This is a genomic window from Glutamicibacter sp., assembly GCF_035257265.1.
Lineage (GTDB): Bacteria > Actinomycetota > Actinomycetes > Actinomycetales > Micrococcaceae > Glutamicibacter.
Genome location: NZ_DATEXC010000016.1, coordinates 57672 through 173014, shown reverse-complemented (window position 1 = coordinate 173014; position 115343 = coordinate 57672). Strand labels below are relative to the sequence as shown.

Here is a 115343-nt window from a genome sequence, read left to right as displayed (position 1 = left end):
TTGAGCCAGTAGACATTTTGGCCAGCTCTAAGGAAGCACATGACAAACACCGCCTCCGACGCCACCAAGACGATAAAATCTCGCTCCCGGTGGCAGCCAACTCCGGGAACCGAACGTACGCTGTGGCGTGGAATGATTCATGCCTGGGTCAGCCCGTTGGTGATTATCCTGGGGCTCCTGATTGTGGTCTTGGCGCAGGGGCAGGCCGCCGAGTGGTCCGCCGCGGTATTCGCATTGACCTCCATTACGCTCTTCGCCACCTCGGCGATGTATCACCGTGGAAACTGGTCACCGCAGACCACCGCGTGGTTCCGCCGTGCTGATCACGCAAATATCTTCTTGCTGATCGCCGGCACCTACACGCCCATTGCGGTGCAAATCCTTGACCGTTCCCAGGCGACCCTAACCTTGTCGATCATCTGGGCCGGAGCAATACTCGGGATCCTCGTCAAAACCTTCTGGCCAGCGGCTCCACGCTGGTTCTCCGTGGTCCTGTACATCCTGCTTGGCTGGGGCGCGGCGATGGACCTCCCCTCCTACTGGGCAGCCAGCCCCGCGGTCCTGCTGCTGGTCTTAGGCGGCGGGCTGTTCTACTCGATCGGCGCGGTGTTCTACGCAGCCAAACGTCCCAATCCGGTCCCGGCGGTTTTCGGATTCCACGAACTTTTCCACGTCTGCACGGTTCTGGCCTTCGGCTGCCACTGGATCGCAGTGTTGCTGGTAGTCCGGTAGACGGTATAAAAGACAGTGGCTTCGATCTCTCGGATCGAAGCCACTGTCGTTGTTGCGGTTTTTAGCGCAGCTTGTAGCGCAGGCGAATAAACGCCAGGCCGACCAAGGAGATGACCGCGATAGCCATGTAGTACAGGCTCGGAGTTTCCAACGAACCGGTAATGCTCAGCAACCAGGTCAATACCAGTGGTGCGATACCGCCAAGCAGCGTCACGCCCACGTTATAAGTGACCGAGATCCCCGACCCACGAATAGCCGCTGGGAAGAGCGCGGAAATCAGTGCCGGCAGTGGTCCGAAGTAGAAGGACATGATCACACCAAGTAATGCGATCACCAATACCATCACCGGGATACTCGGATTGCTGGTCATCAGCTTGAACAGCGGCCACGCCAGGACCAAGGCACCGACCGCCGCCCAGGTCATCACCTTGGCAGGGCCCACCCGGTCCGCCAGATGGCCGATCATCGGGACGGTCACCAACGTGATCACACCGGCTACTACTCCGCCAAGGAAGGCGGCATCGGCCGGAATATCGAGGTTTTTCACCGCAAAGGTCGGCATGTACAAGATCATGTAAACAGAAATTGTTGCCACACCGACGGCCGCGGAACCGGCCAATAGCCGTCCGTAGTGCTGGCTAAACAGTTCACCCAGTGGCGACTTGCTCTTCTTGGTGGTAATGAACTCTTCGGTCTCTTCGAGCCGCGCACGAATGTAGAGTCCCACCGGCCCGATCAGCAGACCGACAAAGAACGGCACACGCCAGCCCCAACTTTCCAACGCTTCTTGGGACAGCTGCGTGGTCAGCACATAACCGAAGCCGGAGGCCAGCAGCATCGACACACCCTGCGCGGCCACCTGCCACGAGGCGTAAAACGCCTTCTTATGCGGGGCGCTTTCGATCAGGAACGCGGTGGCCGTGCCAAACTCGCCGCCGGCGGAGAATCCTTGAATGAGACGCGAGAGCAAGATGATCAGCGCACCCCAGACGCCAACCATCGCGTAGGTTGGCGCGACGGCCATGATGAGCGTGCCGAGCATCATCAGCATCAAAGTCAGAGTCAGCGCCTTCTTGCGTCCCTGACGATCTGCGTAACTGCCCAAGATCATTCCGCCCAGTGGTCGGATCAGGTAGGAAATTGCGAAGGTCGCAAAGGTCAGGATCAGCGCGAAGGATCCATTGGATTCGGGGTAGAACAGTTTTGCGATAGTCGTAGCGAAGGTGGCGTAGACGATGATGTCGAACCATTCCAGGGCAGCGCCGATGGAGGAAGAGATCACCGCCTTGCGGGCAATCGCTAGTTGCTGCGGGGTCGCCTGCGGCGTGGCGGTGCTCATGCCGAGAGCTCCTGCACCAGGCGCAGGATGAAGTTCTCGCAATCAACAATCTGCGATAGTTCGATGAATTCATCCGGTGCGTGCGCCTGAGCAATGTCGCCAGGTCCGCACACTACCGACGGGATTCCGGCGGCGGCGAACAGTCCTGCTTCGGTGCCATAGGTGACCTTTTCATCTGTGGCGATCGCACCGCAGGCGGCGGCCAACGCGACGATTTCTTCTCCGCGGTCGGTGTCCAGCCCCGGGGCGCCTGCAATCTGTTCGAAGTGCACGGAGCCGGCAGAGTTCAGCTGCTTCATTTCTGCGTCAAGCTGCGCGGCATAGTCACGGAACTGCGCAATCAGCGCGGCCCGGTCCACTACTGCCAGCGAACGGAATTCAAAGTGCACCACGGCCTTGGAAGGGATGGTGTTCACCGCGATTCCGCCGTCAAAGCGGTTGACGTTCATGGTGGTGGTTGGCTCGATAAACGCGTCATCGCTCGGTCCGTCGGTGCGCAGCTGGGCCGAAATTTCTTCCACGTAGTTGGCAAAGCGCAGCGCGTAGGAGATCGCATTCAGCCCCTCGCGTGGCAGTGAGGAGTGGGCGGCAACGCCGTTGAAGGTCACCTGGAAAACGTTCATGGACTTGTGCCCGCGAATCGCACGCATACTGCTGGGCTCGCCGATAACCGCGCCGCGTGGAGCCAGCCGCTGGTTGGCGATTTCCTCCACCAGGCTTACCGCTCCCACGCATCCGACTTCTTCGTCATAGGACAGGGCCAGGTGGATTGGTTCGGTGAGTTTCGCTGCGGTGATTTCCGGCAGTTTGGCCAGGATTACCCCGATAAAACCCTTCATATCGCAGCTGCCGCGTCCGTAAAGTTTGCCGTCGCGGATCTGCGTGCTGAATGGCTCGCTGGACCAGTTCTGTCCATCTACCGGGACCACGTCGGTGTGCCCGGAGAGCACGATGCCGCCGGTGCGCGTGCCGTCACTGGCCGGGATGGTGGCCAGCAGGTTCGCCTTGGAGCCGTCATCGTTGTGGATCAGCTTCGAGCTGATTCCCGCTGCATCCAGCTTGGCCACCACCAGCTCAATCAGCGGCAGGTTACTGTCGCGGCTGGTGGTATCGAGGCTGATCAGTTCGTTGATCTCGGCCATCGTCGTTTCGGCTGGTACAGCCATGATGAACTCCCGTATCGTCGGTAAAGCTAGTGTTGGATTCATCGTTTCACACCAAGTCACCACCGTAAAGAAGATTTCTCAGCAAGACAATACAGCGCCAAGATTACGCTTCGAAGACTCCTGCGCCGCGCAGGTAATTCCCGATCAGTGAGCCAAACACTTCGTCTTGATCCAGCGTGGCAGCTCCCTGGAGGAAAGCGGCGGTAAGCAAAGGGTACTGCCCGCTGGCCAGCGCCTGCTGAACTTCGGTGACACCGCGCGGCTGCGCATCTTGCTGGCTCAGTTCGTTGATCACGAAGGCCGAGGTGATCGCGGTGAGCATGGCGATCGTTTGAAGTTTTTGCGTTCCAGATAATGCGGTGCCCGCCAGTGCGTTCAGCGCGGACTCTAAATAGCGCAGAGTATGAGGTCCCGGTACGCGTGCGCTCTGCACCAGCGGCGCCAGCCAGCGGTGGGCGTGCATCATCGCTCGTCCCTGGGCGGCGAGGGTGAGCAGCTGTTCTTCCGGGCTGCCGGTCAACTCGTCGAAGACGTATTCGCCGCTGACCCTATCGACCATCAAATCAAGTAACTGGTCCGAAGAATCAACATATCGGTACAGGGAGGCGGCCCCCGCGCCGATTTGCTGGGCGACGGCTCTGATGGACACCGCGCCCAGACCGCGTTCGTCCGCCAGCTCAACGGCCACCCGGGCAATCTTTTCGCGCGAGTGCGCAGGTTTGGGACCCCTGGCACTGCGGTCTGAATTTGTACCGGCTTCGTGCTTTTGTTGCTTCGGCACCCTAGATTTCTCCTGCCGTCTTCGGTGGTGTTCTACTGCCACCATTAGACTATATACTTAATTGCGAACAGTGATCGCTATTATTAGGCTGGAGAGAAAATGCGTGTACTCATGGTCACCCCTGGAACTCGTGGCGACGTCGCGCCCATGGCGGGACTCGCCGCCAAGCTGGGCACCCAAGGCTTTGAGGTGTCGATCGCGGCCAACGCGGAATACGCGCCACTTGTCACCAGCGCTGGCGCCGACTTCCACGAACTGCCCGGTTCAATGACTGAACTGGTGAACCCCGCAGCACCGGGGCAGAAAGCCGGCGCCAAAGAATTGCGCTGGTATATGCGTCAATTACGGAGCTATTTCCAGTCCGCTGCCACCGGGACGCTGCAAGCCGCCGCGCACGGGGCCGAGGTGATCATGGCCAATTCGGTGGCACCCTTTGCCTACGACATCGCCGAGGCCCTCCAGATTCCAGCCATCGGAGCTCATCTTCAGCCATCCGAACCAAGCAGCGCCTACGCGCCCATGGTTTTAGGCACCACGCGCAATTTTGGAGCAGTGGGCAACAAGCTCCTTGGGTCACTCATTAGTGCCAGCAAAGCCCCTTATGATCCGCCAGTGGCCCGTCTTCGTGCGGAGCTTGGCTTGCCGCCACGAAGCAGGTCCGCCTCGGAACGGCAGCGCAGGCGCAAAGACGCCCCGATCCTGCACGGCTTCAGCCCGTTGATAGTTCCGCGGCCAAAGGACTGGCGCGCGGGCATGAGCACCTGCGGCTACTGGTGGCCGCAGGACAGTAACGATTGGACTGCTCCCACCGAGCTTCTCGACTTTCTCGCCGCTGGTCCGCCACCGGTTTACCTTGGGTTTGGCAGCACCGAGGCGCTGGATGCAGACTTCATGCACGAGGTAGCTGCCCGAAGCGGCCGGCGATTCATCCTCCAAGGCGCCCCCGGAATTAACGAGCCGAATATCCTGGGCATCGGGAACACCGACCACCGGTGGCTATTTCCGCAGATGGCCGCCGTGATTCATCACGCCGGGGCAGGCACCACCGCGGCCGGACTACGCGCCGGAGTACCAACGATTGGCGTGCCGATCTTCACCGATCAACCGTTCTGGGCCGCTCGCGTGCATGCCCTCGGCGCAGGCGTTGAGCCGATCAAATACAAAGAGCTGAGCGTCGAGCGACTGCTCGCCGCCATCGATCAGACGCTGTCCACCGACATATACGCGGTGCGCGCTGCACATCTTGCGAAGCAGCTGGAAGCGGAGGAAGACAGTTCACTGCCGGTGATCCGGGCGTTGCACCACGTGGCTTCGTCCCGCTAAGCACCCACGTCCGCACACACCAAAGGCACCCACCGAATCTGGTAGGTGCCTTTGGATGGAAAACTTTTACTTGTTCAGATCGTCGCGAACGTCTTTAGCTGCGTCCTTGACTGCTTCGCCGGCCTGCTTGGCCTTGGCTGCTGCCTGATCCTTGACGCCTTCGGCCTGCAGGCTCTCATTGTTGGTCGCATCGCCGACGGTCTCCTTGACCTTGCCGCTTGCTTCCTGAGCCTTGTTCTTGAACTTATCGCCCAAACCCATTAGATGATCTCCTGTCGCTTGATCGAACAACTTACCTAACCGACGCTACCTGCCAATTTTTGGAGCTAGCTGGACACCAGCTTACGTTTTCCTGACCTCGTATTCCAGGTCTTGCAATCCTGCTAAGGTGCGCTAAGATTTCGCCTTTGAGCGTGCCGGGTCAAGCAGTTCGCGCAGCGCGGATTTGTAGTTTTCAAACGCCGCCCGCCCCACGGCCGTCAGGCACACATAGGTCACCGGGTTGCGTCCCTCCAAAATTTTCTCCACGGCCACATACTGGCTGTCTTCAAGTTTGCGCAGATGTGTGGCCAGATTTCCCGAGGTCATCGCGAGCAGCCCCTGGAGTTTGGGAAATGAAATTCGGTCGCCAACCCGAAGTGTGTCGAGTACCGTGACGGTGCGCAGGCGAGCCTGTGCATGTATGACCGGATCAAGCTCGCGCATGCCCACGTTCAACCACCTCACCTGCGACCAATGCTGGCTTCAGTCCGTGCAGCAACCCGAGAACTATCAACCCCAGTCCTCCCACCGCACCGGCTAGCAAGTTATAGGGCGCCGGCACCGCCAGTGAAAGCAGTCCAATGGCCATGATCCAGACCCCAAAAATCAGCTGTGTTCGATCATTGAAGATCAGCGACCCGGAGATCACCAGCACGCCCACCACTAAACACAGTGCACCTAGCGCGAAGGTCAGCAGTCCCATGGAATCCAGGCCCGCTGCGTGCAGCCGCCAGCCGAGCAAACCGGCGAAAATGATTCCCAGCGTGAAGGAATTACCGTAGATGGCACCTTCCACCATCGATGGCCCGTTCGTTCCGGAGCCACGTTTGGCCGAGTGCACCGCGGAAATCACGATGGCCAGCACAAAAGCGAGTATCCCGATGCCGACGCCGAGAAATCTTGGCAGCAACGGAGAGGCAAGCGGAGCAAAGGTGAAGAAGACCGCGATGAACGCGATGACCCAGGCGCCGCCCCAGAGCGAAAAGAGCAGCAGCTGGTTCGGACTCATGGCCTGACGTGTTTGACGCGCATCCGCCTCGATGCCATCCAAGATCCGCGCCGGATCTGTTTCTGATGTGTTCTCGTTGCTCATTGCCTGCTCTCTCCTTCATCGGGCGACTCGGTAGAGCCACAAAGTTATTCGTGATGAAAAGTACTTTGCGTTACAAAGTTAAAGATAGCACTCGAAGGTTATACGCGCTAGAGCGCTGGTACTGCACCAGCGCTGGCGGAAAACTCCGTATCATTGTCTTTACCGGACTTCGCAGCACCATCGCTCGCGCGCGGTCAATCATTGGGTGAGCGCCACGACTCAACGAGGTACACCGCCATCGAGCACTCCCCCATCATTGCCGGCCAAACCCTGAGCTGGGAACACCAGGGAACTCGCACTTCCGCGACCTGGTGGTCGGCCAATGCGCGCCGAGCACCTAAAAATGTGGTGGTCGTGGATGACCGGCTCACCGCAGATGCCGCCATGCGCAACGCGGCGCGCGGCACCGCCATGCTCTGGTTGGGCGACTTCCACAATGCCAAGCAGATGCTCTCGGCCATCGATCGCCGGTTATCTAAGGCGGCCAGCGGCAAGTCTTCGCGCAAACCTCAATCCGACGCGGAAAAGTTCTATGCCATCCGCCAGGGGCGAGCTCAACGCTCGCGGATGATGTCGCTGATCTTAGTTCCACTGAATTGTGACACCGCCGACGGCGAGGCCGCGCTGGAACTGCCCCGGGCACCGCGCGTTGGCCCTGCAGTGGCATTTGGTTATCCGCAACAGGTCGCGTCCACTACACCCAGCGCAGTGGTCAGCCTCCAGGAACTCACCGGCGTGCTCAGCGCCTACCAGTGGTACATCAACGGCGTCGACGTGCCGGCACTAGGCCAGAAGATCCACCCCGGCTACGGCACATTCTTGCCCACCCGGCATGAGTATGTTGATCTGGTTGCCAAGGCGCCGCTGAACTGCGCCGAGCTGGCCTTTGACATCGGCACCGGCACCGGAGTCCTCGCGGCGATTTTGGTATCCCGCGGAGTGAAGTCCGTGATCGGCACCGACATCCATCAGCGCGCGGTGGATTGCGCAAACGACAACTTCGCGCGCCTGGCCATCGAGGATTCCGCCCGCGCCGAACTGACCAGCATGTTCCCTGCAGGCCGCGCGCCTCTGGTGATCTGCAATCCGCCCTGGTTGCCCGGAAGCGCGCCGACCACACTCGATGCTGCAGTGTACGATCCGGGAAGCAAGATGCTTTTGCAGTTTCTGCGCGGATTGCCCGAGCATCTGACGCAGGACGGCGAAGGCTGGCTGATCATTTCTGACCTGGCCGAGCTATTGGGCCTGCGCAGCCGCCAACTGCTCCTTGATGCCATCGACGACGCGGGTCTAGAAGTGGTCGACAGGATTGACACCCAGCCAACCCATGGGCGCGCCACCGATGATTCTGACATCCTTCATGCAGCACGCTCGCGGGAAGTCACCTCACTGTGGCGGCTGCGCACCAAGGCGTGAGCCTCGTCCGCGCTTAGCCGGCGCGGCCGAGTACCGCCACCAGGAAGTCATCAGCCGGAAGGTGGAACTGCCAGGTGGAGAAGCGCTGCTGCAGTTCGAGGCCGGCAGCTGCTGCATCGGCTTCAAAGTCTTCGAATTCGTAGTCGCGTCCCGCACCGAAGCCCACCACCAGGCGTCCCTCGGCTGCCAAATGCTCGCGCAGTTTCACTAAGGCAGGCAGCCGCTCGGATTGGGATAAAAAGGTGAGTACATTTCCGGCCGAGACGATCACGTCGAACTCAAGTGCGGCCGAAGAGTCATCGGTGAGCGTGAAGTCAGCTAGATTGCCAACCTCCCAACGCGCCTGCGGGTAATCCTCGCGGGCCACATCGATCAGGTGCTCATCCAGGTCGATGCCTACGACCTGATGCCCGCGCTGCGCCAGCCAGCCGCCGATTCGACCGGTACCGCATCCGGCGTCAAGGATTCGACTGCTGCGCTCTGCCATTGCATCGATGGTTCGCGCCTCGCCAAAAATATCGCGCCCTTCCTGCGCGAAGGTCCTCCAGCGCTGGGCAAAGTTCTGCGAGTGTTCGGGATTCGCTCGAGTGGCGGCGATCCATACGTTTTCTTCGGGAGCAGTCATAACTTCAGTTTCCCATGCAATCGAGGCGAAGCAACTTAGAAGGCATTTAGATCCAGGCGCAGTAAATCTGGAAGTTAGCCTGCGGGGAAGTTAAAGCCTTTAAAAGCCTGTGCCCGCGGTTGTGTGGCCAGAGCCCTAGATAGTGCAGCTGCCCAACGACGATGCCCGCATTCTGCGCAAAAGCTACAACACCGTGGCCATAGCGAAGATCCTTCAAGCGGCCTTGAAAATCGGATGGAATCAGAGTCGGCGCTGCGAATTCGTTCGCGTCAATTTCAGGGGGGACTAAGCACCCCCTCCTCGGCCTGGAGCATCAGACCGTGATTGGGATGCAAGAGCACATGGCCAAGTTCATGGAAGAACGTAAACTATAACTTTCCGTCGTCCTCACCACGCAGGGAGAGCGTGATCACCGGCGCACCGTGATACCACTGAGTGCACCCATGGGCGCGGGTTTCGGGAATTTCTGGGACACACAGCAGGCGGACACCAACCTTTGCCAGCCTCTGAATTAGTGTTTTTTGAAATGATGCGCCAGGAATGCGTGAGAGTTCTCGAAGTTCCGGGATCAGATTTCGCAGTTCCTCCACATAATAGGCCGTCTAGAGCGGATCGCTGGCTCCGATTTCCAGGTCGATCATTCTCAGCCAAGTTCGAATCGCTTCCGGTCGAACCTGATGGGCGGTGTACTCCCGAAAGGTCCGCAGGGGCTATCCTTGACGCTGCAACCCGGCGATGTCGCCGACTCCAAAGAACGCCATCAAGTCCCTGAGTGCAAGACCGGGCCGACACAATAAAGCGGTCACGCTTCCTGCAGCGCGCATATCCTTACTGCGCTCACCCATGCCACAAGTGCGTCGAACGCCCGCGCGGGAGCTTATCGCCAGTACTCGGCCAGTGCATCTTGGACACAACAAAAAACCCGCTTCCCCTCATCAAAAAGATGAGGTGAAGCGGGTTTTGCTTGGTGGGCCCTACCGGGATCGAACCGATGACATTCACGGTGTAAACGTGACGCTCTACCAGCTGAGCTAAAGGCCCTTACCATCGTTAGCCGAAGTAATAACTTCTTGCCAACAGGGAATAACTTTACTGGTGAAAGCGCATCGGCGCAAATCAGAATGCAGTGACGTGCATCTCCCGCGGAGCGATTCGATCTTTGCCCGCGGCGGATGCACTATTGCGTGAAAGTTTTAGAACCAAAGCTGCGCTAAAAGTTTCAGCGAGTGCTCGCGCACGGAGGAATCGAAGGCGTAGGTCGTCGTAATCAGTTCATCCGCACCGGTTCGCTGCACAAATGCATCCAGCTCGGCCTTGACCTTCGACGCACCACCGACGGCCTTGATCTTCAGCATCGGGTTACCCGTGTAGCCCTGGCCGGCCAGCACTTCTGGGTCTACCGGAGGCTGCAGCTTGCGCGATTTTCCGCGCAGCACATCTTGGAACATCTGCTCGATCACCGTGAATTCCCGTGCAGCTTCCTCGTCGCTGTCCGCCACCATCACGTTGATGCCTGCCATCACGTAGGGCTTATCGATCTGCGCCGTCACCGCTTCGGGGTTGAATGCGTCGCGGTAAACCTTCAGCGCGTGATCGATCTGCTCCGGGGCGAAGTGTGAGGCAATCGAAAACGGCAGCCCCAACTGACCGGCAATAGAGGCACCATTAACCGTAGAGCCAAGCACCCAAATCGGCACGTTCATACCTGCTGAGACGGCCGAGACAATCGGCATGCTGTGCGCCGTGCCGCTTTGCCCGAACCAGCCCTGCAAGTCATAAATGCTTCGCGCAAATTCTTGCGGCTCGGCTGATGAACGATTCAGCGCCTGCGCGGTCATACCGTCTGTTCCTGGCGCGCGGCCAAGGCCCAAGTCAATCCGATCACCATGCATGTTAGCTAAGGTGCCGTACTGCTCGGCGACCATCAGCGGAGCGTGGTTCGGCAGCATCACCCCACCTGAACCCACCCGGATCCGCTCGGTGACCGAGGCGGCCTGTGAAATGAGCAACGCCGTGGCGCTGGAGGCTAAGTTTGCCGTGTTGTGGTGTTCGGCAAACCATAGCCGATGGTAGCCGAGCTCATCCGCCAGCTGGGCGGCTTTCATCGACGCGGCAATCCCCTCGCGCGCGGTGGAGCCTTCAGAGATAGAGACAAGATCAAGAATGCTCAACGGGACAGGCAAATCGTTTCCTTAGGTTTGCAGTTTTGCAGAATCTACCCTGCAGAAAAATACTGACGCTCTTTAAGAACAACGAAGCCGAAGGGGAACCTATTCCACTGAACCTTGTGACGCTCCCCCGGTTTTTGGGCGTCTGAGCTAGACCTGCGAGGCGCACCACTGAGAGGGTGAATACCTTTTGGCTTAGCGTCGCTCAGCGCACAACAAAAAACCCGCTTCTCCTCATCGAAAAGATGGGGTGAAGCGGGTTTTGCTTGGTGGGCCCTACCGGGATCGAACCGATGACATTCACGGTGTAAACGTGACGCTCTACCAGCTGAGCTAAAGGCCCAAACCTTTATACTGTCTTGCATTTCTCCAAGCCAACGAGAGATAAATTTACCGGTTATTTCCTCTGCACGCAAATCGAGAACCGAATGCACCAGGAGAGCTGCGTCACTTCAAGCTTGTTATGACCTCTTGGTACGCTCTCAGGCTGCGCGGCTCGGTCATTGGACTACTAAAAATGTGGCGCACCACCCCGTCGATCAGATACAGCGAGTGGCGTGCAGCCACTCCCTTAGCCTCATCAAATGCGCCAGCCGCCCTGGCGACCGCACCATGCGGCCAGAAGTCGGCGAGGAGTTCGAACTCGATGCCAAGCTGCTCGGCGTAGCTGCGCAGCGTGAACTTATGGTCCACGGAGATCGCCACCACCCGGACGGCCGCGTCGAGAAATTCCTGGTGGTGTTCTTGAATTTGCGCCAGTTCAGATCCGCAGACGCGGGAAAATGCCCAGGGGTAAAAAACCACCAGCACCCTGCCCGAAGCGAGCTGGGTGCTGGTGATCGTTTCGCCGTACTGGTTTTCCAGCGAGAAATCGAACAGGCGTGAACCTGTTTCGATCATTAGTTCTTCTTGCGTGGTGCTAGACGGATGGCGGACCAATCCTCTGAGACACCCTCAGTTGTAGTGACATGAAGCCCCGCGGTGGGAGCATCCTGTTGAATCTGGGTTGGGGACACGTGTCCGCTACGACCCTGTTTAGGGGTAAGCAGCCAGACAATGCCACCTTCATCAAGGCATTCCAATGAATCCATCAGAGCGTCGACTAAGTCACCGTCGCCGTCGCGCCACCAGAAAATGACTGCGTCGACTACGTCGTGGTCTTCTTCGGTGAGCAAATCTGAACCGATCAGGTCCTCGATAGCATCACGAAGACCGAAGTCCACGTCTTCGTCATAGCCCAGTTCCTGAATAAGGTCTTCATCTTTGAAACCCAAGTTCTTAGCGGGTTCCAGGTTTGCCGATACGGCGTCGCTCACTTCATTCCTCCTGCTGTTACAAAGCGTTACTAACAACAAAACACTCTTTTGTCTTCCCATTCAAGCGCTAAGGACGTAACACGCCGGTAATTCTATCGCGAGAACACGTGACTCACGTCATCCTTACATGAGCATTATGCACCTAGCTCCTGTACCGAGTTGCATATGTCACTCTATAAGTCAGATTTAAGGGCTTTTTGAGTCTAAAAACTGTACTTTTCACATCTCTATAAGAACTAGAGTATGGGTTGAAACGAGATGCACACGTCACTCAAGCGCACAGCTCTCGTAGTCCCAACCCGTCACACGGTCCGAAACTCAGACCAACGTGCCGGAGCCGCAATTCAATCAAGGAGCTTCCGTGGCTGTAGAGGAACACATCTCCCAGATCCGTAGTGGTTTGACTTACCAGCTTTCAGATCGGGATCCTGAGGAAACTCAGGAATGGCTGGACTCATTCGACTCACTGGTCGAATCCCAGGGCACCGAACGTGCTCAGTTCATCATCCGCTCGCTGCTGCAGCGTGCCGGCGCCAAGTCCGTTGGCGTCCCGATGGTGACCACCACCGACTACGTGAACACGATTCCGGTGGATCAGGAACCAGAATTCCCGGGCGATGAGTCCGTAGAACGCCGTTTCCGCGCGTACATGCGCTGGAACGCAGCCATCATGGTGCACCGCGGCCAGCGCCCAGGCGTCGGCGTCGGCGGACACATCTCCACCTACGCAGGCGCAGCCACCTTGTACGAGGTGGGCTTCAACCACTTCTTCCGCGGCAAGGACCACCCGGGCGGCGGCGATCAGGTCTTCTTCCAGGGCCACGCATCCCCAGGCATGTACGCCCGCGCCTTCCTCGAAGGACGCTTGAGCGAAGAAGATATGGACGGCTTCCGCCAGGAGAAGTCCCAGGAAGGCCACGCACTGCCTTCCTACCCGCACCCACGTTCGATGCCGGACTTCTGGCAGTTCCCGACCGTGTCCATGGGTATCGGCCCGGCAAACGCCATCTACCAGGCACAGCTGAACCGCTACATCCACAACCGCGGCATCAAGGACACCAGTGACCAGCACGTCTGGGCCTACCTGGGCGACGGCGAAATGGACGAGCCAGAGTCGCGCGGCTTCTTGCAGCTTGCTGCCAACGAAAAGCTGGACAACCTGACCTTCGTGATCAACTGCAACCTGCAGCGCCTGGACGGACCGGTGCGCGGTAACGGCAAGATCATGCAGGAACTTGAGGCATTCTTCCGCGGAGCGGGCTGGAACGTCATCAAGGTGGTTTGGGGCCGCGAGTGGGATGCCCTGCTCGAAGAAGATCCAAACGGCGCCCTGGTCGACGTCATGAACCAGACCCCGGATGGCGACTACCAGACCTACAAGGCCGAGTCCGGCGCGTTCGTCCGCGAGCACTTCTTCGGCCAGCGTCCGGAAACCAAGGAACTCGTCGCGGATATGACCGACGACGAAATCTGGAACCTGAAGCGCGGCGGCCACGACTACCACAAGGTCTACGCGGCCTATAAGGCAGCGACCGAGTTCAAGGGCAAGCCGACGGTCATCCTGGCCAAGACGGTCAAGGGCTACGGCCTGGGCACGCACTTTGAGGCGCGTAACGCGACCCACCAGATGAAGAAGCTGACCCTGGAGGACCTCAAGGGCTTCCGCGATCACCTGCGCATCCCGATCAGCGACGAGCAGCTCGAAGCCGATCCATACCTGCCGCCGTACTACCGCCCGGGCAATGACTCGGCGGAGTACAAGTACATGATGGAACGCCGCAGCGAACTGGGCGGAGCGGTGCCAACGCGCCGCAAGGAAACCAGCTCCAAGATCCACCTGCCAGGCGACAAGGCCTACGCCTTCGCCAAGCGCGGTTCGGGCAAGCAGCAGGCAGCGACCACCATGGCCTTTGTGCGTCTGCTCAAGGACCTGATGCGCGACAAGGACTTCGGCCACCGCATCGTGCCGATCGTGCCCGATGAGTCGCGCACCTTCGGTATGGACTCCTTCTTCCCAACCGCCAAGATCTACAACCCTGCCGGACAGAATTACCTGTCGGTAGACCGTGATCTGGTGCTGGCTTACAAGGAGTCCCCTGCCGGCCAGCTGATCCACCCGGGCATCAACGAGGCCGGCGCCGTAGCGGCCTTCACCGCCGCCGGCACCAGCTACTCCACGCACGATGAACCGCTGATCCCGATCTACGTGTTCTACTCGATGTTCGGTTTCCAGCGCACCGGTGACCAGTTCTGGGCCGCCGCGGACCAGATGACCCGTGGCTTCATCATTGGCGCCACCGCAGGACGCACCACGCTGACCGGCGAAGGTCTGCAGCACGCGGACGGCCACTCGCCGTTGCTGGCGGCGACCAACCCGGCAGTGGTCGCCTACGACCCGGCCTACGGTTACGAGATCGGGCACATCATGCGCTCGGGCCTTGACCGCATGTACGGCGGCACGCACCCGGATCCAAACGTGATGTACTACATCACCGTGTACAACGAGCCGATCAGCCAGCCTGCCGAGCCTGAAAACGTTGACGTTGAAGGCATCGTCAAGGGTATCTACCTGCTGAAGGAAGCGACCACCGATGGGCCGCGCGCCCAGCTGCTCGCCTCCGGCGTGGCGCTGGCGTGGGCTATCGAGGCCCAGCAGATCCTGGCCGAGGAGTGGGGTGTGTCCGCCGATGTCTGGTCGGTCACCTCCTGGAACGAATTGGCCCGCGAGGGTCAGCTCGCCGACGACAAGGTGCTCGTTGATCCATCCAAGGACCGCCCGGTTCCGTTTGTGACCTCCAAGCTGCAGTCCACCACCGGTCCGGTCATCGCGACCTCCGACTACATGCGTGCGGTGCCGGAGCAGATCCGCCCTTACGTGCCAGGTGAATTCCACACCTTGGGCGCGGACGGATTCGGCTTCTCGGACACCCGTGCTGCGGCGCGTCGATTCTTCAAGATCGACTCGCACACCCTGGTAGTGAAGACCCTGGCCTCGCTGGCAGAACGCGGCGAGATCCCAGCCGATACCGCGGTGAAGGCTCACGCAAAGTACGACCTGAACAACCCGAATGCCGGAACTTCCGGCAACGCGGGCGGCGACGCGTAAGTGACGCGCAGCTAGTTCTCGTTTGTTTGGCGGGCGCCAAGCCACCTGATCCCAGGTGGTTTGGCGCCCGCCGGCGTTTAACTACCGGCGCGTAGGCACATTTTTTGCGTATGCTTGAAACCATGAGTCCTCAGGTCGAGCCCGCATCGGGTGTGCGCTCGCGCGCTGTGCGAGTGCCCAAGCCCACCGCAGAAACTATTCGCCGGCTCAAAAGCCACCTGGGCGTGCTGTCCACCACGGCGCTGAAATACCTGGACCAGTCCCTGCCCTGGTACCGCTCCTTGGAGCCCGCCGAACGCGCGGCCTTGGGGCTCGTGGCGCAAAAGGGCATCTCCACCTTTGTCACCTGGTACGAGGAACCCGAATCCACTCCGGCCTGGGTGATGAACGACGTCTTCGGCGCCGCCCCGAGCGAGCTGACCCGCTCCATCTCGCTGCAAAAGGCCCTGGCGCTGCTGCGCACCATCGTGGAGGTTGTCGAATCACAGGTGCCGGATATCGCCGCCGAAAACGAACAGGCGCAACTGCGCGAGGCGGTCCTGCGCTACTCCCGCGAGGTGGCCTTCGCCGCCGCCGACGTCTACGCCCGAGCCGCCGAGACCCGGGGCGCCTGGGACTCACGCTTAGAAGCGCACGTGGTGGATGCGGTGCTGCACGGGGAATCCCAGGACTCGCTGTCCTCGCGGATCGCGGCGATCGGCTGGAAGTCGCAGAAGAACATCCGCATTATGGTCGGCGCGACCCCGTCCTCCAGCTCGGTGACCTTCGTCGCGGCGCTGCGCCGGGTGGCGCAACGCTACGCCAGCGACTCGCTGGTGGGGGTGCTTGGAGACCGGGCGATCCTGATGCTTTCGGACACCAAATTTGAGGAAGCGGACCTGACCCGTTTTGCCCGGTTCTTCGGCCCCGGGCCGATCGTCTATTCCCCGCTGGCGGCCACGGTCAGCCAGATGCATACCGCCGCGAGCGCCGCGGTGGCAGGCTACGGCGCGGCGCGCGCCTGGGAGCAGGCGCCGGTGCCGGTCGACGCCGATGACCTGTGGCCCGAGCGGGTCTTTAACGGGGACCCGCTGGCCCGCACCGCGCTGATTGAACGCGTTTACCAGCCGCTGGTGCACGCCGGCAACGGGCTGCTGCAGACGCTGTCCAGTTATCTTGCACTCGGCCATTCGCTGGAAGGCACCGCGCGCGAGCTCTTTGTGCACGCCAATACCGTGCGCTACCGGCTCAAGCGGGTTTCCGAGGTGACCGGCTGGGATCCTTTGGTGGCGCGTGACGCATTTGTGCTGCATAGCGCACTGGTGCTCGGCCGGCTGAACGAAGCGGGCTGAACCAGGTAATTTTATGGGGAACACACAGTCCCCGGAACGCAACACAGGCGCTTTACATGGGTTTTTATCGTGGCCTTACGCTAAGCTTTTGTAGAGTTCCTACAAAGAGCCACCTCGAGCTTGGTACCGAAATACCGCGCGTGAAGCCACAACTATTTGGAAAGCTGTAAGAGTGTTAGCAATCGTTTGCCCCGGACAGGGCTCCCAGACCCCAGGTTTTCTCACCGACTGGCTCGAAGTTGATGGCGTTCGCGACCATTTAACTGCGCTGGGCGACATCACCGGGCGCGATCTTCTCGCCCACGGAACCACCTCCGACGAGGAGACCATCAAGGACACCGCCGTCGCGCAGCCCTTGATCGTCGCCGCCGGACTGGTCACCGCCCGTGCACTCTTCGGCGAATCCTTACCTGCCGGCGCGATCCTTGCCGGACACTCGGTGGGCGAAATTACCGCCTCCGCCTTAGCCGGCGCACTGAGCGAAACCGACGCACTGACTTTTGTGCGCACACGCGCCAACGCCATGGCTCAGGCAGCAGCCACCACCCCCACCGGCATGGCCGCGGTACTTGGTGGAGACCCCGATGAGGTCCTGGCCAAGCTCAGCGAGCTCGGCTTGACCCCAGCCAACGCCAACGGCGGCGGACAGACGGTCGCGGCCGGTACCCTGGAACAGCTTGAAGCTCTGGTGGCCAACCCGCCAGCGAAGGCCCGCGTGATCCCGTTGAAGGTTGCAGGCGCCTTCCACACCAGCCACATGCAGCCGGCCGTAGGCGTTCTTGAAGAGCTTTCCGCCAGCCTGTCCCCGCACAACCCGCAGCTAACCTTGCTCTCCAACTTCGACGGCGCGCCGGTGACCGACGGAGAGGCGAACCTCGCCTCGCTGGTCGCTCAGGTCTCCCGCCCGGTGCGTTGGGACCTGTGCATGGAAACCCTGGGTGCTCAAGGCGTCACCGGAGTGCTCGAACTTGCTCCGGCCGGCACCCTGGTGGGTCTGGCCCGCCGCGGACTGAAGGGCGTCAAAACCCTCGCGCTGAAGAGCCCGGCAGAGTTGGATGCCGCCCGCGAATTCATCGCCGAGCACACCGGGGCCTAGGAACCATCATGACCGCGCAGCTACTTACCCCCACCCCGAACGCGTATAGCGCGATTCTGGGCACCGGGTCCTTCGTCCCCGATGTGGTGGTGACTAATGACGATGTCTGCCAGTGGATCGACTCCTCCGATGAGTGGATCCGCCAGCGCACCGGCATCATCACCCGGCACCGCGCCGATGCGAACACCTCGGTGCTGGATATGGCTCAAAGCGCGGCGCAAGCGGCCCTTGAGGACGCCGGAATCAGCGCCGCGCAGCTCGATACGGTCATCGTGGCCACGGTGACCTTCCCGCATGCCACCCCGTCGGCGGCCGCGGCTCTTGCTGACCGGCTCGGCGCCACTCCGGCTCCGGCCTATGACATTTCCGCGGCGTGCGCCGGGTACTGCTATGCGATCGCCCAGGCGGACGCGTTGGTACGTTCCGGGCTAGCTCAGCACGTGCTGGTGGTGGGCGTGGAGAAACTCTCGGATTACATCGACAATTCCGAGCGCACCATTTCCTTCCTGCTTGGCGATGGCGCCGGGGCGGTCATCGTCGGCGCTTCACCGGTTCCGGGGATTTCCCCGTCGGTGTGGGGTTCCGACGGCTCCAAGTGGAACGCGATCAGCATGACCCACTCACAAGTTGACTTGCGCGATTCGCTGCCCGGCGCCAATGAGCTGCTTGAATCGGCCGTTGACGAACCGCTCGAAGAGCTGGCTAACCCGTGGCCGACGCTGCGCCAGGACGGCCAGACAGTGTTCCGCTGGGCGGTCTGGGAAATGGCGAAGATGGCCCGCCAGGCATTAGCCGAGGCCGGACTGCAGGCTGGCGATTTGGCCGCATTCATCCCGCACCAGGCGAATATGCGCATCATTGATGAGCTCGCCAAGCAGCTGAAACTACCCGAAACGGTGCTCGTCGCCCGGGATATTGCAGAAAACGGGAACACCTCTGCGGCCTCCATTCCGATGGCGATGGACCGCATGCGCCGGGCGCATCCGGAGCTTTCGGGCAAATTTGCCTTGCAGATTGGTTTTGGCGCCGGGCTTGTCTTCGGCGCTCAAATAGTCCTCCTGCCCTAAGCTTTAAACCGAAGGCGAAAGCCTGCGCCCAACAGCGCGTAAAATTTTACTCAGACCGGCACCGCCCGACACCGGGTGCGCGCCACACACAATGGCTGGAATCCTCCGGCACAATCAGAAAAGGAGCCATTCCATGGCTAGCACCGAAGAAATCCTGGCGGGCCTCGCCGAAATCGTTAACGCCGAGACCGGCCTGGACGTTGCAGACGTGCAGATGGACAAGTCCTTCACCGAAGACCTGGACATCGACTCGATCTCGATGATGACCATCGTCGTTGAGGCAGAAGACAAGTTCGAGGTGAAGATCCCGGACGAAGAGGTCAAGAACCTGAAGACCGTGGGCGACGCAGTAAACTTCATCGCCGCAGCACAGGCCTAAGCAGTTTCGCCGCGCCCTTGGTGCGGCACACCGTCGTGTGGGCAAGCCACACGCACGGGCCGGTACGTCAAGCCGGCCCCCCACAATTTTTTTTACCGCCCAGTAGAGAGTTTGATGATGGCGCGCAAAGTAGTGATCACCGGTCTCGGAGCCACAACCCCTATCGGTGGGGACGTCCCCACCCTCTGGGAGAACGCCCTTAAGGGTGTCTCCGGCGCCGCCACCTTGACCGATTCCTGGGTGGAGGAATACCAGCTGCCCGTCACTTTCGCAGCGCGCGCCTCGGTCCCAGCCACCGAGGTGCTCTCCCGTGTGGAAGCCAAGCGGATGGATCCATCCACGCAGTTCGCCGTGGTTGCCGCGCGCGAAGCGTGGAAGGACTCCGGAATCGAAGAGATCGACCGCAATAAGCTTGCAGTCGCCTTCGCCACCGGCATCGGCGGCGTCTGGACTTTGCTCGACGCGTGGGACACCCTGCGTGAAAAAGGTCCACGCCGTGTCTTGCCAATGACCGTTCCGATGCTGATGCCAAACGGCCCAGCCGCCGCGGTCTCCTTGGATCTGGGTGCCGCCGCCGGCGCTCACACCCCGGTTTCTGCCTGTGCCTCGGGCACCGAAGCGATGCATGTAGGTATGGAACTGATCCGTGCCGGCAAGGCAGACGTAGTAGTGGTCGGTGGCGCGGAAGCAGCCATTCACCCGATGCCGATCGCTGCATTCTCCTCGATGCAGGCGCTCTCGCGCAGCAACGACAACCCGCAGGGCGCTTCACGCCCCTATGACATCGACCGTAATGGCTTTGTGATGGGTGAGGGCGCCGGCGCACTGGTGCTGGAAGCCGAAGAGCACGCACTGGCCCGTGGCGCACGGATCTACGCCGAACTTGCAGGCACCTCGGTGACCGCAGACGCGTACCACATCACCGCACCGGACCCACAGGGTTTGGGTGCGACCCGCGCCCTGAAGGCAGCGATGTTTGACGGCCTGATTCAGCCAGAAGACGTGGTCCACGTCAACGCGCACGCAACCTCCACCCCGGTGGGCGACAAGCCTGAATACACCGCGTTGAAGGCAGCCCTGGGCGATCACCTGGATAACGTGTGGGTTTCGGCGACCAAGTCGCAGATGGGTCACTTGCTCGGCGCTTCGGGCGCAGTGGAGTCCGTGCTGACCACCTTGGCGATTTACCACCGCCTGGCTCCGGTAACCATCAACCTGGATAATCAGGATCCGGAGATTCCATTGAAGGTTGTCACCGGCGAGCCTGCGAAGCTTCCTGCTGAGGGAAGCATCGTGGCACTGAACAACTCCTTCGGTTTTGGTGGACACAACGCAGTGGTTGCTATCCGCAGCGTCTAGTTTTTGCTTGAACCGGTGATGACGGGGTGCCTGCTGCAACGCAGCAGGCACCCCGTCATTGCTTTAAGTTCTTAGGCTACGATCACTAGTAGCAAAACCTATGTGCACCGGCTGAAGCCACCGCGGAAGAAGGAAGATACTGCCATGCGCCAACTGATTGTCACCGCGTTCACCTCGCTCGACGGAGTGATGGAGGCCCCGGGAGGTGAACCCGGTTATCACAACGCCGGCTGGACCATGTCCAGTGTGGAATTTGATCCGGCCGCCTACGAGCTCAAGGGCAGCGAACAAGATGAGGCCGAAGCGATGGTGCTGGGCCGAGTCAGCTATCAATCTTTCGGCACGGTGTGGCCATCGATGGATGAGCAGTTCCCGCAATACAATGCCATGCCCAAATATGTGGTGAGCACGTCATTGCATGAGAACCAGCTGGTCGATGGGTGGGGTGAAACCCAGATCCTGCGTTCGGCCGCCGAAGTGGCGAGGCTGCGGGCCGGCGAGGGCGGCCCGTTGATTGTGCACGGCTCGGCAACCCTGGTGCATTCCTTGCAGGAGCATCAGCTCATCGACAGGTATCACCTGCTGGTGTTCCCGGTGCTGCTGGGATCGGGCAAGCGGCTTTTCAGCGAGGCCTCGTTGGCTACGCAGAAGCTGCAACTGGTGGATTCTGCCGTGTACTCCAACGGTATTCAAAAGAACGTCTACGACGTCGTTCGCTAAGAGTCTCAGCGTACACAAACGGGATCCCGAAACTTCTTCGGGATCCCGTTTTTCTGCGGTAACACCCCGCACCACCGGGGATTTACTCGGGAAGACTTATTCGGTCTCCCCAGACTTATGAACCAGTTGTTATACCACCTGGTTGAGCCATCGAACAGGTGCATCGTCACCTGCATGGCGGAATGGTTCAAGTTCTTCATCCCAGGCTTCGCCGAGGGCAATAGACATTTCTTGGAAAAAGACCGAGGCATTGCCGTCGCCCTTTTCATAGGCCCAGCGGATGCGTTCTTCGCTGACCATAATGTTGCCGGCGACATCCATGGTCGCATGGAAAATGCCCAGATCCGGGGTGAACGACCAGCGGCTTCCATCGCAGCCTTGACTTGGGTCTTCGGTGACTTCAAAACGTAGATGCTGCCATCCGCGCATTGCGGTGGCCAGGCTGGCACCGGTACCTTGCACACCAGTCCAGGTAATTTCGGCACGCCGAAGTCCAGGAGCCACGTGCTGGTCACTCCAGTCCATCTTGACTGGTTGGCCGAGCACCTCCTGAATGGCCCACTCCAGATGTGGGCACAACGCGGCAGAGGCCGAGTGAATATAAATCACGCCTCGCGTCATCGATGCAGACATGCCATCCTCCGTTACGGTGTTGATCGTCTTCCCCTACGTCAACCTCGCCGAAGTGCAGTACTTACCGACAAGTACCATTTTGCCCGAAGAACGAGACTTTCGCCAGCCGTCGAGCCAATACCTATAGATTTCAACCAAACGCTCAGGCCCGCGGATGGGCCTGGCGGTAACTTTGACGTAACCTGTCCACCGAGACGTGAGTGTAGAGCTGAGTGGTAGCCAACGAGGAGTGCCCTAAGAACTCTTGTACCGCGCGGAGATCCGCGCCTCCATCGAGCAAATGAGTGGCCACGGTATGGCGTAAAGCATGTGGCCCACTAGCCGAGGTATCCCCCAGCGATTTCAGGGCTTGAGCGATGACTTCACGCGCCTGCCTGACATTCAGCCGCCCGCCACGAGCACCCACCAGCAATGCGCCACCGGTTTCCTCAAGCGCCAGAACTTTGCGGTGATTGCGTAGCCAATGATTGATCACTCGTTCGGCCGGTTTGCCAAATGGGACCACACGTTCCTTGTTTCCCTTACCCACTACGCGCACGGTTCGTCGTTCAAAATCAATGTCAGCAATATCGAGCGAGACAAGCTCGCTGATGCGCAACCCCGATGCGTAAAGCAGTTCCGCAATGACCCGATCCCGGGATGCCAAAGCAATGCGTTTTTGCTCCGCCACAATTTCCGCTTTGCTCAGCGCCGCGGCTGGTTCGCCGCCCGCAGGGTCAGCCTTGTGAGAATCTGATGCCGGTTCGCTGAGCAAACGATCAATCTGGCCGGCCTGCAATACGTGGGGCAACCGCTGTTCTTTTTTCGGTGCCACCAAACGCAACGCAGGATCCTTGGCTACCACCTTGTGTTTGAGCGCCCACGCAAAGAAGTTTTTGACCGAGGAGATCCGGCGGGCGATGGTGGTGCGTGAAATCTGCGCTTCGTGCAGAAGTGCCAACCAGTCACGCAACATCTGGACGGTGACATCCGACAGACGTTGAACGTGCGCTTGTCCCGCCAAAAATTCGGCCATCAGCCGCAGATCCACACCATAGGCACGCAAGGTGTTTTCGCTGCGTGCACGCTCGAGCCGCAGATAGTCCAGGTAGTCGGCGATCGGCTCGCTGATAGCTAACGGGACTTGTGGCACTTCGGTGGCTGGGTCGGGCTTCATCCCTTTCAATTTACCGCGTTTTTCACCGATAAACTTCGACGGCTCACCAGCCTGAACTGTGTCCCGTTGGACTCCGCAACGCCTAAGCGTTGAAGCACGCTCAATGCACGCAGGGTTTCTAAGATCGGGATCCCGCTCAACGCAGAAATTTCATCGGGCACGTGGCCTTGCACAAAATTCATCACGTCATAAATCATTGACTGAGTTTTGGTCACCGAATCCAACGGACGTTCCTGACTATCAACTACTTGAACCTGATCTCCAACTGGTTCGGCCGGCACACCGAGCAGCTCGAGCACGTCGCTGGTACTAGTCACCAGCGCGGCAGTTCCTGCGGCGAGCAGCCTGTGGGTGCCAGCCGAGTTGGGCGAAAAAATGCTGCCGGGCACCGCAGCTACTTCTCGGCCGAGCTCTACGGCATGGTTCGCAGTGTTCAGCGCCCCCGAGCGATGACGGGCTTCGGTGACGACGGTGAGTCTGCTCAAAGCCGCGATGAGCCGGTTGCGGTTCAGGAACCTGAACCTAGTCGGCGCGGTGCCCGGTGGAACTTCGGAGAGCAAAAGCCCCGAGTGGACGATCTGACGTAATAATGACTCGTTGCCGGCCGGATAGGGTTTGTCCGCTCCCCCGGCCAGGATTGTAATTGTTGGGTAACTAGGCAGGTCTGGATCTGCGACGGAGAGGGCTGCACGGTGGGCGCTCGCGTCGATGCCGTATGCACCTCCGGATACTATCGAAAACCCGCGCAGTGTCAGTTTCCGCGCCAATTCGAACGTGACCTGGTGACCGTAGTCGCTGGAGTCGCGTGAACCGACGATGGAGATGCAGCGTGCAAGCTGTAGTTCGCCCAGTAATTCTGGACGCGCTGTGCGCCACCACAGGCACAAGGGTTTGCCCAGCCCCAGATCATCAAGTTGAGAGGGCCACCGTGGATCTTCTGCGGTGAGCAGTCCGCCATCCAGTGCGGCGATGGTGTCTAACGCGAGGTGCGGGTTGCTGAAACCGAGGCGTTTGCGCCAGCGGGTCAGCGCTACCGGCAGGCTCAGCGCTTTATTAGAGCCGGAACTCTCGCCGAGGATCTCGCTCAGTTGGGTGTTCAGTGATCCGGGCACGTGGTCTTGGCGGTGAATGAGAGCTAATAGTTCGCTGGGGCTCATCAGTTGCAGCAGGGCGTTGGCAGCGTAATCGTTGGGTTCAATCAGGGTGTTGAGTTCTGCAAAGCACAATAGCTGTGCGGTGTCTGGGCTAGACATGATCCGCTCCTATCTCGGGTCGAGGTTTTGTCGAAAATGCAGGGCGGCGTCCAGATCATCGACCGTGGGCGCACCATGGTCTTGCTGATCCGCGACGGTCCAGGCCACGCGCAACATACGGTCTAGACCACGGGCCGAGATCTCATGGCTTTCACCGATCAATTCCAAGGCCCGTTGAGTGGCCATGGGGTAGTGCAATTCGTGGCGCAAGATTTTTGCGCTCAGCCGGGCATTGCAGTTCAATCCCCAGGGTTCTAAACGGACAGCCGCCAAATGCCGGGCGGCAAGCACCCGGGTGCGCACGGTGGCGCTGGATTCGGCCGCCTCTCGGCCAAGCAATTGCTGGCCGGTCAGCGCGTTCATCTTCACCTGCAGGTCGATCCGGTCAAGCAGTGGCCCGGAAAGTTTGGAGAAGTAGCGCCGTCTGGCGTTGGGAGTGCAGGTGCACCCGGTCCCGCTGCCAAAATTGCGTCCACAGGGACACGGGTTCGCGGCCAAGATCAGCTGAAACCGTGCCGGAAGCTGCTGATGGCCACTGGCCCGGGCCAAATTGATATGCCCCTCTTCCACCGGTTGGCGCAGTGCGTCGAGCACCCCTGCACGAAATTCGGTCGCCTCATCGAGGAAGAGAATTCCGGCGTGGGCCCGGGTGATGGCGCCAGGTCTGATATTGCGGCTACCACCGCCGAGCAGTGCCGCGCTGGAGGCGGTATGGTGCGGGGCAATAAAGGGGGCGGTGTTTTGCAACTTGGTAATCCCACCCTGTCCACCGCGGGTGATGGAATCGATCGCGGTGGCTTCTAAGGAGTCGGCAACGTCCAGTGGTGGCAGGATGCCGGGCAGGCACCGGGCTAGTAAGGTTTTTCCCGCTCCTGCGGGGCCAACCATAATGAGGTGGTGTCCTCCGGCGGCGGCGATTTCCAACGCGAGTTTCGCTTCATACTGCCCGTTGACCAAGTTCAGATCTTGTGAAATCTCGGATTCCTCGGGTAGCTGCGCTGCTTCCGGACGTTGGTGACGTAGGTAGGTGCGAATACTTTCCGGCGGCGCCCCACACATCACCAGTACCTGACCCAGATGCTGGGCTCCGGTGATGCGCACCCCGGGAACCAGCCTGGCTTCGGCCTCGTTCGCGGCAGCGACAAAGACGTGCCGATAGCCGTTGTGTACGGCGAAGCGCACCGCGGGTAATACTCCTGCCACCGGGCGCAGTGTGCCGTCCAGGGCCAGTTCGGCCAGGAAGATCGTGTCGCTGGGGATGGTCAGCATTCCGTCGGCGGCCAGCGCGGCGATGACGATGGCCAGGTCGAAACCTGAGCCAAATTTCGGCAGCGTCGCCGGGGACAAATTCACCGTGAGTTTCCGGTTCGCCAGGGGCAGACCGGTATTGCGGGCTGCGGCTTTGATGCGTTCGCGGGCTTCGTTCAGCGAGGCGTCGGGCAAGCCGAGGATCAGGAAGCCGGGGATTCCGTTGCCCAGATCCGCTTCCACGTCGATGAGTGCCGGTTGCACCCCGTGCAGCGCCACCGCAGCGGTGCGGGCTACGCTCATGAGGCCACCTGCTCATGATGCTGGCAGTGAAAACCGTCGGACTGCGGGTAAACCTCGATGACGTCGATGCGTAGCTGGCCGACGTAGCGGCCGCGGGCTTTGCCCCACGTCAGGAGCAGGCGTTGCAGGCGGCGGTATTTGGTGGGGGTGATCGCCTCAAAGCCGGTGCCGAAGTTGGTGGTGCTGCGCGTTTTGACCTCAACGGCGAGCACGAAGTCGTTCGCATCGGCGGCGATCAAATCCAGTTCCCCGATTTTGCAGCGCCAGTTGCGTTCTAAGATTCGGTAGCCGTGGGCGCAGAGGTAGTCGGCGGCAGCTTGTTCTCCGCGTGCACCAAGTAATTGCTGTTGATTCATCGTAGGCATCCTTGAAAGTCCGTGTAGACCTTCAGCATCAACGATGTCTGGGCGACGAGGAGTGTCCCCGGTACCAGCTGTGGAAAAGATTAGCCGCCCAGTCCCTCCTTGGGGATCTGCAGCTCGTCGCGGTTCAGCTCTTCGACGTTAACGTCCTTGAAGGTGAGCACCTTGACGGTTTTCACGAAGCGGCCCTGGCGGTAGATGTCCCAGACCCACGCGTCGGTCAGGTTCAGCTCGAAGTACACCTCGCCCGAATCGGTCAACGTTTTCACGTCCACCTGATTGGCTAGGTAAAAGCGGCGTTCGGTTTCCACCACGTAATTAAACAGCCCGACGACCGCCTTGTACTCGCGGTACAACTGCAATTCGAGGTCTGATTCGTAGTTTTCGAGGTCTTCGGCTGCCATGGTACGTCCTTCGTCTCTAGGCTTTACCTTCGGCCTTTTGGGGTTTGGAAGTCAAGTTCCAACTTTTGCGGTGCAGGTCGCAGGGGCCCAGTTGTTCAATGGCCGCCCGGTGAGCTGCGGTGGCGTAGCCCTTGTTGATCTCCCAGCCGAAGGCCGGGTATTCGGTGGCGGCCTGAGCCATCAGCCCGTCACGTTCAACTTTTGCCAGGATCGAGGCGCCGGCGATCGACTGGCAGGTCATGTCGCCTTTGATCAGGGTGCGCACCGGGATGTGCAGTCCGGCCGGTTCGCGGTCATCGGCCAACAGGTCAAAGAGGTCTTGCTCCGGCGCCGATAGCCAGTCGTAGCTGCCATCGAGCAATACAACCTCTGGGGCGATCGTGCACTGGGCGACGGCGCGGGTGCCGGCGAGCCGCAGGGCTGCGGTGACTCCGAGCTGATCGATCTCCGCCGCACTGGCGTGGCCTACCCCGTAGCCGGAGGCCCAGGCACGGACCTGCGGCACCAGCTCTTGGCGGCGTGCCGGGGTGAGCAGTTTTGAATCGCGCAGTTCACCGAATTCGGGAACCGCTGCGATGTCGATGACGGTGATGCCCACGGTAATCGGCCCGGCCAATGCGCCGCGGCCCACCTCGTCCACGCCGCCGATGTAGCGCGCGCCGTGTGCGGCTGCCAAGGCCCGTTCGTGATCGAGGGTGGTCGGCTGTCCTTTGCTGGTGGCCATCGCTTACTGCGCCGCCGGAACGTTGGCGAAAACTTCCTCGTGGGTGTCGACGGTTCCGAAGCGGTCCAGCGGCCAGGAAATCAGCGAGGCGCGGCCCTGCACCGAGTCGAGGTCCACAAATCCGCCTTGCACGTCCACGTGGAAGCGGGAGTCCGCGCTGGCGCCGCGGTGATCGCCCATCACCCAGATTTTGCCTTCGGGTACGGTCACGTCGAACTGGATGTCGCTCGGTGAATCGCCGGCATAAATGTAGGGTTCGGTGATTTCTTCGCCGTTGATGGTCAGTTTTCCATCCGCCGAGCAGCATTCGACCTTGTCCCCCGGCATGCCGATGATGCGCTTAACCAGGTACTGCTCGTCACCCGCGGGCAGGATGCCTACCCAGGACAGCGCGTTTTCCAGTCCCGTGGGGGTGGTTTCCAGCGGCGGCAGCCACTGGTGGTCGTCGCGGAAGACCACCACGTCGCCGCGTTCGAGCTCAAAGGGGCCAGGAGTCATCAGGTTCGCGAAGATGCGGTCGTTGATCTGCAGCGTGTTTTCCATCGACCCGGACGGGATGTAGTAGGCGCGGAAGAAGAAGGTTTTGATCAAGAGCGACAACGCGATAGCGATGACCAGGATGATCAGTATTTCGCGGACAAACCGCCAAAGCCGGTAAATCGGGCCCCGCGCTGGGGGTACTTCTGCGGATTCGGCGCTCACGTTTTCTTTGTTACCTTTCAGTGTCCTGCGTTGCCTCCATCTTACGTGGCCGACGCTGACTTCGGTCTCAGGTGCAAAGGTGTGTGGATGCCGGGTTTGGCGCAGGTGGCGCTAGGCATGCCAAAGCCGGCCACATGATGCTGTGTGGCCGGCTTCGGGTAGTGCGAAATTAGTTGGCGCGGGTGGCGATGCCGCCGCTCTCGGTGAAGTCCACTGGGATCTGCCCCAGTGGCTTGTCCGCATCGAGTTGTTTCTTGATATCATCCATGTGGCTGGTGTCCACCTGCAAGGTCAGCCCGCCATTTTGCGGGTTGAGCGTGTAACCGTGGATTGCGGTGTTCAACGGGGCTTCGAGCCCGGCCTGCCACTTCATGACATCCTGGATGCCTTGACGCAGATCGTCTGTCGAATAGTTGACCAGGTGGGGCTGCGCTCCGGCGTCTTCGATGACCTTCATCTGGCTCTCGTCGGTGGTGGAGACGTTCAACTTGCCGTCTTCGATCCAGCCCTGCACATAGGAGCCGCCCAAGGTGGCCGAGAGTGAGTCATTGGTTTCTAGCAGGGCGTTTTGATCCACAACATTCTCGCTGCTGGTAGGTTCGGCTGATCCTTCGCCGCTGGTGCTTGCCTGGCCGCAGCCGGAGAGCATCAGCCCTGCAACCACAGCGGTGGAAGCCAGCGCGAGTGAGCGTTGAGCCAGTGGGGATTTCTTGATCATTGGGTACTACCGCCTCTTGGTCAGTTCGATCACCTAGGAAGATGATATCTACGGATCTGCAAAGTTTTCGGTGAGGCACATGTGTGCCAAGTGAAAGTGCCCCGCTACCGGGCAGGTAACGGGGCACTTTCGGGTTGCTGCCGAAGCTACAACCGCTTAGGGATTATCCCTTAGCTGTGGCGGCGGTTTCCGCGGCGGAACAGCAGGAACAATGCGCCTACAAGAGCCAGGGCTCCACCAGCGGCGATCAGTGGGACAGTGCTGGCACCGGTATCGGCCAGCGGGTCCTTCTTCTCAGGCGACTTGGATGGAGTCTGGTCATCGTTCTTCGGAGCCTCGGTTGGCTCGTCGGATTCGGTTTCGGTTGGCTTAGCCGACTCGGTTGGAGTTGCAGACTCGGTAGGCTTCACGGTTGGCTTAGCCGACTCGGTAGGCTTCACGGTTGGCTTAGCCGACTCGGTTGGAGTTGCAGACTCGCTTGGCTTCTCCGTTGGAGTTGCAGTCGGGGTAGCTGACTCGGTAGGCGTTGCCGTAGGAGTAGCTGACTCGGTAGGCGTTGCCGTAGGAGTAGCAGTCGGCGTTGGCGTTGGCTCTGGAGCAGCAACGATAACCGAACCGGTACCCTTGGTCGACTTGTTGAATCCGTTGGCAGCGGTCATATCGAAAGTGACCTTGCCTTCGGTGTCAGGCGCTGGGAAGGTAAAGGTGCCGTTAGCCGAGACCTTCACGCTCTTGTACAGCTTGCCATCAACAACGACGCGTACGGTGGTGCCCGCAGAAGCGCCCGCTACCTTACCCGTGATGGTTGCGCCTGGCTTGACCTCAGCGCCAACCTCAGGTGAAGTCTGAGCAGGGGTTTCAACATAGAACTTCACCGTGTAACCCTTGGTGTAGTTCTTGGCCATAACATCAGACAGCGAGGTGTAGAACGCCAAATCATCAGCGTTGTTTTCGACGCCATCTTCGCCACCGGAGTTAGCGGAGTTGATGCCCACAGCCTTGTTTCCCTGAAGCACAGCTCCACCGGAGTCACCCTGATCCAAGATGCTCTGGTTCGGGTTCTTCGCGGTGTAGCCCCAGACGGCGCGAATGTCGTCGTTGTAGCCACCAACGAAGAACATGCCTTCGCCGAGAATTTCTGAACAGCTCCAGCCGGTGGTGCGACCCACCGAGCAGGTATCTGCACCAATAACAGCCTTGGAAACACCCTTAACCTTGATGGTCTTGGAGCGCTCGTCAGCACCCGCCGGCCACTGTGCAACCTCTGGGTGCAGGGTCAGCTTGGTATTGATGTTGTCGATGACGGCGATATCGGTGCCTGGCTCTGCCTTGTCCAGTTCTTCCTGGGTCAGGTCCGGGGTGATAGGCACGCCGTAGTGGTTTGGTCCGCCGAACTGGCTGAAACCGAAGGTACCCAGCTCATTGCTGATCCCCTGGGTCTCGCCTGGAGCACCATGTTCAACGACAAAGGTGTTCTTGAATGCACCATCTTCAGTGCAGTGCCCAGCGGTGAGAACCGCGTCGATACCCTTAGGGTTCCATGCATTAAAGCCAATGGAGCAAAGGCCTTCAACGTTGTCGCCGGTGCGCGCTGCGCCGTAGCCCATGCCACCGTAGATGTCAGTCAGTGCGGCAGTCTTAGCCTTGGCGCCTTCCACGAGCTTGACGTTGCTAGCTTCCTTGGCGAATTCCTCCAAGGTGAGCAGCTCTTCGGCGGCCTTGGTGGAAGTTGCCTTCGGGGTTGCCTTCTTCTCGGTCTTTGCCGGGCCACCAGCAACGATTTCGAATGGCTTACCTGCGCCGGTGTTCATGATCGCGGTCAGGCGAGTCATTTCGACTGGGGCTACATTGTCGCGAAGTTCGTCGTAGACGTCCTTCACATTAGCAATCTTGCCAACTTCAGCATTGATCTTCAGGCTAACTGCCTTTGGAGCGATGCTAGCGGCAACGATCTTCTCGGCCTTCTTGGCATCCTTGGAGCCAACCTCAACTTCGGCCTTGCCGTCCTTGACGCTGGACTTGGTCTTAATGCCCTTGTCCTCAAGTTTCTTGGTGACTTCAGCAACGGTGTCGTTTGCCTTCGAGTCTTCCAAGTACTGCTCAGGCGACTTCTTCAGGTCGCGCTTGATGGCTTCGTCAAGTCCCTTGGTGTCTACAGCGACATCAGTGGCCGACGGCGTAGCGCTCGGGCTCTGCGAAGGTGCTGGAGTGGATTCAGCCTTATCGGCTGCGACTGCGGGAGCAATAAAGCTACCGCCAACCACCAATGCGGTGGCTGCAGCAGCGACAATGCCGCGCTGCGCAGTCTTGTTCTTTGGTTTTGGCATTAAAGCTTCTCCCAGTTATGTGGTGCGATCGTTTGAAGGTCGCATCCGTCTCCGGGCGCACTTCAAAGCAGTGTGTTGTTACCAAATTGAAACAATATCGGCTTTTGATACTCGGATTCAAGGACCCGCGTCCACCAATGGGAGAAATCTAGCCACGGAAACGCCCTTGTCATTCGAGCATCGAGAGGCTTCACGGCGCAGAATGCTTGAATTGACGCTTTAGTTTAAGATTGCAGTTCGGTTACTAATCACTAGTCAGCTTAGTGCGAGCTGAGAATCTTCGATGAATTCAACCAGTGCCGGAATAAGCTTGTATTTTCAACCATCAGATGTTTTAGATAAATCCATGCCGATAGAAAAAATTTAAAAGTTTTTTCCGTCATGGGGATGTTGCCGACTGTTACTCGAGAGTAGAGCGCTGATCGAGTGGCCAGATAATTTGCGTGGCTTTGCCGCCGATTCGGTCAAGATTGATCATTCCACCACCGCTGGCACCGAGTAAGGCGCGCGAATCCTCGGAACGTGCACGATGATCACCCATCACCCAGACGCGGCCTTCGGGAACGACCGCAGAGAACTTCTGCTCGCTGGGTGCATTTCCTTCGTATATATAGGACTCGTCGATGGGCTGGCCGTTAATCAGGATTTTGCCATCGGCACCGCAGCATTCGACGCTGTCGCCACCGATGGCGATCACACGCTTGATATAGGTGTTAGCGGTGCCGCTCAGGTGCAGCGCGCCAAGCAGGTCATCAGCGAAAGAGGCACGCGCGTAGGGCAGGAAGGAGCCGCGTCCGTCGAAGACAATGATGTCTCCGCGCTGCGGGTCGGTGTCCTGATAGGCGCGGCGGTCCACGAGCACACTTTGGCCGGGGCTCAGCGTGTGTTCCATGGAGCCGGATTCAATCCGGTAGACATCCACAGCGAGCGCGCGGATGAATAGGGTGGCGATCAGGCCACAGATAACTGCGAAAACGGCGAAGCGCCAGACCCAAAACCAGGTCCGGCGCTTGCTCGTTGCTCGCTCGGGGCTAGCAACCTCGTTCATGAAAGAACGAAATTACTTCTTGGTACCGAAGTCGCGCTTCTCCTTGATGCGTGCTGCCTTACCGTGGCGATCGCGCATGTAGTACAGCTTGGCACGGCGTACGTCACCCTTGGACACTAGCTCAATCTTCTCGATGATTGGGGAGTGAACTGGGAAGGTACGCTCAACACCGGCACCGAAGGAAACCTTACGCACGGTGAAAGTCTCACCGATGCCAGCACCCTGGCGGCCAAGGACGTAGCCCTGGAAAACCTGGACACGCGAGTTCTTACCTTCGATGATGTTGACGTGCACCTTCAAGGTGTCGCCGGCGCCGAAAGCAGGAATGTCGGAGCGCAGCGATGCTGCGTTTACTGAGTCAAGAATATGCATGGTGCATCCTCTAGGGTCAATGCCACAGGTCACCGTACCCTCGTAGCGAAGCTCATCAACCGCAAGCGGTGATCTCTTCGAAACGTATTTCCACCGGCAGCCTATGTTGCTGCCGATGCGGCGGTTTCCCTAGGCCCGGCTTCCCCCTGTGGCAGGAATCGGACAAAAACACACCAAGAAACAATTTTGCCATATTCGGAGCATCGACGCGAGTAAGCCCGATGGCCGAATGCGTGATCTAGGACTCTTTGGTCCAGTCCAGCTGCGATTTAGCGATAATTTCCCCGTCGACAACGGCAAAGCCCGCATGCCACAGGGCGTCGCGGTCTTTACGGTTCAGCGTGGCTGCGTCGAGCAGTTCAATGAGGTCCGGGCGGCGGGTTGCGGTGCGGCTGAGCTGCTCATCACGGCGGAATCGGGCCACGCGCTGGTGGTTTCCACCGAGCAGGACCTCGGGCACCTCGCGGCCACGCCAGGCGGCAGGCTTGGTGTATACCGGATATTCCAGCAGCACGTCGGAGTGGGATTCTTCGACCAAGGATTCCGGGTTGCCGATCACTCCCGGGATGAGCCGGGCAATGGCCTCAACCATCACCATGACCGCGACTTCTCCCCCGTTCAGTACATAATCTCCGATGGAGACCGGGATGACGGTGAAGTTCTCCCGCGCGTAGTCGATGACCCGCTCGTCGATTCCTTCGTAGCGCCCGCAAGCGAAGACCAGGTGATCTTCTTCGGCGAAGTCATAGGCCATCTGCTGGTCGAAGACTGCTCCGGCAGGAGAAGGCACGATGAGGATCGGCTTGGCGGCTTCCGGGGCGCTGGCGCGCACCGAGTCCAGGGCTTGGCCCCAAGGCTCGGGCATCATCACCATGCCGGCTCCGCCACCATAGGGGGTGTCATCCACCTTGTGGTGGCGGTCCGTGGTGAAGTCACGCAGGTTGGTGACGTTCAGGTTCAGGATGCCTTCTTCACGGGCGCGGCCGATCAGCGACAGGTCAAGTGGTGCTAGGTACTCAGGGAAGATGGAGACGACGTCGATGCGCATGATGCCTACTTTTCTTCCTCGCCCTGGTTCAGTTCAAGCAGGCCGGCCGGAGGGGTGATGGTCACGGTGCCTGCCTCGGGATCAACGTCCGGGACGAATTCGTCGACGAAGGGCAGGTAGACCTCTTCACCGTTCAGATCTTTGAAGACCAGCAGGTCTTGAGCGGGGTTGGTGCGCAGCGCGGTGATCACGCCGACCTGCTTGCCCTCGTGCATGACCTTCAGGTCCAGCAGCTCGTGCTCGTACCACTCGTCCGAGGCGCTTTCTTCCTCGCCGGTGACCTCAATTTCAAGGTGGGCCTGGCGGAAGGTTTCGGCCATATTGCGGTCTGTGATTTCTGCGAAATCGACCAGAAGGATGGTTTTGTTCCAGCGCGATTTGGTGACGGTGAGGGTTTTGACCGGACCGTCGATGACGTGCAGGACCTCTCCGGGGGCAAAACGATCGTCGGGGACGTCGGTGAGGACTTGAACGGTCACTTCGCCACGGATGCCGTGGGGCTTGCCGATACGTGCTACCTGCAATCGCATAATCTGGTGATCATTCTCCTTGAATTCACGGGACGATGCCTCGCGCTGGGGTGCCATAGTTTGGCGGGTTTTGATGATGAAACACGAGAAGGAGTTTCCGCCCTATTGAGCGGAAACTCCTTCCGTGGTGAAGTCAGCTTGCGCCTGACCTCAAAAATGTTTGGCTACCGGCTACGATCAGTGTCGATAACATCAACACGAATCGGCTCCTTGGCCAACGCTGCCATCACGGTACGCAGTGCCCGTGCGGTACGTCCCTGACGCCCGATCACACGACCGAGGTCCTCGGGATGAACACGCACTTCGAGCAGGTCGCCGCGGCGGTTAGCTTTCAGGGAAACCCTGACACCTTCCGGTTCCTCGACTACCCCGCGCACCAAATGGTCAAGCGCATCGGCGAGCATGATTACTCGGCCTCGGTGGCTTCAGCTTCTGCCGATTCCTCAGCAGCTGGCTTCTCAGCCTTCTTGGTGATTGCCTCTGGGAGGATCACCGAACCCTTATCAGGAGCAACGAATGCTGGCTTAGGCTCGGCAACCTTGTAGGTGCCTTCCTGGCCATCGATGCCCTTGAACTTCTGCCAGTCACCGGTGATCTTCAGCAGTGCTGCAACCTGCTCGGTTGGCTGTGCGCCAACGGAGAGCCAGTACTGCGCACGGTCCGAATCGATCTCGATGATCGATGGATCGTTCGTTGGCTGGTACTTGCCGATCTCCTCGATGGCACGGCCATCGCGCTTGGCGCGCGAGTCCATAACAACAACGCGGTAGAAAGGTGCGCGCATCTTACCGAAGCGCTTCAGACGAATCTTTACGGCCACTTTAGTGGTCTCCTGTTTCTCAACATGGGCGAGTCGAACGTTTCGCGCCTGTGGGGCAGGCCGTACTGGTTCAACTCTAAAAAAGGACAGGATTTATCGCGGAGAGAGGGTCCCCAACAAATCGAGTACCTTCCAATCATGCCAGATGCAGTCAACCGATACCAACTCGTTTTTTGTGGGATGCGCTACTAGATAGACGCAACGGCACGCCGAGCCCGCGGCCAAATTCAAGCGGCGATGGAGAAGTAGCTATTACGCCTTGGTATCTGGTCCGGATCGAGGAATTCAGGCAGCACGATGTGCGGGACTGATCCCACCATTTGAATGCGCAATAGCCTGCGGTGAATGAGCGCGTGGTGATGTCGGCAAAGCACCGCACAATTTTCGATGCAGGTTTTTCCGCCGCGTTCCCACCAATTGCAATGGTGATACTCAAGCATTTCATGCGGGGCGTTGCACCCGGGGACGATGCATCCGCGGTCTCTGGCGAAGGCTGCCTTTTTGATTGGTTCCGGGAAGAGTCTTTGGGCCCGGCCGACGTCAAGCACCTGGCCTTTGCCGCCGAAGACGATGGGGATGATTTTTGCTCCGCACAACAGCTGGCGCAGTTCGGCCGGTTCCAGGGGTACTCCGTGAGCGGTCACCGCCGTGGCGGACGCCAAATCACTCAGGTTGCTTGCCTGCATGTGGACCAGGACTTGCGGGGTGACGGTTTTGGCACCTGTGTTGCTGGCCGACAGGGAGGCGAGTAAGGCGTTGAGTCTGCGCTGAGCGACGGAGACTTCCAATTCGCTGGCTTCAGGTGCCGGGTCAGCGGGTGGCTCGGCCGGTGGCGTGCAGGCCGGGGCAGATTCTTGACGGGACTGGTTTGGTTCGGCCTGTTTAGTGGGTTCGGCCTGTTCGGTTGGTTCAGGGGCGGGGTCTTGAGCCCAGTCCGGGACGGGATCGGCGCTGGTGAAAAGGTCTGCGGGGGCCAGTGGTGCTGGTTTGCGGGCGGCCTGCCCGCTTTCGGTGCGCGGATTATCTGACTGGCCGACGAATGAATGCAGCTGCTCCGATTGCAGACCTTGCGAGCGCAGCAGGAAGCTGTCAACGCCGTTGGTATTGCCTTGATAGAAGAGGCCGCATTCGGCCTGCACACATTCCTTGTTCGCCTTGCGGTAATCGCGCAGCAGGTTTTTGAGCTTTTTGGCTCCGGTGGCCCGGTCTGCCTCGCGCAGCAGCGTCACCGCGCGCTCTTGCATGCTTTGGCCCTCATAGCTGGCTGCCGGGTCCAGCGGGGCGCCTTCAAAACTGGTGTCTGGCGGTTCAAATTTGTCCAGACTACGCGCGGCGTGGGCGACCCGGCGTGGATCGAGCTTCTGGTCTTCGGCGTGCAAGGCGGCCAGCTGGGTGAAGCGCGGGGTGATCGCGCTGCCGTCCATGAAGCGCCGGGCAATGAGCAGGTGGGCGTCGCTCAGCCGGCGATCCGCCTCAAAGAAGTCGATGCCCAGCCAGGCCGCGCTGAAGGTGCTGGCGTTGGCATAGGCGGTGCGTCCGGTCTCCTGGACGGCGGGCCGGGAGAAGTCGGTGCGGTGCCTGCGGATTGCGGTCAGTTCCTCGGCGCACAGCAGATGGGCGGCGGTGGCTTCCAGGTGGGTCAGGCTGCGGATTTGTTCCCGCACGGTGTAGCGGAAGATGTTTTCGATCAGCGATGCGTGGGCGGCGGCGGCGCGGGGGTCGGCCGATTCACGCAGACGAAGTGACAGCTTGGTGAGTACCTCCAGGCAGAGCCCCATCACCTCAAGGAGCAGGGCGGTTACTCCGTGCGGGATCGGGCCGGTGGCAAAGTCACGCAGGCTGGCCAGGCCGGTAACGAGCTGTCGAATACTCATGGACCCAGCATGTTGGCAGCCCGGCGCGCGTGGTGCGGGAGCTGCGCAGGCTGTGGATAAGTGCCGAAGTTATTTTCGGCGTTGACAGGCGAGGCTGATCAGTGCGGCCAGCATGGTGATCGATGCGGCGGCGGTGGACAGCGCCACGGTGGTTTCGGTGCCCGGGGTGGTGTCGTGCGAGACGTAGCCGGTGAGCAGCGCGGTGAGCAGGTAGCTGGAGAGGTAATATCCGACCAGGGTGGAGCCGAGCAGAAAGGCTGCGGCCAAACCCAGCAGCGGGATCGAAAAAAAGCACAGGATGCTCAGCGCACACAGGGCGAGAAAACCGATGAGCAGCGCGAGGCTGAAAAGCTGCGAGTCCAGCAGCGCGCTGGGTTGGCGTTCGAGCGCGGAGAGCAATGCGTGAAGGCCCTGCAGGGCGAAGCCGAGCGCGGCGAGCACTCCCAGCAGGAGTGCGGTGAATAAGACCGCGCGCGAGGTGCGTTCGCGCAGTGCACCGAGTGCGGCCAGCAGGCAGAGCAAGGCGAGGGCTTGGAGTATCATCGCGATCCCCAGCGGGAAACCGGTGTTGGCCAGCGGGAAGAATTCTCCGTACGGGAGGTAGTAATCGTACTGGTCGCTTTCCACCGACAGCTCATGCGGGCCAACGGTTGAGCCGAAATCAATCCAGCGGGCGGCGGACGCGCGGAGCTGCAGGGCCGCGGAGGCCAGAAGCAGCACCGCGGTGAGCGCCGCGAAGAGCAGCGCTGCCTTGCGTGGTGGTGCCGGCCGGGCGCTTTCGCCTAGCTTGTCGAAGAGCATCATGGGTGCAGGCTAACAAGCATCCAGGCTGCCAGGCACCGGTAGCCGATACCCGAATGCCTGCGAAAAGCGCTGCGGACTACTCGTACGGGGAAAAACGATCGGCGGTCATTAGGGCACGGGGCGATGCAGTAATGAACCACAAGGCGCGGAAAGTCGCAGAAAACGCAGATTTACTAGGTAGTTTTTTGCCGGTAGCAAGTTTAGGCTAACCTTAGCGAGGTTGTTTGTGTGACCGGACACAGAGTGAGCTCTGAGCCGGCGGCACCGCCGCATGCCTGGCAGCAGCCAGCGCGGAAAACGAACTGCGTGAAAGTGCAAAGTAATGATCGGAAATTACCTGATCGGCCTGCGTGAAGGCCTGGAGGCGGTGCTCATCGTGGTGCTGCTGGTGGCCTACCTGGCCAAGAGCGGGCGCAGCCATCTGCTGGGGCGCATCTGGGCGGGCATCAGCATTGCGGTGCTGATCTCTCTGGGCTTCGGGGCGCTGCTGACCTTCGGACCACGCGGCCTGACCTTCGAAGCGCAGGAGCTGATCGGCGGCAGCCTGTCGATTATCGCGGTGGGCTTGGTCACCTGGATGATCTTCTGGATGGCGAAGGCCTCCAGGACGCTTAATGCCGATCTGAAATCCCAGGTGGATCAGGTCGCCGAGGGCTCGGCGATCGGGCTGGTGCTGGTCGGTGCGTTTGCGGTGGGCCGGGAAGGGCTGGAGACGGCGCTGTTCATCTGGGCCGCGGCGCGGGCCACCGGGGAAACCTGGCAACCGCTGCTCGGCGCATTTCTGGGGATCCTCACCGCGATCGTACTGGGATTTATGCTCCACCGCGGGGTGCTGAAGATCAGCCTGTCCAAATTTTTTGCCTTCACCGGGGCGATCCTGGTGATCGTCGCCGGCGGGGTGCTGGCCTACGGGGTGCACGACCTGCAGGAGGCCGGCCTGCTGCCCGGACTGCACCACCTGGCCTTTGACATCTCCGGTGTGATCGCCCCGGGCGGGGTGCTCGGCACGCTGCTCAAGGGCGTGTTCAACTTCTCCCCCGCCACCACCTGGCTCGAAGCGAGCGTATGGGTGGCCTACGTGGTGCCGGTGATGTTCCTTTACCTGCGCACCGTGTTCGCCCCCAAAACCGCAGTGCGCGGCTAACCCCCACATTTTTTACGACAGCAAAGGCCTCACGATGAATAAATTCCTTGCCCCGGCAGCCCTGATTTCCCTGGCAGCAATGACGCTGACCGGCTGCACCGATAACACCACCAGCGCCGCGTCCGGCGACGGCACCATCAGCGTGGTGTCCACCGCCGACGCCTGCACGGTGTCCGCTAACCAGGTCCCGGGCGGCACACTGAAATTTAATGTCAAAAACGAGGGCAGCGCGGTCACCGAGTTCTACCTGCTCGCACAAGACGGTCTGCGCATCGCCGGCGAGGTGGAAAACATCGGCCCCGGGGTCTCCCGGGACCTGGTAGTGATGGCACCGGCCGGCTCCTACTTCACTTCCTGCAAGCCGGGCATGGTCGGCGACGGGATCCGCGCGCCGTTCACCGTCACCGAATCCGCCGGAGGCCAGAGCGTCTCCGCGGATCGGGCCTCCTTGCAGAAGAACGCGACAGATCTATACAGCGCATATGTCAAGGACCAGTCCGAACAGCTGATGCGCGGCACCCAGGACTTCGCCGACGCCTTTGCCGCCGGAGACGAGCAGCTTGCCAAGAAGCTCTACGCCCCGACCCGGATGCACTGGGAGCGGATCGAACCGGTGGCAGAATCCTTCGGGGACCTGGACCCGATTCTCGACGCCCGCGAAGCCGACCTAGAAAAGGGTGAGGCATTTACCGGCTGGCACCGGGCAGAAAAAGACCTCTGGTCCCCCGCCGGCTACACCAAGCTGACCAAGGACGAGCGCAGCAAGCTGGCGGCGCAGATGGTCAAAGATACCAAGGAACTGCAATCGCGGACCACCAAGCTCACCTTCACCCCCGACAAGCTGTCCAATGGGGCGAAGGAACTGCTCGACGAGGTAGCCACCGGCAAGGTGACCGGCGAAGAAGAACTGTTCTCCCACACCGACCTGTGGGACTTCCAAGCGAACCTGGAAGGCGCGAAGATCGCCTATGAAGATCTGCAGCCATTATTGGCGGGCACCGATGACCAGTTAGATGCACAGCTGAAGAAGAATTTCACCGCGCTGCAGGAACAACTTGATGAGCACCGCGTGGGCGAAGGGTTTAAGTACTACAACCAGCTGACCGCCACGCAGATCAAGGATCTGGCCGCCGGGGTGGATGCGTTGTCCGAACCGCTGTCCCAGTTGACCGCCGCCGTGGTGAAGTAGAAATGCGCCAGGACAAGGAAGAGGGCAGCGTCAACCTCAGCCGGAGGCTGCTGCTCACCGCGGCCGGGGCGGGAGGCGCGGGACTGGCCTTAGGCGCACTGGGCCATGTGGCCTACGCCGGGCAGCTCAGCGAACCGGTGCCCAGTGATCGGATTCCCTTTTATGGGGAGCATCAGGCGGGGATCATCACCGAATCCCAGGACCGCATGCACATCGCCGCCTTTGACGTGCAAACCGAGGACCGCCAAGAGCTGATCGAACTGCTCCAGGAGTGGACCCAGGCAATTTCGGCGATGACCCAAGGACAGGAAATCGGTGAAGGCGGTGCGCTGGCCGGTTCCTATGACGCCCCGCCCACGGACACCGGTGAAGCGCTGGGACTTACCGCCGCCAGACTCACCGTCACCCTGGGATTTGGCCGCTCGCTGTTCCTGGACGGAAAGACACCCCGCTTTGGGCTGGCCGGCAAATTGCCCGAAGCACTGATCGAACTGCCGCATTTTCGCGGGGACATGATCGAGGCGCAGCGCAGTGATGGCGACATTATTGTGCAGGCCTGCGCCGATGACCCGCAGGTGGCGGTGCATGCGATCCGCAATCTGGCCCGCCTGGCCTTTGGCAAGGCGAATGTGCGGTGGTCTCAAATTGGTTTTGGGAGAACCTCGAAGACCACCGCACAGCAGAGCACCCCGCGCAATTTGTTCGGCTTTAAAGACGGCACCGATAATATCGTCGCCGAAGATACCGCAGCGCTTGAACAAAACGTGTGGGCCACCAAGGACAGCACCGACCAGTCGTGGATGGTGGGCGGGAGCTACCTGGTGGCACGGCGCATTCGGATGCACATTGAAACTTGGGACCGCTCCACCTTGGGCGAGCAGGAAAACGTGGTGGGCAGACTGAAGGGCAGCGGCGCTCCGCTTTCCGGCGGAGACGAATTCAGCGCTCCGGACTTCGCCATGCCCGGACGGGGTGGACCGATTATTCCGAAGGATTCGCATGTTGCGGTGGTGCACCCCAGCGCGCACGGCGGGGCGCGGATGCTGCGCCGCGGGTTTAATTACACCGACGGTTCAGATGGTTTGGGCCGGTTGGATGCCGGATTGTTTTTTATCGCGTTTGTGAACGACGCGCGCACGCACTTTGTTCCGATTCAGCGTGCAATGAGCGCCAGCGATGCGATGAATGAATACCTGCGTCACACCAGCTCGGGCCTCTATGCCGTTCCCCCGGGGATTCAAGAGGGCCAATATCTGGGCCAGCAACTTTTTGAATCCGCATAGCGCTTCGTTATCGAGGAAGCAGAACGCATCAGATCTTCTCAAATGCCAAGGAAGCATCCGGTGAGAGTCCAGCTTCGGGGTCTACAGTCGATGCAATGATCGAACTTACCGCGTTACGCGACTTCAAGGACGAGCACGGCAACACTATTAACTCCGCCACCGAATTCACGACAAACATCACGGTCAAATTCCGTGGCCAGAACAACCGGGTGCTCGTGGATCCCGAGGCGAATATCGGCCGGTTGGATCTGGTCTTCGATTGTGACAATGGCACGTTGATTATCGGGCCCAGCAGCAAGAAGGGTTCCAACTTCAACATCCGCGTGGGTGAAGATGCCACGGTTCGCATTGGTAAGGATGTGACCACTACCGGCAGGTGTTTGATCAGTGCGGTGGAGGGCGTGACGGTCAGCCTAGGTGATGATGTGATGATTGCCAGCGGCAACCAGATCCGCGCCGATGACGGACACGCGATCTTCGACGTGAAGTCCGGCAAGCGGGTGAACCCGGCCAAGGATATTACCGTGGGCAACCACGTGTGGATCGGCGCGCAGGCCACCTTGCTGGCCGGCGCGAAGATCGGCGACGGCTCGGTGATCGGTTTTGGCAGCTTGGTCAACCGGAAAATCTCCAACAACGTCATTGCCGTCGGCAGCCCGGCCAAGGTGGTCCGTAAGAATATTGCGTGGGAACGCCCGCATCTGTCTTACCACAAGCCACCGTATAAACCAGATGCCTCGGCGATCACCAAAACCGAGGAGTACTGGAACTACACCGTCAATGAGCATGAGCATGCGGCCACGCAGATGCCTGCGGTGCAGATAGCCGAACCCCAGGGACTGGTGCAGCGCGCGGCGCAGAAACTTGGCAAAATCACCGGAGCATAGCCTTCTGATACTTCGCGTCAAAGTGCCCCCTTGCAATACAAGGGGGCACTTTCGCTTTACTTAGCTGGCTGCGACGCGCAGCTGGTTGTTCCAGGGATCCGTGAAGCGTAGTTCCGCTCCGGTGTGATGGTTTTCCACCTTGGCAAAGTTCAAGCGTTCGGCGAGCTTGCCCACCTCGTCCGGACTCGGAACATTGATCAGCACCTCGCCGAGTCCTAAGGTGTTCTTGCGTGGACCGGCGCCGCGGGAGTTCCACACATTCATCGCCATATGGTGGTGGTAGCCGCCGGCGGAGACGAATAATGCTTGGTCTCCGAGTGCGGTGGTCTCGTCGAAGCCCAGGGTGTTCACGTAGAAGGAACGCGCCGTGTCCACGTCTCCGACCTGCAGGTGGACGTGGCCGATTTCAGCCTCGGCATTGCGCTGTCCGGCAATGGCCTGTTCGTTGAGGTGTTCGTTGAGGAAAGCGTTGGGGTCAAGGTATGTGGTATCCATGGCCACTTCACCATTGGACCAGCTCCAGCTCTCGCGTGGGCGGTCCCAGTACAGCTCGACGCCGTTGCCTTCCGGGTCGGTGAAGTAGAAGGCCTCGGAGACCAGGTGATCCGAGCTGCCAACGAAGCGGCTCTGGTCAAACTGTGCCGCAGATAGCACGGTGGCGGCCAGATCTGCCTTGGTATCAAAGAGCAGTGCGGTGTGGAAGAGTCCAGCCTCGCCGCGAGCTGGCTGCTGCAAACCCGGTGATGGAGTTAAGTTGACCAGCGTTCGAGCTCCGCGGCCTAGGCGGGTTCCGCCTGCATTTTCGTCCTGGAGTTCCAGGCCCAGCGCTTTTTGGTAGTAATCGCTCATGACCTTCATATTGCCAACTTTGAGCTGGACCGCATTCATCTGCAGTTCGGCGGAAAGTTTGTCTTCTTTGATGAGTGCCATGGTGCCTTACCTTTCAACGTGTATCTCTAGCTCTTGAATACCAGCTTACTCGTTTTTAGTTGAAGCTTCAAGCAATGAGGCGAAGAGCACCTCTGGACGCATCGACGTGGACAAATTGACAGTTCAAGCTTTCCTGCTTTCAATTAGCCATAGAGACTCATCACTCCACTCACTCGCACTTATGAAGGAATCAACACCATGAGCACGAAGCAGCTAACCTGGCTCGCCGTGGGTTTAATCGCGGCACTGACATTTGGGGCGACAGACTGTTCCATCCTGCCCGGAAATGACTCCAAGGGAACAGTAGTGAAAGTAGTCGATGGCGATACCGTAGACATCCGCATTGCGGGTGAGGATACGCGCGTACGCCTATTGAACATCGACACCCCGGAAACCGTTGATCCAAATAAGTCAGTAGAGTGCATGGGGCCAGAAGCCTCGGACCATCTCAAATCACTACTCGCACCCGGCGACAAGGTCGATTTGGAATACGACATTGAGCGCACAGATAAATATGGACGCACCCTTGCTGGCGTGTACAAAGACAAGAGCTTAATCAACGCCGATATCGCCGCTGCGGGGCTCGGAATCGCAGTGAAGTACGAACCAAATGTGCGATTCTACGACGAGGTACTTCAGGCACAGAACGAAGCCGCGGCCAAGTCCACCGGATTATTCGACCCCAGTGCTGCGTGCACTATCCCGGCGCAACTCGAAGAAGCTACACGGGCTTTTGAAGAACTTAGCGAAGCGCCGGCAGAATCAGTCAAGGATGCCGAAAGCCTCGCGGGCGAAGCAGCCACGGTAATAGCTCTTGGCCACGGCGTCAAAAGCGCGCTGAACAAAATCACCCCGGACATGCATCCAGTGACATACGCGCTGCTGACAACCCACTATAAAAAGAACTTGAGCGCGCTCGACAGCTCCGTTCTTCGCGCAAACCAGATCGAACAGGATCACCTGGACACCAAAAAAGCGCTCATCAAGGCCGAAGAAAAGCGCAAAGATGAAGAGCGCAAGAAAAAGGAAGCAGCCAGGAAGGAAGCTGCCGAAGCTAAGCGCCAGGCAGAGTTGAAGCAACAGCGCGAGGCCGCAGAGCAAAAGGCTGCGGAGCGCCGCCGCATTGAACAGCATTCCAAGCCACGGCAAAAGGTGCCGACTTATCAGGCGCCAAAGGTGCACAAACCGCGCACGCAGGCACCCAAGCCTCGTACCCAGCCAGTTCCGCGTAATTACACCGGACCACGCTGCTACGCACCGGGCGGAAAGACCTGGAAGCCTTGCCCGTAACCGCCTAAGTTCTTAAAGCCCGTCCCCAAAGATTTCAGCCACCCTCTTGCCAGCTCATTGGCTAAAGAGGGTGGCTTCCGTCTTGCGTGGAACGCAAGCCACTCATGGCACGAATCCAATTCGCGGGTCACGCATCTATTATCGGGAGGACCTTCGCGGCTTGTCTCTTTCCAAAAGGTAGGACATCAAAGTATATTTGCCAGTGATGCAGGCCACTTTAGAATCATCGGTACTGAAAGGTTTTAGATGAACGTCACCGAAGAATTTCGCTCCGTCCGTAATCAGCTATTGGAATTGCGCCAAGACTATTCGAAGGCCCGCGCAGAGTTCTCGTGGCCGCAATTCACCCATTTTAACTTCGGATATGACTGGTTTGATCAGGTCGCCCTTGATCCTCAGCGTGGAGACAGCCCTGCACTAATCATCACCGAACTAGATGGCACCTCCACCCGGCGGACCTGGCTGGAACTTTCACAGCGCTCCACACAACTGGCACGCTGGCTTAGCGACCAAGGCGTCAAACGTTCCGATTCCATCGCAGTCATGCTCGGCAACCAGGTAGAGCTATGGGAAACCATGCTCGCCGGCATCAAACTCGGAGCCATTCTCGTTCCCTGCACCACGCAACTGACCTCAGCAGATCTTGAAGACCGCATTGACCGCGGACACGTTTCGTGGATGATTACCAACGAAGCTGAGATTCCAAAGTTTGAGACCGTGTCTGGGGACTACAAGCTCATTCAAATTGGAGGAACTCCCAGCGGCGAGAATATGAATTATGCGGATTCCTTCACCGCACCCACTGAGTTCACACTCAGCGAACCAACTCGCGCAGATGAAACGCTGCTACGTTACTTCACCTCCGGGACCACCTCTAAGGCGAAGCTCGTAGAACATACGCACACTTCCTACCCGGTAGGTCACCTGAGCACCATGTTCTGGATTGGCTTAGAACCAGGCGATGTTCACCTCAACGTGGCTTCCCCTGGCTGGGCCAAACACGCATGGTCAAATCTCTTTACCCCATGGATTGCCGAAGCCACGGTGTTCATCTACAACTATGAACGCTTTGATGCCGCCGCCCTGATGGGCCAGATGGCCACGGAACATGTCACGAGCTTCTGCGCTCCGCCAACGGTGTGGCGATTACTCATTCAGGCGGATCTCACCCTTCTTGAGTCTCCACCAGCCAAACTTGTATCAGCCGGCGAACCATTAAACGCCGAAGTCATTGACCAGGTCCAGCGAGCGTGGGGTCAAGTCATACGAGACGGATTTGGCCAGACCGAAACCACAGTGCAGATTGCCAATCCTCCGGGCGAACGCATCACCATTGGGGCCATGGGACGCCCTATGCCCGGTTATGACATCATTCTTCGAGACCCGGCTTCCGGCCAGGAGGGTGATCTCGGCGAAATCTGTCTGGTGACCACCCCGCGTCCGTTGGGTTTAATGAAGGGCTATTTCGAAAACGAAGAAAAGACCGCGGAGGTTTTCCGCGACAATGTTTACCACACCGGCGATATCGCCGAACGTGATGAGCACGGAGTTCTGACGTATGTGGGTCGCGCCGATGATGTGTTCAAATCCAGTGACTATAAGCTCAGCCCCTTCGAACTTGAATCAGTGCTCATTGAGCATCCAGGGGTCGGTGAAGCCGCGGTAGTTCCGGCGCCCGATGAATTGCGCCTTAGCGTTCCCAAGGCTTACATCGTTCCAGCCAATGGTTATGAGCCAACCGCTGAGCTAGCCGAGAGTATTCTGACCTATTGTCGAGAGCATCTGGCAGCCTACAAACGCATTCGCCGACTCGAGTTTGCTGATCTGCCTAAGACGATCTCCGGAAAGATCCGCCGCGTAGAACTACGCAAGGCAGAGGAAGAGCTTCACAGCTCAGGGCAAGTCTCAGGTACCGAGTTCAGAGATACAGATTTCCCCTCGTTACGTGCGAAAAAGGGGTAACCCCGTCTCACGCTGCTAAAAATGGTTCTATCAGAGCCGCGCCTATGCGCCGCACCGGTGGAACCATTTCTCTAGATCAGCTCAACGTTTATTCAGCTTCGCTTGAAGTACCTGGCGTACGCCGCGCGCCAGGTAGTAGCCTGCATCTGAATACCAGAAGAACATGATGGTCCGGCGCCATCCGGTACCCGGTGTGCCCGAAGTTTTCATCCAGCGATTCAGCAGGGCTCCCGCCCCGATGATCGCTAGAGATGAGGAAATCAGCGCGGCTGGAGTCCAGCCGGTGCGGTACACCAGCTTCATTACTCCCTTGGCTCGAGCCATTTCTTCTTCCAACGCGAGGTCCAGGCCGGCTGGCAGACTGCGCGGCAACTCGGTGAATCCTTCCGCCAACGGTTCGCCGCACATGTAGTCGACCATTTCTTCTGGCAGCCCCAGCCCCTTCAAGAAGAGTCGCAGTCCGTCCAGGCTGCGTAGCTTGGCTAAGCGCACGATACCCGAGGCAGCCTCGGGCCAGAATTTTTCAAGCTCTAAAAGCTCTTCAGAATCCGCGGCGTACAGTTGCGCGCCGAGTTTGCCTTGGAGCTGGGCAACCTCGCTGCCGGTAGCGGCCATGGGTACGGGACGGTCCTCGGTGGGCATCCAGTATTCAAAGACGTTACTGTCCTGGAATTGGAAAGTTTTTCCGGTGGCATGGATGCTGAGGTGAATGTAGCCTTCGGAGCTCTGCAGCTCGATGGCGCGAAGGAGCTTCTGCCCCAGTCTGATTTCAACTGGCTCTCCTTCGCGGACGGCTAGGATCCTTTCATCCGTTTGCCGCACCTTCCATACTCCGGGCAGCCCCAGCGAGGACATCACCAACTCGCTGGCCATCAGATGGGTCCCGGCCACTACTTGATTGCCCGAGTTTGCCTCCACTGCATCATCGTCACCGGTAACTTCCACCTCGGTACCGGCCACTATGACGCCATCAAGACTCAGCGCCTGAGCACCTGCGGCCTCCAGCAACTCTTCGGCCAGTTCCGCCAGAGACAGCTCGTGCGTGGCTAATTCACCGGCCTCGGTTGCCAAGAGTGCGGATCCTTGCTTGCCGGTGGCAACGTCTACGGGCACATAGGTCAGTTGATCACTTATCTGCGGTGCTCTTAGGTAGCCAATCAGGCCACGGGAATTTAGCGTGTCGAAGACCTTTTGTGCAGCGTCGCTGTCGCGGGAGCGGAACTCAAATCCAAGGGAGACGAGGTCAAACGATTCGGTGCTCATAGTCCACTTTCGCTGGGAATTTATCTGCTGTTCTCATCCTATGATTTTCAGGCGGGTGGGGAATCGCTCTCAGGGCTCACTAACCTGCGGCCATGGCCCGAAATTTATAGACCTAAAGGAGGAGACCGCTTGGTGCAGCACTCAACATTCGTCTCTCAAAACCCGATCGAGCCCCCGTCCGGCGTCTCACGCTACGGACAGGGGCTCGATCGATGCCAACTACCGATGCCGGTGTTGACTAATGTATTTAGTTTTTACTTAGCTGACTTGCGAACCGGATCACTCACGGTCTCTGCATGCTTCAGTTTCTTCTCGGCACGCTTTTCCTTGATGGATTTGCCAGGTTTCTTCGCGTCGCTTTTGCGTGGTGACTTGTTCGACATAATGTGCCGTCCTTGCCGGAAATGCTTTGCACTTCCAAAAGTGGGGAGAGTACCCCTTGAGGTCTACCATAGGCCAGCTCTGGAAAATTCTCCATAGTTCGGCCACTGGCGCAATACAGCAGACCGAACCTTCCAGGCACCAGACACCGCTGCGCTTATCTGCGTACCTAGTTCCCGTTCTAGCTAGAGCTGCACTTCGCCATTAACGCAGCCCATGACGTTCCCGCCAACCCAGATGATTCCGTCCTCACTGTCGATATGCACCCGGCCCTCGTACCCGATAGCAGTGCCTTGCGCGGCGATGTAGTGCTGCCCGGCGATCTGGGAATCGATCATCCAGCGCGCCAGCCCGGCGTTCAGGCTTCCGGTCACCGGATCCTCCCAGACAGGGTCCCCGCCAACAAAGGCACGGACCTCGAAGTCCGCATCATGCCCGGGCCCATGCGGACCGACTACTCCCACCGTGAGCAGTCCCAGATCTGCTGGGTCCGGATTTAATGCAAGTACTTCTTGCGCGCTGGACAATCTGACGCCAATCCATTCCGGGCCGTTGACAAGCCACGAGGTGTCAATGATGTCCTCCCGGGCTACGCCTAGGGCGTGGGCAATTTTCTCCATCAGTGATTCGTCAATGGGTTCGTAGCGGGTCAGTTGCGGTGCCGCAAAAGCAAAGCGTTGCCCTTCGACTCGCACTTCAACGAGCCCAGCACCGCATTCTTGAACAATCTTGCCATCAGTTTTGGGTACGCCTGACGCGTTTAGCCACGCGAAGGCAGTTCCCAGTGTCGGATGTCCTGCGAAAGGCAGCTCATGGGTAGCGGTGAAAATCCGCACCCGATAGTCGGCGTCCGGAGTTGTCGGGTCTAAGAGAAAAGTGGTTTCAGCCAGATTTGTCCACTTTGCGAAGCGCTGCATTTCAGCGTCGCTTAGCCCCTCGGCACCGTGGACAACGGCCAGCGGGTTTCCGCGATACGCAGTGGGTGAAAAGACGTCAACTTCGCTGTATTTGCGCAAGATCATGTATCAACACTAACAGTGCCTTACCATGCAAGACCCGGAAACTACACCGGTGGCGAAGGCATTCAGGCAGGTGCGACGTAGGCGGTACCAGCTTTGGAGGGCCAGGATCTCAAGATTGCTATGCCCAGCGCAAGGATGAGTTAACGCAAAAAGGTCCTTAGGAAATCGCAAATGATTTCCTAAGGACCTTTCGCTAGTGACTACTTACCCAGGTACTTCTCAAAACCTGCTGGCAGGTTCAAGCTCGAAGGATCAAAGTCCTCCTGCGCGCCCTTGCCGAAGGCGGCCCCTGCAGGTGCTGCAGCTTTCTTGTTTTTCGCCTCGAGCTCGGCCTGAGCGGCCTTAGCCGGGTTACCGAACTTCTGCGGCTGCTTCTTGCCTTTGCCCTTGGCTTTCGCCTTACGCGCGGCGCCCTTGCCGGAGCCTGGCATACCTGGCATGCCGCCGCCGGCAGCCATCTTCTTCATCATCTTCTGCGCTTCGGTGAAGCGTTCGAGCATCTGGTTGACCTCGGAGACCGCGACACCGGAACCCTTGGCGATACGCGCACGGCGCGAACCGTTGATGATCTTCGGTGCTACGCGCTCGTGCTGGGTCATCGAGCGGACGATGGCCTCAACGCGGTCAATCTGGCGTTCGTCAAATTGTTCCAGCTGCTGACGGGAGATCTGCGAGCCGGGCATCATGCCCAGCAGCTTCTTCATCGAGCCCATCTTCTTGATCTGGGCCATCTGGGCGAGGAAGTCGTCCAGGGTGAAGTCTTCCTGGTCAGCGAACTTCTTCGCCATCCGCTCGGCTTCGCCCTTGTCCCAGTTCTTCTCGGCCTGTTCGATGAGCGTCATCACGTCGCCCATGTCCAGGATGCGTGAAGCCATACGGTCCGGGTGGAAGATCTCGAAGTCGTCCAAGTTCTCACCGGTGGAGGCGAACATGACCGGCTTGCCGGTAATCGAGGCTACCGACAAAGCGGCGCCACCACGAGCGTCACCATCAAGCTTGGAGAGCACTACACCGGTGAAGTTGACGCCCTCTTGGAAGGCCAGTGCGGTGTTCACCGCGTCCTGACCGATCATTGCATCGATAACGAAGAGGACTTCATCCGGGTTGATTGCGGCGCGGATGTTCGCTGCCTGATTCATCATCTCGGTGTCTACACCGAGTCGGCCGGCGGTATCCACGATGACAATGTCGTGGAGCTTTGCTTTGGCCTCGGCGATACCGTCACGGGCTACGGATACCGGGTCACCGGTAGCGGTATCAAATTCTGAGGAGACGCCCGGATGCGGTGCGTAGACCGGAACGCCAGCGCGCTCACCGTTGATCTGCAGCTGCTTAACCGCGTTAGGGCGCTGCAGGTCACAGGCCACCAGCAAAGGGGTGTGGCCTTCGGCCTTCAGGTGCTTTGCGAGCTTACCGGCAAGAGTGGTTTTACCGGCACCCTGCAGACCTGCGAGCATGATCACCGTGGGAGGGTTCTTAGCCAGGTTCAGCCGGCGGGTTTCCCCGCCGAGGATGCCAACGAGTTCCTCGTTGACGATCTTGACTACCTGTTGTCCCGGGTTCAGCGACTCGGAAACTTCCAGGCCCAGTGCGCGTTCTTTCACCTGGGCTACGAAGGCGCGAACCACCGGTACTGCGACGTCGGCATCCAGCAGGGCGCGGCGAATCTCGCGGGCTGTACCGTCAATGTCTGCCTCGGAGAGGCGACCCTTGCCACGCAGGTTCTTGAAGGTAGCTGTCAGGCGATCGGAAAGTGAATTAAACACGTGCCGGGCACTTCTTTCGATAGGTCGTATGGTGCGTATCAAAAAACCGCACAGGACTCGACTTATAAGAATATCAACAATCGGGCCAGCGACTAACCGCTCCCACACCAACACCTGGATTTTCTTCGAAGATCACTGTGCTTTGGACCTCGATTTCAACGCACACTGGGAATACCGGCATGCCTCTCAGCCCCGGGCGTTGTGCGTGCCACAATAAAAATGCCAGAGGTGCTCATCAGCACTTTGATCTGAGAAAAAGTCCCCTAAACACGGCAGGAGGAGCCAGTGACAAGTATGCTGCAGCGCGGCGAGCAGGCTTTCGCGTGGTTGCTGGATTACCTTTATGCCGGTGCGTGGCAGCTGCGGGCACTACTCCCCGCCAAGTTTGCACAGCAGTCGGCGGCGAATACTGATGCGCACACCGAGCACATTGTTCTGATTCCGGGCATCTGGGAAAGCTGGAAGTTCATGCTTCCACTGGCCCGGTATTTACATCAGGCGGGGCATTCGGTGCATGTGGTTCCAGCCTTGGGTTACAACCGCGGGACTGTACCGCAGATGTCTGTTGCCGTCGCGAAGTTTCTGGCCGAAGCGAACCTGCACGAGGTGGTACTCGTAGCCCACAGCAAAGGCGGGCTCATTGGCAAACATCTCATGGCGGCCTCGACGCAGGGTTATCGAGTGAACCGGATGATCGCCATCAGCACGCCCTTTTCTGGATCAGGTTATGCCCGCTACGCACCGATTCGCAGTTTGCGGGCCTTATCCCCCAATGACACCGGGGTGTTGAAATTGGCCGCAAACCTGAGCGTAAATGCGCGGATCATTTCGATCTTCAGCCGCTTTGATCCGCATATTCCCGGCGGTTGCGAGCTTGCCGGGGCCACCAATATCAAACTCGAAACCATGGGCCACTTCCGTTTGCTCAACGATCAGCGTCTGAAGCAGGCAGTGCGCAAGCATCTTAGTTCGTCCAGCTCCGTGTAGATCTGGCGCAGTCTTCCTTCACTCAGCTCTGGATGCTTAATCGGAATCTGACTCATCAGGAACGTGTGAAAAGATTTCCATCCTGCCAGCCCTAGGGCTGGGAAACTCTTAATCTTTACAACCTCAAGATGAACAGCAAGACCAGTTTTGGCAACTCAGAAGCTGAAGTCCTTCAGGTTGTGCCCTCGTGCCACATTTAACTCCAAATTCAGCAGGGATGCCGAAGAGACAAATAAAGCGCTGAGTCCACAATCAGGGTTCACCCATATCTGTTGCCAATGACCAAAGTATTAAAAGTCTGTGCTTATGCCTCTTTACTCTTTGAAGTGCACCTCATGCAGGCAAGTTACAGGTTTCCCGAACGTTCTCCGTGAGTCTTGCCAAGGCCTTGAGACCTGCTAGCACGTGTCCTAGCGTGAGAGATCCGAGCAGTTCCACGCACCAAGCAGGAGGATCTCTGATGACTACACCCGAATCCGATTCCCAAGGCAACGAGGCGCAGCTTTCACTGGATAATCCGGTAACCCGCCATCCGAAGATTTCACCACCTAAGCAGGACCAGCCTGAACCCGGGCTTGACGCCCAACTAGAACCGACCGCAGACCATGGGGAAACCAGCTACGTCGGGACCGGCCGGCTCAAGGGACGCAAGGCTTTGATCACGGGTGGTGATTCGGGTATCGGCGCCGCGGTGGCCATTGCCTTTGCCCGTGAGGGAGCCGATGTCGCCATCGCCTACCTTCCAGCCGAAGCCGAAGATGCTGCGAAGATCATTTCATTGATTGAAGCCGAAGGCCGGATAGCCGTTGGCTTGCCCGGAGATCTGCTTGAGGTAAATTATCGCCACACACTGGCCGATGAGGCAGCTGAAAAGCTTGGTGGACTGGACATCTTGGTCAATAACGCGGGCAAGCAAATTGCCATTGAGAAGCTGGAAGACCTGAGCGATGAGCAGGTTCTGGAAACCTTTCAGATCAACATTCTGGCAATGTTCACCATCACCCGGGCTGCGCTGAAGCATTTTCCTGACGGCGCGAGCATCATCAACACGACCTCGGTTCAGGCCTATGATCCTTCGCCGACGTTGCTGGACTATGCCTCGACCAAGGCTGCAATTAACGCCTTCACCAAAGGGCTGGCGGTCCAGCTGGCTCCGCGCGGTATCCGCGTCAATGGCGTAGCCCCCGGTCCGATCTGGACTCCCCTGCAAGTATCCGATGGTCAGCCAAAAGATAAGCTGCCTAAGTTCGGTCACGATGTTCCGCTGGGCCGCGCCGGTCAACCGGTAGAGCTAGCGCCTGCCTACGTTTTTCTCGCCTCAGCCGAATCAAGTTATGTGGTGGGCGAAACCCTGAACGTCAACGGCGGCAAATCCACCCCGTAGGGGCTGCCGAAGCTGAAGTACCAGCCAGAATGTCCAGATCAAAAAACTGCAAAGGATGAATCCGATGACAGAGCAAGATCTTCCCAAGTCCCCGAAACCTGAGCCACACACCGAAGACGCCGGTGCGAGCTCCAACCCAGACCCGGTAAACCAAAAAATCACCGGGCTGGAACCCGGTGGCGGTGTTCCACCCGGAGAAACTCCGCCCGGTGAAGGCTCCATGAGCCAAGATCAGGGACATGACGAATAATCAGCCGGTGATCCCGCGCAATGGATAATCCCGGGACCCCCGCGATGTCGAACTCCACCATCACCGGTTGGCTTAATGCGCTGTCGATATCAGACGGGGCTCCGGGTGGAGGGGCCGCCTGCGGGATCATGCTGGCCATAGCGGCCTCGCTGACCTCCATGGTGTGCGGATACACCTCCACCGAAGATCATGAGCAGCAAGTCACGCTGTCATTAATTGATTCCCGGGCTAAGGAACTTAAGGACAAGGCGCTGAAACTCGGTGACCAAGATGCCGCGGTGACTAACGCTTTCGGTGCAGCATTTCGCATGGAGCAGGGACCCGACAGGCAGCAAGCGGTCAAGGATGCCTCAATTCAGGCGGCTAAAGCTTCGGCGGCGCTGGGTGAATTGGCCATCACCGCCATCGCGGATCTGCAATGGCTTGCCGAATATGGCAATCGGGCACTGATCGCCGACGTTGCGGTGGCACTGGGTGCTCTGCGCGCCGCAGTCACAGGAGCCCGCACCAACGTCAGCTTCGACCTATCTAAAGTGGCAACCGATCACACCGACCTCGCAGAGGTACGCGATGCACATCCTCAGCTTTGGCAAATGGTTCAGCAACTCACTGGCGCCCAGGAAGAAATCGATCGAATTGCCGAGGGAATCGATCATCGGGCTGCCCCGACCGATAGCCGGTGAAAGAAGGCGGCGAACGCGGCTGGCGCTGTGCACCTCATCGCATGATCCATCACAGCAATCGTCTATCTAGAATCCACCGACCTTAGGAATTGATTTTCATGTCTTTGGAAAGCTTAAAAGCACTCATCCTTGTCTGCACCTTGTCGCCTTCTCCTAAAAATCCAGCAGTGACTTGCTGGCGCAGCAGGTGGGCGCGAAGTTCTCAGAACACGGCGTCCAACCTGAGATTCTGCGGGTTGTGGATTTTAACGTCATGCCCGGTGTACTCAAAGATATGGGTGAAGGGGATGAATGGCCCGGAATCCGAGAAAAGATCTTAGCGGCGGACATTTTGGTGCTGGCCACCCCGATCTGGGTGGGCCACCCGTCCAGTGTTGCCCAACAAGTGCTGGAACGCCTCGATGCCGAGCTCTCCGAAACAGATAGCCATGGACGCCCGATACTCTTTGACAAAGTCGCGATGGTGGCGGTAGTAGGCAATGAGGATGGTGCGCATCACGTGATCGCTGACTTGTCTCAAGGGCTGAGCGAAGTCGGCTTCAGCATCCCCGCGCAGGGCTCCACCTATTGGGTTGGCGAAGCGATGCACTCCACCGATTTCCAGGATCTGAAGCAGACGCCCGAGGTCACCGCCAACGCTACGGATATTTCGACGCGCAACAGCACGCACTTAGCCGCATTGCTCAAATCTCGGCCGTTCCCGAGTTCGTAGCCACAAGCATGACCGGGCTCTTTGAAAATGGGAATTACCGGGCAATCGAAGCATTTCCTTGGAATATTCCGGCAACCAACATAGCCTACGAATCACCAGCCAGCCGCAAGCTGAAACCACCAAGCGAAGGAACACCGTGATGCCGCACCACACCATCGATCAGGGAAAACTGCACAGGTACCTCAGCCAGCATCTGCTGGGCTCGGAATCCGGCCTCAATCATTTCGAAGCCGCGAAAGACACCTGGGCCGGAACCGCACATGAAGAGCGCTTCAACTCCTTGTGGAAGCAGGTCGAGAAAGATCAGCAGGATCTGGAATCGCTCATGGATCGTCTGGGTTTCAGCCGCGGCCCGCTGGCGCAAGTCGCCGCCCCCGTGGCAAAACTTGCCGGGATGGTCAACCCGTTCAACCCGTTCAGGCAGCGCAAGATCTCCGCAGCACAGGTTCAGCTGGATGTGCTCACCGGGCTGCTCAATGCCAAGTTGCGCATGTGGCAGACGCTGCAACTGATGCTTGATGAAGAACCCCGGCTGGACCGCGGGCTACTAGAAGATTTGGAGCAGCGCGCACTGTCCCAGATTAACCAATTGGTCATGCTCAGCGATGAGACCTGGCAAGACCGCTTCGCGCCAGAGCCGGCGGAGGGCAGTTCCGGAGCCGGCAAATGACGCGCAAGGCCAATATCGTGGGCGCCGGACCCAACGGACTGATCGCCGCAGCGGTACTTGCCGAACAAGGCTTCGAGGTGCAGGTCTTTGAACGCAATGCGAAACCCGGAGGCGCTGCCGTTTCAGGCAGTACTTTGGGTGATGATGTCGTGGTGGATCTGGGCGCCGCGGCCCATCCTTTCGCCTTTGGATCCCCCGCCTTCGCGCACTTCAATCTGACCGGACAGGGGCTGGAATGGAAATTCCACGACTACCCGCTGGCCCACCCATTGGATGGCGCCGATTCGGCGCTTCTGCATCAAGACCTGGACGAAACCGTCAAACAATTCCCCCAGGACTCACGAGCCTGGAAGGCACTTCACGGGCCGTTTATCCGGCGTCCCCACGACACACTGGACAATGTAACCAGTCCACTGCTGGGCATTCCCCCGCACCCGGTACTCATGGCGCGCTTCGGATTGCGCTCGCTGCCGCCAGCGAGGCTGCTTACCGCCACAGCCTTTCGCACACGCGAAGCGAAAGCCTTGTTTGCCGGCTCCAGTGCACACTCCATGCTCCCGCTGGAACATCCCTTTACCTCCGGGTTTGGAGCACTCTTCGGTGCTTTAGGCCAGTCGTGGGGCTGGCCGGTAGCCCGCGGCGGGACCGGCAGCATCATCACTGCCTTGCTCAAGGTCCTCGAGGCGCTGAACGTGCAAATACATACCGGTACTCACATCACGGACTTATCCCAGCTGCCACCGGCAGAACTGACCATCTTAGATGTCACCCCTCGCCAATTACTGGCAATTACCGGATCCAGGCTACCTCCGCGCTACCGAAAGCAACTCGAAGGTTGGCGCTACGGCACCGCAGTGTACAAAGTTGATTACCTGCTCGATGGCCCAGTGCCGTGGAATGACCCGCGCACGGCGAATGCAGGTACGGTTCACGTGATCGGTGAGGCAGCTGAACTAGCCCACGCCGAACGCGAGGTAGCCGCCGGGCGCATGCCGCAACGCCCCTTTGTGATGGTGGTTCAGCCTTCCTCTGCCGATGCTTCTCGGGCTCCCGCTGGGCAGCATGTGATCTGGTCTTATGCGCACGTGCCGCAAGGCTATACCGGCGATGCGGGAGAACTGATCGATGCTCAGATTCAACATTTCGCTCCGGGATTCAAGGACCGGATCTTGCGCCGGGCAAAAACCAGCCCGGCGCAACTTGAGGCGTGGAACCCGAATCTTGTGGGCGGAGATATTGGTGGTGGATCTTTGAGTGGCCTGCAACAGTTCTTGCGTCCCACCGCTTCACTGTCGCCGTACAGTTTGGGCGTGCCGGGGCTGTATATGTGTTCGTCTTCCACCCCGCCCGGCGGCGGTGTGCACGGCATGGCCGGCTGGAATGCTGCGCACCAGGCAATCAAAGACCTGAAGCAAAGCTGAGAGAATTCCGAGAGCCAGCGGGAGTGACACACCTGTGATTGAACATTGTCCTAGGCTGAGTCCCAACAATCCCCTGTAGCAAGTGAGGAACGAACCTATGAAAATTCCCCAGCACCGCGGACCGGCAAGTTCTCTACTGCTTCAAATCCTCGGACAGAACGACCTGTCAGCGGATATGCAAAAGCTCAATGAAGCGGCCACGCAGGCATTGTCAGACTCCGACATCCTCTACGACGAAGATCTGCAGTTATGTCTTTTTGCTCTGTATGAGTTGCACTATGGCGGCTTCGAGCAGGTAAGCGATGAATGGGAATGGCACCCGGGGCTATTGGCCTTCCGCGCGCGGCTGGAAACGGCTTTTGAAGCTCGACTGCGCGATGCGGTCGGAGAGCTCCCAGTCATTGCAGAGACCGCCGACCGCGTTGCGGCTCAGCTCTTTGAGTTGGCGGGCTCCTCCACCGGGCCCTCGGTATCCGAGTTCGTTTTACGCCACGCCTCCGTGGAGCAGGTCAAAGAATTCTTAATCCAGAAATCCATATATCAGCTGAAGGAAGCCGACCCGCATACATGGGCTATTCCGCGGCTCACCGGGCGCGGCAAGTCCGCACTGGTGGAGATCCAATACGACGAGTACGGCAGCGGCAATGCCGGCAAAATGCACAGCGAACTTTTCGCCACCACTATGGAAGGCCTTGATCTGGATTCGCGGTTCGGCGCGTATATCGATGAGATTCCCGCCATTACTCTGGCCTCGGTTAACATGATGTCGCTGTTTGCACTGCACCGTCGTCTGCGCGGAGCCGTCGCCGGGCACCTGGCAATTTACGAAATGACCTCGTCAATTCCCAGCGCCCGTTATGCCCGTGGACTACGCCGCCTGGGATTCCAGAGTCCGGTCACCGACTACTTTGACGAACATGTGGAAGCGGATGCGGTGCATGAGCAGATTGCCGGACGCGATCTGGCGGGCGGCCTCATTGAAGCAGATCCGGAACTTGGCCCGTCCATCTTTTTTGGTGCGCACGCCGTGTGCTTCATCGATGATTTACTGGGCCGATGGCAAATGGACGCGTGGGAACAAGGACGCAGCTCATTGCGCAGCAAGGAACTGATCAAATGAGTGAGACCGACACCAGCATCACCGTCTGCCCGCGCGGACCGCTCCTGGTGCGCGGCGACTTTGAAATCCTTGATGAGAAGGGCCAGCCGGTACCTCGGACGCGCGAGACCGTCGCCTTATGTCGATGCGGGGCATCAGCAATTAAGCCCTACTGCGATGGATCACATAAATTGAATGGCTTCGAAAAGAAACGCTAATTTCTTGATTGCCTGAGCGGCAACCAGCAATTTTACCCTTGAAGGATGTGTGGCTTTTTGCTGAAGAGAACTTTTGGCATCGAAGAAGAGTTCTTCCTTTTTAATGAACATACTTTTCGTTTGGCCCCGCTGGATACAGTTCAGACTTCACATCTGCTCGCATTAAACGCCTTGGCGAAACCGGGAAATGTACAGACCGAGTTCTTAGCGGCGCAAATTGAGATCGCTACCGGCGTGTGTACCGACTCCGGGCAAGCCATGAATGAGTTGCGCGGCATCCGCCAGCTACTGGCCGCGGCCTGCAACGAGCTAGGGATATTTCCGGTGGCCCTGGGGACTCCGGTGCTGCTGCCGAACGAACCGACCCAAATCACTGCCGCCAAAAGGTATCAGACAGTGCAGGAGTTGGTACCCGGTTTGGCCTCCGAGCATTACCTCAGCGGGATGCACATCCATATTGGCATACCGGATCTAGCGTCCGGGATACGGGCGCTCAATGGCCTGCGCCATTGGATTCCAGTATTGGTCGCGCTCAGTAGCAATTCACCGTATTGGCGTGGCCAGGATAGCGGTTTCACTTCGTGGCGAACCATTCAATACCGCCGCTGGTCCATCAATGGCATACCTCCGCACTTCGACAACGTCGAGACCTACCTCAAGCACAGAGAGTTGCTCTTGTCCTCAGAGTCGCTGCCTGATGCTGGGCATATTGGATGGAGCGCTAGGTTATCGGAAAAGTTTCCAACTCTTGAGTTCCGTGCCAGCGATGTTCAACTGACCAGCGCAGAGGCGGTGGCTTTGGCAGCGTTGATGCGCGCGCTGATTGACACCGTGCTGGATACCGCCGCAGAACTGATTGAGCCGGCACCCGAATTGTTGCAGCTAGCCCTGTGGCAAGCGGCCAGAGTGGGCATGCAAGGGAATCTGTTGGATCTAAAGTCCGGATCAAATACGCCCGCATGGGAACACGTTCGCCGGCTCTTAGATTTTGTGCGCAGCGCGTTGGAATCCAACGGCGATGAGTCTTTAGTCTACGAAGCGGTAGAGCGGTGGGCAAAGACCGGAACCGGGGCACAACAGCAGCGCGCTGCCTGGGACCTCGGCGGAGCCCATGCGGTGCTCGACGGCGCGCAGAGCACGTTCATAAAGTGAATAAGCTAGAAATTATCGGACATCATGGGTCGTTAGCCCCGGGCAGTTTCGGGCAAGAACTCTAAAACCTGTGAAATACCTGAGAATTCCTGAATGTACACTTTACCTCCACCTCACAAATGATACTTTCAACCCTGAATCCCGTTGCTTCAATTGTTAGGCCAAGCCCTGCTCAATCGAAGAATGCCAATGCGGAGACAACGGCGGATCACCGCTCAGTTGGAGTTGAGAAGTATCGTCTAGAAGTGGAGGGTAGTTCAAATGCCAGGTCGGCTAGTCAGGTCCCAGACAGCGCAACGTGTCGCAGTACTGCTGGGATCAAGAGAAGGAAGAAAGCACCTCGGAGCGTACGGTTGGAAATCAGGAATGCCCGTAATCATGACCCAGCCGACAGAAAAGCTGGATGACGTGATGGGCCTCGTGTCTGTACATCAAGGACCGGTCTTGGTTGCACTAACCGATCCGAGAACTGATGTGCTCAAATTTCTCCACATCTCCGAGAACTCTCCAGCGCTGGAAGTCGTCAAGGAATCGGATCCGGGCTGCCTCATTGGAGACCTCTTCCACGATGCCGAACACTGCGGAATGAAAACCTTCCGGGTGAAGTACTGGAAACATAGTGCCGTGGCTCATGCAATTCCATTCTTCGCGGACAATGAGCTGGCCAAACCATTTCGCACCCCAGCCAGCTCAGCTATCTAGCCTCGAGTTACAAGCTGATACAAGCTAATCGGCCTTGGACCGCGCGCGGTCTAAGGCCGATTAAGCTGTGCCGACGTGGATACTAGATCAAGCAACCGCTGGACTTCATCTACACGGGAGCGCCAGTAGGCTACATCTAAACTCAACCCACCGGTGGCTTCTTTGGCTTTGGCACGGAAATCATCCCGGTGATCTTCCAAAGCATTCAAAAGGTCAGCAATCTGGTCTTTGGTCAGTGACAGCCTGAGCACTTGCTTAGGCATTTGCGCCACCTCCCTGTTCAACGTTGCGCTCTCATGTATTGTCCAAATTCTTTTCCTTGCCACGACACTACGCGCATGGCCCGGTGACCGTGCGAGCACTAAGGACTTTAACAGGTAACGATTACACCTAGTCCGGTAGCTGCGTTGATGAAACTACACATCTTTTTCACCATCCGCACTGCTGCCAAGCTCAATATTTCTTCGCTCCACCTCGCGCTGGCTAAAGGTTGCACGTTGGACAGACTCCACCTCGTCGAAGCTTGATCCGATAGCGCCGCCCAGCGTTCCCAAAGATGCCGCCAACCACGCAAGGTTCAGGTATTCACTCATAGTTGCTTCATGATCCAGTTCAAAGGACAAGAAAGCCTGGTCGATGACCACCAGCGAGCCCAGGAGCAGCACGATGAATAACAAGACGTACATGGCTGCGGCCGCGATGACTACGGTCAGAACAGTAGCTAGATTGTAAAGAAGCAGCTTTTCTTTCCGTCGAGCGCCCTGGGGCCTCTCCCACAGCCGGTTATGGAATATCAGCCAGGTACTCAGCACCAGGACGCTCACTACGGTGATGAGCACCAGCCGTCCGAAGCTGAGGTAATCGGCCATAGACCAAATGCTGGTGTAGAACACACCAAAGGCGCCGGTGGCCGCCGCGCCAGCCAGCGCGGAGGTAAGCCGCGGCACCAAACGCCACGGCCGGTTGCCTAGGATCATTCCGACTACCAGCATCGTGCGTCCGCGGATCCCCTCGATACTGTCGTATCGCTCCCCCGAATCATTTGCACTATCCAAGCTTCCTTGGACGCTCATGACCCGTCCCAAGGTGGTTGGCTTGGGCATCGGCTTATCCCCCTCGGCCAGCTCATGCAATGCATCTGCCAGACTCTGAGCGACTCGACGTTGGGTCGGTACACCGATACTGGGCAAGACAACGGTGCCGGCTCCATAATCGCAGCTGATCATTGAACGGACCGGTCTACCCTGCTCATATTGCGGGCTATCGGTCAGATAAATGACGAAGTCCCACTCATGCTTTTCACGAAGACGCGAGGCGTGCTTAATCAGAACCACTTGTCCGGATTCATTCATCGGCAGGGACATCGGGTCCACCGTCACCGTCCAGGTGACTTCATCTTGGTACTTGCTATTAAGCACTGATTCCAGCCGGGTGCTGACCTTATTGGCCAAAGACTGAGCAATACCGGGATCTGCGAGTAGACCCACCGTGCGGGTCTTTAAATCTGTCTCTTCCAAAGCTCACCTCCGGTAACTTGCTTGCACTGACGTGACGCTGAGTCCCACCCTACGTAGCACGCTTATATAGACCAACGTTTTCCAGCGAATTCGCAGATTGGGATCACCCTAAACACCGAATTCTCCGCGGATTTCTCATGTTTTTTGATTCACAGGTAATACCCACGCGAACCGTCTTGTGTGCAACGGCCAGCTCTGGAATTGTCGAGTCTATCCAGTACGAATACCCGGTAAACACCAAGGAGCATCATGTCCTTTATTGACAAGGCCAAGGAAAAGTTCGAAGAAATCAAAGATCGTTTTGATGCACCGGACAAGCCGGGCGTCGGCGAGGAGCAACCCTCCGATGCAGGTGAAGCGATCAGTCCACTAGACGATCCCGCCCTGGGCGCCGACCCAGACTTGAATACTTCCAGAGAAGACCGCTACGACTCCGACTAGCAATCTCTATGGTGCATCGTGACTGCCCGGCCCGTTAACGGTGCCCCAGAATTTACATATCCGGGAACACTCACCAAACTCAGTACTCATTACACATTCCTGAGAAAGGATTATCAATGAACATCGTCGCCAAACTTCTTGGAACCCTCGTTTCATTGCTCACCGGCTGGGTAGGCTCAAAAATCATAGGTGCCCTCTGGCAGAAAACCACCGGAGAACACCCTCCATCGGTGACTAACCCCGAAAAACAACAACAGGCAACGCTGGGCAAAATATTGGTATTTGCGGTAATCTCCGGCGCCAGTGCCGCGTGCATTCAGGCTCTCACTAAACGCTGGACACGGGGCCTGGAACGGCGAGTAGCTAAGCACTAGAGGCTCAGGCACCTCTCTTAGCCAGCCTTAACGAGATTGAGGCGGCTTCGGACGCTAGGCACCAGGTGGGATCATTCCCAGCCCACGTCCAGTTTCAAATGATGGATTTGCGAATCGAACTATAGTTCAAAACGTCAGTACCGGAACCACACAGGAGGTAGTAATCATGGGCATTGGAGACAAGATCCAGAACAAAGCTCAGGAAGTTTCTGGAAAAACTAAGGAATCCGTCGGTGATGCCACCGATAACCATAAGTTGCAGGCCGAAGGCGCCAAGGATCAGGCTGAGGCGAAAGCCAAACAGGCTGGCGAACACGTCAAGGATGCAGCTAAGGACGCCAAAGACGGCCTAGCCGGCAAGTAGCGTTTTCCCTGTGCCCCATGAACCTGCTGGTTCGTGGGGCACAGTTCTATGTGCAGTCCTCGAACTTTACAGCTGCCCGGTATCCCGAAGCATCATGAGCGGGCAGGAGCCTTCATTGGGCAGTTTGACCAGCCCTAACCGCTTCTCCCACCGCACCAAGCTCAAGGCTCCCGTTCTGCTTTTGAAGAACGGGAGCCTTCAACTTGTTAATACTTCGGACAACGGTGACTAGAGCTCAACCGTATTTGAGTCCCCAGGTGTAGCTGCACTGCCGGTGATTTTCTGCTTCACCCAACTTGCGATGAGACTTGCGGCTCCGCCGGGATTTTCCCAATACTCGGCCGACTGCGAATCGACGCGGAGCAGTACGGTCTCCGGGGATTGCGGACCAGCTGCCGCAAACGTTTCGACCATAGAATTCCAGAGCTCTTGTTTTTTCGACACGTCCCGAACCACCGAGGCGCGGCCACTGACCGAAACCCACTCTTTACTCCCGGAGAAGGACACATTGACCAGATCCTGCGTCTCAAATTCGCGAACAATGTCGGTGTCCGCAGAGGCAAAGAACCACAGGTCTCCCTCATCGGTGGATTCAACGACGGTCAGTGGACGGCTGACTATTTTCCCCTGGCTCTGGGTAGTCACCATGCCGATCCGGACATTTTTAATAATCTCTAAAACCTTGCGAACCTCTTCGTTGGCCATGATTAGCTCCTTGGTCGGTTGGTTGTTCTCAGCAATTTTCACGTTACAGATTTTCCGCGAACTTTGAAGCCCTCCCCAGCTGACTGCCAGCTAGCATCAACCATTTCCTTGAACGCCAGCCCCCAACATAAAGCACCACGCTCACCGTCCGAGTAACGAGCTATAAATGCGCTGATGGGCCTCCGCCAATGCTTCGCGCTGTTCCTCACGTTCACTGGCATTCATGCCGGGAACATACGTCAACGCTAATTGCTTTCGCACCGCTTGCTTCAAGGAACCTTCATCTACTTGCTCCCCATTCCATCGGTAGCCAGCTACCGAGGGATGCTGACCTACGTACTGGCCGCAGATGGGGGCTACGACGGCTGTTCCAGCATCCAGTGCCGCCTCTAACCAACCCGAATGCGTCCCGAATTTATACGGCAGCACGTTCACATCAAGTGAGCCCAGGTATTCAAAGAGCTCTGCCTCGGTGAAATACTCATGACAAACCAGTTCCCATTTTCCTTGCGCGTCCCCCTCTGCCAAGTTCCGCGCCAGTTCTTCTTGATATTCACTGTGAGCGGGGTCCATGACCTGCTGGTGGATGTTAACTTGAAGCACTGCACCTCCGAGCTCCTGCACTATCTGCGACAGCGGTTCAATAATTGCCGGCGAGATATTTGCCCGCAGTCCTTTCAGGTGGACTCCGACGCGCCGAATTCTGTCCGGTTCGTGCTGGCTGAGTGCCTCCTTGGACCGTCTAATCCGCTTCATGCTGTCAAAGTCCAGCACATGCGGGTGAGGTAGCACGTGGGCAGCGCGGCCCCATTGCGCAGCAATTTCTGCCGCTGCTCCGTCGGTGAGTGTAATCAGTTCGCTGGCGAAGGGAATAAGCACATCTAAGAGGTCTAGATGTGGTCCGCGATTAGCCTGATGCGGATTGGTCAGGTCATGAACCGTGTAAACCAATGGTTTGCCAAGGCGCCGCAGCTCGGCAACAGTTTCGCGCAAGGTCGCTGGGTCCAGGGAATCAAACCCAAAATGGATATGCATGAGGTCAAAGTGCTGGTGGTTTTCCTGCACCCATTTTGGTGTCAGCATCAGCGGTGGCCACCACGCTGATTGTGTCCTGCGCACCTCGGCGTTTGGTATCGGGTCCGCTAAACGCCGAATCTGTGGGTTCAGCTGCCGCTGCCAGGAGTCTAGATGGCGGATGTAGACCTGATCGCTGGGTACGGAGGCGACCCGGATAATCTTGGAAGTAGGCTGAGAAGTCATTGGAAATCCTGATTTACGAGTGGTGTATGGGTAGTGTCGAGCCATCACAGTGTGAGTTATGAAGGAACGGTTGAAGCTCAATGGATTTTTCGGTGTTAGTCATTGCCCATCGACGTGCCGGTCACCTTCAGCGCTTATTAGACGGGGTGCAGGCAAGTTCCTGGCGGCCCCAGGAAGTCGTGGTGGTCTACATGGATGACCCGCAAACGGACCCGGTAAGCTGCCAGGTTCCATTGCAGATCATCCACCTGCAGTCCGCTCCCGAAGACCGTGGCCTGCAGTTGGCGCGCGCACGAAATACCGCCGCACACCATGCACGTTCCGAGCACCTTGTTTTCCTGGACGTGGACTGCATCCCGTCGAATCCTGCGTTTTCCTTGTTGCTGCGTGGCTTGAAAGACCATGCAGGATTGGTGATGGCCAGCCCCCGGTACTTGCGCGCTGCGTTGGAAGAAGGGCCTACGCCCGGAGACCAGGCACTTCTTGAACTGTCGGTAGCCCATCATTTGCGCCAAACACTCGCGCAAAACGAGCCCAGCGGCAGATACGAGATGTTCTGGTCCTTGGGATTCGCCATCCGTGCCGCTGACTTCCAACGTATCGGTGGATTTTCTACCGCGTACACCGGGTACGGAGCCGAAGACACAGATTTTGCTTTCACCGCACGCGAGCATGGCTTGCCAATGGTTTTTAGCGATGCGACGGTGTTTCACCAGCATCATGGGGTGTGCAAGCCTCCGCTGAACCACTTTGCGGCCATTGTGGAAAATGCCAGAATCTTCCGTGCACGGTGGGGTGTATGGCCGATGGAAGGCTGGCTTAATGCCTTTACACAACGCGGCCTGATTGATTTTGATCCTGGTTTTCCCACCCTGCAGGTCATCCGCGAACCCACCGCGAGCGAAGTGCGCGAAGCCTATAGCGCGGGCGCTTACTAGCATCGCTGCTCACTGCCCATCAGCTGAGCGGTAAGCCGCTCCAAACGCGACGCGAATTCAGCTTGAGTGATGAACAATGCTGTGGACAGCAATGAGCCGTCGCTGACTGCGGTGCGCTCCAAGGTGGCATTCCAGTCCACGGGACTATCCCAAGAATCCTCCACCATGCACCCGGTGGCTTGATGGAGCATCTGAGCGAAACAATGTTGTTCGTTAAAGGGACGTTGCTCGGCAATGATCAGCGCTGGCCGACCTGACGCGGCGGCGGCCACTACCGCGTTATGTCCTGCCGACGTGATCACCACGGTGGCCTTTGCCATCCACGCTTCGGGGTCCGGAACCACCGCGTGTAGTTGTAGATTTTCCGGGAGTTGACCGCCATCGTCATGGACACTGCCCAACACGTGCCAGGTCCACTGCGGGGTCGCCCGGGCGGCACGGATGATTGCTGCCTGACCAATAGAAGCCCCCAGTGATGTCTGCACAACCACTGTGGGCCGCTGAGAGAAACCAGAGGTCAACAGCGTGCTCGTGGTCTCTTGTGCGGCCGCCTTCAGCTGTGGCTCGGGAACCGCCAGATAGTGGCTCTTGTGGCCATACTTCTGCAGATGCAAGGGGTCCTCAAGCTGTTCGGGATAATAGGCGAACAGCGCATCAGCAATATCATAAGCCAGTGCATGTGCCGGATCGGTGCGTGTGCCGGGCATACGCCGCAGCGCAACGCGGTACCCGCTGAGCTTGGCAAACAGCGCCACCTCTACAGAGACATCTACCATCACGACATCCGGACCAAACCATTGCCAGGCTTGGTTCAGCGTCGCAAATCTTTCGACAATGTGTGTTCCGGCCGGCGCATAGTGCAGGTATCCACCGGTAACCGGTTGCGCCATGGAGCTCGCACTGACATCCGGTGGCAGCGAAACATAGTTTGCCCGAGCAGGGAGTAGATTTTCATTTCTTTCCCCGGTACTGGCCACCTGCAACTCGAAGAGGCCTGAGTCCAGAATTCTGCGCGCGTGGCGAAGATGACCGGAACCCATATGGTGTGCGTAATAGGAAATCCGTGGAGCACTCATCGTTGCGCCCGCGTGGAAAATGCTTCGTCTGAAATTTCGTTCATCATGGATTCATAGGACTGAATCATTACTTCATGCGTAAATTTGCCAGCACGCGCCAGCACGACTGCCCGTGGCATACCGCGCGCCTGTTCTACAGCGACACCCAGGGCTACGGCGCTGCGTTCAGCGGCGATTGCGCCACCGGTAGTCCCTAGCAGTTCGGCCATTGCTCCTGCTGGGGTCGCCGCTACCGGGGTGCCACAAGCCATGGCTTCCAGCGTTGTCAGCCCAAAAGGTTCCTCCCAGAGCGGTGAGGAAATGAAAACCTCACTGGCACCGATCAGGCCCCTTAGTCCGCCTTGATCTAGGTGGCCGGCATATACGGTACGTTCTCCAAGCTTTGGGGCAATGAGGTTGTCAAAATACTCTTGATCTTGAATGGGACCGGCAATGACCAGACGCAGCCCGTTGGCCTGTGCAGCCTCAATGGCCAGATGGGTGCCTTTCTCCGGGGTGATTCTTCCGGACCACGCAGCGGTTCCCAATTCAACCTTGGTGGTATTCAGAGTCGACCACAATTCAAGATTGATTCCGTTGGACACCACCTGCAGTTGCGGCAGCCACGGACGCCACGCTAAAGCATTGGACTCGGAGACTGTGGCGTAGCGGTGGAGGCTATCCGGACTCTGCGTTTTGAGCTGGGCGATGATCCGCGGAAGCGGCGGGGTATGCAAAATATGCAGGACCGGGATTCCGCGAAGTTGAGCATGCGGAATTGGGCTCAACGAATTATTAATCACCACGTCAAAATCGCCGGCACGAATGGTTTGCACTGCCCTATCCATCGCCGCATCCAGCAGTTGATGCTGGTCGTTGCGCTGGTCTTCATCTGGATATCCGTTCACCACGAAGGATTGAGCCAAGACCGGGTGAATTTGTACCCTGGTTCGCGCAGACTGTTGTTCGGAACCTTCCTTAGCGAAAAGGGTAACCTCATGACCCCGTGAGCCAAGCAGTGAGACTAGGTGTGCAGTATGCGCTTCCATCCCGCCTGCATAGGGCGAACGGATCGGGTGGTGAAGGTGCGCGAGAACCGCGATGCGCAGTGGATTAGGCGAATCCATCAACTGAGATGCCACGTGCTTGTCCGCCTTTCTAGGATCTTTTCACCGTCAAGATCGATGATCTCTGGGCAGAGTATCCCTCTGCTCTGCGACGGCGTTTAAGAATCGTAGATTTCCCAGCATTCTTCCGGGATCCACCCTCTGATGCGTTATAAACCTGTCACCATAGAGCGGTAAAACAAGCAGAAAGGTAATTTTCAACAATTTTTATCAATTAATAAAAAGAGTATTCTGCTTGCTGACTAGGCTCCTGTGTGTCAGCAGGGAATAATCAGCTATCTATTGGAATGGAATACCCGTACAGTGCAAAGTAAGCCGAGTTTGCTTGCATCGGAATGTCTTGTACACCTAAGTGCACGCCAATTCGTTAGGGACATGCCTGTTCTCCGTTCTCCGTGCGACGAAAGGGATCAAACGATTCCCTCTCTCAACACTTCAAAGGATTGACAATGCCCGGGAAATATATTCAGCCGTCGCTGATCGAACAAATCAGAGCATTATTGGCCTCCCGCGAGGGACGCAGCTTCCTGACTTCCAACTCGTGGGTCGAAGGAATGCCGATTATCACCGGCAAAGCCCACGAACCACTTGAAACAACCATGGGATTACTTTCGTTGCATCAGCGCCCCGCGCTGATCGCAATGGCAGAACCAGAAAGTGACGATCTGCGCCTGCTCTACGTTTCAGATCTAAGCCGAGCGCTACAGATTGTGCCTTGTCTCCCCAAGCACTTCAGTCTCTGGGACTTGTTCAAAACCGCCGACCTCTCGGGCCTGCTGACGTTCCGAGTCAAACAATGGAAGTTCAGCCGCATGGCACATGCTCTGCCCTTCTTCAATCCTTATCAGACCTCTGCGGTGGGCGCGTACCGCCCGGAATTGGCTCGCTAGTTGTAGCCGCTATCTCTCGAACAGAAGATGAGCGCTGTTGGTACAGCAGTATTCGCTGACCCACCCCTTTTTCAGCACATGATGCCACCTTCAATAACCGGTTCAGTTTTCAGACCGTTTGAATTTGAAGGTGGCTCACTTATGTCTGCTCCTCTATTTGGAGCCCGGAGACTCTAATTTCCTGCCACTGCAGTTATTGATCCAGCTCTCCCGCACACGGGTTAGCACTAAGTTCTGCGGCCAGGGAATGTAAGGCTATTCCCACTTTTCACAGTCTGCACCAAGCTTGCTTTCACCTAGAAACAAGTCTCGCATCGCCTGCTTGAAATTTATGCCATCCTCGATTCTGTACGGGGACACGATGACCGTGCGAACAAAAGTTATCTCAATGTCACGCCCCACTGAGGCGCAGCTTCAGCCGCCCGGGTAAAGTACCGGGCGACCTGTTTGGATTTGATGATTCATTGACGAACGCAGCAGAAGGAGAAACTCATGATCAGCACACAGCAGATTCACGAATTGAGCCAGATCGGCGGAACCGTCGTTGGGACGGACGGCGAAAAGATTGGGAAAGTCGGTCAGGTATTTCTCGATGACCACACCGGCGAACCCGAATGGGTCACGGTGCACACCGGACTTTTCGGGTTGTCTGAAAGCTTTGTCCCCCTGACCGACGCTTCTGTGGTCGGCGATACGCTCAGCGTTCCCTACGACAAGCAGATGGTCAAAGACGCCCCGCGCATTGACGCTGCTGGCGAACTGAGCCAGTCCGACGAACAAGAGCTCTACGGCTACTACGGACGTTCCTACGACACCGCAGACCAGAGCACCTTCGGCACCGAGCAGGGCCTCGACGCTCACTCAGCCGCACCCACTCAGTCGGCTGGCTTTGATGCCGCGAACGATGATTCGATGACGCGTTCCGAGGAACAGCTACGGGTGGGAACCGAAGAAGTTCAGACCGGCAAGGTCAAGTTACGCAAGCATGTGGTGACGGAGGACGTGACCACGACCGTGCCGGTGAGCCATGAGGAGGTCCGCCTCGAACGTGTTCCGGTGACGGATGCGCAGGCTTCGGGCATAAATGAAACAGGCGAACTCGGCTCTGAAGAACAAGAGGTCACGCTTCATGCCGAACGCCCGGTAGTCGACAAGGAAACCGTTCCGGTAGAACGGGTCCGGTTGGATACTGAAACCGTTGTCGAAGATGAACGCGTCGACGCCCAGTTGCGCAAGGAACAAATCGAAACCGAAGGTTTGGATGACGGGACGAACCGCCAGGTTTAATCGCCGTGTTATCCGCTAAGCGCGGCTGAAGAAACGACAGGTCCGGTACGTGCTCAGTGCACGTACCGGACCTTTGCCGTACTGCCCTGCCACTGGATGAAGAGTCAGTTGCAGTTCGTTCTGTTATGGATAAGTTTCCTCGTAGTCCAATTCGCCGTCCTCATCATGGACGATGATTTTTGCGTTTCCGAGTTCTTCGGCTTTCTTCAAAGCCTGCTGATAGGCGCTGGTCCGGGAGCTACACGTGGCCACGTGTTCGCCGTTCAGAGACGCCGTCCAACGTCCCGGATCCTTCGCCAGCACCTGTAGATGATTTTTGCTCATTTTCACACCTCAATTTTGTTGTGTTCCTGCCGCACAGTGCAGCGAATTTTAAGCGAGAAGAAATGTGTAAGACTCACTACCCGGCTCTAGGCCCCTGAGGAATTTGCATAGGAACATGCTGGTTCGTTTGTCTGGGGTACAAAGGGTGGGATGCCTTGAGCTACCGCACTGTGCGCCCAATATTTCACTCGGAACTCGGTCAGCTCCTGGCGCGCCACCAGATCAAAGAGCGATTCAATCGTTGCTTCTTCGGACGCGGCCTCGACCACCCGGAGTACAGCATTTGGCATCGAGACATGCATCAACTGCACTTGGTGATTCTCCGCGCTAGCCAAGGCAATGATTACCGCACGCTCGTGAATTGAAACCAAACCCATCACGTCGATAAGTTTCTCCGCCGTGGTTGCCATGACGATGGGCATTCCCTGTACCCATCCATACTGATTCAAGTGTTGCCGGCCTTCTCGCGCGCCGAGCAATTCGGCGACTCGCTGAGCAGTTCTTGATTTGACGATGCTTCCAGGCATTTTCTGCAACCTCCACTGTGTCCGTAACTTTCCGAGTACTCCCCATGAGTCACGCTGCACTGCCTTTCAGATCTGCTTCTGCGGATGAATCCACGGAACGATATCCAGAACTGGCAACAGAGTGTGTTTTCAACCTATCCCGGATGCCGGAGTAAAGAAATGTTCAAGTCAACTAAATACCTCAAAGAACATGTCAGAGATCAATTATTCAAAGTACACAAAACGTTATATCCGGCAGCGCCGGGAGCTGATGCTCGGTCCCGGTATCTGTTGGATATGGCTGGTTCCGGGGCTGGACTCATTGCATACCGGCATATTGCGGATCCTAAAAGTTTCCTGTGTACTCCAGACTCGGCTTCCACGGCGCCTTCCTTGTCTCTAACGTATCTTTCACGCGGTCTACGTCAACAACTGACCTATGAACGTGGCCCACCCTGTCTTTGAATAAGAACAAAGGAATGACCTCATGAATGTCAGACGAACACCTTCGGATATCCGGTCTGCCGTGGAGAAAGCCTCCTTGCTGATTGGTGTTGTTTTCCTCATCGTCGGAATTCTCGGGTTCATCCCGGGCGTTACTACGAACTATGATTCCTTGTCGGGCGCCGGACACCATTCCGAAGCAAAACTGCTGGGAATTTTCCAGGTTTCCTATCTGCACAACGCGGTGCATCTGCTGTTCGGTATCGCGGGATTGGTCATGGCACGGAGCATCCCGGCAGCCAAGAGCTACCTCGCTGGTGGCGGATTCATTTATCTATTGCTCTGGATCTACGGGCTAATCATTGACTTTGACGGTGCCGCCAATTTCATCCCGCTCAACGATGCGGATAATTGGCTTCATCTATTTCTTGGCGCAGGCATGATGGCATTTGGCTTGTTTCTGACTCGAGATGGCACTGCGCCGGAGCAGCGAGATTCCAGACCGATTTCTGGCTGATTCATACCCCTTACTTTTCCTGGGATGAACACTCTTCATTTAGCAACGCACGGTCCGAAGAGCATGCAAGCTCCCCTTGCAAATAAATAGTCAGAGTTATCAGGAATCTTCTGTAGAACCTTGGAGCGACGTGAGAATCCTTTGATCCATTTCCCCTCGGCAGCCAAAAATAGTAGCGTCGATATTAGTCGGTGAGCCCGCAAGCTCACCACTGTACGGCTCAACTTCACCGCAAAGGAGAATAATATGTCGAACACAAAAAAGACTCCAGCAGGCAAGACCCGCAAAGAGCACGTAGAGGGTGGATTTATCGCCCCTGAAGTTTTGCGAGACTCACTGCAAACGGTGCTCATCCAGCTACTGGATTTGCAGCTAGTCGGCAAACAGATCCACTGGAACGTCGTTGGCCCTAACTTCCGCGACCTGCATCAGAATCTCGATGAGATTGTGGACATTGCTCGCCGGGGTTCGGATGAAATCGCCGAGCGCATGCGTGCCTTGCACGCGACTCCTGACGGCATGGCTGCCACCATCACCAAGTACACCACACTTGAGCAGCCCACCAACGGCGAAATCTTGACCACCAACGCCGTGGATATGGTGGTCAAAGCCTTGGAAGCTACCGTTGGCGTGATGCGTGAAGTTCATGACCCGGTTGACGAGGCAGACCCAACCACTGCGGACATTCTGCATGGCTACATTGCGGCTCTTGAACAGCAAGCCTGGTTCATCAGTGCCGAGACACGCAAACCCTAATCGCTAACCCGAGAACAGTACGTGGGACCAGTTCACAATGAACTGGTCCCACGTACTTTATGTTGCTCGGTTCGCCTGACCTGCTACGCACTACATACGCATTTCGCTATGTGCATTGGCTAATACATGGCTGATTGATCCGCGTTCAAACGCCGCTCTTTGACGTACCGCACCATTTCCCATTTCTAAAATGTTGCGCAAGGAATGCACGGCGAAATCATAATCCCCGCTGGCCCGCAGTGCTGGTTCGATCAGACGCAGCAAGCGGCCCATTAAATCCTTACTAGTGATAGTGCTTCCATCACCGGGGTTGATCTGGTTTCCGGTGAGTCCATGCTTGGCAGCCTGCCAGAATGCGATGTCCAGTCGTTCAGGGAGATATTCATAGGATGTTGCCCCGGAGCTCAGTGCCGTATCCACCACGGCTCTAGCGAGCACCGCAAGCAGGACTGAGTCTTGGGCTCGCAACTGCGAGTCGGCGACGCGCAGTTCAATGGTTGGATGGGTTTCCGAAAGCCGCACGGCCCATCCGATATGTCCTTGGTCCGGGACTGCGTCCGTATCGATCAGCACCCTTAATCGGCTCTCATAGTCCGAAGCGTCACTGAAATGTGGAGGGATCCCCTGAACAGACCATTTGCGGTAGTGGATGGTGCGCCATGAAGAGAATCCGCTGTCCGCTCCATGCCACAAGGGTGAGTTGGCTCCGAGCGCACAGAATAACGGCAACCACGGCCGCAGGAAGTTTAAAGCCCTGACCCCGGCGTCACGGTCAGGAATTGACACATGAATATGCAGACCGCACATGTAGTGCTCAGAGGTGATTCCCGGAAGCCACGCATGGATACCGCGGTATCGCGCGTTGTCTGTCACCGTCGGGGTTTTCTGCGCAATCATTGGTGCTGCACCGAGTCCGGCGACAATCATTGAGGATGCTTCGGCTTGGTGCGCCAACGCGGTACGGAAACCTCGCAATTCCGTCAACGCCTGATTCCTGTCGTCACAAATGGCGCTAGCGTACTCCAGCTGGCAAGCGAGCAACTCGTGTTGTACCTGTCCACGTCGCTGGGCATCGAGCAGTTCTTTGAACGGGTTAGGATCCGGTTCAGCCGGAAGCCCGGTTTCCGCATCGATCATGAAGAATTCTTCTTCGATACCGAAGGTACTCATGCCCTTCCCCCTTCAGTTGGCCCGCAGCCAAGGCGTTTGGCGAGTGATAAAGGCAAGGCTGCTCTTTATCCATAGGCTCAGAATGTCAGTTACCCGGGCATCACTCAAGATCCAGCAGCCCGGAAATCTCCCGTAATTAGCTGGAATTTTCGACTATTCCCCTCCTGCAGCGAGGATCTGTGCTAGACACATGGCCCAAGGCGGCCAAGTTTCTGAGATTTACCATAAAGAAAAGCACCGGCACTAGCTAAGGCTGTGACTGGAGCCTAACGTGTGCGGTACCTGGTAGGTTCTTCCAGTCGATCACCGCCAGGCGAGAGGTGAGAAGAAATGGCAGAGAAAAAAGGCTCAAGCCGAATCAAGGATGAAGAACTCTATGACGAGCTCCGCGAGGAGGGAAATTCCAAACAGAAGTCCGCTCGGATAGCTAATGCGGCGGCGCGCGACGGCCGCGACAAAGTTGGCGAACGCGGAGGTGAGTCCGGGAGTTACGAGGACTGGACCGTGGCGGAACTCAAGAAGCGTGCCAAGGAATTTGGAGTGGAAAACTACTCGGACAAGCGCAAGAGCGCCCTGATAGACATGCTCCGAAACAGTTGATCGCCTGAAATGAGGTATTTACGATGACCGGACACGAGAATTCTGAGAAAACTGACCCGCTGACCGAGGAACCGGACGAACACGATGTGGTGCGCCGGGGACCGATTTCCGACCCGGAGCAAGACGAGAACAAAGCTACGGAAGAATCCGATGATCCGAATCGATTTGATGCCGGCTAGCCGGCGCGAAGGAGTAAAAAATGATGTCGCAACAACCTGACAAGGCTGCACGCAAAAAGCACTTGGGATTGGGACTGCTCATTGGCGGCTTGATCATTCTTGCATTCTTCTTAGCTTTCCTGCTGATTCCGCAGAATGCCGACAAATCGATTTCTCCCATGTGGATTGGGGTGGCATGGGGCGCGCTCATGGCCATCTGGGGTCTGTTCAGAATGATCAAGGGCCCTAGCAAGCTGGACCACCCACGCGGTGGCAGCGATGCTGGTGTCTAGTGAATACGACCAGCGCACATTCACCGAGGGCCGGGACAGGTAGTTCCCTGTCCCCCGCCGTACTTGCACCTGAGAATCGGCACTGCTGATGCGCAGCTGGAAGCCCGAATTATTCTCACGCCCTGCGCTGGTCATAATTGACATGCAAAATGCTTTTTTCGAAACCCCCGCGCTGGCACAGCAGCGCGGGGCGGTGACCGAGCAATGCAGCATGCTTCTGAATGAAGCCCGGAAACATGATCTGCTGATAGTAAATGTCTGCACCATTCACCAGCGCGATAAATCAACGTGGACACTGAGCATGCTGGAAGATGACCAAGGATTCCTCTTCGAGGGAACCGAGCAAGCGCGGAACCTCAACGAATTGGATCTGTCCCGATCCGTACAAGTCATCAAGCATCGCGATAGTGCTTTTTGGCAAACAGGCCTGGACGGGCTGCTGCACTTCCACAGGATCCGCGCACTGATTCTGGCAGGGGTGGCCTCAGATTCCTGTGTGGCGGCCACCGCGGCGGATGCTTTTGCCGCAAACTACCGGGTAGCGGTGGCCAAGGCGGCGGTCGCTTCTGGAGATCCGGACTTTGAAAAGACCACGTTGCAGCAAATGGAGACGCTGCATCGCCAGCCTGCGGTTGATACTGAAAGTTTGATCAAGGCTATGTCGCAGGGCAACCGTACCTAGTACATTGGCCAGCAACCCGGGTTATCTCCGGTCACCACGAACTTTGTAAGGAGTAGACATGTCGTTCAACGAAGCAGAATTCCAAGCAGTGAACCAAGAAGGTCTAGAAGATGAACCTCTGGACGGGCGTGATGGACAACCTGTCAGCGAAGGTTCATCCGATGATCCCCAAACCTTAGACACGTCGGATCCGTTGCGCAGTGACGAGGCAATGGCCGAAGATCAAAACGCCACTGATCCGCTGGCTGTAGCCACCGAGTCCCCCGCCGACATTGACCAGGCGCTACGCGAGAGCTTCCCGCAGACCCCTGCCCAGGAACCGCAGGACGAGCACCCCGGACACTAAGCCAAGAGTGACCCATGAACAACGAGGCAATTATCAGGAGTACCGATCCATGAGCACTCAGTCAGTGGCAGATGAACTCATTGCACGCTTGCATACCTGGGGCATCACCCGGCTCTTCGGCTACAGCGGCGATGGGATCAATCCGATACTCGGCGCCCTGCGGCGCAGCGATTCGGGTCTGCGTTTTGTTCAAGCCAGACACGAGGAAAATGCCGCGTTCATGGCCGTAGCCCATTCTAAATTTGGGCTCGGCCAGTACGCCATCAAGGGACCCGAGGAGCATCACGCGGGCGTGGATTTGGGCGTGATGCTTGCGACTCAAGGTCCGGGTGCCGTACACCTGCTCAACGGACTCTATGATGCCAAATTTGACTCCATGCCGGTGCTGGCAATTGTGGGGCAGCAGAACACCACCGCCTTGGGCAGTGGGTATCAGCAGGAATTAAACTTGGAGGCGTTGTTCAAGGACGTCGCCGTATATTGCGAGGAAGTGATTGCACCTGAACAGCTGCGCCACGTGGTCGACCAGGCGATCCGCAGCGCCTTGGCCTCCTCGGGCCCTGCGGTGGTAATAGTCCCTCACGATATCCAGCAAGCCGACGCAGTGCAGCCAAGCACCACGCATGGCCAAATCCCTTCCTCGGCAGTGTGGCAAGCACCCTTGGTAGTTCCGCGCACGCCAGAACTGCACCAGGCGGTGAAGCTGATCGAGGAAGCCGAAAAAATTGTGCTGCTCGTAGGCCAGGGGGCACGCACTGCGGCCGATGAGGTGCACGCCGTCGCGCAGCTGCTAGACGCGGGCATCGTGACCAGCTTGCTGGGTAAGCCCTACATTGATCAGTCGTGGCCGCAGGCAGCCGGGGTCATGGGTCATCTGGGCAGTACGGCGAGCGCCAAGCTGCTGAACTCGTGCGACTTATTGTTGATCGTGGGATCCAACGATCCGTGGACCGAGTTTTATCCGCCTCAGGGACGGGCGAAAGCTATACAGGTTGACGTGAATGCGCAACGGCCAGGCAACCGCTACCCGGTGGATGTGGCCCTGCTCGGAGATGCCGCCCATACCCTGCGTGCTTTGGAGGAGCTCTTGCCCCCAGCCTCAGAGCGGCGCAAACCCTGGAGGGATTTTGTGCGCAGTGCGGTGGCTGAATGGCGTTCCGTAATGGTGCGGCGAGCGATGACACCGGCGCGGCCTATGAACCCGGAGCGGGTGGTGCATGAGCTATCTGCGCTGATCCCAGCTAACGCCCAAGTGGCGGTGGATGTTGGAAGCTGCGTGTACTGGTATGCCCGGCAGTTGCGGCTGCCAGCAGGAGTGCCCGCTCACTTATGCAGCACCCTGGCAAGTATGGGCGCCTCGGTCCCCTATGGGCTGGCAGCTAAGCTGCGCGATCCGAAACGTCCGACGATTGTGCTCTCCGGGGATGGGGCCATGCAGATGAGTGGCAATGCCGAGCTGGTGACGCTTTCCGAGCTGTGGAAAGAGTGGGAAGACCCGCGATTTATTATCTGCGTGTTTAATAACCGCGACTTGGCCGAAGTCTCCTGGGAACAACGTGAGACCGAAGGTGAACCACGTTTCTCGCCGAGCCAAGACCTGCCGTGCTTTCCTTTCGCCGAATACGCGCAGATGCTCGGTCTTGCGGCACGCAGCATTTCTCACCCCGACGAGATTGCCGATGCGTGGGAGCAGGCGCTGAACGCGGACCGGCCGATGCTGCTGGAGATGCATACCGACCCGGATATTCCATTGCTTCCGCCGTTCCCGCAGGGAGAAAGCGTGGTGGAAAATATGCGCAGCGCCCTGACGCAGGAAGGGAAGGCCGGCGAGCGTGCCTTACAGCTATTGGAGGACTACGCGGAGATGGAACGCAGCAATAAGAACTCAGGCTAGGGGCGAGCTCTTCGATCTGCTGATCTGCTATTGCGCAAATGTTATGGGACCCCTCGGAGACCAGTTCATTACGGCTCCGGGAGGTCCCATTGTTGGTGGTGGTTACATCACAGGTTTTACTTCACTACTTCTCGCGGCTGGGAGAAAAAGTCAGGCAATTCAAGTACCGGCGTCACCACCACGTCATAGGCCTTCCAGTCAGTGTCTTCCAAGGCGGCTTTCACTTCGTGGATTTGGGCCATGGACAAGTCCACGGAAATTGGAACTATAAACGCTTCGAGGTGCATCACCTGACCCAGTTCCCTAGCTCGTATACCGCAGTCCTTGATCCAGCCAAAGGACTTCAGTTGTCCCTCTAATCTCGGGATCAGCGGGTGCGGATCTTTTCCGTCATAGGAGGTGGCCCGCCGGTCCAGCAGATCTACGGTGGCCGAACGCGTGTTCTTCCACCCATCCTGGATAATTCCCGCGGAAATCACCAGCGCGGCCACCGAGTCCAGCCACCAGAGTCCGAAGCCAATACCGCCCACACCAACAATGGATGCCACATTCGTTTGCCAATCCGCTTTGGCCATCGAGGCATCTGCATAGAGCAGCTTGTTATGCAGCGGTTTAGCTGCCTTGATCTTCAGTCTGCCCAGGATCACCGCGGGTACGGCAAAGACTGCCATCACTGCAATCATGAGCCAGCCTTGCCAGATTGTGTGCCCGGCAATGTTCATGGTGCCGATAGTCGGATGCTCCGCCTTGATCAACGCGGAGACGGATTCGTAAACGAGTACTGCGCCGACGGAAAGCAAAGCCACTCCGGCGACTAAGTGCCCGGCACTCATGGTCCGGTGGTAGCCGTAGGGATGAGTGGGGCGCCGTGAGCGGCGCACATATATCCCGGAAAGCAGGAAGGCCACCTGCGGAAGCACGGAGAGCATGTCATCAATCCACGCGGTGCGCATTGCCTGGGAGTTTCCCACGACCAGTGCTACGGCGGTAATGGTGCACGCGGCGTAGCCGATGCTGATCCACTCCAGCCTGGTCGCTCGTCGCATCATTTGCTGTTGCTCTTCGGGTAAGTGAGTTCCGGCTTCCGGGATCATGGCATCTCCTGAGTCTGATCCAGGAAGTACTCAAGTTCGCCGAGAAAGGCGTTCTCCCCCGGAGGAACCAGCAGCACCAGCTTTTCCTTTTTGCCCTTCTCGTCAATGGCCTGTGTGTAAGGGCGGGTCCTACCGACCTTCTTTGACCAGGGAGTTTTACTGCTGATCCCGCCAACCACTAAATCGATCTGATCCTCTTCAAGCTTTTTGACCAGGCTCTCTTCTCCCCCGACAATGAACTCGGGTGTGGCACCTAAGCTCTGTGCGAAGTCTTTGGCCAGTTCCACTTCGCTGCCTTGGTAGGAGGATCCTTTGATCTCAACAAAAGAATCATGGGGAGAAAGCCCAATGCGCAAGGTGCCATTGCGCACCGTATTCAGCGTTCCTTCCGGATCCACGGGAATGGCTTGCGAGCACCCGGCAAGGACAACTATCAGGCTCAGACTTATCAACGCAGTGCCACCACGGCTGTTCGAAGGGCTCATTGCTAACACCGTCCTTTCGTATCTTAAAGACATGTCCTCCAAGTTACTGATGCCTCGAACGTACTGCACCCCGAAGGGGTGAACCTACCTATCCCCGGGAACTGTCAGGAACACCGAAGAGGACGGGTAAACCCACTCAAGGATTTACCCGCCCTCAGTTATTGAGCATTATTCGGCGACAGGGAACCTTTCCCACGCACGATGTGTCGCCAGCAAGTCCTGCGCCGCCTGGGCCACGCCAGCCACTTTTACGCTATTGATCCCTGGAGCGTTATCGGCAATACCGAGCGCATCCAGCAAACCAGCGTCGTGGCCAGCAATGCAGATAATTGCTTTGCTGTGCCGGTAGGCCTCATTGACCAGCAACGACACCCTCGGATCTATCGGAACGGCTCCCGCGGTCGGCGCTCCGGCTTTGGCATCAATTGGAACCGAAGAGTCTGCGGCTGGCGGGAGCGGTCCAATGAGTACCAGCGCATCAAATTCTATGGAACGCGCTGTGAGATAGGTCCGGTCAATCGGCAGCCCGCCTGCGGCCTGTCCACCCTGGGCTGAGACCAGCAACGGGTTCATACCCGACCTGGTCAGATCCTTGACGATCTGCGCGAGGTGCTCTTCATTGCCGCGGTTGAAGATCACCGCAACATTGCGCCCGTCAACCGGCCAACGGGATCCAATTTGTGTCAGGACGGCACTTGGCTGCACCTGTGGCAGGTCTTTCACAGCTGACTGAGCTTCCAGCCCCAATGCCTCGGCCACGGCGGAGGCCAGCTGGGCATCAATCTGCGTCAGGCAGTCCACTTGCCGTTGGCGAACCGCGACATCCGTACATTTACCCAGCTCAAAGGCGTATGCCTGCTGGACGTGGGCGCGCTCCTGCGCGGTGAGGCTCAGATAGAACAATCGTGCCTGGCTGTAATGATCGGAGAAACTCGCGGGCTCGGCACGCACCTTCTCACTGGCCCCAAGTGCCTGCGGAAAATCCAACGGCGGATATTCCCCCGAGGCCACCTGCGACATATATGGGCAACCTCCATCTAAGGAATTTGGCTGGTACGGAGCAATACCCTGTGGCACGCGATGTTCGTGGAAACCATCACGGAACATGTCATTGACTTGCGATTGCGGCCGGTTGATGGGGATCTGCGCAAAGTTCGGTCCGCCAAGACGAGTTAGCTGGGTATCAAGATAAGAGAATAAACGAGCCTGCAGCAACGGGTCATCGGTGACATCAATTCCCGGCACCAGATGTCCTGGATGGAAGGCAACTTGCTCCGTCTGGGCAAAATAGTTCTCCGGGTTCCGGTCAAGCACCATCTTTCCCAGGGCTTGCACCGGAGCCAACTCCTCCGGGATGAACTTTGTCGGGTCAAGCAGGTCGATCCCTTCGAATGTGTAGCTGCCATCATCCGGAAGAATCTGCACCCCCAATTCCCACTCAGGATAATGACCAGCAGTGATAGCCTCGGCCAAATCACGGCGGTGGAAATCCGGATCGGCGCCGGCCGCGAGCTGGGATTCTTCCCACACCAGCGAATGCACCCCGAGTCTGGGCTTCCAATGAAACTTCACCAGGGAAGACTGACCGCTGGCGCTGAGCATCCTGAAGGTGTGGACGCCGAATCCTTCCATCATCCGGTAGGAGCGTGGAATCCCCCGGTCACTCATCTGCCACATCGCATGTGCTTGAGCCGGAGTATGCAATGAAACAAAATCCCAGAACGTATCGTGAGCGGATTGAGCCTGCGGAATCTCCACGTCGGGATGCGGCTTGGCCGCATGAACCAGATCCGGGAATTTCACGCCGTCTTGGATAAAGAACACCGGGATATTGTTCCCCACCAAATCGAAGATTCCCTCTTCGGTGTAGAACTTAGTCGCGAAGCCACGGGTGTCGCGTGCGGTGTCCATAGAACCCCGGGACCCGACAACGTTAGAGAAACGGACAAAAACGCGGGTTTCCTTTCCCGGCTGCAGAAAGTCGGCCCGGCACAGCTGCGCGGCATTGCCATAGCTGACAAATGTTCCATGAGCTGCTGCCCCGCGGGCATGGACCACCCGCTCAGGGATTCGCTCATGATCAAAGTGCATGATCTTTTCGCGCAGGTGGTGATCTTGCAAAAGGGTGGGGCCGCGCTCGCCGGCCTTCAACGAGTGGTCAGTGTCGATCACCGGAGCACCTTGGGTGGTGGTCAGGGTTTCGCTGTCTTGTCCGGGACCCGAAAGTACTGGCGGATGTTCCGGGTTCGATGGCTGTTCTGGTTTGTTTGTCATGACATGTTCCCAGCTTCGAATAGATTGCCTGCGGATGCCAGCCACGCTAGGGAACCTTCATACCGCTTGCCAGCAAAAGATCTAATTCCCATGCTTTTCACATCTTCGAGCAAACATGCAGAAGCTCGCCGGTGGATGATCCAGCCGGCGAGCTTCATTTCATTTGGAGCTTACTTAGACCTTGTTCTCAGCCCAGAGGTAGCCGCTTTCATTATGCTCTGCTGCGTCGATACCTTCAATTTCGGTCTGCGCCGAGACACGCCATGGCGTGATTTTCTCAATTGCCGTAGCGATGATCCACGTCATGCCCGCCGAGAAGACAAGCACCACGAGCAGCGTCATGAACTGGGCGACGAGCTGTCCCATTCCTCCGCCGTAGAACAGGCCGCCAGCGTTCGACTCGGTCGGCAGGGCAAGGAAGCCCAGGAACAAGGTACCGATGACTCCGGAGACCAGGTGCACGCCGACCACATCAAGTGAGTCGTCGTAGCCGAGCTTCCATTTCAGGTTGACTGCCCAGGCAGAACCGGCGCCGGCAATCAGTCCGAGCAGCAGGGCGGCCCACGGTGCCAGGTCTGCACACGCTGGGGTAATGGCTACGAGTCCCGAGACAAGGCCGGAGGCTACACCCACCGAGCTCGGACGCTGGCCACGGAGTTTCTCCACGAAGATCCAGCCTAGGATTGCGGCTGCTGGGGCTCCCATGGTGTTAATCCAGATCAGTCCGGCCTGTTCAACGGTGGTCGCTGCCCCGGCATTAAACCCGAACCAACCGAACCAGAGCAGTGCAGCACCAAGCATCACCAGTGGGGTGTTGTGCGGCTGCGGACGGTCATGGAAATTGTGACGCTGACCAAGCTTGAGTGCAAGCACCAGGGCCGCAACACCGGCGTTGGTGTGTACCACCGCGCCGCCGGCAAAGTCGATGGCTTCACCGAAGATACGTCCGAGGAATCCGTCTTCCGACAGCATTCCGCCACCCCAAATCCAGAAGGCTACCGGTGCGTAGACCAGCGAAACCCACAGTGGCACGAAGAGCAGCCATGGGGCGAAGCGACTGCGGTCTGCAATGGCTCCGGAGATGATAGCTACCGAAATCAGCGCGAAGGTCCCGGAGAACCCGGCACTGAGCAGTCCGGCTGGCTCGGTATTGTGCATGGCAATGTCGCTGAACGGATTGCCGATAATTCCGGCAATAGCGGGCTGACCCGCTGAGAGCGAGTAGCCCCACAGGATCCAGACGATAGCGCTCAGTGCGGCGGCGGAGAAGCTCATCAACATCATATTGACCACGCCGGTGGAACGAGTCATTCCGCCGTAGAACAGGCCCAGTGCCGGTGTCATTAAGAGAACTAGCGCTGCGGCGATCATGATCCATAAGCTGGCTGTATCCAACTGCATCAGGGACCCATCTCCTCAAAAGTGTTTGGTGTATCGGTGAGTGAATCAGGTCTTTCAAGTACTAATTCTTAGTCACCGATATTTCCGCAGGAGGCACTTTTGATTTCGGGGATGTGACGATCAACGCTTTGGTGTAACGATCTGCTCTCACAAATGTTTCCGGCTGGTTTCCGCCCATTCACTAAACGGCAATCGGCTCGGTCTCTGCGCAGAGCAGGAACCGAGCCGAATTGCCAGTAATGAAAATATGATCAGAGTTGTTTGATCTTGATGACCTCGAACTTGGGAACGGTAGTAGATCCACCAATCTGGGTGTCGTAGCTCAGGGATCCGATGACCGTTGCGGTGACCTGGATGATGTCACCTGCCAGAACGTTATCCAAGATGTCGCAGTTGGACACACCATCACCGGCGGTGAACATTGAGTTGTGCTCATAGTCGTACTTTCCCACATGCGCGTGAGCGACGTCAGCACGGAAGATACAAGGGCCAGTCGCCGAATCAAACTGGGTGACTTTGGCATAGATAATGACGTTCTTATCTATGTTCGAGTCTGGCTTCTTCACAATCTGGGCCAGTGCACGCTTGGAGATCTTCTTTGCCTTGTTGGCCCTGGCTTCCTCGGCTTTCTTGGCGGCGTCCTTCGCCGCTTTTTCCTTATCCTTCTTGGCTTTCTCTTCCGCCTGACGCTCTGCTTCAGCCTTCGATTCTGCTTCGCATTGTTCCTCGGCTTCACGCAGCTCGGTCGCCTCCGCCTCAACGGTTTCAAGCTTGGCGTTCACAGTGTCTAGTTCTATCTGCAACGCCTGCTTCTCGCTGTCCAGTGCGGCGGTAGATGCTTGAGCCGCTTCATATTCTTGCGTGGAAACGCCGCAAGCAGTGAGGGTGAAGAGCAAGGCCAAGAAGCTGGCCAAAGTTACCATGCGCTTTTTCATTGATATTCCTTGATGGGTGCGAGTTATCCGATGCCCCATGCATCCGATAGCAGTATCTTCACAGCCCCAACCGACACTTTGACCAGATCTGGTAATACTTGAGAGATGAACCGCGAATTTTTCAGCCAGGACGCGCTGTATGTTGCGCCGAAATTACTGGGTGCCAGGTTTTCTGTGGACTCTGTTGTTGGGCTGGTGACGCTGCGCATCACCGAGGTGGAAGCCTATATGGGTGTGGGTACCACTGGACCGTATGATCCTGGAAGTCATTCAAAAGACCGCCGCACCGAACGCAATGCGTCGATGTTCGCGGACCCGGGCCACGCTTACGTGTACTTCAGCTACGGAATGCACTACGCAATAAATTTTGTCTGTTCACCGTCAGGTTCCGCCTCGGGGGTGCTCATCCGCGCAGGCGAGATTATCGAAGGCAACGAGCTTGCCCAGCAGCGTAGGCTCACAAAACGCAAAGATAGCGGCAGCAAAATTCCAGGCCATCAGCTGGCCCGCGGACCCGGCAACGTTGCTCAGGCGCTGGGCATCACACGCGCAGCCCATGATGGACTGGACTTGTTCTCCTCCCCATTCTCGCTGCAAGCGCCGCCCGAGAGCCCGGCACAGATTGTCAGTGGCCCACGGGTGGGAGTCGCTGGAATTGCCGGAGGACCGCAGTTTCCATGGCGATTCTGGTTGCCCGGGGACCCTACGGTCTCCGCCTTTCGACGCGGAAGCAATGCCCCGGCCTCATAGCGGGAAGATCAGGTCCTGAACCCCAGGTCCGCTGCAGGCTAGCCCTTAGCAGATTCGTTGTTCGTTGTCTGTAACGGGGAGCCGGAGCTACGTGAGTTTTCGGGTTCAGTTGTTGCCCGCACTGTAGGTTTGTGCGATGTAGGAAGCGCCGCCGAAGAGCTTGGTGCTTCCGGGGTCATCCGAGGACTAGGGCTCGCAGTAGCACTGGCAGTAGGCGACGCCGTCGGTTGGGGTGTCTTGCTGCGCGGCGCGCTCTGCGTGGGTTCTTGAGATGGCGGCGTGGTGGCCGTGGGGCTGTGGCTCGGCGATGCGCTCGCGCTTGGTGTAGGCGATCCTGTACGGCTCGGCGATGCGCTTGGGCCAGGCGAGGACGGCGTGGGTTGAACCGTGACAGGCGTGCTTGGTTTAGGCGACGGCGTGGGTTTAGCGGAGTACGTTGGCGTTGCAGACTTCGTTGGCTTGGCGCTTGGCGACTTAGATGGTGCCGGCGAGGTTGATTCTTTGGGAGCAGCCGACGGCTTAGCCGTGTGGGTGGGTGACGGTTCCGGCACTACCGGGGTGTCATCCACGGGCACAACGACATCAGGATTCTTTTCTTCTTCCGGCTTGTTCTGCTTCTGTTCCTTGGGTGCACTGTCGGCATCCACCGTCAACCGTGTGGAGTCGATCATGGCTTCGGGCTGGCCGGGGATTGCTGGCAGAAACAGACGAGGATCATTCCACCGGCCATCGATGAGCACCTCAAAATGCACGTGGCATCCGGTGGAATTGCCCGTGGTCCCCGACAAGGCGATGACTTCACCGCGTTGCACATGCTGTCCGGCTCGCACCAGCAATTTAGAATTGTGGCTGTAGCCGGTGTGAACGTTGTAGCCGTGGTCAATAGTGACCCTCATGCCTGAATGCCCGGCCCAGGCCGATACGATGACTCGACCGGATTCGCTGGCGTAGACCGGCGAACCACAAGCTATGGGATAGTCCTGTCCAATGTGGATCTGATTTCCTGCACCGGTGGGATTCGAACGCCAACCATAGGGGCTGGAAATTCTCCGAGTGGTGACCGGGTGCATCAATTGCAGGTTTCCGGGAAGTTGACCGGCGGCCCCTACTCTTCCGGCCAGCAGCGCACGATGCCCGGATTCGGAGGAATTTCCTGATTGGCCCGGTTGAGCTGCTGATCCGGCCTCGGATCCTTGCACATGATCATCTGCCCCGAATAGCTCTAGCGCGATATTTGCAGGGCGCCCGTCAATGGCTAGTTCTTTGCCCGAGCCGCCGAAGACCGCCAGCGGGGCGAACTCACTGACCACAATGGGATAACCATGCAAATCTGCCGTTGCCAGGGAACCAATTCCGGTTTCCATTGTCCCGGACCGCAGGCCGGCCGGTTGCGCCAGCAGCGGCCACGCGAGAGCGCCGGTAAGGCTGAGTGCGGACAACACGGAAGTTGTCCAGATAATCAACGGCTTGGCGTGCTGGGCACGTTGATGTCTGGCCAATAGGTAACTCACGTGATGTCTACGTTGCACAATAATCCGGTCCCCCAAAGCACGAATTGATTGTAGTGCTCCAGACTATGCCCAATAGCGGAAGGAAACTAGAGGCCGGCCAAGAAATCCACGCTCATCGAAGCTGCTTGGCAGTCACATCGATGTCTGGCTAGTAGCCCCACGTCCAACCGCCGGTCTTTTCAGGGTCGTACACAATTTGTCCCGAATCGTAAGGTGCATCAAGCATGAGCATGCCCCGGACCTCATCTCCTGCGCCCACGGCGATGTCCGCAGCGTTCTCTACCTCGCAAGAGTAGGAGGCCACGGTATCCAGCTGGTAGGCCACCTTCTGGTTTTCACCGGTTGACACGCCAAAGACCGAGGCATCCAGCGGCATCAGCGCAATCTCCTCTTCCACGGCATTGGCGGCTGAAGCCGCAAGGCTGGCGCTGACATCAACCAGGAGGAAGTGTCCATTCTCCGGGGTGATTTTTTCCCCGAACCCGCGCAAGGTGCACGAGTCCAAGGTTTTGACACTGTGCACGGTGATTTCGAAAGATGGTTTTTTCTGCCCCTCTACGGTCAGTTTTCCCGCTTCGCCAAGGGACTTGATCACCTGGGCTTGGGCATCCACGTAAACTTTTTCCCCGGTCTGGGCATCAGTTCGTGCGACGTCAGCCAGCTGCTTCTGGGAAGCCTTCGTGGTGCTTTCGGCTTGAGCGCCCAAGGAATTGGCAAGCACCAACCCGCCGGCGCCCAAGGTGAGGGCAAGTACCGTGGCACCTGCCAGCAGTACCTTCTGATTGCGTGGACGCCCGGGACGCTCAATGGCTGATTTTTGGGAGGTTTTCACAGTTCTTTCCTTGCCTAGGAGCGCTTCAGGAAGTCGCCGGAAGAGATATAGCGGCCTGATCTCTTGACGACTTTCTCCGAAAATAGTGTGGTCTTATAGGTCCAGGACTGCGACCCGTCGGTCAACCGCACCTTTTGCCGGGTATACATCACTCGACCTTGGTATTTGAGCTGGCTTTCATATCTGTCCAGCTTTTTCAGCATGGACGGTCCGGCCTGATCCGAATACTGGAATTGTTCGGTCACCACGGACTTGGAACCATTGGTCAAGAAGGTCCAGTTGCGATTCCACAGTTGGTAGAGAGCGGTCTTGGAAATACGCTGGTTCATTTCCTTTTGCTGGAAACCACCCATCACGTTGTAGGCGGATTGCCCCGTACGCAGGGTGCCGTAGACCGCGACAGAGTGCGGGCCGGCTAGCCGAAGGTTGTCTTTTTCCTTGATGTAGCCGCTCTTCGAACCGGACTTGATCTTGACCCAGCCTCCGTCTGCTTTGGCTTGCACGGTGACTTTCATGCCTTTCTTCAGGCTCCCAGCCCAGCCGGCCTTGGCAGATGGCTGCTTGAGCAGGGTCAAGGATTTGGTGGTGAAGCGGCCGTAGTCGGCCACGGTCACCGTCGGCGGGATCAGCCCCTGGGGGTTTTTTACGGTTGGTGACATCGGTCCACACCCATTTTCCGTTGACTCGGATTTCGTCACGGCGGTTCTTCGAATCCCAGGTGGCCCACTGCACTTTGGCTCCGGCCTTGATGGTGCCAACCTTTTTCGCCCTGCCCTTGCTGGCCCGGTCATAGAGGGTGCCATTTTTCTGCGCGTAGCGGTACTCGGTCTTGGGCGCCTTGCGGTTGGTGGAGTCCGCCCAGACCCATCTGCCGTTCAGCAAGACCTCGTCACGGCGGTTCGCCGAGTCCCAGCGGCGGTACTCGTAGCGCTCACCGTGGTGCACGCGGCCAACCTGCTTGGATTGCGTGGCATCGTAGTGCGAATACACCGGCCCGCTGTGCTGCACGTAGCGGTATGCCTTGGCCGGCTGTTTGCTATCGAGCTGATTGGTTTTGACCCAACCGTGAAAGTAGCTGCACCTGAGTGCGGAAATTGACTGCACCAACGCGTCGAGTCAACGAGGCGCTGGAGTAGATCGACGCGTAGCCGCGCATGAATCGTTTGGACTCATCCTTCGTGAAGGTACGCGTCCGCAGGAATTCGGTGGCAGACCAACCGGTCTTGGATCCCCATTTGAGCTGGCTCCAGGCACCTTGCTTTTTCCCAGTCAATTTCACGACGGTGCCTTTGGGCATCACCCCGAGCGATGCTGCTTTCGCGTTGGGGCTCCGGCGCAGCTGAAGATTCACCGTAGTGCTGGTTTCGGTGACTTTTTTCAGAAACTTCGACGGTGGGGCGTCTTCCGCGTTGTTCCCGGCTATTCGTACCGACACCGAAACCACCGGGTCCACCGCATGTGCCGTCGGTGCAACCGACAGAGGCGCTGCCAACGCGAGAAAGCCAACGATTGCCACAAACCGTTTGCCGAGATGAGGTTGCTTGCGCATCAGACAGAATTCTCCAGCCGTAACCCTTGAGGGAGCCAACATATTTGCTAGCGATTACAGACAGGAAACGGCCATAAATTTGAGCATAGGTAGTCGCTCAGTGACCGGCAAGCTTTTTATCAATTATTTGTATTTTGTTCATGTTGCACCGCAGTTTGCTGAGTTTCCAGCAAAGTCTCTGTGTGCTGATTCGATGTTACGAAGAAGCGAAGAGCTTGTCGTTATCCAGCACTTCTTTGAGCCGACTGTCTAACGGCTTGGCGAGGTCCTTGGCCATGGTGTTCGATAGGTGCGAGTGGTCCCAATATCCCACGACGCCGCCAATCACGCCGTGACAGGTGTCTTCCCGGCAGAACTTATCGTTCAGGCTCACCGAGACGATCTTCGGATCATCCAGGGCCTTGACGGCATCAAACTGCGGGTCCATAGGAATCCATTGATCAGCCGGGCCACTGCACTTTGAAAGTTCCTGCTCATGTTCGGCAACACAGTCCGGCAGGTTACCCACGGTGCTTCCAGGGAACGGAGTGTCCTTGATAACCGCAACCTGCGCGCCGGTATCTTTCCAGTCACTCAGGGTCTTCTCAAACGCTTGCTGCGCAGGTAGCTCAGATCCGGCAAAGTCCTTGCCCTCAATCGCTAAGGACTGGCGGCTTGATGAGATGACCAGATCATAGTCTTTCTTGTCGATCTGCCCAGTGGTCCAATCCGAGTATTCCGCACAGGCGTCGACAGAGGCCTTCTCATCATAGGTTTGGCGTTCACCCATCACCGCACACCGGCTGATCAAATAGGTGTCGAGTTTCCACCCGCGTTGCTCGGCGATAGCTTTGACCGCTGGCACCCACTGACCGGCGTGTGAATTACCCACTATCGCAACTTTGAGCTTTCCATCGTCTTTGCCGTAGCTGCAGACCGGACGCTTTGCGTAGTTGTCTCCTTGCTCGGAAAAACAGTCATCCGCGTAGACCTCTGGCTTGTCGTCCTTGGCCACGATAGGGGCCGGGGCCAGCTGCTTGTAGCCCTCCGGAATTCCCTGTTCTTCGACACAACGATCCGAGAGCCCGTTGGAGCCGAAGCAGTCCGTTCCAACTTGCGCGTTGACGCGTTTGACCGAAGCGGTTATATCCTTGGACTCCTCCATGATGTTCCCGCTCATGGTGTAGAAAGCGCCGGCGGCCAGTGCCAAGGTGGCTGAGCCGGCAAGCAAGAATCTTGGGGCAGTCAAAATCTTTGAAACCTCAATGAATTTACGGAACCGGACCTCAACCAACTTCTGAGTGAGTACCGAGAGAACTAAGGTCAGCGCCAACGCACCAATTTGCGCAGTCACCCCGAATTCGGCGACCGTATAGGGAGCCAGAATGAGAATCGGCCAGTGCCACAGGTAGATGGCATAAGAATTATCGCCGAGGAAGCGCATGACACGGTTCTCCAGCAGGAAACCAGGCGAATACTTGTGTGTGGAGTGCGTCAACAGCATCAACGAGGTACCTAGAACAGGGACCAGAGCAATATAGCCGGGGAACGGCATTTCACCTTCGAATACCAAGGCGCTGAATACAATCGCACCCAATCCAACCCATGCCCCAATCAAGCTCGTCGCGTCTTTTTTGGCCGCATAGGCGCGCTGCCCCAATGCCGCCACGAGGGCACCAGCTGCGAACTCCCAGGCACGGGTGAAGGTGGAGAAGTACGCGGCTCCTGCGTCGGTCGCCGTTGCGTAGATGGAGAAGCCCAAGGACAAGGCGAAGATTGCGCCCATCCCGATAAGTGCGGTGTTGGCGCGCTTCCAGCCAAAACGTATCGCAGCGAACAGCAAGGCACCGATGAGGATCGGCCAGATGAGATAGAACTGCTCTTCCACCGATAATGACCAGAAGTGTTGGAAGGGACTTGGCGCATCCGCTTCGGCCAGATAATCAACCTTAGAAGTTGAGAGATACCAGTTCTGGAAATAGAACGTGGCGGCAATGGCCTGGAATCCCCAGTCCTGCCACAACGTAATCGGAGCCAAAAGCCAGACCCCAAGCAGCCCGGCCAGAATGACTAAGAATGAGGCTGGAAGCAGACGTTTAACACGGCGCATCCAGAACTGCGCTACGTCACGAAGGTTCTGAGGTGGACGCTTGAGCAAGTGTGTGGTGATCAGAAATCCCGAGATGACAAAAAAGACGTCCACGCCGATAAAACCACCGGGCAATGCTTTGGGCCAAAAATGGTAAATCACCACCACGCCTACGGCGATGGCGCGTAATCCCTGAATGTCGCCACGAAAAACCTTTGGCTTGGATTTACGGGCGATGGTGCCAGTCTCGGCCTGCTGCAAGCTCACGTGTGGCGGGATCCTTTGTCCGGGGAAAATAACACGAGGCAAGGGCAACGCCGCCGGTGCGGCTAGCTACCACTTGCCAACATAGGTAAAGCCTCGCGCTAAACGAGGCTCTACTTCATGTCTAGTGATTCAGTCTGAACAATAACTGAAAATTTCCCCCAAAGTTACACCACAGGTCACACTCCAGGTATCTATATAATCTACGCAAGAACCTGAAAATCCCCGGAATTCCGAATTATTTCGTCAACGTAGTCTTGTTGGACTGTGATTGAATTCTCAGCATTCAGAATGCATGTGCACCGATTACAGTTGACTGCAACGCTCAGCTCCTTCCAACCGCTCTGAGGATCACTACTTTCCACCGATGCGCTCCGGCTTTTAGGTCACCCGGCGGGAGTTTGAGGCGGGATGCGATTGTGAATAAAAAAGCATCCGGGCCACGCGCCGTTAGGAGCGCCTGGCACGGATGCCTTTTGAGAACCGCCGAAAAGATTAGCCTTCGAGCAGTGCGTCTACGAATGCTTCAGGATCAAACGGCGCAAGGTCATCTGGGCCCTCTCCTAGACCAACAAGCTTCACCGGTACACCCAGCTGACGCTGGATGGCTACGACGATTCCGCCCTTGGCGGTGCCATCTAGTTTGGTCAGCACGATGCCCGACACGTTGACTACCTCGGAGAACACCTTGGCCTGAGCCAAGCCGTTCTGGCCGGTGGTGGCATCCAAGACCAGCAGGACTTCGTCAATGGCTGCTTTTTTCTCAACAACACGCTTGATCTTGCCCAGCTCATCCATCAGGCCGACCTTGTTCTGCAGGCGTCCGGCGGTGTCGATCATAACAATGTCGACTTCCTGGTCAATGCCAGCAGATACGGCTTCAAAAGCTACCGAGGCTGGGTCTGCGCCATCGATGTGCGAGCGCACGGTTGGCACACCGACACGGTCTCCCCAGGTGGCCAGCTGTTCTGCGGCTGCCGCACGGAAGGTGTCAGCCGCACCGAGCAGCACGTCTTTGTCTTCAGCAACCAGTACACGAGCCAGCTTGCCGATGGTGGTCGTTTTGCCGACACCATTAACACCAACCACCATGATGATGCTTGGGCGGTCCGCGTGTGGTTCAGGCAGGTAGCTGCGGTCCAGGGTCGGATCCACGAGCTTCAGCAGCTCCTCGCGGAGCATTGCCTTCACCTTCAGCGGGTCCCGGCTGCCTTCAATTTTCACGCGTTCACGCAGTGCGTCAACTAGTTCAAGGGCAGGTTCGGTACCAAGATCCGCCAGCAGCAGCGTCTCTTCGATTTCTTCCCAGACATCCTCATCAATTGAGTCTTGGCTGAGCAGGGCCAGCAGGCCCTTGGAGAACATGTTGTTCGACTTGGTCAGGCGAGCGCGCAGACGGGCAAGGCGCCCTTGGACTGGCTCTGGAACATCCAGTGCCGGTGCGGCGGGGGCCGCTGGCTCTACCGGAGGTTCTTCGGTCAGTACCGTGCCGTCTGGGGACTGCCCAGCGGCCGGGGTCTCGCCCGGTTCGGTACCTGCGGCGCTAGATGGAGAATCATCTGCGTCGCGCTCGGAGGTGTACGGAGTCTTGGGCTTGCGCCCCTTGGCCACGAACGCGATGACAGCAATGGCCACCACGGCGATGACCGCGACAATGATAATGGTAAGTAATAGCGAATCGGTCACGAGTGAAATTCTCTCATAGTATGCTCTGGCCCATACTGCTGGGCACCTTCCGAGTCCTCAATCACCAGTTGAAGACGAGTAAGCCCAGAGAGCATAGACTTGCGGTGGCGTTCTTGCCAAGAGATTTGCAGTTCTAGAGAAAGGTCCTTCCTTACCGTGCTTCCACGGTAAGGAAACGGTCATCATGCAGCGTCAACGTTCGTCTAAGCCACGCCCTCCCATCCCGCGTGAAATAGCAATCCTTCTGGTGGCGGCCTTCATCATTGCCCTCGGTTTTGGGCTGATTGCACCGATCCTTCCGCAATATGCAGTGAGTTTTGATGTGGGCGCCGCAGCGGCCAGCGTGATTGTCTCTATCTTTGCCTTCACCCGGCTCATCTTTGCCCCGGTAGCAGGAATCCTGGTGGGGAAACTAGGCGAACCGCGCATATACGTCACCGGCGTGCTGCTGGTGGCGGTGTCCACGCTGCTATGTGCCGTGGTCCAGGACTACACCCAGCTGCTCATTGCCCGTGGACTCGGTGGCTTTGGTTCCACCATGTTCACAATCTCGGCGATGGCGCTCATTGCCCGGCTGGCACCCAATGAATCACGGGGCCGCATCTCTGGCATGTATGCCGGATCATTCCTGCTGGGCAACGTCATTGGCCCGGTGCTAGGCAGCCTGCTGGCTCCCTTTGGCATGCGCATCCCCTTTGTCATTTACGGTACCGCGCTAGTGATCGCGGCCGCCGTGGTCTATTTTGCTTTGGGACGCCGGCGCGACTTGGACAAGGATCCAACGAAGTCCGGCGCAATGTCAGCGGTAGAGGTAGTCACCACTCGCGAAGCACTGAGTTCGCCGGCTTACCGTGCGGCGTTGGCTTCCGGTTTCAGCTATGGCTGGCTGGCCTTTGGTATCCGCACCAGCATGATCCCGCTGTTTGCTCTTGCAGTCTTCGGGGAAGACCTCGGCCCGAAAGTTGCCGGTATCTCCTTGGCAATCTTCGCCGTGGGCAATGGCATTGCACTGACTTTCTCCGGAAAACTGACCGATTCGATTGGGCGCAAGATCCCTATCCTGGTGGGCATGGTGGTCCTTCTCGGCTCGATTGTGGCCATGGGTTACTTCACCTCGCTGACCGGGTTTATCATCTTTTCGGTGCTGGCTGGTTTTGGTGGCGGCATTCTGGGTCCTGCCCAGCAGGCCGCCGTGGCAGATGTCATTGGTTCGGGCCGAAATGGCGGCAAGGCACTGGCAGGCTTCCAGATGTTTACAGATCTTGGAGCAATTATCGGCCCACTCATTGCCGGAGCAATGGCAGATGCCATCAGCTACCAGGTAGCGTTGAGCGCTTCGGGTGCGGTGTGTTTGATTGGCGTGGTCGCATGGCTCCTGGTACCAAAAACAATTCGTCCCGTCGCAGTAGAGCCTGAGCCGACGGTCCAAGGAAAATAGCCGTTGGATCTCGTCGTCTTTCGACCACCAATGGGACTTTCTTGACTGGCCTTTATATACTGTGAAGAATCACCGCTCACACTCGTAATTCTTCACAGGAGATTTCATGCCTGAAAACCGCTATGCAGGCAGACGCCTGCTCGCGTTATCGCTCGGGGCCGCGCTGGTCCTGCCGCTGGCAGCCACCGCGCCCGCTATGGCGTCACCCGCCAAGGAAACAGCGCCTAGTCTTTCTAGCTCCGCTGCAGCGAGTCCGTCTCCCGCTGGGTCCAGCAACCCGGAAGCACCGCAGACTTCTGATCCAGCGAGCACGCTAAGTGTTGCTGGTTCCGCGGCAAAGGCCATTGAAGACGGACTAGCTCAGAAAACTGATCTCTCGGCCAAGGAAAGAATTTCCTTGGCCTCTTTGGCGCTGGATGCACTAGACAAAGATTTCATCGACGCCACCATGGGCCAAGGCCAAAAGCGCATTGACGAGTCTGGAGATCCAACGGCTCCGACGCTGGCTGAACTAGCTACTCTCGCACAAGAAGTAGCCACTGACACCGAGCCGAATCTGGATCTTGCCGTACCGGGCTCACTTGATGAACTTCGCACCTGGCGTCCACCGGGAACTTTGGGCATTGACGTTTCTCATCACCAAGGGACAGTTGATTGGAAACAGGCCTATAACAACGGGGCACGTTTTGGCTACATCAAGGCCACGCAGTCGTGGCCTTCGTCCTTATTCAAAGATCCGCAGTTCAACGCTAACTACGCTGCGTCTGGTTCTGCGGGGGTCATTCGCGGTGCCTACCACTTTGCGATGCCAGCGCATTCCAGTGGAGCTGCTCAAGCCAAGGAATTCCTGGCTAACGGTGGAGGGTGGACTGCTGATGGCAAGACCATGCCCCCACTGCTGGATATCGAGTGGAATCCATATAAAAAGACTGCCTACCCACAGGGTCAAGGCGATGTCTGCTACGGCATGAGCCCGGCGCAGATGGTGAACTGGATCAAGGACTTTGGCAACACCGTCAAGGCCAGCACGGGCCGGCTGCCGATGATCTATACCGCACAGTCTTGGTGGGATCAGTGCACCGGTGATTCCGAGGCGTTCAAGTACTGGCCGCTGCATGTGTCGGTATTCCCGACTTCTGATACCTCAACCAAGAATCCACGCGAACTTCCCGAAGGCTGGGAGACCTTCAACGTATGGCAGTATTCCTCGAACTCAAACCTCATTGGTAATTCAAAAAATGTGGATGCCAACGTTTGGAACGGCAATCTGACGTCGCTGAAGGATTTCGCAAAGAATACGCGTAGTACCCCCTATAAGATGGTGACCTCGTACTTGGGTGATATGGATGTCTGGCCAGCTCGTTTAGACCCGGTACGGCTTTACGGGCAGCGTTGGTTTGATACTCCGGTAGCGATTTCCAAGCGTACTTTCCCCAGGACTGCTTCCACCGTGGTGGTTACCTCGGGTGAACGTTTCCCTGATGCTCTTGCTGGCTCGCCAATGGCCTCACGTAACAATGGGCCACTCTTGCTGACAAGGAAAGATTCGCTGCCTTCCTCGGTGGCTGCAGAGTTGAAGCGTCTGAAGCCGAAGAAAATTATTGTCCTCGGCGGTCCGAGCGCTATCAGCGAGTCAACCGTCAAGAAGATAAAATCCTACGGCCCGGTATCCCGCGTTTGGGGTCCTAGCCTCTACGACACCAGCGCAAAGATCTCCAGGACTTGGAGATCCTCTAACGAGGTGTTCTTGGCGACCGGTCAGCGGTTTGAAGATGCGATGTCTCTGGCAGCCGTAGCCTCGGGGAGGGAAGCCCCGATGCTGCTGACCAAAAAGGCTGAAGTTCCAGCGGCAACGATTCGCGAATTAAAACGCCTGAAGCCAACGCGTGTTTACATGGCAGGTGGGCCACTGGCAATTTCTGCGAAGGCCGAACGCCAGGTCCGCGCGGCAGTTCCGAACGCCAAGGTCATCCGCTACGAGGGCGCGACGCGATATGACACCAGCGCACTGATTGCAAAGACTTTCTGGCCTAAGGGTTCCCAGCGCCAGTTTATTGCTACGGCTGACGACTTCCGTGATGGCCTCACCGGTGCGGTAATTGCCTCGTACAATGACGCTCCAATGCTGCTGACGAAGAAGAATTGCATGCCATCATCAGTAGCCAGTGCCATGCGCTCCATGAAGGGTTGGACTAATGTCCTGCTTGGCGGGCCCGTGGTCTTGGACGAGACAGTCGCATACAAGAAGAATGGCCAGCAGAATATCTGCTGATCGCTCGCGCAGCTAGCTTGCTCAGAAAGGCTCGGAGGGGTTCATCCCTTCGGGCCTTTCTCCTATTCAGGACGCACTACAATCCTTGACAACATGGATGCAACGTCAAATTCTTCAGTGAACTGTTATTCCTCGGAATATCGAGGATAAGTTCTTTGAACTCACCTGCACTTCCTAGTTTTTTTGGGTTCCTTGGATGTTCCAAGCCTTGAGTGAGGCCCATGGTGTAATGAATCGTGCCAAACCCTGCAATACTTGAGTTGACCACTGCCACCACGATCGGTTGCAAGATTTCTAATTTCGGAGGATCTACATGTTAGAAAAACTCAAAAAGGCTGCCGACCGTGTTTTCAATGTTAAATTGGTCAATGGAAAACCCATCCCTGTTTCCATTGAAAATCAGTCGACCGACACCAAGGATATTGAGAAGATCCTTCGGCAGATCCACGGCGAACTAAAATCACAAAAACGTGAATTGGAAACCATTCGGTTATCTGCCACCTCAGATATCATGCAGGCCGTCTCCGCCTTTCATTCCCGCCAGGTCATGTCGCTCAGAGAATCGCTCAATGTCCTGGCGACCACGGATAAGTCTCTGGCACGATTCGGTGATGGAGAATTCCGGCTCATGCAGTTGAGCGATTTTAATCTCCGCTTTCAGCCCAATTCGCCGGATCTGCAAGCCGCATTGCGTGAGGTTTTCACGAGTGACAATGAAAACTTGCTCATCGGATTCCCGCAGTTGTTCCGAGATGCGCATTGGTCCGGCGTCTATCAGGAACTGTGGCCAAATCTGAAAGAGCTAGTCATCTCTTCGCAGTCCTTCGCCAATGCACATATGACCCGGCCACAAGCGTTCTCCGTTCTCGGCGACGAAGCGGTGCGGCTGTGGCGCAAGGTGTGGGAAGGCAAAAAAGTTGTCTTCGTGACCGGTGCCGATTCCCGTTTTGAGCTGATCCCTGAACTCTTCGACAACCTCGCTGGCCATGAGATGGTTCTTTCCAAATCCGTAGATGCCTACTCGGATCTAACTCGTCTAACCGACACGCTTAGTGATACAAACGCAGACATGGTTCTTATCGCACTAGGACCGAGCGGAACAATTCTGGCTTCGAAGCTAGCTGATCTTGGCGTGCGTGCACTCGATATAGGACACTTGCCAAATAGCTACCAGAATGTGTTCAAGGGTGCTCAGCGCCCTGAGTCGATTCCGGTGACTCGGAAGTCCTAGCCCCTGCTGTGTCAGGTCGGGCCAGCTTAAAGCGGCCCGGCCTGAATTCTATTCTGCTCTGCTGAGTTTCTGGCTAATCACCGTGGAGACTCCATCGCCGCGCATGGTCACGCCGTACAGCGCGTCAGCGACTTCCATGGTCTTCTTCTGATGGGTGATCACAATAAGCTGAGATGCTTCGCGCAGCTCTTCGAAGATCGTGATCAGGCGGCCTAAGTTCACGTCATCCAGTGCTGCTTCCACCTCGTCCATCACGTAGAACGGTGAAGGACGCGCCTTGAAGATGGCAACTAGCAGTGCAACGGCTGTCAAAGAGCGTTCACCACCGGAGAGCAACGACAATCGCTTGATCCGCTTGCCTGCGGGACGAGCTTCCACCTCGATGCCCGTGGTTAGCATGTTCTCCGGGTCGGTGAGGACAAGCTGTCCTTCTCCCCCGGGGAACAGACGCTCAAAAATTCTTTTGAACTGCACGGCGGTGTCGTTGTACGCCTCGGTGAAGACCCGCTCCACGTGGGCGTCCACATCCTTGATGATCTGCTGCAGATCATTGCGCGACTTTTTCAGGTCTTCCAGCTGACCGCTGAGGAATTTGTGGCGTTCTTCTAAAGCCGCAAATTCTTCCAGCGCCAACGGGTTGACCTTGCCAAGAGCCGCTAAGTCCCGCTCAGCTTTTTTCAGGCGCTTTTCCTGCTCGACTCGGTCAAATGGTTTGGTTCCGATGATGTTGCCCTCGTCATCAACATTCTGATGAAGTTCGGCCCATCGATCTTCAGGATCAACGTCTTCGGGAATCAGCTGGTCCGGACCAAAGTGTGCAATCAAGTGATCCGCAGTGAATCCGAGATCTTCCAAGGACTTCGTTTCCAAAGATTCAATGCGAAGCCGCAATTCTGCACGCGCCATCTCGTCCCGGTGTACCGCGTCGGATAACCGCGCGAGTTCTGCGGTGAGTTGTTCTGCCTGGGTACGCTGGCTGGAGAGCAGCTGGTCCAGCTCACGTTGCTTGCCGGTGAGTGTTTCTCGTTCTTGCGCGGCAATGTCCACTGAAATTTCAATGAATTTTAAGACCCGCTCGGCTGCCTGCTCCACGCGTTGTGCGTTCGCTGCTTGGGTGCGGCGATCCTCTGCTCTGCGCGCCGCTACCTCACGGTGGCTGCGTTCGGCGGCCGCAGTTCTGCGTAGTCCCTCTACACGGGAACGAAGAGCACTTACACGCTCCTCGCTGCTACGAAGCGCCAGCCGGGCTTCCAGCTCACGCTGGCGGGCCGCTGCAGCCGCGTCTGCCAAGGCCGCACGCCCGGCATCATCTACCGAGTCCTCGTCCTGGTCCACGGAGGCCATCTCCATACGCTCGGTAATTTCTTCAAAAGATTCTTGTTCAATCTCAAGTTTTTCGCCGGTCAAGTGTATCCGCTGGGCCAACGCTTCTTTGTCTGCGCGGGCTGTATGCAGCTTCTGGCCCAGTTTTGCCAGGTAGGTTGAGATCTCATCAATGCTGGCGTCAGACTCGGCTAGTGCGCCCTGAGCCTCTTCATAGGCTTGCTGCGCTTCCGAAAGCACCGGGGCACGCTGGGCTAACTGGCTCTCGCATTCGCTTAGTTCGCTGTTTGCTGCAGATAGTTCTAACGACGTTTGCTCCACCAGCGCCTGCTGGGCAATGAGCGAAGCCCCGGCCGTATCGCCTACGGAGCTGCGTAGAGCGGATACTGTAGCTCCGTCCAGGGTAGTGATCTGCGCCTTGGGATCAGCGTGCAGCAGTTCTGTAGCTTCGTCGAGGTGCTGCACCACATAGTGATGTGCGAAGAGCACATCAAGCAGATCATTGAGCAGTGGATCAGCGGTGACAACCTCTCGCGCCGAAATACCGGAAACTTTGACGGTGCTCGCTTCCGAGCTCGTCACGGATGCGTGTACAAAGCTTGCATGAGTGGCGCGCTCAGTGGCCAACGATTTAAGCAGCAGCAGAGCAGACTCTTGGTCGCGCGCAACGAGCGCTTCAGCGGATTCGCGCAGAATTGCGGAGATTGCTTGTTCATATCCTGCCGAAACGGAAATGAGTTCCCCTAGGCGGCCCAAAATTGCTTCGGGAGCCTGCTCAATGATCTGCACAGAATGATCATCTTGTTTGGTGTTCAGCCGCAAGGCATCGAGGCGTGCCTTCAGCCCGGAGATTTGGACCGATAGTTCCCGTTCACGTCCCGCAGTCTCCGACTGTGCTTGGGATAGCCGAAGAAATTCCTTCTCGGCCCGCTCAAATTCCTCATTCAATGTGGATTCCATGGCCAGGTGCTGGTCAAGTTCTGCCGAAAGCTCGGTATGCGATCGTGCGTCAGCTTCTAAGTCCGCATCAAAGGAGCGCAACCCATCTTGCAGACGGGCGATTTCTGCGCGCGTCACATCCACGCGGCTTCGTGCCGATGCCACTTGGGAGGCCAGACGCGACATGCCCTCACGCCGGTCAGCCGCAGCGCGTAGCAGGGCCGCCATGCGTTGTTGCTCGGCTCGAGCTTGCTCCTCTGCCTGTTCCTTGTCCTCGATGGCTTCAGCGAGAATTTCGTGGCGGTCCTCAACTGACTCTTCAAGCTCTTCAAGTTCTTCGGCTAGGCGTTCAGCTTGTGCCTCGAGCCGCTCCGGATCACGGCTGGAGTCAAAATGGGTTTGGTTTCCTTCCAGGAGCTTTCCGCGTTCACGTGCAAGCGCAGCCAAGGAGCGGAAACGCTCCCCTTGAGTGGTCAGCGACACCCAGGTTTCATTGACCAGGTTCAGCCGCGGGGCAAGCAGTTCAACGTCATCACTGAGCTGAGACACATGCTTTTTCACATGTTCCAGGCGCTGGCTGGTCTCCTGCTGACGGGCTTGGATTTTTGTCTCATCATCAATGTCCTGGGCAAGCTTGTTGTTCAGGGACACAAGATCATCGGCCAGCAGCCGGGCTTTTGCGTCACGTACATCCAGCTGAACACTTTGAGCGCGGCGGGCAATCTTTGCCTGGCGCCCTAGTGGTGCCAGTTGCCTGCGAACCTCGGAGCTCAAGTCTTCTAGACGGTCCAAATTTCCTTGCATGCCTTGAAGCTTGCGCAGGGTCTTTTCCTTGCGCCGGCGGTGCTTGAGAACGCCGGCTGCTTCTTCGATAAACCCCCGGCGGTCTTCGGCGGTGGCGTGCAAGATTTTATCTAGCTGGCCCTGACCGACAATGACATGCATTTCCCGGCCGAGTCCGGAGTCCGAGAGGAGTTCTTGGATATCGAGCAGTCTGCACGAAGAGCCGTTGATGGCGTATTCTGAGCCACCTGCACGGAACAATGTTCTGGAGATGGTGACTTCTGCATAGTCAATAGGTAGCTTTCCATCAGCGTTATCGATGGTCAGCGATACATGCGCACGGCCTAGAGGCGCCCGGCCAGAGGTACCAGCAAAAATGACGTCTTCCATCTTGCCGCCGCGAAGTGTCTTGGCCCCCTGCTCCCCCATGACCCAGGCAAGCGCATCCACGACGTTGGACTTTCCTGAACCGTTCGGGCCTACCACTGCGGTCACGCCAGGTTCGAATTCAAAGGTGGTCGCCGAAGCAAAAGACTTGAATCCGCGAACGGTGAGAGTCTTCAGATGCACGGCGTAAAGTTCCTATGTTTGGTCAAGTGTAGATATGGTTGGTCAAGGGAAAGCTACCCAATTCCTGCTCGTAATTCTAGCGAAGCGAGGCCACGATTGGGTGATTCCCGCTCGCAATCACGAGAACGAATAATGAGGGATTGGTCTAACCATGAGCGTTTTAGCCCAGATTGAGCAGTGGCCTGTAGATAACGCGGTATCCGTAGTCATCAACGGGGACGGCGCAGTTGTGGCCGAGCATGGTGATACCAAGCGTGTTTATCCGTTGGCCTCCGTTACCAAGCTGTTGAGCACTTATGCATTCCTCATTGCACTTGAAGAAGAAGCAATAACGTTGGAAGATCCAGCGGGCCCGGATGGCTCAACGGTGCACCACCTACTTGCGCATACAGCTGGATACGACTTTGACTCGAAAACCATCCGCTACGCGGTAGGAACTAAGCGGGGATATTCAAATACCGGTTTTGAAGTCCTGGCCGAACATCTTGAAAAAGAAACCGGTATGAGCTTCTCGGAATACGCGCAAGAGGCCGTTTTTACGCCCCTTGGTATGAGCAATACCGAGATTGCCGGCAGCTGCGCCAAGGATGGTCGTTCGAATGCGGAAGACCTTTCAATATTTGCTGCAGAGCTTCTCAACCCCACGCTAGTCGCGGCAGAAACCATGCAAGATGCCACCCAGGTGCATTACGAAAACCTCGCGGGTATCCTCCCTGGCTTCGGCCGTCAAAACCCGAACGATTGGGGCCTGGGATTCGAGATCCGCTCAACCAAGAATCCGCACTGGACCGGTCAGAACCACCCAGCAAGCACCTTTGGACACTTCGGCCAGTCCGGTACATTCCTCTGGGTGGATCCGGAAAACCGGCTTGCGTGCGTCACATTGACAGATAAGAACTTCGGTCAGTGGGCAGTGGACGCTTGGGCACCCTATAACGAATCAGTGCTCGCAGAATTTGCCTAACACTCCGTTAGATGCTCAGCGACGTCGCCGAGGCCTCGGTTGGCACACCGGGCAACTGTATGATGACCGTCCCATAAATGGGTCACGTCGGATGAGCGATTCACGGCCGCTATTCGCGCACCGTAGACATTTTTTGCCTTCGCGCCCGTAGGCATTGAGCGACCGGGAGAAGTAGCCACTGGCGCCGTTGACGTTGACATATAACGAGTCAAAGCTTGTTCCGCCCGCTTCCAGTGCCCGGGTCATCACATCCACAAGCGCCTCGTCCAGTCGTGTAACTTCTGGGCGCCTTATAGTAGCCGTATTTCGTAGCCCAGAGAGGCCTGCCTGCCACAAAGCTTCATCAGCGTAGATGTTCCCAACGCCGGAAATAATTCCTTGATCAAGAATGGCACGCTTCAAATCTATGGAGCGCTTACGTAGCGCCAAGTACAAATCGTTGGGATCTCTATGTGGGTCCAAGACATCGCGGGCGATGTGTGATGCCGCCTGCGCGATCAATGGCTGCTCACTACCTGCTCCGCCCGGGTATCCGTCCGTAGTAAGAATCAATGGGGAGAGGAACATTCCGCCGAAAATACGCTGATCAACAAAACGAAGTTCGTTCGGAGCATCGAGCCGCTGGGCAAGCGATAGGCGCACCTTGAGGTGCTTTTCGTCCGGAGCTTCGGGTTCTTCTACAAGGAGTTGCCCGCTCATCCCAAGGTGCGCTACGAGTGCGGTAGGTTCTGGCAATCCTTCGAGATCCATCCAGAGAAATTTGCCACGGCGCACTACTGATCTCAGCGTGCAGCCAGTAAGCGTTTCTTCAAAGTCTTGAGCACCGTCGGTGTGCCGCCGAACCGAACGCGGATCCAGCACCTGAACGGATTCGACTAATCGGGTTCTAACCCACTTGTCGAGTCCGACTCGTACAACTTCAACTTCAGGTAGTTCAGGCATGGTGCAACTTTAACTTGATGGGAGGTCTTCACCAGGGTGAAGCATATTCCAGGTATTACGTGCAGCTTCTTGTTCGGCTTCCTTCTTAGAAGGACCCGTGCCGGTGCCATAGACCTTATCTGCAATGAGAAGTTCGGCCACGTAGGAGCGTGCATGGTCTGGGCCTGAGCCGGTGACCGCATAACGCATTTCACCATTTTTAGCCGCAGCGACTTCTTCTTGAATGACGGTTTTCCAATCGGTGGCAGCGCCGAGCAACTGGGGATCCGAAAGAAGCGGTCCGATAAAGCGCATGACCATCTGGCGCGCTTCGTCCATGCCGTGGGACAGGTAGACAGCACCAATGAGTGCTTCCATGGTGTCAGCAAGGATGGAAGATTTATCTGCACCGTTGGACTGGCTTTCACCACGTCCCAAAAGAATATGTTTACCGATTTCAAGCTCACGGGCGATGCTGGCCAATGCGCGTGTACTGACTACTGCAGCGCGGCGCTTCGCGAGGTCACCCTCAGCCAGATCCGGGGAGCTCTTATAAAGATGTTCTGCAACGCAGAATCCCAAAATGGAATCACCGAGGAATTCAAGGCGCTCATTTGTGGGTATGCCACCGTTCTCGTATGAATACGAACGGTGGGTCAATGAAAGATGAAGCGTCTCGGAATCTAAGTTGATTCCGAGACGCTTCAAAAGTTCTTCTTTAGAAGACATGTCTTAGACGTCTGCTACCTTGCGGCCCTTGTATTCAAGGAACAACTCGGTACCTGCTGAGTCAGTGACAACCTTTGCCTGGTGAGGCAGGCTGTAGGTAACGCGACCGTTTTCCATGGTTTTCACCAAGCTCGGCGCGGTAGCCTTCCACTGTGCACGGCGGGCACGAGTATTCGCACGGGACATCTTCCGCTTTGGAACAGCCACGACTACTTCTCTTCTCTCTCGTCTGACGTTTTGTCTGTTGCCACATCTTCTGTGGCGGCCTCGGACAACTGCGCAAGCGCTGCCCAACGAGGATCAACTACCTCGTGGTGGTGCTCAGGATCATCATTTAGGTTGGCTCCGCATTCATTGCAAAGTCCTAAACAATCGTCCCGGCATACCGGCTGAAACGGCAGGACAGTTCCCACTGCGTTCCGCAATACCGGATCGATGTCCATGTGGTCACCGATAACCCAATACTGATCTACATCATCATCTTCTTCGAATTCATCACTATCTTCATAGTAGAAGAGTTCCTGAATATCAGCCCCGTACTTGAACCCGATGGGATTAAGGCACCGTCCACATTCGCCAGCGATTTCCACCGTGGCGATGCCGGATACCAAAATGCCCTCGTGTACAGCTTCAAGGCGAAGATCTAAGGAAACCTCAGATCCTCCACGAATACCAATGAGTGCGTTACCCACATCTGCGGGTGCCGGGACTTGCTCGTTGAGAGTCCTCATGGATCCTGGTGCACGACCGAGCTCCATGGCTGATATAACCAATGGCGACTTGCGATCGAGTTCGCCGTGTGACGATCGATCAGAACGCTTACCGCTAATGATGACTCCTACTTAAACATAGTCCGACATTTCATCTTAGCGTGCGCGGAGCCTAGTTCCCAAACTGAAAACCGTTCCACGCATGAAGATTCATTGTTGCACTGAACACACTTTATCGTACGGATAGCCCAAGGCGGAAGTTGAACGCCCCTGCTCCAAGGCATGTCTTTTGGATAAACAATAGATCACACGCATAGGATTGACTCAGCTTTCATCATCACTAAGGGTTCTTATGCGTGCTTTACCAGTCTTGGCCAGTGCAGTTGACTATGCAAAAAAACGTCTGGTTGCGCAGCAACAACGCTCTCAAGTAAACCGTCACGCTAAGCATCTATTCCACCTGCCACAAGGCGAGCAACGTTACCGAGTCGGTCTGTACTTTGCAGACGAAATGGTCAACGCTTATCAATTGCGCCAGTGGTATGCGCCGTTGCAGCAGCTGGCGCAGTCAGTTCCGGTAGTCGTGATTGCTCGCCAGCCTGGAACAGCATTGGCGCTATCCGAAGAATGTCCTTTACCGGTTCATCTTGCACCAACAATCGGAGACGTTGAGGCGTTAGTAGATTCACAACGTATCGATGTCGTGTTTTACGTCAATCAGAACATCAAGAACTTCCAGATGATTCGATTCAACGAACCTAACCATGTTTTCATCTGTCATGGCGAAAGCGAAAAAGCCTACATGTGGTCTAATCAGCTGAAGTCTTATGATTACGTCTTCGGTGCTGGCAGGGCGGCCCGGGACCGACTAGCAAAAAATTTGCGTAACTACGACTCCGAATCGCGCACCCGTCTAGTGGGACGTCCACAGATAGACGCAGAGTATCTGGCTCCCTATTCATTGAATTCCAAGCTGCCCACCGTGCTGTACGCCCCTACATGGGAGGGTGACCGACCCTCCATGAATTATGGCTCGGTAACAAGTCACGGCGTCAAAATTATTGAATCACTGATTGCCGACGGCGGCTTCAACGTCATTTTCCGCCCTCACCCACGGTCCGGGGTCAACGTAGAAGAATACGGTGCTGACGTTGCGCGGATCCGAGAAAAACTATCGGCTGAAAACCCTGATGCAGCGGGTCGGCTGCTTTTTGACGACACCGCGCATTGGGGTTGGCAGTGGTCTAAGGCTGACGCGTGTATTACAGATATATCCGCCGTTGCCTACGATTTCCTTGCCACAGGGAAGCCCATTTTTATTACTACTCCGGTGTCGCCCGAGGCTGTCGTGGCGGACTCACCGGCGCTGGAGCAACTGCCCAGCCTGGATTCATTACAGGCTGGGAATGCGGCAGAGCTAATTCACCAGGCGCTGGAAATGGAAGACGCCGAACGTAACGCTCTGATTGAGCGTTACTTCGGCGACATCACTCCAGGAGCCAGTATGTCCAGGTTCATTTCGGAAACGCTGGATCTGCTGGAAAACTAGTTAGTTACTGACCGACGTGCGCAGGTTGTTTAACAAGTGACTCAAACTGCGCTAAGGCCTGTTTCTGATAGCTGGCTGCATCAAATTCCCGCTCGGCTCGATAGCCGTTAAGGTATTTTTCCATTCCTTCTTTTAGCCCTGTCGCGGAGTTCTCGACTAACAGTCCGTAGCCTCCGACAAGCACACTGTGCGAACCTACAACGTCGGTGGAGATTGCCGGAAGACCAAGCATCATTGCCTCAATCATCGCCAGCCCTTGCCCCTCATAGTCAGACGAGAAGACAAAGCAATCTGCTGATTTCAGCGTGGGGAACGGGTTGGACAGCAGCCCGGTAATAGCGACTTTGCCTTCCAAGTTCAGCTCGGAAATCTGCTCTTCTAGGCTCATCCGTAAGGGGCCATCTCCGATGAGTAGCAAGCGCGTGTTCGGATGAGTTGCATGAACCTCCGCGAATGCACGCAATAGTTTGGCTTGTCCTTTTTCTGGGGAAAGCCGCGCCATATTGGCAAAGACCGTCAGGTCATTGCCTGGGAACTCGTGCACCGGTACAGCGAGGTGTGACCATTGCGCAGGTTTGATGAGGTCCAACAGATTTTCGGACACGGTAAACGAAGCTGGGTCGATATCAAACCGTTGACCCAGTTCTCGCTTGTTAACCTCGCCAACGCTATCCGTGACGGAAACCAAGCGATCATAGTGCGGGTAGGTGGCGAAGAGTCCGGGCATGCTGCCAAAGCGTAGTAGCCACTCTCCCACCATGTCGTTATGGAGGTAAATGCACGTTGTCGTTGCGTGGCTGTGAGCGGCAGCAAAGAGCGCGGCCCAGAATCGCGAATACCCTTCAAAGTTGATTGCGACGTCAAATTGCGCGCCTCCGAAACTGCGACGCAATTCTCTGGACATGGTGTTAAGGTGAATTTTTTCTGCCTCGGACGAGCTGAATCCGCGTTGCGCATGATACGAATCCGAAACCCATCGTTCCTCGGCTGACATCGCTGTGACGCCCGCGCGCGGAAGCACCTGCACATGGCTCGGCAGCGAGTTCAGAATCTCCAGCGCTGCCGGGTCAGCAGCTGTTGCATTCATGTCGACAGCTACAGTGACCAAGTACTTGCTTGGATCTAGTGCACCAATCAAATTAACGAATGCTGTGGCAATACCATTGGGCTTGAACGGACCCTGATAGAACAACAGTTTGGTGCGTTGGTCCAACGCTGGCATGAGCACATGCGAATCATCGTCAAAGAAGAAGAATTCAATCACACGCTTACTGGCGGCCCCATCCTCCATTGGCGCAAATTCAGCAACGTTATCCGCAAAGTTTTCATGCAATTTGACCGCAGGAGCACCCAGCACGTTGTGCAACTCGTGAACCAACTCGTCAATGCTGTCACTGACCGGGCCAGGCCACGCTGATCTGTCGAAGTACAGTCCACGTTCGGAATCATAAGCTTCAAAGTCCGGCGTATAAAAGAGAACTGGCTTACGTGCGGGCAGGAAGTCGTAGAAGATCGAGGAGTAGTCGGTGATGAGTACGTCAACTACCGCGAGCAGCTCATTTGTGTCGATAGAAGCTGGCACAATAGCCGCATCCAGCTCGGCATCTCCAATGAGTTGCTCGGCAAAGCGGTGGGCGCGGAACAACATGTGATGCTTCCCGTTAGCCATCCGGGCTACGTCGGATACCAGAGAATTCACATCGTAGCTTCGGTCGTTGAGCTGGCCGCGCCAGGTGGGAGCAAAAAGAACGACGGGTTCAGTACTCTGCGCATCAATTCCAAGCAGGCTTAGAATCTCATTTTTTCGTTCCTGGCTGAGATGTACCATCGAGTCGATTCGAGGGCTGCCGGTCAGGGCCACCTTGGCCGGGAAAATACCATCCAGGTCATGGTCTGTGGAGAGAGTCTTCAAGGTGTGCTCATTGGGCACCATCATGTGCGTGGTTTGCAAGAAATTGCGCTGCACATTCCGGTGTTCGCCCACCGCGCCTTTAACGAGTTTGCCCATGAATTTCAGTGGCGTTCCATGCCAGGTATTCAGTACCTGTTGCCCCTCACGACGCGCATAATACGTGGGGAACGTTGCATTATTCACCAGGTACTTCGCTGTACCGAGTAATCGTATGTATGCATCCGAATGCTGCTTGATGATTGCAACGTCCGGATAACCGGATAGCTGCGCCGGAGTCTGCGTATGGTCGTTGTATACCCACGCGTAGCGGAAATCCTCAAAGCGTGGATCATTGCGCATCTGCAGGAAGATTGCCAATGGGTGGCAATGAACGTTCTTACCGTGGGAGGATTCAAAAACTACGAGCTTTTCGTCCAATGGCAACTGTTCAGTTGCGTGAATGAACAGTGCCCCACGGTGGCGTCCCACGCCCTTGAGCGCGTTTCCGATTCCAGCGACCGAGATTTCGTTGAAAAGCAGCATATTCTCAAAGTATTCGCAGGCCTGTTGTGGCTCACCAATTTTACTGAGAGCCTGTCCGGCCCGGGCTTGCCACATACGCTGGGTGGTCGAGGTGTGCCACAACGCGTCCTGGTAGGCATCTGCGGCTTGCTGCCATTGCCCCCGCGCCTCGGCATTTTGGGCAAGTGCGATGCATTCTGCGGCGCGCGGGCCGGCAACCGCCGGAACCTTAAGCTCGTCGGTGAGGTATCCCCATGCATTTGCGGCCCGCAAATAGATATTTGTGGCTTGTTCATAGCTACCTAGCTGATGCAGGGCGTGGGCATACCGGTAAAGCGCGACAGGAATTTCTACCCGGCTCTGCTGGGGAAGTAATTCGACAAAGGTGGAGTAGGTGTTGGCGGCACTGGCAAAATCTTGCGCACGCGCATAGGCACGAGCTTGCGCGTAGGCAGAGATGACTTGTTCTTCAATGCTCGCAGCCGCGACTCGCGATTCGCCGAAGTGCTTAGCGGCCGCATCAAGATTGAACAGCTTGCTGTTCACTTCTCCCGCGCGGTAATTCAACGCTTGCCGGTTCTCTGGATCACCTGAGTCATTCAGTGCCCAGCGATAGGACTGCTCCGCTCGGTTCCAATCATTTTCCCGCTCATGCAACCGTCCTATGCCGAGCTCGAGTATCCGCTCGTTACCAGTGGTGAGCACAGCTTGAGTATCAGCTTCTCTGGAACTTTCGTGATCTCCCAGCTCTTCATGAGCGCGGGCCAGCCCGTACCAAGCCTTTGAATGCTGTGTCTCAAGGGCTGTGGCTTCTAAGTAGAAGTCTCGTGCTTCTTCGAAGCGGGACATGAATTGTGCCGCTTGCCCCGAGAGGAAGAGCCACTGCGCGTCTTGCTTATGAACGTCGTAAAAGTTAATTCGTACTTCGAGTTCTCGCCAGCGTTGGCCGGTAACCAGCAGGTGGCTCGCAAGGGCTTTGGAAGTCTCAGGATCTAAGGGGTACTTTGTCACCAAAGTTTCAAGGATATTCCCGGCCAAGTCTTTATTGCGAGCTGCTACCGCGCACTTGGCATAGCGCTGATGCCACCGAACATTATGCGGCTGTCCGGCGCAGGCCACGGCAAACAACTCCAGCGCACGATCAAATTTTTTCATGCGTTGCATATTTAATGCCAGCGATTGGATCCACCCATAGCGGTGGGGCTGGTGCGCAATGGCGATTTCCATATTGGCCATGGCCAACGAGTACTTCTTTGACTTATATTGGCACAGCCCTAAACGGAACCGGACCTCGTCGGATTTCAGGATCTTGGTTTTTAGTACCCGTTCATAGAAAACTGCAGCGAGGCGATACCTGCCGCGACGTTCAAGACGTCGTCCAATTCCTAAGACAACACGGAGACTATACCTGTTCACTTTAACCCTTTTACCATCGATCTAAGCCATTCCACGGAAGCAATCACCTCGTGGTTCAATGCCCACCAGATGATTCTTCCTTATAACGCCCGCCAGCATTGGTTATTACTCCCGTGTTGGCGTCCAAGAGCGCGAAAACCCGGCAGTCCTGAGGACTACCGGGTTATGAACTATCGCTGCTTGCTCGGTGGGAAGAACTTCTGGACTACCCTGCGTGAGGCAAAACCATCATCGTACGGTGCGAACCGTTTCACGAATGCTTCTCGTTCCACTCCCCCGATGTTCTTGCCTTCCAGGGCATCTGCAACGGCATCCCAGAGTTCCGCTTCGGTCTCTACAATTGGGCCAGGCATTTCGTTCTGGTAGTCAAGATAGAATCCACGCAGGTTGTCGCGGTAATTCTCCAGATCATATGCGTAGAAGACGATTGGCCGGCGAAGCAGCGAATAGTCGAAGAACACCGAAGAATAGTCGGTAATCAACACGTCGGTGGCAAGGTAAAGCTCCTGGATATCCGGGTACCCGGAAACGTCCAGAATCCGTGCGTTGAGTTCCTCCGGAATGCTGATCGCGTTAGACACCAGTACATGCATGCGCAGCAACAGCACGGTGTCTTCCCCAAATCGGCGATCAAATTCTTCAAGGTCCATCGGCAGCTCAAATCTAAAGCGACCACGACCGGTTCCAGCGTCGTCACGGAAGGTTGGAGCATAAAGCACCGTACGAACGTCCGGAGCTAATCCCAATCCTTCGCGTATAGAAGCTTCACGTGCCGCGGCGTCCGGAGCCATAAGGATGTCATTGCGCGGATAGCCCAGATCGGTGGCAGTTCCGGAGAAGGAGTATGCCGACTTCATGATGTCGGCAGTGTACTCCGACGGTGAAATCAGATGAGTCCACTGTTTGGTGGCATTGAGAACCCGCTGCACATAGCCTTCATCACGACCATGGATTTCTTCGATATCCAACGCCATATGTTTCAGCGGAGTACCGTGCCACGTCTGCAGGTAAATGCCGTTCTTGCGCCGGCGCAAATAGTGCGGGAAGCTCTGATTGCTCACCCAGTACTTGGCTCTCGCCAAATACCAGAAATACTCCGGAGACAGGCGTTCAACGGTTATGGTATTCGGGTCGGTGAACCGATGTGTGCCTGAATAGATCCAGACTTTCTTCCGGGTATCACCACTGCGGACGAGCTCCTCATAGATGTATCGCGGTGAGTCACCATATTGCTTACCCAAACCCGATTCGAAGACTACGAGATTTTCATCCATTGGGGTCCGTGAGACCGTCTTGAACAGGGCGCGCATCATCGAGTAGTACCGCTTATTCCTGCGGAAGCGGCGTTTCAATTTTTCGGGGAGTTCTGCTTTCCAGCCGTCTTGGGAACGCTTACGAAGAGTTGCTCTCTCAATTTCCGCGGTCACACGCTCGCTGTTGTTCTGGTCCCGGTGCGATATGAAAACATCAGCACGCTGCACATACCGTGGCTCCATCAGTTTTCCACGGTCCATGGTCTCAGCAAGATCAGCGAGCAGGCTGGCGCTGTCGAACGCGATGCGACCTGGCAGTTCAGCGTCCAGGTCAAGGTGAGAACCCTTTTTCCCCAAGAACCTTGCCCGGTCAAATTGGAAGTAATGCACGGGTTTGTGCAGGAAACTGAAGTCAAATGCCACGGAAGAATAGTCGGTGACCATGACCGCAGCGGTTTTGATGAGCTCCTGGACATCTACTTCGCCCTGGACGATTAATCGCGCGGGGGTGTCTTGGAAATGCTCACGGAAATGCTGCATGTTTGGGTGCAGGCTGAAAACCACTTCCAGGGAGTGCTTCGCTGCCATCTGCTCGAGTTCGGGGGAAGACAGCAAGTCTTTCCATTCCTGAAGGTACGCCGATTCCAGGAAGGCTTCCTCGTTTTGCAGCCAGTCCCTCCAGGTCGGGATGATCAGCAGCAAATTCTTGTTCGTTGGAATGTCGTTTGCCAGCAGGGAGTCAAAGCGCGAGAGCCCGGTGACCTTGACGTCTTCCGGTGAATACAAAAAATCAGAAACGATATATTGTTTCTCACGTTCCGAAGACACCATGAATAAGTCTGTGGTGAAGCCCGGCGAATTCTTGCCGTAGTTCGGTACCATCCATTTAGTTCCCATAACTCCGTGCTGCAGGAATACGCGGGTGGCACGAGTCCTTGCCGCGAAACTCTGATGCCGTGTCGGATACAGGTAATCAGCATGATGCGTACCAACAAAACGCGAGGCACGCGTTGCTAGTTCGAAATGTTCCTTGCTTCCGTGGAAAACCACGTTATCCATGGACGCGAAGTTCCTCAGATCCGGGGAATTTTCATCGATGACGTAATAGGCCTCGATGTCCTGGCGTTGGCTACGAAGATAACGGAAAAGGTGGAGCGCATTATCTTGAGCTTTATAGGAAAGCTCGCCAACAATCCAGATTGGTTTGCTTCCACTTTCCAGTATGGGAAAGCTCTTTGCACGGGAATCTTCCAGCACTGCGAAAGCTTCCTTCTCGTACACCTCAAGAATCAATGACGTCGATTTTGCTTTGAAAGTGAAGTACGGAGAAATCGCCAGGGTTTGAGTGCCTTTGTGTACGGCGCCGGCCTGCGTAGTGGAACGGACAAGGTAGGGAGTACGTGTTACTCGCACACGCCGTTCTTCATCGCTACCTGTGCGGCTGATCATCAGGTAGATATCGTAATTGTCGCCGCGGTCAAAGAGTTCCCAATTCTGCGAAGCGAAGTCCAAATCGGCCTGCCACTTGTACGTCGCCTTACCGAACCGGCGGTCGGCAAGCTCCGAGTCAAGCTTCAGTTGCACGGGTGCTTCGAACTCAGTTTGAGTGCGGCGTCCAACGACACTCAATCGTGCACCGGTCAGGCGATCGGTCTGAGTGTCTAGTACCCCTGCAAGAGAAAGGATGCCTGTGTGAACCTGCGTCTTATCCGTCCGGATACGATATGAATGCGAAACTTCACGGTTGATACCAACCGAAATTTCGGCTCGTTTATTGACATACACTCCGGTGCTGCGTTCACCGGTGTGATAGCGGGCAGCGCCGCGAAGTTCAGTCTTTTCAAAGCGTCCCATAATTCGGTGGGCAATCACCGGACCGCTTAGGACAAGTTCGCCCTCTTCTATGAGAGCTTTGACTTCTTTTCGACGCAGCAGTTCACCCTGTGGTTCAACTTGGACCCAGGCGATAGCGCTTGGCAGCTCTGTGAATTCGCATTCAAAAGTGAATGCTAACCTCACGGTTCCAGCAGGCAGACCATCATCTTCCTTGACCTCTTCGATCTCGGACCTGTCTTCGCCCTCTTCCTCTGGATCCAGCTCGTCAGCGTGCAAGGTCGCAAGTTGGCGATACTCTTCCCAGGCGTCCAAAACCTGGTCGAGCCCCAAGGTGGCTGTTGCATGGTGATGATCAGTCGACTCCTGAGAATTCGAGATGACAGGTTCGGAGAACACGATGTGGCGACCATGAAGTACGGCAATTGCACTCGGTACATAGTTCAGTTCGGCTTCAACGTTCAACCGACCGTCGATAGATTCCACGACTAACGAGTGATGTCCTGAGTAGTAGCGGTAGGTTTTACGTTTTAGCCGTAAATCCCGCAAATCACTGACCAGCGACTGTACTCTTGCCTGCGCGGAATGCTTCTTTAATGCCACTGAGATGTGTTCCTTAAATTTGTGCGTCACTATCTTTGAGAATTCCGCACTAAGCCGGATTCTACTTTTCAAATGAAGATTTATATGGGTACAAAATCCGGAACAAGTTTTTAATTACCCGTTCTTGAGATTGCACCTCCGAGGCCTGGCGAACTTCGTTCAGGCAAAACATTTGTGGAAGTACGCCACGAGTTAGCCTGAGTGCTCGGAGGGCAAAGTCGCTGTCGCCTATATCAAGGTATGAGTAGTCTATCTCCGTCGGGTAGCCCATCGCAGTGCGGGCTGCGAGTTGATGCGCTAGCGACGATGGCAATGAGATGTCCCGCGGATGGCGAAATTGATGACCGGCGGTCAGTGCGAGTTCTTCTGGATACTGTTTGTAGGCCAGCTCGTGGATGCTTCGCAATTGGGGATGCGCAACGTGCTTGAACTTTCGCGATGTCGTGCGGTGATATGTGGATCTGATCAACGATTGGTTATTTCTGGCAGCCGAGTTGACGGGTAATTCGGTCTCGTCCGCATCCATAAAATGCCCAGGCGAGACTGAGAATTTGGTTTGCCCTGCAGGACCATAAAACACATTTGGTGAGACTGGTCGGCCAAAAAACACATCATCGTTAATGTAGAGGAACCGCTCTGCCAACCCCGGGATGAAAGAAAGCCGGGATTCAATTGCGTGCGAATTGAAGGTGGGCAGGCACTTAGCATCCAAAATTTCCGTGTGGTCAACGATAGTTATTTTCGGGTGTTCTTCCATAAGCCATGACGGGGTTTGCCCGGCAGTGACCAAATAGATGTGGTTAATCCAGGGCAGATTAAGTTCCAGAGAGCGAAGGGAGAACCTCAGTTCATCATGAGAGGCAAAACGGCCAGGATCGGTGGAACTGCTGTTCAGGTGACCGTCTGCGTTTGCTTTCGCCTGCTCGTAGGCTGCATGCCATGAAGGATCCGTGGAATCAACCCACGTGTATACAGCATCGATAGGACCTACGTAATCCATCACATCGTGGATGAGCTCAGGGTTACTTGGAAATACGTTCCACAACACGCCGGCTCCAAGTACACCGGATTCCAAGGGTGTGGTGCTCACAGACCAGGATTCAGAGGCTGAGTAAGAGCCGGCCTCTGCCAATTGAGCAAAGAATAAACCCTTGCCCCGAAGTTCGGACTGCAGTAGGTTCCAATGTTCGCGTCCAATGACAAACCTGCACGAGTTTTCATCCCACGTATATTCAATGCCAACGCTATCTGCGATCGCACGGACAGCAGTTTCGTTCACTTCGCGTAATTCCAAGCTGCTGAGATCGGAAGCCTGTACACGACGGATACGAGATTTAAGTAGTTGCTGCACGAGCCGTTGAGGCAGCACCTGCCCTATTGTTCCTCTCCATCCAGCGAAGTCCACGTGAAAACCTATCCTCATTATTCAATGGCGTACGCCTATATTCTACGTAGCCGTGAAACATAATTCGTCCACAAAGCAGAGCTCAGCCCGAGACTTCACCGTGAATATACTGCGCATGTACTAGGTGTTCAACGCAGGATTCTTGAGGCAGGACTCCAGATGCTAGTACAACCGCGGAGGGAGGTAAGACTCCACCGTTCAAGTAGCATCCTCAGAATGTGAGTGGATTCGCTGGCGGCTGCGGGCTGCTGTGTTTACCTCATCCAGGTGTAAGTAACGTCAAAGCCGTCGCCCTGAATATCTGAGCCGAACCTGCACACCATAAAATCCATGGGCATCAACTAGTGAGAGAGTACTTTCATGAACAAGTGCGAAGGACTCCAGTGGACAGGATTATTCTGTTGTAGACCTAGGCTGGAGTAAGGGAACTAGCTGAGTTCTTTGACAATTTGGCTCAGCGCGTCGAGCGTGTTTTTCAAAGACTCGACATGGCGT

At 57.2% G+C, this 115343-nt stretch carries 109 protein-coding genes and 2 tRNA genes (1 of these 111 only partly in view); 47 read left to right on the top strand and 64 right to left on the bottom strand.

Going from position 1 to position 115343, the window contains the following annotated elements:
• Positions 1-39: 39 nt before the first annotated feature.
• Positions 40-732, top strand: coding sequence for a PAQR family membrane homeostasis protein TrhA (gene trhA / locus VJ369_RS02500; RefSeq protein WP_324090566.1), 693 nt, complete (start codon positions 40-42; stop codon positions 730-732).
• Positions 733-793: 61 nt separating this feature from the next.
• Here trhA and VJ369_RS02495 read toward each other — a convergent pair whose 3' ends face one another.
• The 3 genes from VJ369_RS02495 to VJ369_RS02485 all read right to left on the bottom strand — a co-directional run bounded on the left by VJ369_RS02495 (position 794) and on the right by VJ369_RS02485 (position 4018).
• Positions 794-2071, bottom strand: coding sequence for an MFS transporter (locus VJ369_RS02495; RefSeq protein WP_324090565.1), 1278 nt, complete (start codon positions 2069-2071; stop codon positions 794-796).
• On the bottom strand, positions 2068-3237 hold the full coding sequence (argE, locus tag VJ369_RS02490) for an acetylornithine deacetylase (protein ID WP_324090564.1): 1170 nt from the start codon (positions 3235-3237) through the stop codon (positions 2068-2070). The genes VJ369_RS02495 and argE overlap by 4 nt, the downstream gene beginning before the upstream one ends.
• Positions 3238-3340: 103 nt before the next feature.
• Positions 3341-4018 carry a TetR/AcrR family transcriptional regulator gene (locus tag VJ369_RS02485; RefSeq protein ID WP_324090563.1) on the bottom strand — a complete coding sequence of 226 codons (678 nt, stop codon included), beginning with the start codon at positions 4016-4018 and terminating at the stop codon, positions 3341-3343.
• 99 nt (positions 4019-4117) lie between these two features.
• On the opposite strand from VJ369_RS02485, the gene VJ369_RS02480 reads away from it, so the two are divergent.
• The gene (locus VJ369_RS02480; RefSeq protein WP_324090562.1) at positions 4118-5341 is read left to right on the top strand and encodes a glycosyltransferase; all 1224 of its coding nucleotides are present in this window, start codon (positions 4118-4120) and stop codon (positions 5339-5341) included.
• A 66-nt stretch (positions 5342-5407) separates the two neighbouring features.
• Here VJ369_RS02480 and VJ369_RS02475 read toward each other — a convergent pair whose 3' ends face one another.
• The 3 genes from VJ369_RS02475 to VJ369_RS02465 all read right to left on the bottom strand — a co-directional run bounded on the left by VJ369_RS02475 (position 5408) and on the right by VJ369_RS02465 (position 6695).
• On the bottom strand, positions 5408-5602 hold the full coding sequence (locus tag VJ369_RS02475; protein WP_096255046.1) for a CsbD family protein: 195 nt from the start codon (positions 5600-5602) through the stop codon (positions 5408-5410).
• Between the two features lie 132 nt (positions 5603-5734).
• Positions 5735-6046 (bottom strand): transcriptional regulator, encoded by a 312-nt coding sequence (locus VJ369_RS02470; RefSeq protein ID WP_324090561.1) that lies wholly within the window; start codon positions 6044-6046, stop codon positions 5735-5737.
• Positions 6033-6695 carry a hypothetical protein gene (locus VJ369_RS02465; RefSeq protein ID WP_324090560.1) on the bottom strand — a complete coding sequence of 221 codons (663 nt, stop codon included), beginning with the start codon at positions 6693-6695 and terminating at the stop codon, positions 6033-6035. The genes VJ369_RS02470 and VJ369_RS02465 overlap by 14 nt, the downstream gene beginning before the upstream one ends.
• A gap of 153 nt (positions 6696-6848) precedes the next feature.
• Between VJ369_RS02465 and VJ369_RS02460 the strand changes: the two genes are divergently transcribed.
• Positions 6849-8111 (top strand): methyltransferase, encoded by a 1263-nt coding sequence (locus VJ369_RS02460; RefSeq protein WP_324090559.1) that lies wholly within the window; start codon positions 6849-6851, stop codon positions 8109-8111.
• 13 nt (positions 8112-8124) lie between these two features.
• On the opposite strand, the gene VJ369_RS02455 is transcribed toward VJ369_RS02460, so the two are convergent.
• The 6 genes from VJ369_RS02455 to VJ369_RS02430 form a co-directional block, all read right to left on the bottom strand.
• Complete coding sequence (locus VJ369_RS02455; RefSeq protein ID WP_324090558.1) at positions 8125-8736, bottom strand: class I SAM-dependent methyltransferase; 612 nt, start codon at positions 8734-8736, stop codon at positions 8125-8127.
• A 965-nt stretch (positions 8737-9701) separates the two neighbouring features.
• Positions 9702-9777: transfer RNA gene (locus VJ369_RS02450), tRNA-Val, on the bottom strand.
• A gap of 152 nt (positions 9778-9929) precedes the next feature.
• On the bottom strand, positions 9930-10919 hold the full coding sequence (locus VJ369_RS02445) for an LLM class flavin-dependent oxidoreductase (RefSeq protein ID WP_324090557.1): 990 nt from the start codon (positions 10917-10919) through the stop codon (positions 9930-9932).
• A 252-nt stretch (positions 10920-11171) separates the two neighbouring features.
• Positions 11172-11247, bottom strand: a tRNA-Val gene (locus tag VJ369_RS02440).
• A 104-nt stretch (positions 11248-11351) separates the two neighbouring features.
• Complete coding sequence (locus tag VJ369_RS02435) at positions 11352-11804, bottom strand: redoxin domain-containing protein (protein ID WP_324090556.1); 453 nt, start codon at positions 11802-11804, stop codon at positions 11352-11354.
• Positions 11804-12220 carry a DUF3052 domain-containing protein gene (locus VJ369_RS02430; protein ID WP_324090555.1) on the bottom strand — a complete coding sequence of 139 codons (417 nt, stop codon included), beginning with the start codon at positions 12218-12220 and terminating at the stop codon, positions 11804-11806. Before VJ369_RS02430 ends, VJ369_RS02435 begins: the two co-directional genes overlap by 1 nt.
• A gap of 361 nt (positions 12221-12581) precedes the next feature.
• On the opposite strand from VJ369_RS02430, the gene aceE reads away from it, so the two are divergent.
• From aceE to VJ369_RS02395, 7 genes are all read left to right on the top strand, one after another.
• Positions 12582-15326: a pyruvate dehydrogenase (acetyl-transferring), homodimeric type gene (gene aceE, locus VJ369_RS02425; protein ID WP_324090554.1), complete on the top strand. Its 2745-nt coding sequence runs from the start codon at positions 12582-12584 to the stop codon at positions 15324-15326.
• Between the two features lie 110 nt (positions 15327-15436).
• Positions 15437-16657: a helix-turn-helix domain-containing protein gene (locus VJ369_RS02420; protein ID WP_324090553.1), complete on the top strand. Its 1221-nt coding sequence runs from the start codon at positions 15437-15439 to the stop codon at positions 16655-16657.
• A gap of 172 nt (positions 16658-16829) precedes the next feature.
• Positions 16830-17753, top strand: a complete 924-nt coding sequence (locus VJ369_RS02415; protein ID WP_324090552.1) for an ACP S-malonyltransferase — start codon at positions 16830-16832, stop codon at positions 17751-17753.
• 8 nt (positions 17754-17761) lie between these two features.
• Positions 17762-18820 (top strand): beta-ketoacyl-ACP synthase III, encoded by a 1059-nt coding sequence (locus VJ369_RS02410; protein ID WP_324090551.1) that lies wholly within the window; start codon positions 17762-17764, stop codon positions 18818-18820.
• A 133-nt stretch (positions 18821-18953) separates the two neighbouring features.
• Entirely contained in the window at positions 18954-19199 is a 246-nt protein-coding gene (locus VJ369_RS02405; RefSeq protein WP_096255035.1) for an acyl carrier protein, read from the top strand.
• A gap of 117 nt (positions 19200-19316) precedes the next feature.
• A complete protein-coding gene (locus VJ369_RS02400) occupies positions 19317-20558 on the top strand; it encodes a beta-ketoacyl-[acyl-carrier-protein] synthase II (RefSeq protein WP_324090639.1) in 1242 nt (413 codons plus the stop codon).
• A gap of 144 nt (positions 20559-20702) precedes the next feature.
• The gene (locus VJ369_RS02395) at positions 20703-21278 is read left to right on the top strand and encodes a dihydrofolate reductase family protein (protein ID WP_324090550.1); all 576 of its coding nucleotides are present in this window, start codon (positions 20703-20705) and stop codon (positions 21276-21278) included.
• 129 nt (positions 21279-21407) lie between these two features.
• On the opposite strand, the gene VJ369_RS02390 is transcribed toward VJ369_RS02395, so the two are convergent.
• The 18 genes from VJ369_RS02390 to VJ369_RS02305 form a co-directional block, all read right to left on the bottom strand.
• Positions 21408-21911: a DUF3145 domain-containing protein gene (locus VJ369_RS02390; RefSeq protein WP_324090549.1), complete on the bottom strand. Its 504-nt coding sequence runs from the start codon at positions 21909-21911 to the stop codon at positions 21408-21410.
• Between the two features lie 142 nt (positions 21912-22053).
• Complete coding sequence (locus VJ369_RS02385; RefSeq protein ID WP_324090548.1) at positions 22054-23067, bottom strand: tyrosine recombinase XerC; 1014 nt, start codon at positions 23065-23067, stop codon at positions 22054-22056.
• A 5-nt stretch (positions 23068-23072) separates the two neighbouring features.
• Positions 23073-24320 carry a DNA-processing protein DprA gene (gene dprA / locus VJ369_RS02380; RefSeq protein ID WP_324090547.1) on the bottom strand — a complete coding sequence of 416 codons (1248 nt, stop codon included), beginning with the start codon at positions 24318-24320 and terminating at the stop codon, positions 23073-23075.
• Between the two features lie 9 nt (positions 24321-24329).
• Complete coding sequence (locus VJ369_RS02375) at positions 24330-25871, bottom strand: YifB family Mg chelatase-like AAA ATPase (protein WP_324090546.1); 1542 nt, start codon at positions 25869-25871, stop codon at positions 24330-24332.
• The gene (locus VJ369_RS02370) at positions 25868-26227 is read right to left on the bottom strand and encodes a YraN family protein (RefSeq protein ID WP_324090545.1); all 360 of its coding nucleotides are present in this window, start codon (positions 26225-26227) and stop codon (positions 25868-25870) included. The genes VJ369_RS02375 and VJ369_RS02370 overlap by 4 nt, the downstream gene beginning before the upstream one ends.
• A gap of 89 nt (positions 26228-26316) precedes the next feature.
• A complete protein-coding gene (locus VJ369_RS02365) occupies positions 26317-26637 on the bottom strand; it encodes a DUF2469 domain-containing protein (RefSeq protein WP_096255025.1) in 321 nt (106 codons plus the stop codon).
• Between the two features lie 16 nt (positions 26638-26653).
• Positions 26654-27361, bottom strand: a complete 708-nt coding sequence (locus tag VJ369_RS02360) for a ribonuclease HII (protein ID WP_324090544.1) — start codon at positions 27359-27361, stop codon at positions 26654-26656.
• Between the two features lie 3 nt (positions 27362-27364).
• On the bottom strand, positions 27365-28063 hold the full coding sequence (gene lepB, locus VJ369_RS02355; protein WP_324090543.1) for a signal peptidase I: 699 nt from the start codon (positions 28061-28063) through the stop codon (positions 27365-27367).
• A 169-nt stretch (positions 28064-28232) separates the two neighbouring features.
• A complete protein-coding gene (locus tag VJ369_RS02350; RefSeq protein ID WP_324090542.1) occupies positions 28233-28781 on the bottom strand; it encodes a hypothetical protein in 549 nt (182 codons plus the stop codon).
• Positions 28782-28951: 170 nt separating this feature from the next.
• Complete coding sequence (locus tag VJ369_RS02345; RefSeq protein WP_324090541.1) at positions 28952-31108, bottom strand: LPXTG cell wall anchor domain-containing protein; 2157 nt, start codon at positions 31106-31108, stop codon at positions 28952-28954.
• Positions 31109-31508: 400 nt separating this feature from the next.
• Positions 31509-32156 (bottom strand): signal peptidase I, encoded by a 648-nt coding sequence (lepB, locus tag VJ369_RS02340; RefSeq protein WP_324090540.1) that lies wholly within the window; start codon positions 32154-32156, stop codon positions 31509-31511.
• A 12-nt stretch (positions 32157-32168) separates the two neighbouring features.
• Entirely contained in the window at positions 32169-32528 is a 360-nt protein-coding gene (gene rplS, locus VJ369_RS02335; protein ID WP_324090539.1) for a 50S ribosomal protein L19, read from the bottom strand.
• 238 nt (positions 32529-32766) lie between these two features.
• Positions 32767-33576: a tRNA (guanosine(37)-N1)-methyltransferase TrmD gene (trmD, locus tag VJ369_RS02330; protein WP_324090538.1), complete on the bottom strand. Its 810-nt coding sequence runs from the start codon at positions 33574-33576 to the stop codon at positions 32767-32769.
• A 5-nt stretch (positions 33577-33581) separates the two neighbouring features.
• Positions 33582-34106, bottom strand: coding sequence for a ribosome maturation factor RimM (gene rimM / locus VJ369_RS02325; protein ID WP_324090537.1), 525 nt, complete (start codon positions 34104-34106; stop codon positions 33582-33584).
• 164 nt (positions 34107-34270) lie between these two features.
• Positions 34271-34510 (bottom strand): RNA-binding protein, encoded by a 240-nt coding sequence (locus VJ369_RS02320; RefSeq protein WP_324090536.1) that lies wholly within the window; start codon positions 34508-34510, stop codon positions 34271-34273.
• A 2-nt stretch (positions 34511-34512) separates the two neighbouring features.
• The gene (rpsP, locus tag VJ369_RS02315; RefSeq protein ID WP_324090535.1) at positions 34513-34926 is read right to left on the bottom strand and encodes a 30S ribosomal protein S16; all 414 of its coding nucleotides are present in this window, start codon (positions 34924-34926) and stop codon (positions 34513-34515) included.
• Positions 34927-35153: 227 nt separating this feature from the next.
• Positions 35154-36800, bottom strand: a complete 1647-nt coding sequence (locus VJ369_RS02310; protein WP_324090534.1) for an HNH endonuclease signature motif containing protein — start codon at positions 36798-36800, stop codon at positions 35154-35156.
• Positions 36801-36869: 69 nt separating this feature from the next.
• Positions 36870-37604, bottom strand: coding sequence for a hypothetical protein (locus VJ369_RS02305; RefSeq protein WP_324090533.1), 735 nt, complete (start codon positions 37602-37604; stop codon positions 36870-36872).
• Positions 37605-37926: 322 nt separating this feature from the next.
• Between VJ369_RS02305 and efeU the strand changes: the two genes are divergently transcribed.
• From efeU to VJ369_RS02285, 4 genes are all read left to right on the top strand, one after another.
• Entirely contained in the window at positions 37927-38748 is an 822-nt protein-coding gene (gene efeU, locus VJ369_RS02300) for an iron uptake transporter permease EfeU (RefSeq protein WP_324090532.1), read from the top strand.
• A gap of 34 nt (positions 38749-38782) precedes the next feature.
• Positions 38783-39937 carry an iron uptake system protein EfeO gene (gene efeO / locus VJ369_RS02295; RefSeq protein ID WP_324090531.1) on the top strand — a complete coding sequence of 385 codons (1155 nt, stop codon included), beginning with the start codon at positions 38783-38785 and terminating at the stop codon, positions 39935-39937.
• Between the two features lie 2 nt (positions 39938-39939).
• Positions 39940-41220, top strand: a complete 1281-nt coding sequence (gene efeB, locus VJ369_RS02290; protein ID WP_324090530.1) for an iron uptake transporter deferrochelatase/peroxidase subunit — start codon at positions 39940-39942, stop codon at positions 41218-41220.
• Between the two features lie 95 nt (positions 41221-41315).
• A complete protein-coding gene (locus VJ369_RS02285) occupies positions 41316-42107 on the top strand; it encodes an acyltransferase (protein ID WP_324090529.1) in 792 nt (263 codons plus the stop codon).
• A gap of 60 nt (positions 42108-42167) precedes the next feature.
• Here the strand turns inward: VJ369_RS02285 and VJ369_RS02280 are convergent, their stop codons facing one another.
• The gene (locus VJ369_RS02280; protein WP_324090528.1) at positions 42168-43037 is read right to left on the bottom strand and encodes a VOC family protein; all 870 of its coding nucleotides are present in this window, start codon (positions 43035-43037) and stop codon (positions 42168-42170) included.
• A 198-nt stretch (positions 43038-43235) separates the two neighbouring features.
• Between VJ369_RS02280 and VJ369_RS02275 the strand changes: the two genes are divergently transcribed.
• Both VJ369_RS02275 and VJ369_RS02270 read left to right on the top strand, forming a co-directional pair.
• The gene (locus tag VJ369_RS02275) at positions 43236-44327 is read left to right on the top strand and encodes a thermonuclease family protein (RefSeq protein ID WP_324090527.1); all 1092 of its coding nucleotides are present in this window, start codon (positions 43236-43238) and stop codon (positions 44325-44327) included.
• 246 nt (positions 44328-44573) lie between these two features.
• Positions 44574-46289 carry an AMP-binding protein gene (locus VJ369_RS02270; RefSeq protein ID WP_324090526.1) on the top strand — a complete coding sequence of 572 codons (1716 nt, stop codon included), beginning with the start codon at positions 44574-44576 and terminating at the stop codon, positions 46287-46289.
• A gap of 81 nt (positions 46290-46370) precedes the next feature.
• Here the strand turns inward: VJ369_RS02270 and VJ369_RS02265 are convergent, their stop codons facing one another.
• The 4 genes from VJ369_RS02265 to ffh form a co-directional block, all read right to left on the bottom strand.
• Positions 46371-47552, bottom strand: coding sequence for a hypothetical protein (locus tag VJ369_RS02265; protein WP_324090525.1), 1182 nt, complete (start codon positions 47550-47552; stop codon positions 46371-46373).
• A gap of 254 nt (positions 47553-47806) precedes the next feature.
• Positions 47807-47935 (bottom strand): hypothetical protein, encoded by a 129-nt coding sequence (locus VJ369_RS02260; protein ID WP_286161066.1) that lies wholly within the window; start codon positions 47933-47935, stop codon positions 47807-47809.
• 183 nt (positions 47936-48118) lie between these two features.
• Positions 48119-48955 carry a PhzF family phenazine biosynthesis protein gene (locus VJ369_RS02255; RefSeq protein WP_324090524.1) on the bottom strand — a complete coding sequence of 279 codons (837 nt, stop codon included), beginning with the start codon at positions 48953-48955 and terminating at the stop codon, positions 48119-48121.
• Between the two features lie 200 nt (positions 48956-49155).
• Complete coding sequence (gene ffh, locus VJ369_RS02250; protein WP_324090523.1) at positions 49156-50721, bottom strand: signal recognition particle protein; 1566 nt, start codon at positions 50719-50721, stop codon at positions 49156-49158.
• 294 nt (positions 50722-51015) lie between these two features.
• Between ffh and VJ369_RS02245 the strand changes: the two genes are divergently transcribed.
• The 11 genes from VJ369_RS02245 to VJ369_RS02195 all read left to right on the top strand — a co-directional run bounded on the left by VJ369_RS02245 (position 51016) and on the right by VJ369_RS02195 (position 59999).
• A complete protein-coding gene (locus VJ369_RS02245) occupies positions 51016-51708 on the top strand; it encodes an esterase/lipase family protein (protein WP_324090638.1) in 693 nt (230 codons plus the stop codon).
• A 460-nt stretch (positions 51709-52168) separates the two neighbouring features.
• Positions 52169-53092, top strand: a complete 924-nt coding sequence (locus tag VJ369_RS02240; protein ID WP_324090522.1) for an SDR family oxidoreductase — start codon at positions 52169-52171, stop codon at positions 53090-53092.
• Between the two features lie 64 nt (positions 53093-53156).
• The gene (locus VJ369_RS02235; protein ID WP_324090521.1) at positions 53157-53342 is read left to right on the top strand and encodes a DUF6480 family protein; all 186 of its coding nucleotides are present in this window, start codon (positions 53157-53159) and stop codon (positions 53340-53342) included.
• Positions 53343-53386: 44 nt separating this feature from the next.
• Complete coding sequence (locus tag VJ369_RS02230) at positions 53387-54025, top strand: cyclodeaminase/cyclohydrolase family protein (RefSeq protein ID WP_324090520.1); 639 nt, start codon at positions 53387-53389, stop codon at positions 54023-54025.
• A gap of 172 nt (positions 54026-54197) precedes the next feature.
• Entirely contained in the window at positions 54198-54737 is a 540-nt protein-coding gene (locus VJ369_RS02225; protein WP_324090519.1) for a flavodoxin family protein, read from the top strand.
• Between the two features lie 139 nt (positions 54738-54876).
• Entirely contained in the window at positions 54877-55407 is a 531-nt protein-coding gene (locus VJ369_RS02220) for a hypothetical protein (protein WP_324090518.1), read from the top strand.
• Positions 55404-56828 carry an NAD(P)/FAD-dependent oxidoreductase gene (locus VJ369_RS02215; RefSeq protein ID WP_324090517.1) on the top strand — a complete coding sequence of 475 codons (1425 nt, stop codon included), beginning with the start codon at positions 55404-55406 and terminating at the stop codon, positions 56826-56828. Before VJ369_RS02220 ends, VJ369_RS02215 begins: the two co-directional genes overlap by 4 nt.
• A 97-nt stretch (positions 56829-56925) precedes the next feature.
• On the top strand, positions 56926-57948 hold the full coding sequence (locus VJ369_RS02210; RefSeq protein ID WP_324090516.1) for an iron-containing redox enzyme family protein: 1023 nt from the start codon (positions 56926-56928) through the stop codon (positions 57946-57948).
• Positions 57945-58145 carry a CDGSH iron-sulfur domain-containing protein gene (locus VJ369_RS02205; protein WP_324090515.1) on the top strand — a complete coding sequence of 67 codons (201 nt, stop codon included), beginning with the start codon at positions 57945-57947 and terminating at the stop codon, positions 58143-58145. The genes VJ369_RS02210 and VJ369_RS02205 overlap by 4 nt, the downstream gene beginning before the upstream one ends.
• A gap of 57 nt (positions 58146-58202) precedes the next feature.
• Complete coding sequence (locus VJ369_RS02200) at positions 58203-59297, top strand: carboxylate-amine ligase (RefSeq protein ID WP_324090514.1); 1095 nt, start codon at positions 58203-58205, stop codon at positions 59295-59297.
• A 378-nt stretch (positions 59298-59675) separates the two neighbouring features.
• The gene (locus VJ369_RS02195; RefSeq protein ID WP_324090513.1) at positions 59676-59999 is read left to right on the top strand and encodes a hypothetical protein; all 324 of its coding nucleotides are present in this window, start codon (positions 59676-59678) and stop codon (positions 59997-59999) included.
• A 50-nt stretch (positions 60000-60049) separates the two neighbouring features.
• Here VJ369_RS02195 and VJ369_RS02190 read toward each other — a convergent pair whose 3' ends face one another.
• A complete protein-coding gene (locus tag VJ369_RS02190) occupies positions 60050-60262 on the bottom strand; it encodes a hypothetical protein (protein ID WP_324090512.1) in 213 nt (70 codons plus the stop codon).
• Positions 60263-60415: 153 nt separating this feature from the next.
• Entirely contained in the window at positions 60416-61516 is a 1101-nt protein-coding gene (locus tag VJ369_RS02185; protein ID WP_324090511.1) for a hypothetical protein, read from the bottom strand.
• A 249-nt stretch (positions 61517-61765) separates the two neighbouring features.
• Between VJ369_RS02185 and VJ369_RS02180 the strand changes: the two genes are divergently transcribed.
• The 3 genes from VJ369_RS02180 to VJ369_RS02170 all read left to right on the top strand — a co-directional run bounded on the left by VJ369_RS02180 (position 61766) and on the right by VJ369_RS02170 (position 62695).
• Positions 61766-61957 carry a hypothetical protein gene (locus VJ369_RS02180; RefSeq protein ID WP_324090510.1) on the top strand — a complete coding sequence of 64 codons (192 nt, stop codon included), beginning with the start codon at positions 61766-61768 and terminating at the stop codon, positions 61955-61957.
• A 116-nt stretch (positions 61958-62073) separates the two neighbouring features.
• Complete coding sequence (locus VJ369_RS02175) at positions 62074-62331, top strand: DUF4235 domain-containing protein (RefSeq protein WP_324090509.1); 258 nt, start codon at positions 62074-62076, stop codon at positions 62329-62331.
• A gap of 166 nt (positions 62332-62497) precedes the next feature.
• Positions 62498-62695: a CsbD family protein gene (locus tag VJ369_RS02170; protein ID WP_324090508.1), complete on the top strand. Its 198-nt coding sequence runs from the start codon at positions 62498-62500 to the stop codon at positions 62693-62695.
• Positions 62696-62923: 228 nt separating this feature from the next.
• Here VJ369_RS02170 and VJ369_RS02165 read toward each other — a convergent pair whose 3' ends face one another.
• Positions 62924-63400 (bottom strand): pyridoxamine 5'-phosphate oxidase family protein, encoded by a 477-nt coding sequence (locus VJ369_RS02165; RefSeq protein WP_324090507.1) that lies wholly within the window; start codon positions 63398-63400, stop codon positions 62924-62926.
• A 141-nt stretch (positions 63401-63541) separates the two neighbouring features.
• Positions 63542-64660 (bottom strand): glycosyltransferase family 1 protein, encoded by a 1119-nt coding sequence (locus tag VJ369_RS02160; RefSeq protein ID WP_324090506.1) that lies wholly within the window; start codon positions 64658-64660, stop codon positions 63542-63544.
• 80 nt (positions 64661-64740) lie between these two features.
• On the opposite strand from VJ369_RS02160, the gene VJ369_RS02155 reads away from it, so the two are divergent.
• Positions 64741-65598, top strand: a complete 858-nt coding sequence (locus VJ369_RS02155; RefSeq protein ID WP_324090505.1) for a glycosyltransferase family 2 protein — start codon at positions 64741-64743, stop codon at positions 65596-65598.
• Here VJ369_RS02155 and VJ369_RS02150 read toward each other — a convergent pair.
• Entirely contained in the window at positions 65595-66674 is a 1080-nt protein-coding gene (locus VJ369_RS02150) for a glycosyltransferase (RefSeq protein WP_324090504.1), read from the bottom strand. The genes VJ369_RS02155 and VJ369_RS02150 overlap by 4 nt on opposite strands.
• The gene (locus VJ369_RS02145; RefSeq protein ID WP_324090503.1) at positions 66671-67795 is read right to left on the bottom strand and encodes a glycosyltransferase; all 1125 of its coding nucleotides are present in this window, start codon (positions 67793-67795) and stop codon (positions 66671-66673) included. The genes VJ369_RS02150 and VJ369_RS02145 overlap by 4 nt, the downstream gene beginning before the upstream one ends.
• Positions 67796-68229: 434 nt before the next feature.
• On the opposite strand from VJ369_RS02145, the gene VJ369_RS02140 reads away from it, so the two are divergent.
• Positions 68230-68670 (top strand): hypothetical protein, encoded by a 441-nt coding sequence (locus VJ369_RS02140; protein WP_324090502.1) that lies wholly within the window; start codon positions 68230-68232, stop codon positions 68668-68670.
• Between the two features lie 492 nt (positions 68671-69162).
• Positions 69163-69957, top strand: a complete 795-nt coding sequence (locus tag VJ369_RS02135) for a PRC and DUF2382 domain-containing protein (RefSeq protein WP_324090501.1) — start codon at positions 69163-69165, stop codon at positions 69955-69957.
• A 123-nt stretch (positions 69958-70080) separates the two neighbouring features.
• Here the strand turns inward: VJ369_RS02135 and VJ369_RS02130 are convergent, their stop codons facing one another.
• Both VJ369_RS02130 and VJ369_RS02125 read right to left on the bottom strand, forming a co-directional pair.
• Complete coding sequence (locus VJ369_RS02130; RefSeq protein ID WP_324090500.1) at positions 70081-70281, bottom strand: hypothetical protein; 201 nt, start codon at positions 70279-70281, stop codon at positions 70081-70083.
• A gap of 86 nt (positions 70282-70367) precedes the next feature.
• Positions 70368-70808, bottom strand: a complete 441-nt coding sequence (locus VJ369_RS02125) for a hypothetical protein (protein ID WP_324090499.1) — start codon at positions 70806-70808, stop codon at positions 70368-70370.
• 466 nt (positions 70809-71274) lie between these two features.
• On the opposite strand from VJ369_RS02125, the gene VJ369_RS02120 reads away from it, so the two are divergent.
• Together VJ369_RS02120 and VJ369_RS02115 are read left to right on the top strand one after the other, a co-directional pair.
• Complete coding sequence (locus tag VJ369_RS02120) at positions 71275-71748, top strand: DUF4383 domain-containing protein (protein WP_324090498.1); 474 nt, start codon at positions 71275-71277, stop codon at positions 71746-71748.
• A gap of 246 nt (positions 71749-71994) precedes the next feature.
• Positions 71995-72504 (top strand): DNA starvation/stationary phase protection protein, encoded by a 510-nt coding sequence (locus VJ369_RS02115; RefSeq protein WP_324090497.1) that lies wholly within the window; start codon positions 71995-71997, stop codon positions 72502-72504.
• Positions 72505-72594: 90 nt separating this feature from the next.
• Here the strand turns inward: VJ369_RS02115 and VJ369_RS02110 are convergent, their stop codons facing one another.
• Positions 72595-73674 (bottom strand): carboxylate-amine ligase, encoded by a 1080-nt coding sequence (locus tag VJ369_RS02110; protein ID WP_324090496.1) that lies wholly within the window; start codon positions 73672-73674, stop codon positions 72595-72597.
• A gap of 330 nt (positions 73675-74004) precedes the next feature.
• Here VJ369_RS02110 and VJ369_RS02105 point away from each other — a divergent pair, with 330 nt between their 5' ends.
• From VJ369_RS02105 to VJ369_RS02080, 6 genes are all read left to right on the top strand, one after another.
• Positions 74005-74274, top strand: coding sequence for a DUF7218 family protein (locus tag VJ369_RS02105; protein WP_324090495.1), 270 nt, complete (start codon positions 74005-74007; stop codon positions 74272-74274).
• A 23-nt stretch (positions 74275-74297) separates the two neighbouring features.
• Positions 74298-74453, top strand: a complete 156-nt coding sequence (locus tag VJ369_RS02100) for a hypothetical protein (RefSeq protein ID WP_324090494.1) — start codon at positions 74298-74300, stop codon at positions 74451-74453.
• Between the two features lie 20 nt (positions 74454-74473).
• Complete coding sequence (locus VJ369_RS02095; RefSeq protein WP_324090493.1) at positions 74474-74725, top strand: hypothetical protein; 252 nt, start codon at positions 74474-74476, stop codon at positions 74723-74725.
• A gap of 88 nt (positions 74726-74813) precedes the next feature.
• The gene (locus VJ369_RS02090; protein WP_324090492.1) at positions 74814-75407 is read left to right on the top strand and encodes a cysteine hydrolase family protein; all 594 of its coding nucleotides are present in this window, start codon (positions 74814-74816) and stop codon (positions 75405-75407) included.
• A gap of 58 nt (positions 75408-75465) precedes the next feature.
• The gene (locus tag VJ369_RS02085) at positions 75466-75753 is read left to right on the top strand and encodes a hypothetical protein (RefSeq protein WP_324090491.1); all 288 of its coding nucleotides are present in this window, start codon (positions 75466-75468) and stop codon (positions 75751-75753) included.
• A 49-nt stretch (positions 75754-75802) separates the two neighbouring features.
• On the top strand, positions 75803-77647 hold the full coding sequence (locus tag VJ369_RS02080; RefSeq protein WP_324090490.1) for a thiamine pyrophosphate-requiring protein: 1845 nt from the start codon (positions 75803-75805) through the stop codon (positions 77645-77647).
• A 116-nt stretch (positions 77648-77763) separates the two neighbouring features.
• Here VJ369_RS02080 and VJ369_RS02075 read toward each other — a convergent pair whose 3' ends face one another.
• From VJ369_RS02075 to VJ369_RS02055, 5 genes are all read right to left on the bottom strand, one after another.
• On the bottom strand, positions 77764-78741 hold the full coding sequence (locus VJ369_RS02075) for a cation diffusion facilitator family transporter (RefSeq protein ID WP_324090489.1): 978 nt from the start codon (positions 78739-78741) through the stop codon (positions 77764-77766).
• On the bottom strand, positions 78738-79226 hold the full coding sequence (locus VJ369_RS02070; protein WP_324090488.1) for a transporter substrate-binding domain-containing protein: 489 nt from the start codon (positions 79224-79226) through the stop codon (positions 78738-78740). Before VJ369_RS02070 ends, VJ369_RS02075 begins: the two co-directional genes overlap by 4 nt.
• Positions 79227-79394: 168 nt before the next feature.
• The gene (locus tag VJ369_RS02065; RefSeq protein WP_324090487.1) at positions 79395-81500 is read right to left on the bottom strand and encodes a catalase; all 2106 of its coding nucleotides are present in this window, start codon (positions 81498-81500) and stop codon (positions 79395-79397) included.
• A gap of 174 nt (positions 81501-81674) precedes the next feature.
• Positions 81675-82901 carry an ammonium transporter gene (locus tag VJ369_RS02060; protein WP_324090486.1) on the bottom strand — a complete coding sequence of 409 codons (1227 nt, stop codon included), beginning with the start codon at positions 82899-82901 and terminating at the stop codon, positions 81675-81677.
• A gap of 251 nt (positions 82902-83152) precedes the next feature.
• The gene (locus VJ369_RS02055) at positions 83153-83836 is read right to left on the bottom strand and encodes a hypothetical protein (protein WP_324090485.1); all 684 of its coding nucleotides are present in this window, start codon (positions 83834-83836) and stop codon (positions 83153-83155) included.
• A 105-nt stretch (positions 83837-83941) separates the two neighbouring features.
• Here VJ369_RS02055 and VJ369_RS02050 point away from each other — a divergent pair, with 105 nt between their 5' ends.
• Positions 83942-84586, top strand: coding sequence for a DNA-3-methyladenine glycosylase (locus VJ369_RS02050; RefSeq protein WP_324090484.1), 645 nt, complete (start codon positions 83942-83944; stop codon positions 84584-84586).
• A 38-nt stretch (positions 84587-84624) separates the two neighbouring features.
• On the opposite strand, the gene VJ369_RS02045 is transcribed toward VJ369_RS02050, so the two are convergent.
• The 6 genes from VJ369_RS02045 to ftsY all read right to left on the bottom strand — a co-directional run bounded on the left by VJ369_RS02045 (position 84625) and on the right by ftsY (position 92496).
• Positions 84625-86097: a M23 family metallopeptidase gene (locus VJ369_RS02045; protein WP_324090483.1), complete on the bottom strand. Its 1473-nt coding sequence runs from the start codon at positions 86095-86097 to the stop codon at positions 84625-84627.
• A gap of 148 nt (positions 86098-86245) precedes the next feature.
• Positions 86246-86929 (bottom strand): hypothetical protein, encoded by a 684-nt coding sequence (locus VJ369_RS02040; RefSeq protein WP_324090482.1) that lies wholly within the window; start codon positions 86927-86929, stop codon positions 86246-86248.
• Between the two features lie 14 nt (positions 86930-86943).
• A complete protein-coding gene (locus VJ369_RS02035) occupies positions 86944-87588 on the bottom strand; it encodes a gamma-glutamylcyclotransferase (protein WP_324090481.1) in 645 nt (214 codons plus the stop codon).
• Between the two features lie 377 nt (positions 87589-87965).
• Positions 87966-88478, bottom strand: a complete 513-nt coding sequence (locus tag VJ369_RS02030) for an SH3 domain-containing protein (RefSeq protein ID WP_324090480.1) — start codon at positions 88476-88478, stop codon at positions 87966-87968.
• 196 nt (positions 88479-88674) lie between these two features.
• On the bottom strand, positions 88675-90813 hold the full coding sequence (locus VJ369_RS02025) for an acyltransferase family protein (protein ID WP_324090479.1): 2139 nt from the start codon (positions 90811-90813) through the stop codon (positions 88675-88677).
• 492 nt (positions 90814-91305) lie between these two features.
• A complete protein-coding gene (ftsY, locus tag VJ369_RS02020) occupies positions 91306-92496 on the bottom strand; it encodes a signal recognition particle-docking protein FtsY (RefSeq protein ID WP_324090478.1) in 1191 nt (396 codons plus the stop codon).
• A gap of 184 nt (positions 92497-92680) precedes the next feature.
• Here ftsY and VJ369_RS02015 point away from each other — a divergent pair, with 184 nt between their 5' ends.
• The 3 genes from VJ369_RS02015 (at position 92681) to VJ369_RS02005 (ending at position 97437) form a co-directional block, all read left to right on the top strand.
• Positions 92681-93934: an MFS transporter gene (locus tag VJ369_RS02015; RefSeq protein ID WP_324090477.1), complete on the top strand. Its 1254-nt coding sequence runs from the start codon at positions 92681-92683 to the stop codon at positions 93932-93934.
• Between the two features lie 106 nt (positions 93935-94040).
• On the top strand, positions 94041-96206 hold the full coding sequence (locus VJ369_RS02010; protein ID WP_324090476.1) for a cell wall-binding repeat-containing protein: 2166 nt from the start codon (positions 94041-94043) through the stop codon (positions 96204-96206).
• A gap of 313 nt (positions 96207-96519) precedes the next feature.
• Positions 96520-97437, top strand: coding sequence for a GT-D fold domain-containing glycosyltransferase (locus tag VJ369_RS02005; RefSeq protein ID WP_324090475.1), 918 nt, complete (start codon positions 96520-96522; stop codon positions 97435-97437).
• Positions 97438-97485: 48 nt separating this feature from the next.
• Here VJ369_RS02005 and smc read toward each other — a convergent pair whose 3' ends face one another.
• Positions 97486-101052 carry a chromosome segregation protein SMC gene (smc, locus tag VJ369_RS02000; RefSeq protein ID WP_324090474.1) on the bottom strand — a complete coding sequence of 1189 codons (3567 nt, stop codon included), beginning with the start codon at positions 101050-101052 and terminating at the stop codon, positions 97486-97488.
• Positions 101053-101203: 151 nt separating this feature from the next.
• On the opposite strand from smc, the gene VJ369_RS01995 reads away from it, so the two are divergent.
• Positions 101204-102016, top strand: a complete 813-nt coding sequence (locus tag VJ369_RS01995) for a serine hydrolase domain-containing protein (RefSeq protein WP_324090473.1) — start codon at positions 101204-101206, stop codon at positions 102014-102016.
• A gap of 15 nt (positions 102017-102031) precedes the next feature.
• On the opposite strand, the gene mutM is transcribed toward VJ369_RS01995, so the two are convergent.
• From mutM to VJ369_RS01975, 4 genes are read right to left on the bottom strand one after another with little or no spacing between them, the layout of a single operon-like run.
• Positions 102032-102958: a bifunctional DNA-formamidopyrimidine glycosylase/DNA-(apurinic or apyrimidinic site) lyase gene (mutM, locus tag VJ369_RS01990; RefSeq protein WP_324090472.1), complete on the bottom strand. Its 927-nt coding sequence runs from the start codon at positions 102956-102958 to the stop codon at positions 102032-102034.
• Positions 102959-102967: 9 nt separating this feature from the next.
• Positions 102968-103666: a ribonuclease III gene (gene rnc, locus VJ369_RS01985; RefSeq protein ID WP_324090471.1), complete on the bottom strand. Its 699-nt coding sequence runs from the start codon at positions 103664-103666 to the stop codon at positions 102968-102970.
• Between the two features lie 3 nt (positions 103667-103669).
• Complete coding sequence (gene rpmF, locus VJ369_RS01980) at positions 103670-103873, bottom strand: 50S ribosomal protein L32 (protein ID WP_096255361.1); 204 nt, start codon at positions 103871-103873, stop codon at positions 103670-103672.
• Positions 103874-103875: 2 nt separating this feature from the next.
• Positions 103876-104397 carry a YceD family protein gene (locus VJ369_RS01975; protein ID WP_096255359.1) on the bottom strand — a complete coding sequence of 174 codons (522 nt, stop codon included), beginning with the start codon at positions 104395-104397 and terminating at the stop codon, positions 103876-103878.
• A 331-nt stretch (positions 104398-104728) separates the two neighbouring features.
• Between VJ369_RS01975 and VJ369_RS01970 the strand changes: the two genes are divergently transcribed.
• Complete coding sequence (locus VJ369_RS01970) at positions 104729-105925, top strand: CDP-glycerol glycerophosphotransferase family protein (RefSeq protein ID WP_324090470.1); 1197 nt, start codon at positions 104729-104731, stop codon at positions 105923-105925.
• 4 nt (positions 105926-105929) lie between these two features.
• On the opposite strand, the gene VJ369_RS01965 is transcribed toward VJ369_RS01970, so the two are convergent.
• The 4 genes from VJ369_RS01965 to VJ369_RS01950 form a co-directional block, all read right to left on the bottom strand.
• Positions 105930-109754, bottom strand: coding sequence for a CDP-glycerol glycerophosphotransferase family protein (locus VJ369_RS01965; protein WP_324090469.1), 3825 nt, complete (start codon positions 109752-109754; stop codon positions 105930-105932).
• Positions 109755-109924: 170 nt separating this feature from the next.
• Complete coding sequence (locus VJ369_RS01960; protein WP_324090468.1) at positions 109925-113443, bottom strand: CDP-glycerol glycerophosphotransferase family protein; 3519 nt, start codon at positions 113441-113443, stop codon at positions 109925-109927.
• 61 nt (positions 113444-113504) lie between these two features.
• The gene (locus VJ369_RS01955) at positions 113505-114848 is read right to left on the bottom strand and encodes a stealth conserved region 3 domain-containing protein (RefSeq protein ID WP_324090467.1); all 1344 of its coding nucleotides are present in this window, start codon (positions 114846-114848) and stop codon (positions 113505-113507) included.
• Positions 114849-115276: 428 nt separating this feature from the next.
• Positions 115277-115343, bottom strand: partial view of an adenylyltransferase/cytidyltransferase family protein gene (locus tag VJ369_RS01950; protein ID WP_188685389.1) — the 3' portion only. It continues 395 nt past the right edge of the window; only the last 67 of its 462 coding nucleotides appear in the window; its start codon lies off the right edge, out of view; the stop codon is at positions 115277-115279.

Coding starts and splice junctions, on each gene's coding strand:
- trhA (WP_324090566.1), top strand. CDS start 40: ATGACAAACACCGCCTCCGACGCCACCAAGACGATAAAATCTCGCTCC.
- VJ369_RS02495 (WP_324090565.1), bottom strand. CDS start 2,071: ATGAGCACCGCCACGCCGCAGGCGACCCCGCAGCAACTAGCGATTGCC.
- argE (WP_324090564.1), bottom strand. CDS start 3,237: ATGGCTGTACCAGCCGAAACGACGATGGCCGAGATCAACGAACTGATC.
- VJ369_RS02480 (WP_324090562.1), top strand. CDS start 4,118: ATGCGTGTACTCATGGTCACCCCTGGAACTCGTGGCGACGTCGCGCCC.
- VJ369_RS02475 (WP_096255046.1), bottom strand. CDS start 5,602: ATGGGTTTGGGCGATAAGTTCAAGAACAAGGCTCAGGAAGCAAGCGGC.
- VJ369_RS02470 (WP_324090561.1), bottom strand. CDS start 6,046: ATGCGCGAGCTTGATCCGGTCATACATGCACAGGCTCGCCTGCGCACC.
- VJ369_RS02465 (WP_324090560.1), bottom strand. CDS start 6,695: ATGAGCAACGAGAACACATCAGAAACAGATCCGGCGCGGATCTTGGAT.
- VJ369_RS02455 (WP_324090558.1), bottom strand. CDS start 8,736: ATGACTGCTCCCGAAGAAAACGTATGGATCGCCGCCACTCGAGCGAAT.
- VJ369_RS02435 (WP_324090556.1), bottom strand. CDS start 11,804: ATGATCGAAACAGGTTCACGCCTGTTCGATTTCTCGCTGGAAAACCAG.
- VJ369_RS02420 (WP_324090553.1), top strand. CDS start 15,437: ATGCTTGAAACCATGAGTCCTCAGGTCGAGCCCGCATCGGGTGTGCGC.
- VJ369_RS02410 (WP_324090551.1), top strand. CDS start 17,762: ATGACCGCGCAGCTACTTACCCCCACCCCGAACGCGTATAGCGCGATT.
- VJ369_RS02405 (WP_096255035.1), top strand. CDS start 18,954: ATGGCTAGCACCGAAGAAATCCTGGCGGGCCTCGCCGAAATCGTTAAC.
- VJ369_RS02400 (WP_324090639.1), top strand. CDS start 19,317: ATGGCGCGCAAAGTAGTGATCACCGGTCTCGGAGCCACAACCCCTATC.
- VJ369_RS02395 (WP_324090550.1), top strand. CDS start 20,703: ATGCGCCAACTGATTGTCACCGCGTTCACCTCGCTCGACGGAGTGATG.
- VJ369_RS02390 (WP_324090549.1), bottom strand. CDS start 21,911: ATGTCTGCATCGATGACGCGAGGCGTGATTTATATTCACTCGGCCTCT.
- VJ369_RS02385 (WP_324090548.1), bottom strand. CDS start 23,067: ATGAAGCCCGACCCAGCCACCGAAGTGCCACAAGTCCCGTTAGCTATC.
- dprA (WP_324090547.1), bottom strand. CDS start 24,320: ATGTCTAGCCCAGACACCGCACAGCTATTGTGCTTTGCAGAACTCAAC.
- VJ369_RS02375 (WP_324090546.1), bottom strand. CDS start 25,871: ATGAGCGTAGCCCGCACCGCTGCGGTGGCGCTGCACGGGGTGCAACCG.
- VJ369_RS02370 (WP_324090545.1), bottom strand. CDS start 26,227: ATGAATCAACAGCAATTACTTGGTGCACGCGGAGAACAAGCTGCCGCC.
- VJ369_RS02365 (WP_096255025.1), bottom strand. CDS start 26,637: ATGGCAGCCGAAGACCTCGAAAACTACGAATCAGACCTCGAATTGCAG.
- VJ369_RS02360 (WP_324090544.1), bottom strand. CDS start 27,361: ATGGCCACCAGCAAAGGACAGCCGACCACCCTCGATCACGAACGGGCC.
- VJ369_RS02350 (WP_324090542.1), bottom strand. CDS start 28,781: ATGATCAAGAAATCCCCACTGGCTCAACGCTCACTCGCGCTGGCTTCC.
- VJ369_RS02345 (WP_324090541.1), bottom strand. CDS start 31,108: ATGCCAAAACCAAAGAACAAGACTGCGCAGCGCGGCATTGTCGCTGCT.
- lepB (WP_324090540.1), bottom strand. CDS start 32,156: ATGAACGAGGTTGCTAGCCCCGAGCGAGCAACGAGCAAGCGCCGGACC.
- rplS (WP_324090539.1), bottom strand. CDS start 32,528: ATGCATATTCTTGACTCAGTAAACGCAGCATCGCTGCGCTCCGACATT.
- trmD (WP_324090538.1), bottom strand. CDS start 33,576: ATGCGCATCGACGTCGTCTCCATCTTCCCTGAGTACCTAGCACCACTT.
- rimM (WP_324090537.1), bottom strand. CDS start 34,106: ATGCGATTGCAGGTAGCACGTATCGGCAAGCCCCACGGCATCCGTGGC.
- VJ369_RS02320 (WP_324090536.1), bottom strand. CDS start 34,510: ATGCTCGCCGATGCGCTTGACCATTTGGTGCGCGGGGTAGTCGAGGAA.
- VJ369_RS02310 (WP_324090534.1), bottom strand. CDS start 36,800: ATGAGTATTCGACAGCTCGTTACCGGCCTGGCCAGCCTGCGTGACTTT.
- VJ369_RS02305 (WP_324090533.1), bottom strand. CDS start 37,604: ATGATGCTCTTCGACAAGCTAGGCGAAAGCGCCCGGCCGGCACCACCA.
- efeU (WP_324090532.1), top strand. CDS start 37,927: ATGATCGGAAATTACCTGATCGGCCTGCGTGAAGGCCTGGAGGCGGTG.
- efeO (WP_324090531.1), top strand. CDS start 38,783: ATGAATAAATTCCTTGCCCCGGCAGCCCTGATTTCCCTGGCAGCAATG.
- efeB (WP_324090530.1), top strand. CDS start 39,940: ATGCGCCAGGACAAGGAAGAGGGCAGCGTCAACCTCAGCCGGAGGCTG.
- VJ369_RS02285 (WP_324090529.1), top strand. CDS start 41,316: ATGATCGAACTTACCGCGTTACGCGACTTCAAGGACGAGCACGGCAAC.
- VJ369_RS02280 (WP_324090528.1), bottom strand. CDS start 43,037: ATGGCACTCATCAAAGAAGACAAACTTTCCGCCGAACTGCAGATGAAT.
- VJ369_RS02275 (WP_324090527.1), top strand. CDS start 43,236: ATGAGCACGAAGCAGCTAACCTGGCTCGCCGTGGGTTTAATCGCGGCA.
- VJ369_RS02270 (WP_324090526.1), top strand. CDS start 44,574: ATGAACGTCACCGAAGAATTTCGCTCCGTCCGTAATCAGCTATTGGAA.
- VJ369_RS02265 (WP_324090525.1), bottom strand. CDS start 47,552: ATGAGCACCGAATCGTTTGACCTCGTCTCCCTTGGATTTGAGTTCCGC.
- VJ369_RS02260 (WP_286161066.1), bottom strand. CDS start 47,935: ATGTCGAACAAGTCACCACGCAAAAGCGACGCGAAGAAACCTGGCAAA.
- VJ369_RS02255 (WP_324090524.1), bottom strand. CDS start 48,955: ATGATCTTGCGCAAATACAGCGAAGTTGACGTCTTTTCACCCACTGCG.
- VJ369_RS02245 (WP_324090638.1), top strand. CDS start 51,016: ATGCTGCAGCGCGGCGAGCAGGCTTTCGCGTGGTTGCTGGATTACCTT.
- VJ369_RS02240 (WP_324090522.1), top strand. CDS start 52,169: ATGACTACACCCGAATCCGATTCCCAAGGCAACGAGGCGCAGCTTTCA.
- VJ369_RS02235 (WP_324090521.1), top strand. CDS start 53,157: ATGACAGAGCAAGATCTTCCCAAGTCCCCGAAACCTGAGCCACACACC.
- VJ369_RS02230 (WP_324090520.1), top strand. CDS start 53,387: ATGTCGAACTCCACCATCACCGGTTGGCTTAATGCGCTGTCGATATCA.
- VJ369_RS02220 (WP_324090518.1), top strand. CDS start 54,877: ATGCCGCACCACACCATCGATCAGGGAAAACTGCACAGGTACCTCAGC.
- VJ369_RS02215 (WP_324090517.1), top strand. CDS start 55,404: ATGACGCGCAAGGCCAATATCGTGGGCGCCGGACCCAACGGACTGATC.
- VJ369_RS02210 (WP_324090516.1), top strand. CDS start 56,926: ATGAAAATTCCCCAGCACCGCGGACCGGCAAGTTCTCTACTGCTTCAA.
- VJ369_RS02205 (WP_324090515.1), top strand. CDS start 57,945: ATGAGTGAGACCGACACCAGCATCACCGTCTGCCCGCGCGGACCGCTC.
- VJ369_RS02195 (WP_324090513.1), top strand. CDS start 59,676: ATGACCCAGCCGACAGAAAAGCTGGATGACGTGATGGGCCTCGTGTCT.
- VJ369_RS02190 (WP_324090512.1), bottom strand. CDS start 60,262: ATGCCTAAGCAAGTGCTCAGGCTGTCACTGACCAAAGACCAGATTGCT.
- VJ369_RS02180 (WP_324090510.1), top strand. CDS start 61,766: ATGTCCTTTATTGACAAGGCCAAGGAAAAGTTCGAAGAAATCAAAGAT.
- VJ369_RS02175 (WP_324090509.1), top strand. CDS start 62,074: ATGAACATCGTCGCCAAACTTCTTGGAACCCTCGTTTCATTGCTCACC.
- VJ369_RS02170 (WP_324090508.1), top strand. CDS start 62,498: ATGGGCATTGGAGACAAGATCCAGAACAAAGCTCAGGAAGTTTCTGGA.
- VJ369_RS02165 (WP_324090507.1), bottom strand. CDS start 63,400: ATGGCCAACGAAGAGGTTCGCAAGGTTTTAGAGATTATTAAAAATGTC.
- VJ369_RS02160 (WP_324090506.1), bottom strand. CDS start 64,660: ATGACTTCTCAGCCTACTTCCAAGATTATCCGGGTCGCCTCCGTACCC.
- VJ369_RS02155 (WP_324090505.1), top strand. CDS start 64,741: ATGGATTTTTCGGTGTTAGTCATTGCCCATCGACGTGCCGGTCACCTT.
- VJ369_RS02150 (WP_324090504.1), bottom strand. CDS start 66,674: ATGAGTGCTCCACGGATTTCCTATTACGCACACCATATGGGTTCCGGT.
- VJ369_RS02140 (WP_324090502.1), top strand. CDS start 68,230: ATGCCCGGGAAATATATTCAGCCGTCGCTGATCGAACAAATCAGAGCA.
- VJ369_RS02135 (WP_324090501.1), top strand. CDS start 69,163: ATGATCAGCACACAGCAGATTCACGAATTGAGCCAGATCGGCGGAACC.
- VJ369_RS02130 (WP_324090500.1), bottom strand. CDS start 70,281: ATGAGCAAAAATCATCTACAGGTGCTGGCGAAGGATCCGGGACGTTGG.
- VJ369_RS02125 (WP_324090499.1), bottom strand. CDS start 70,808: ATGCCTGGAAGCATCGTCAAATCAAGAACTGCTCAGCGAGTCGCCGAA.
- VJ369_RS02120 (WP_324090498.1), top strand. CDS start 71,275: ATGAATGTCAGACGAACACCTTCGGATATCCGGTCTGCCGTGGAGAAA.
- VJ369_RS02115 (WP_324090497.1), top strand. CDS start 71,995: ATGTCGAACACAAAAAAGACTCCAGCAGGCAAGACCCGCAAAGAGCAC.
- VJ369_RS02110 (WP_324090496.1), bottom strand. CDS start 73,674: ATGAGTACCTTCGGTATCGAAGAAGAATTCTTCATGATCGATGCGGAA.
- VJ369_RS02105 (WP_324090495.1), top strand. CDS start 74,005: ATGGCAGAGAAAAAAGGCTCAAGCCGAATCAAGGATGAAGAACTCTAT.
- VJ369_RS02100 (WP_324090494.1), top strand. CDS start 74,298: ATGACCGGACACGAGAATTCTGAGAAAACTGACCCGCTGACCGAGGAA.
- VJ369_RS02095 (WP_324090493.1), top strand. CDS start 74,474: ATGATGTCGCAACAACCTGACAAGGCTGCACGCAAAAAGCACTTGGGA.
- VJ369_RS02090 (WP_324090492.1), top strand. CDS start 74,814: ATGCGCAGCTGGAAGCCCGAATTATTCTCACGCCCTGCGCTGGTCATA.
- VJ369_RS02085 (WP_324090491.1), top strand. CDS start 75,466: ATGTCGTTCAACGAAGCAGAATTCCAAGCAGTGAACCAAGAAGGTCTA.
- VJ369_RS02080 (WP_324090490.1), top strand. CDS start 75,803: ATGAGCACTCAGTCAGTGGCAGATGAACTCATTGCACGCTTGCATACC.
- VJ369_RS02075 (WP_324090489.1), bottom strand. CDS start 78,741: ATGATCCCGGAAGCCGGAACTCACTTACCCGAAGAGCAACAGCAAATG.
- VJ369_RS02070 (WP_324090488.1), bottom strand. CDS start 79,226: ATGAGCCCTTCGAACAGCCGTGGTGGCACTGCGTTGATAAGTCTGAGC.
- VJ369_RS02065 (WP_324090487.1), bottom strand. CDS start 81,500: ATGACAAACAAACCAGAACAGCCATCGAACCCGGAACATCCGCCAGTA.
- VJ369_RS02060 (WP_324090486.1), bottom strand. CDS start 82,901: ATGCAGTTGGATACAGCCAGCTTATGGATCATGATCGCCGCAGCGCTA.
- VJ369_RS02055 (WP_324090485.1), bottom strand. CDS start 83,836: ATGAAAAAGCGCATGGTAACTTTGGCCAGCTTCTTGGCCTTGCTCTTC.
- VJ369_RS02050 (WP_324090484.1), top strand. CDS start 83,942: ATGAACCGCGAATTTTTCAGCCAGGACGCGCTGTATGTTGCGCCGAAA.
- VJ369_RS02035 (WP_324090481.1), bottom strand. CDS start 87,588: ATGTCACCAACCGTAAAAAACCCCCAGGGGCTGATCCCGCCGACGGTG.
- VJ369_RS02030 (WP_324090480.1), bottom strand. CDS start 88,478: ATGCGCAAGCAACCTCATCTCGGCAAACGGTTTGTGGCAATCGTTGGC.
- VJ369_RS02015 (WP_324090477.1), top strand. CDS start 92,681: ATGCAGCGTCAACGTTCGTCTAAGCCACGCCCTCCCATCCCGCGTGAA.
- VJ369_RS02010 (WP_324090476.1), top strand. CDS start 94,041: ATGCCTGAAAACCGCTATGCAGGCAGACGCCTGCTCGCGTTATCGCTC.
- VJ369_RS02005 (WP_324090475.1), top strand. CDS start 96,520: ATGTTAGAAAAACTCAAAAAGGCTGCCGACCGTGTTTTCAATGTTAAA.
- VJ369_RS01995 (WP_324090473.1), top strand. CDS start 101,204: ATGAGCGTTTTAGCCCAGATTGAGCAGTGGCCTGTAGATAACGCGGTA.
- mutM (WP_324090472.1), bottom strand. CDS start 102,958: ATGCCTGAACTACCTGAAGTTGAAGTTGTACGAGTCGGACTCGACAAG.
- rnc (WP_324090471.1), bottom strand. CDS start 103,666: ATGTCTTCTAAAGAAGAACTTTTGAAGCGTCTCGGAATCAACTTAGAT.
- VJ369_RS01975 (WP_096255359.1), bottom strand. CDS start 104,397: ATGAGGACTCTCAACGAGCAAGTCCCGGCACCCGCAGATGTGGGTAAC.
- VJ369_RS01970 (WP_324090470.1), top strand. CDS start 104,729: ATGCGTGCTTTACCAGTCTTGGCCAGTGCAGTTGACTATGCAAAAAAA.